Raw genomic sequence first — 86,706 nt, forward strand, 5'->3', positions numbered from 1 at the left:
GATTGTTCAGGCATTACGTGAGGGCGATGTGGCGAAAGCGCAGCGTCTGCAAACCGAGTGCAATAAGGTTATTGATTTACTGATTAAAACCGGCGTATTCCGCGGCCTGAAAACGGTCCTGCATTATATGGACGTGGTATCGGTGCCGCTGTGTCGTAAACCGTTCGCGCCTGTTGATGAAAAATACCTGCCGGCGCTCAAGGCGCTGGCTCAACAACTGATGGAAGAAAAGGCGTAACAGCATAATGCCGGGGGCGCTACGCTTGCCCGGCCTACAACAGTGTGAGCGGTAGGCCGGATAAGGCGGAGCCGCCATTCGGCATAACGACAACAAAAATCGTCGGGAGAGTAAAATGAGTACTTCTACCCAGAACATCCCGTGGTATCGCCATCTCAACCGGGCGCAGTGGCGGGCATTTTCCGCTGCCTGGCTGGGATATCTGCTTGATGGTTTTGATTTTGTGTTGATTGCTCTTGTACTGACTGAGGTACAAAGCGAATTTGGGCTGACGACGGTACAGGCGGCAAGCCTGATTTCTGCGGCTTTTATCTCTCGCTGGTTCGGCGGGTTATTACTGGGCGCGATGGGCGATCGCTATGGGCGTCGTCTGGCGATGGTCAGCAGCATCATTCTGTTTTCGGTGGGAACCCTGGCATGCGGGTTTGCGCCCGGTTACACCACCATGTTCATCGCCCGACTGGTGATTGGTATGGGCATGGCGGGCGAATATGGTTCCAGCGCGACCTATGTGATTGAAAGCTGGCCAAAACATTTACGCAATAAAGCCAGCGGTTTTCTGATTTCCGGCTTCTCCGTCGGCGCGGTCGTTGCCGCGCAGGTGTACAGCCTGGTGGTGCCTGTCTGGGGCTGGCGCGCGCTGTTTTTCATTGGCATTTTGCCAATTATCTTCGCTCTCTGGCTGCGGAAAAACATTCCGGAAGCGGAAGACTGGAAAGAGAAACACGCGGGTAAAGCGCCGGTACGCACGATGGTCGACATTCTTTATCGGGGCGAGCATCGCATCATCAACATTTTAATGACTTTCGCCGCCGCCGCTGCGCTGTGGTTCTGTTTTGCCGGTAACCTACAAAATGCTGCGATTGTGGCGGGGCTGGGACTACTGTGCGCGGTTATCTTTATCAGCTTTATGGTGCAGAGCAGCGGTAAACGCTGGCCCACTGGCGTCATGCTGATGCTGGTGGTACTGTTTGCTTTCCTCTATTCCTGGCCGATTCAGGCGCTATTACCCACTTATCTGAAAACCGAGCTGGCCTACGATCCGCATACGGTGGCGAATGTCCTGTTCTTTAGCGGATTTGGCGCGGCGGTTGGTTGCTGCGTAGGCGGTTTTCTTGGCGACTGGCTGGGAACGCGTAAAGCATATGTCTGTAGCCTGCTGGCCTCGCAAATCCTCATTATTCCGGTCTTTGCGATTGGCGGCACAAACGTCTGGGTTCTGGGTCTGCTACTGTTTTTCCAACAGATGTTGGGGCAGGGGATTGCCGGGATTCTACCGAAACTGATCGGCGGTTACTTCGATACCGATCAGCGCGCGGCGGGGCTGGGCTTTACTTATAACGTCGGCGCGCTCGGCGGCGCGCTGGCGCCGATCCTGGGAGCGCTGATCGCTCAACGTCTGGATTTGGGCACTGCGCTGGCATCGCTCTCTTTCAGCCTGACGTTTGTCGTGATCCTGCTTATTGGGCTTGATATGCCGTCTCGCGTACAGCGTTGGCTACGTCCGGAAGCGTTACGCACCCACGATGCTATTGACGACAAACCGTTCAGCGGAGCCGTACCGCTTGGCAGTGGTAAAGGTGCCTTTGTAAAAACGAAAAGTTAATCCGCTTGCCCGGTTTTCAACCGGGCAATATTTGTAAGGGAGTAGTATGTCGTTACTTGAACAACTGGATAAAAATATTGCCGCTTCTGGCGGCCTGATTGTCTCCTGCCAGCCCGTTCCGGGCAGTCCGCTGGATAAGCCGGAGATTGTAGCGGCAATGGCGTTGGCGGCGGAACAGGCGGGCGCGGTTGCGGTGCGTATTGAAGGCATAGACAACCTGCGCGTGGCCCGCTCGCTCGTTTCGGTACCCATTATCGGCATTATCAAACGCGATCTGGACGACTCTCCAGTGCGCATTACCCCTTTTCTCGACGATGTAGATGCGCTGGCGCAGGCTGGCGCAGCTATTATCGCCGTTGATGGAACCGCTCGGCAACGGCCGGTAGCCGTTGAGGCGTTGTTGGCGCGCATTCATCACCACCATCTACTGGCGATGGCCGACTGCTCATCCGTGGACGATGGTCTCGCCTGCCAACGGTTGGGCGCGGACATTATCGGCACGACGATGTCCGGCTACACCACCCCCGATACGCCGGAGGAACCCGATCTGCCCTTAGTCAAAGCGTTGCATGACGCCGGATGCCGGGTAATAGCCGAAGGGCGCTATAACTCGCCAGCACTGGCGGCGGAGGCGATCCGTTATGGCGCATGGGCGGTGACGGTGGGGTCCGCCATTACCCGTCTGGAACATATCTGTGGGTGGTATAACGACGCATTAAAAAAGGCAGCGTCATGACTACGTTAGCAATCGATATTGGCGGTACTAAACTTGCCGCCGCGCTCATCGACAACAACTTGCGCATTAGCCAGCGTCGCGAGCTACCGACCCCCGCGAGCAAAACGCCGGATGCGTTACGTGAAGCATTAAAGGCGCTGGTTGAACCACTACGGGCAGAGGCGCGTCAGGTAGCGATAGCTTCTACCGGGATCATTCAGGAAGGGATGCTGCTGGCGCTAAACCCCCATAATCTGGGCGGCTTGCTACACTTTCCGTTAGTACAAACACTGGAAACGATCGCTGGCCTGCCGACGCTGGCGGTGAACGACGCGCAGGCGGCGGCCTGGGCGGAGTATCACGCGCTCCCTGATGATATCCGCGATATGGTATTTATCACCGTTTCAACCGGCGTTGGCGGCGGCGTTGTCTGTGACGGCAAGCTCCTTACCGGAAAAGGCGGTCTGGCCGGGCACCTGGGACACACCCTGGCGGACCTACACGGGCCCGTATGCGGTTGTGGACGCGTTGGCTGCGTAGAGGCCATCGCCTCCGGACGAGGGATGGCCGCGGCGGCGCGGGACGATCTGGCGGGATGCGACGCCAAAACCCTATTTATTCGCGCTGGCGAAGGTCATCAGCAGGCGCGACATCTGGTAAGCCAATCCGCGCAGGTAATAGCGCGGATGATCGCCGATGTGAAAGCGACTACCGACTGCCAGTGTGTGGTCATTGGCGGCAGCGTAGGGTTAGCTGAGGGATACCTGGAGCAGGTTCGCGCGTTTTTGATGCAAGAGCCTGCGCCTTATCACGTGGCGCTGAGCGCCGCTCGCTATCGGCATGACGCAGGATTATTAGGCGCTGCTTTGTTAGCTCAAGGAGACACATTATGATGATGGGGGAAGTACAGTCGTTGCCTTCTTGCGGGTTGCATCCGCGACTGCTGGATGCCTTGACTCTCGCGCTGGCGGCAAGGCCGCAGGAGAAAGCGCCGGGGCGCTATGAATTGCAGGGCGACAATATCTTTATGAATGTAATGCAGTTAACGACGCAAATGCCGACCGAGAAGAAAGCGGAATTGCATGAACAATACATTGATATTCAGCTACTACTAACCGGCGTCGAGCGTATTGCGTTTGGGATGTCCGGTGCCGCTCGCCAGTGCGAGGAGATGCACGTTGAAGAGGATTACCAGCTTTGTAGTCAAATTGTCGACGAGCAGACTATTACGCTGCAAGCGGGGATGTTTGCTGTGTTTATGCCGGGAGAACCGCATAAACCGGGATGTGCAGTGGGTGAGCCGGATGACATCAAGAAAGTGGTAGTGAAAGTACGCGCCAGTCTGCTGGCGGCCTGAATCTCTTGCCGGAGCAGTCTTCCGAACGCAGCCCCTTACGGGCTGCGTGGTGAATGTGCCGGAGAGCGCGGGTATGACGGGTTAACGCTTAAACGTCACGGCTTCCGGCTGGGTCAGGTGCAACGTCGTCTGGCTCGGCACCGTCTCGGCAATCACCCGCCCGTGGCGAATCGAGTAACGGGCAGGCGTCTGGCGACGTACCGCATCGAATCCATTCTCAGCGGGTAAGATAACCAGATTCGCGGCATTGCCGACGCTCAGACCGTAGTCCTGTAAATGCAGGGTTTTTGCGCTGTGGGTAGTGATCAGATTTAACCCGTCGTTGATTTGCCCATACCCCATCAACTGGCAAACGTGTAACCCCATATGCAGCACCTGCAGCATATTTGCCGTGCCTAATGGATACCACGGGTCGAAGACGTCATCATGGCCAAAGCAGACATTGATCCCCGCTTCCAGCATCTCTTTCACTCGCGTGACGCCACGACGTTTCGGGTAAGTGTCAAATCGCCCTTGCAGATGAATATTCACCAGCGGGTTGGCGACGAAGTTAATCCCCGACATTTTCAACAGGCGGAACAGGCGTGACGCATACGCGCCGTTGTACGAGTGCATAGCCGTGGTGTGGCTGGCGGTCACGCGCGCCCCCATGCCATCACGATGCGCCAGCGCCGCGACCGTTTCGACAAAGCGAGACTGCTCGTCATCAATTTCGTCGCAGTGCACATCGATCAAGCGATCGTATTTCTGCGCCAGGGCGAAGATTTTGTGCAGCGATTCAACGCCATATTCCCGCGTGAACTCAAAGTGCGGAATGGCGCCAATAACGTCAGCGCCCAAACGCACGGCTTCCTCTAACAGCGCTTCACCGTTGGGATAAGACAGAATACCTTCTTGCGGAAAGGCGACAATTTGCAGGTCTACCCACGGCGCAACCTCTTGCTTCACTTCCAGCATGGCTTTCAGCGCGGTGAGCGTAGGATCTGAAACGTCAACGTGAGTACGAACGTACTGGATGCCGTTAGCCATCTGCCATTTCAGGGTCTGCATCGCGCGCGCTTTCACATCTTCATGCGTGAGCATTGCTTTACGTTCTGCCCAGCGCTCAATCCCTTCAAACAGTGTGCCGGACTGGTTCCAGCTCGGTTCACCCGCCGTTTGCGTGGTATCCAGGTGGATATGTGGCTCAACAAACGGTGGAATAGCCAGACCGCCTTCGGCATCAAGCACTTCGCCCTGCGGTAACGATGCGGCTTCCTGAGGCTCAATCCGGCTAAAGCGCCCGTTTTCAATCGTAATCTGCCATAATCCTTCGTGTCCCTGCAGACGCGTCTGACAAATAGTGATGTTATTGTTCTGCATGGCTGACCTCTGGTGATTTAGCAAGGCTGCGGTTGAAAAGTGGATTCAGCAGGATATAGCTGAAGACGCCGCCGAGTACGGCGTTGACGGGCACAATACCAGGAACATAATGTCCGGCGGCGATGCCCAGCGCGACGGAAAGAATAGCAATCCAGTTAACGGGAATAAAGCGCACGGTGTTGAAGTCGGCATAGCGGCGACGGTTCAACAGATAGTCGGCAATAATCACTCCGCCAATCGGTGGGATGGCAGATGACAGGAACGTCAGCCAGCCGACAAAATTATTGTAAAGCCACAGCGCGCACACGGTACCGATAATCCCGTTCACCACCGACAGCGTGCGGCTGGAAAGACCGGTAATATTGGCGAAGCCCAGACCCGATGCGTACAGCGCGTTATCGTTGGTGGTCCAGATATTCAGGCCAAGCACCACAATCGCGGGCAGCAGCAGCCCCTGCGCTATCATCACGTCAGAGATATCCGCCTGACCGACGGCGGCAGCGCCTGCCGCGCCAAAGATAAACATCAGCGAGTTGCCGAGGAAAAAAGCGATCATCGCAATCAGTACGGCGCTTTTGGCATGACGCCCGAAGCGGACGAAGTCGGCGGTCAATGTTCCGGCGCTGACAAACGATCCCACCACCAGCGCCAGCGCGCTGGAAAAATCCAGCGGCGTCTGCGGCACTATCGTTTTTAAATGCTCCAGCCCACCCACGCCGCTGATCGCCAGCCAGACGGAGTAGCTGCCCAGTATAACGATCGCGGGTACGGCAATGATAGACAAAATGGTCAACGCCGAGATGCCGAAAAAAATGGTCAGGGTCATCAGCAGACCCGAAACGGCAATCAGGATATTGGCATCAATGCCCGTCGCTTTACTGACCGGAATAGCGAACATCGCTACGCCAACGCCAAACCAGCCTACCTGTGTGCCGCCTAGCAGCAGCGAGGGAAGCCATGATCCTTTAACGCCAAAGGAGTAACGTGCAAGGAGGTGGGTGGAGAGTCCGGTTTTTGCGCCGATGTAGCCAAGAAATGCAGTGTAGATACCGAGGAGGAGATTACCGAAGAGAACTGCGAGGAAGAAATCATTATAAGAAAGACCGGTGCCGAGTGTCCCTCCGGTCCACATACTGGCGGAAAAAAACGTTAAACCCAACATGACAAACGTCAGTGGAATCACGCCCTTCCGCGCCGCCAGAGGGACGGGGCCCTGGCTATAATTGTTGTCCTGCGACACAACGCCTCCATGAATTTTGCCCAAAAAATCCGCCGCATAATATACAGTTCTCAGAATAAAGCAAACGTTTTCGTGTGATATTTTTTTGATAATTATTCATGGTATTAATGGTTCGTTAGTTTTTCTCCGTTGTCAGTGAACCACCGCGTGTGAGTTGAGTTTCCAGCATGGTTTGCGAACGAATAAGTTCGTCTGTGAGTAATTTTTCGTCAGGCAGCTGCACTTTGTACTCGCTCGCCATGATGGTGTTTGGCAGGCCAGTCAGCGCGTAATGCGCTTCCCCCGCGCCTTTCCCTGCGCACAAAACTAAGCCGACTGGCGGGTTTTCTCCAGGCATTGTCCAGTGCTCTTTGGCATAGTTCAGGTACATATTCATCTGCCCGGCATTCGCATAACCGAATTTGCCTACCTTCAGGTCAACGAGCAACAGGCAGCGCAAGCGACGATGGAAGAACAGCAGGTCGACGCGGAACCAGCTATCGTCTATGCGTAGTCGGCGTTGGCGGCCAACAAAAGCAAAATCGTCACCAAGCTCCAGCATAAAGTCCATCAGGTGGCTGAGCAGCGCGTCTTCGAGATCTGATTCGGAATACTCGTCCTTCAGGTTAAGAAATTCCAGAATGAACGGGTCGCGTATGGCTTGCTCCGGCAAAACGTTTGGCTCGGCGGGTGCAGGCTGCTGCAACATGGCGGATTTGTCGTGGGACAGTAGTGTTTGTTCGTAAAATTGAGTGGCGATTTGCCTGTCGAGCTGCCTAACTGACCAGCCGTTACGTAGCGTCTCTTTCTCGTAAAAAGTGCGGGCATCGGGATTTTTTACCGACAAGAGGCGGACATACGCCGACCAGGGAAGAGGGAATGTTTTGGCGAGCGGTATGAGATTTGAAGATTCCGCAGACAGTGTCTGCGGAATTTCAATATGTTGAAAACAAAGATAAAATGTACGAATTTGCCATAGGTTTCTGGTGGAAAAACCGCGCTTATAGCGCTGACTTAAATCTACCGATAATCGTTCGATAAGCTGGGTGCCATAGGCCGCTCGCGCTTCTCCTCCCTGTTCAAATTCGACAATGCGTCGGCCAATTTCCCAGTAGGTGGCAGTCATAATGGCATTGATGCTGCGCACGGTCTCGGTACGTGCCGTATCGACCAGACGAATAATACCGTCATGAATTTGCTGATATTCATCAGACTGTGGCGCTAAAGTTGGATTCGTCATGTCATCCCTTACGTGATAGTTTTATTGTGAAATTAGAACGCTATCAATACGCTTCAGGCGTAAACGGATCAATTCATGAACGGATTTTACATGGCATTACATCTCGATTTACGAGCGGGTTTCCAGAATCGGCAGGAGAGATATTGAGGAGAGGAATATCGGCTCCCCAGCCATCAGCACAAGGCATCAACCGGGGAGCCGGAAGGGTTACACTTCGAGGTAGTTCATAATCCCGTCAGCCGCCTTACGGCCTTCGGCAATCGCCGTCACCACCAGATCGGAACCGCGCACGATGTCGCCACCGGCGAAGATTTTCGGGTTGCTGGTCTGGAAAGCATTATCGCTGCGTTCCGGCGCGATAATTCGTCCCTGCGAGTCCAGTTCCACGCTGTGTTTCGCCAGCCATTCCATGCTGTGTGGACGAAAACCAAATGCCATCACCACCGCATCAGCCGGAACCACATGCTCGGAACCGGCGACGATCTCCGCCCGCCGACGGCCTTTGGCATCCGGTTCGCCCATTTCAGTGCGCACCATTTTTACGCCGCTCACTTTGCCGTTGGCATTGACTTCAATGCCCAGCGGTTGAACGTTAAACTGAAATTCGACACCTTCCTCGCGCGCGTTCTTCACTTCGCGTCTGGAACCCGGCATGTTCTCTTCATCACGACGATAGGCACAGGTTACGTGCGTTGCGCCCTGACGAATGGAGGTACGTACGCAGTCCATTGCGGTATCGCCGCCGCCCAGCACCACCACGCGTTTGCCTTCCATGCTGACATATGGTTCGTCGCTGGTTTCGCCAAACCCCATGATCTGCTTCGTATTGGCGATCAGGAACGGCAGAGCGTCGAAAACCCCGTCCGCATCTTCATTTTCCAGCCCGCCGCGCATCGACTGATAGGTGCCGACGCCAAGGAATACCGCATCGTAATCTTTCAGCAGATCTTCAAGCTGTACATCACGACCCACTTCGGTATTAAGTTTGAACTCAATACCCATGCCGGTGAAGATCTCGCGACGACGGGTCATCACCTCTTTTTCCAGTTTGAAAGCTGGAATACCGAAGGTCAGCAGGCCGCCGATTTCCGGATGGCGATCAAAGACCACCGCCTTCACGCCGTTGCGGGTCAGCACGTCGGCGCACGCCAGCCCTGCCGGACCTGCGCCGATAATCGCTACCCGTTTGTCCGTCTGGCGCACGCCGGTCATATCCGGGCGCCAGCCCATTTCGAACGCTTTATCGTTGATATAGCGCTCAATGTTACCGATGGTCACTGCGCCGAACTCATCGTGCAGCGTACAGGAGCCTTCGCACAGGCGGTCCTGCGGGCAGACGCGGCCACACACTTCCGGCAGGGTGTTGGTCTGGTGCGATAGCTCAGCCGCCTCAAAAATACGCCCTTCGTTAGCCAGTTTCAGCCAGTTCGGGATGTAGTTATGTACCGGACATTTCCACTCGCAGTAGGGGTTACCGCAGGACAAACAGCGATCCGCCTGGGCTTTCGCCTGACCTTCAGAAAACGGTTCGTAGATTTCAACAAACTCGATCTTACGGATCTTCAGCGGCTTCTTCGGCGGATCAACGCGCTGCAGGTCGATAAATTGATAAACATTCTGGCTCATTTCAATTCCTTACTGCGCCTGCACGCGCAATTCTGCCGCACTACGACTACGGTGGCCCAACAGGGCTTTGACATCGCTGGACTTGGGCTTCACTAACGCGAATTGGGTTGAGAAGCTTGACCACCTGGACAGGATCTCTTCGCCGCGTTGCGAACCAGTATGCTGCACGTGCTCGGTGATCAGGCCGCGCAGATGCTCTTCGTGGATAGCCAGCGAATCAACGTCCAGTACTTCTACCAGTTCCGGGTTTACGCGTTTACGGAATTCGCCATCTTCGTCCAGCACATAGGCGAAGCCGCCGGTCATCCCCGCGCCGAAGTTAACGCCGGTTTTACCCAGCACGCAGACGATGCCGCCGGTCATGTATTCACAGCCGTTGTCGCCGATGCCCTCTACTACGGTAATCGCCCCGGAGTTACGCACGCCGAAACGTTCGCCCGCGCGGCCCGCCGCGTACAGACGACCACCGGTGGCTCCATACAGGCAGGTGTTGCCGATAATGCTGGCTTTATGACTGAGGAAGGCGGAACCTACCGGCGGTCTGATGGCGATCAAACCGCCTGCCATACCTTTACCGACATAGTCGTTGGCATCGCCAGTCAGATATAACTCTACGCCGCCCGCGTTCCACACGCCAAAGCTCTGGCCTGCGGTACCGCTGAAGTGCGCTTTAATCGGATCGGAAGCCAGCCCCTGATCGCCGTGGGTCTGTGCGATGTAGCCGGAAAGCGACGCGCCGACGGAACGATCGGTGTTGCGGATGTCGAACCAGAAGGTTTTGCTCTGGCGCGCATCGACAAACGGCTTCGCCTGCTGCAACAGTTGCGCATTCAGCACGCCGTTATCAAACGGCGGGTTATTCTCGGTGCAGTACAGCGCTTTACCCGGATGAGGTTCAGCGGTTTCCAGTAGACGAGACAGCGCCAGCTTCTGCTGTTTAGCGGTGAAGCCCTCCAGCTCTTTCAGCAGGTCGGTGCGGCCAATCAAATCCACCAGGCGGGTCACGCCAAGCGAAGCCATCAGCTCGCGCACTTCGCGGGCGATGAATTCAAAGTAGTTGGTCACTTTGAACGGCAGGCCGTGATAGTGGTTCTTACGCAGTTTCTCATCCTGCGTCGCCACGCCGGTTGCGCAGTTGTTCAGGTGGCAAATACGCAGGTATTTACAGCCCAGCGCCACCATTGGCCCGGTACCGAAGCCAAAGCTTTCCGCGCCGAGGATCGCCGCTTTAATGATGTCGACGCCCGTTTTCAGGCCGCCGTCCACCTGCAGACGAATCTTGTGACGCAGACCGTTGGCGACCAGCGCCTGCTGGGTTTCAACAAGTCCGAGTTCCCACGGACAGCCCGCATATTTCACCGAAGAGAGCGGGCTGGCGCCGGTACCGCCGTCGTAGCCAGCGATGGTGATCAGATCCGCATAGGCTTTCGCCACGCCGGTCGCGATGGTGCCGACGCCCGGTTCGGACACCAGTTTCACGGAGATCATCGCCTTCGGGTTGACCTGTTTGAGGTCGAAAATGAGCTGCGCTAAGTCCTCGATAGAGTAAATATCGTGGTGCGGCGGCGGGGAGATCAGCGTCACGCCCGGCACTGAATAGCGCAGTTTAGCGATATACGGAGTGACTTTATCCCCCGGCAACTGACCGCCTTCGCCCGGTTTCGCGCCCTGCGCGACTTTAATCTGAATCACATCGGCATTGACCAGGTAGGCCGGCGTCACGCCAAAGCGACCGGAGGCCACCTGTTTGATACGCGACACTTTATTGGTGCCGTAGCGCGCCGGGTCTTCGCCGCCTTCGCCGGAGTTGGAGTTGCCGCCGAGGCTGTTCATCGCTTCCGCCAGCGCTTCGTGCGCTTCCGGACTTAATGCGCCGATAGACATGGCTGCGGTATCAAAGCGTTTAAACAGCTCACTGGCGGGCTCAACCTCGTCGATAGTCACCGCCTCGCCGTCTGGATGTATCGCCAGCAGATCGCGCAGCGTTGCCGCCGGACGCTCATTGACCAGTTTGGCGTATTCCTGATAATCGCTGTACTCGCCGCTCTGTACCGCCTGTTGCAGGGTACGCACGACATCCGGGTTATAGGCGTGATATTCGCCGCCGTGGACGTACTTCAGCAGGCCGCCCGGGCTAATGGGTTTGCGCGCCAGCCAGGCGCGTTTGGAGAGATTCAGCAGATCCTGCTGGAAGTCATCAAAGCTCGCGCCGCCGATACGGCTGACCACGCCCTGGAAGCACAGGTTTACCACATCATCGTGCAGTCCGACCGCTTCAAACAGTTTGGAGCAGCGGTAAGAGGCAATGGTCGAAATGCCCATTTTGGACATAATCTTGTACAGCCCCTTGTTGATGCCGTTACGGTAGTTCTGCATCACGGTACGGTAGTTTTTGGCGATGGCCTGGGTATCAATCAGACGCCCCAGCGTTTCGTAGGCCAGGTACGGATAGATGGCCGTTGCGCCAAAGCCGAGCAGTACCGCAAAGTGATGCGGATCGCGGGCGCTTCCGGTTTCTACGATGATGTTGGCATCGCAGCGCAGGCTTTGTTCTACCAGACGCGTTTGCACCGCGCCCACCGCCATCGGCGCGGGCACCGGCAGGCGATTCTTACCGATATTGCGATCCGAGAGAACCAGCAACACGGTGCCGTTACGCACCATCTGTTCCGCTTTATCGCACAGCGCCTTAACCGTCGCGTCCAGTGTGGTTTCGGTGACATCAAAGGTAATGTCAAGCCAGTCGGCGCGGTAGTGATGCTCGCTCATGGTAGTGAGCTGTTTGAAATCGGAGTACAGCAGAATTGGCGATTTAAAACTCAGGCGATGGGCCTGACCTTCCGCTTCGCAGAAGACGTTCATTTCGCGACCGATGCTGGTGGCGAGCGACATGACGTGCGCTTCACGCAGCGGGTCGATAGGCGGGTTAGTGACCTGCGCGAACTGCTGGCGGAAGTAGTCGTAAATAATACGCGGCTGGCTGGAGAGCACGGCAAAGGGGGTGTCGTCGCCCATTGAGCCGACGGCTTCCTGGCCGTTTTCGCCCAACACGCGGATAACCGAGTCCAGCTCTTCGGCGCTGTAGTTAAACTGTTTCTGATAGCTGGCGAGCAGGTCATCGTCCAGTTCGCGGCTACCGACTTCTTCATCAGGTAGCTCTTCAAACGGCACCAGACGGCGAACATTCTTTTCCATCCACGCTTTATACGGATGGCGGCTTTTCAGATCGTCATCGGTTTCCGCGGAATGCAGAATACGTCCGCCGCGGGTGTCGATCACCATCAGCTCGCCTGGGCCGACGCGGCCTTTCTCGACCACTTCATCCGGCTGATAGTCCCAGATACCGACTTCGGAGGCGCAGGTGATCAGCTTGTCTTTGGTAATGACATAGCGTGCCGGGCGCAGGCCGTTACGGTCAAGGTTACAGGCGGCGAAGCGCCCGTCGGACATCACGATGCCTGCCGGACCGTCCCACGGCTCCATATGCATGGAGTTAAAGTCAAAGAAGGCGCGCAGATCCTGGTCCATATCGGGGTTGTTCTGCCAGGCGGGCGGCACCAACAGGCGCATGGCGCGGATGATGTCCATCCCGCCTGCCAGCAGCAGTTCCAGCATGTTGTCCAGCGAGCTGGAATCCGAACCGGTTTCGTTAACAAACGGCGCAGCGGACTGTAAATCCGGGATCAGCGGCGTCTGGAATTTATAGGTACGGGCGCGCGCCCACTGGCGGTTGCCGGTGATAGTGTTAATCTCGCCGTTATGCGCCAGGTAGCGGAACGGCTGCGCCAGCGGCCAACGCGGCACGGTGTTAGTGGAAAAGCGCTGGTGGAACAGGCAGATGGCCGATTCCAGACGCAGATCCGCAAGATCCAGGTAGAAGCGCGGCAGATCCGCCGGCATACATAGACCTTTATAAATGTTGACCAGGTTCGACAGGCTGCATACGTAGAAATCTTTGTCGTCCTGCAGGCGTTTTTCAATGCGTCGGCGGGCGATAAACAGACGGCGCTCCATATCGCGCGGACGCCAGCCCGCCGGAGCGTTGACAAAAATCTGCTCAATACGCGGCAGAGAGGAGAGGGCGATTTCACCGAGCACGCCTTCATTGGTTGGCACATCGCGCCAGCCGACAATCGACAGGGTTTCCTGCTGTAATTCTTCTTCGACAATATGGCGTGACGCGGCGGCCAGTTCAGGATCTTTATTCAAAAAGATCATCCCGACGGCGTAGTTTTTGGCTAAGCGCCAGCCGCGCTCTTCGGCCACGATGCGAAAGAAACGGTCAGGTTTTTGTAACAGCAAGCCGCAACCGTCGCCGGTTTTACCGTCGGCAAGGATCGCGCCACGGTGCTGCATCCGGGCCAGCGCGTGTATGGCGGTACGCACTACCTTGTGGCTAGGTTCGCCTTCTATGTGGGCGATCAGGCCGAAACCACAGTTATCCTTCTCAAGGGATTTATCGTACAACATATCAGTGAACCTCCCCAGGCTCTACGGGACGCTCTCCCAACCGACGGCGCGCGGGCACAGCAAGAGCATGGCGACGGGGCTGGCGCATCATACGCTTACCTCGCATTCGCCCTCTTTGTGTCCTTTGCGCATTGGTAAATACGGTTAAGAGGGAATCTCAATTACTGCATAAATATGATGAGCAGACGGCTCATCCAGAAAGCTTCCAGCGGATCCCCAACTTATCGGGAATCCACACCCAGGTCAAATGGCAAACTGATTTATGCAAAAGTGTGCTGTAGCACAGATAACTTTTTGAATCTGTTGAAATTAAAAGGTTTTTTATAGAAGGGCTGCTAATACGGAGCGGCAGAAAGCCTGTGATCTGTCTCACTATAAGAGCCGTTCGCCAGGCATTATCTGACCTTGCTTTTTCAAAAATCTTGGCATTTTATGCTGTTTTAAGCGTGAGAAATATTGAATGCTACTGTTTTTATCGATGACCCAGCAAACGCTGAAAAAAGAGGGGAATATCAGGAAAAATCATCAGCGGGATTATGAATGAAATATCGTTTATTTTGCTTTATTATGCAATGGATAAAAGCCTTCCGGGACGATTGATCCAGGTCATCGCCAAAGGAGACTAAAAATGGCAGGCTTTGGCCTCTTTTTAAGAGGCGGTCTATCAGATTATGCAGTTACAGAAATTAGTCAATATGTTTGGTGGGGATCTTTTACGTCGGTATGGGCAAAAGGTTCATAAGCTGACGCTTCATGGCGGTTTTAGCTGCCCTAATCGCGACGGCACCATCGGGCGTGGCGGTTGCACCTTCTGTAATGTCGCCTCTTTTGCCGATGAGGCGCAGCAGCATCATTCGATTGCCGAGCAGCTTGCGCATCAGGCGCATCTGGTGAACCGCGCTAAACGCTATCTGGCCTATTTCCAGGCCTACACCAGCACCTTTGCGGAAGTGCAGGTGCTGCGTTCCATGTATCAACAGGCGGTCAGCCAGGCCAGTATCGTCGGGTTATGCGTCGGTACGCGTCCGGATTGCGTCCCGCAGGCAGTAGTAGATTTACTGTGTGAATATAAAGATCAAGGCTACGAGGTGTGGCTGGAACTGGGATTGCAAACCGCGCACGATAAAACCCTGCACCGAATTAACCGCGGGCATGACTTCGCCTGCTATCAGCGTACCACCCGGATTGCCCGGGAGCGCGGGCTGAAAGTGTGCGCGCATCTGATTGTGGGGCTGCCGGGCGAAGGGCAGGCAGAATGCCTGCAAACCATGGAGCGTGTGGTGGAGACGGGCGTTGACGGTATTAAACTGCATCCGCTGCATATTGTGAAAGGCAGTACGATGGCCAAAGCCTGGGAAGCGGGGCGGCTGAACGGCATCGAACTGGACGACTACACGCTAACGGCAGGTGAGATGATTCGCCATACGCCGCCGGAGGTAATTTATCACCGAATTTCAGCCAGCGCTCGCCGTCCGACGCTGCTTGCCCCTCTGTGGTGCGAGAATCGCTGGACGGGGATGGTTGAGCTGGACAAATACCTGAATGAGCATGGCGTGCAGGGCTCTGCGCTGGCCCGTCCCTGGATACCACCTGTAGCGTAGCGTGATGAGGGGCGCTACGCATATTTCGCACAATATTCAACGCGGTTCCCATAATTGGGTATTATGTGCGAAGTTGTGGTGAAGGAATCCTCTATGAAGCAAATTCGTATGCTGGCGCAATACTATGTCGACCTGATGATGAAATTGGGTCTGGTGCGCTTTTCCATGCTCCTGGCGTTGGCATTGGTGGTGCTGGCGATTGTCGTGCAGATGGCGGTGACCATGGTGCTGCATGGTCAGGTTGAAAGTATCGACGTTATTCGTTCCATCTTTTTTGGCCTGTTAATTACGCCCTGGGCGGTCTATTTCTTATCCGTTGTTGTTGAACAACTGGAAGAGTCAAGGCAGCGACTGTCGCGTCTGGTGCAAAAGCTGGAGGAGATGCGCGAGCGCGATCTCAAGCTTAACGTACAGTTGAAGGACAATATTGCCCAGCTTAATCAGGAAATTGCCGATCGCGAAAAAGCGGAAGCGGAGCTGCAAGAGACATTTGAACAGCTAAAAGTAGAAATTAAAGAGCGTGAAGAGGCGCAAATCCAGCTAGAACAGCAATCCTCTTTTCTGCGCTCCTTTCTGGACGCCTCGCCGGATTTGGTTTTTTATCGTAATGAGGATAAAGAATTTTCCGGCTGTAACCGCGCAATGGAATTGCTAACCGGCAAGAGCGAAAAACAGCTGGTGCATTTGAAGCCGGAAGATGTGTACTCTCCCGAAGCGGCGGAGAAAGTCATTGAAACCGATGAAAAAGTATTCCGCCATAACGTCTCCCTGACCTACGAACAGTGGCTGGATTACCCGGACGGACGAAAGGCCTGCTTTGAAATTCGTAAAGTGCCTTATTACGACCGTGTCGGTAAACGTCATGGCCTGATGGGATTTGGTCGTGATATTACCGAACGTAAGCGTTATCAGGACGCGCTGGAGCGCGCCAGCCGCGACAAGACCACATTTATCTCTACCATCAGTCATGAGCTGCGCACCCCGCTTAACGGCATCGTCGGTTTAAGCCGCATCCTGCTGGATACCGATCTCTCCGCCGAACAGGAAAAATACCTTAAGACAATCCATGTCTCCGCCGTGACGTTAGGCAATATTTTCAATGATATCATTGATATGGATAAGATGGAGCGGCGTAAGGTTCAGCTTGATAACCAACCGGTTGATTTCACCAGCTTTATGGCCGATCTGGAAAACCTTTCCGGTTTGCAGGCGCAGCAAAAAGGGCTACGTTTTGTGCTTGAGCCGACGCTGCCGCTGCCGCACAAAGTCATTACTGACGGAACGCGTCTGCGGCAGATTTTATGGAATTTGATCAGCAATGCGGTGAAGTTTACTCAGCAGGGCCAGGTGACGGTGCGGGCGCGCTATGATGAAGGCGACATGCTGCACTTTGAAGTGGAAGATTCCGGGATCGGCATTCCGCAGGATGAGCAGGATAAAATTTTCGCCATGTATTATCAGGTGAAAGACAGTCATGGCGGTAAGCCGGCGACGGGTACCGGTATCGGGCTGGCGGTCTCCCGTCGGCTGGCGAAAAATATGGGCGGCGATATTACCGTTTCCAGTCTGCCGGGCAAAGGATCGACCTTTACGCTAACGGTTCATGCGCCAGCGGTGGCGGAAGAGGTGGAGGACGCCTTTGATGAAGACGACATGCCGCTGCCCGCGCTGCATGTTCTGCTGGTCGAAGATATTGAACTGAACGTGATTGTGGCGCGTTCAGTACTGGAAAAACTGGGGAACAGCGTGGATGTCGCGATGACCGGCAAGGCGGCGCTGGAAATGTTCGCGCCGGGCGAATATGACCTGGTCTTACTGGATATTCAGCTACCGGATATGACGGGTCTGGATATCGCCAGAGAACTAACCCGTCGCCACACGCGGGAAGATTTACCGCCGCTGGTAGCGCTTACGGCTAACGTTCTTAAAGATAAAAAAGAGTATCTGGACGCCGGTATGGACGATGTGCTGAGTAAGCCGCTGTCGGTGCCAGCCTTAACCGCGATGATTAAAAAATTCTGGGATGCCACCGATAAAGAGGAGAGTACCGTGACGCCTGAAGAGAGCGATAAAGCGCAAGCGCTGCTGGATATCCCGATGCTGGAACAATACATCGAGTTGGTTGGGCCTAAATTGATCACCGATGGCCTCGCGGTATTTGAAAAAATGATGCCTGGCTATTTAAGCGTGCTGGAGTCCAATCTGACGGCGCGTGACAAAAAAGGCGTCGTTGAGGAAGGGCATAAGATTAAAGGCGCCGCCGGTTCGGTAGGGCTGCGTCATCTGCAACAGCTTGGCCAGCAAATCCAGTCGCCGGATCTTCCCGCCTGGGAAGATAATGTCGCGGAATGGATTGAAGAGATGAAGCAGGAGTGGCAGCACGATGTCGCGGTGCTGAAAGCCTGGGTGGCAAACGCGGAAAAAAAATGACCCCGGTTTGACCGGGGTGCGCGAATACTGCGCCAACACCAGGGAAATCGTGGCTGCGCCGTGCTTATTATGATGATGTCAAAGGCGCAGTCCTGTTTTCAGGCCGCACGCAGTTAAGATAGCAAATCCTAAATGATTTGTTACATGAATCATTTAAATGTGTGAAGCGTAGCATTTTAATCAAAATTATTAATGGGCTTGAGTCGGTTGCAGGAGGATGTTCACCATGAAAAAAATTGGCGTAGTGCTCAGCGGATGCGGCGTCTATGACGGCGCCGAAATTCATGAGGCCGTTCTGACGCTGTTGGCCATTGCCCGCAGCGGCGCGCAGGCTGTCTGCTTCGCGCCGGATAAACCACAAGCGGATGTTATTAATCACCTGACCGGCGAAGCGATGGCGGAAACGCGTAACGTCCTGATTGAGGCGGCGCGTATTACGCGGGGCGATATTCGTCCCCTGTCCCAGGCTCAACCAGAGGAACTGGATGCGCTCATTGTGCCTGGTGGTTTCGGCGCGGCGAAGAACCTGAGTAATTTCGCCAGCCAGGGGAGCGAATGCCGGGTGGATAGCGATGTCGTCGCGCTGGCGAAGGCCATGCACCAGTCCGGCAAGCCGCTGGGATTCATCTGTATCGCGCCCGCAATGTTGCCGAAAATCTTTGACTTCCCGCTACGTCTAACAATAGGGACGGATATTGATACCGCTGAAGTACTTGAAGAGATGGGCGCCGAACACGTACCTTGCCCGGTTGATGATATCGTTGTGGACGAGGATAACAAGGTCGTGACCACCCCTGCCTATATGCTGGCGCAGGATATCGCCCAGGCGGCAAGCGGCATTGATAAATTAGTGTCGCGCGTGCTGGTTCTGGCGGAATGAGCAAACGACGCATCGCGCCGTTAACGTTTTTGCGCCGTCTACTTTTACGTATCCTTGCTGCGCTCGCCGTCTTTTGGGGCGGCGGCATTGCGCTGTTTAGCGTGGTTCCGGTGCCTTTTTCGGCGGTGATGGCGGAACGGCAGATTAGCGCCTGGCTCGGCGGAGAGTTCGGTTATGTGGCGCATTCTGACTGGGTCAGTATGGCGGATATCTCGCCGTGGATGGGGCTGGCGGTAATTGCGGCGGAAGACCAGAAGTTCCCTGAGCACTGGGGCTTTGATGTTCCGGCGATTGAAAAAGCGCTGGCGCATAATGAGCGGAATGAGAGCCGTATTCGCGGCGCCTCTACGCTTTCGCAGCAAACGGCGAAAAATCTCTTTTTATGGGATGGACGCAGTTGGCTGCGCAAAGGTCTGGAGGCCGGGCTAACGCTGGGCATTGAAACTGTCTGGAGCAAAAAGCGCATCCTCACGGTTTATCTGAATATCGCGGAGTTTGGCGATGGTATTTTCGGCGTGGAGGCTGCGGCGCAACGGTATTTTCATAAACCTGCCAGTCGCTTGAGTATGTCTGAAGCCGCGTTGCTGGCGGCGGTATTGCCAAATCCGTTACGCTATAAGGCGAATGCGCCTTCCGGCTATGTGCGTAGCCGGCAGGCGTGGATTATGCGCCAGATGCGCCAACTGGGCGGGGAATCTTTTATGACGCGCAACCAGCTTAATTAATTTTGCCGATTGGCGGCGCGAACGCCTTATCCGGCCTGCGATCTGTGTCGTCCAGGCCTGATAAGTACAGGCCATTAAGCTTCGTGAGAAGTAAGCGCCAGCCGTTTCTTGTCTTTTGGCTGCGCGCCCCTCTCCAGGGCAACGGTCAGCGCAGGCTGGGCGATAAACCGCTGCCACACTCTCTCCAGTTTGCGTTCACAGCACCATGTTGACCAGGTTGCCAGCGGGATAAAGGTACTTTCCCCCAGATTGTCGCAAACCACCGGAACCACTTCTGACTCGCTGATACGCTGGCACAGGATGTTTTGCGGCTTCAGCGACATCGTCACAATATGGTTATCCAGCAGGTAACGTTTCAGTTTTTTCAGTAGCCGCCGCAGGACAGCGACATCCTCTTCATAACGACATTGCGCGGCGAACTCGGTCAGGGTAATAGAGGGCGCGCCGTTGAAATCTGTAATCATGTCGTAGACATAGCCAGTGCCGCAATCGGTTTCTACCGTGCCGTAATAACGGGGGATAGCGCTCCAGTCTGTCAGGTAGCGAGACAGATGCGCATAGTAGCTCAGTTCACGCCGAATCTCTTTATCACCGCCGTGGTCACGGTTGTAAATGACTTTTATGCAACGCCGGGCATTATCCGGATGCGTATAGCATTTACGATGTCGACCGGCGCCCAGCGGAGTCTGTTCGGATAAGAAGATCATGGCAAGTCCTGGAAAAATTTATTCACATAAATTTAGTATGGACAAAGAACTTAAACAAAACCTAAACGAAATTTTTTAAGGTTTTCTTAATGTTTTTATGCATAGGTAAAGCGCACGAAATGTACAAATCTTACGAAAGGGTGGGGCTGCGGGACAAGTGGCAGGCAGGCGTAACACGCCCGGTTTTGGGGGTGACTGTCATCAAATACCGGGACGGCGTTGGGGGAAATAAGGTATAGAGGGGGAGGTTTAGTCTTCGTCAAAGCCGGAATTGAACAGCGCGATAACCGCCGCCAGCGCTTCAACTTCTTGCGGGCCGGTGGCTTCAATTTCAATCTGACGCCCTTTGGCGGAGTCGAGCATTAACAGCGCGATGACGCTGTTTGCTTCCGCTTCGGTGCCTTCGTCATTGCGTAATAGCACCTCGGCGTCAAAACCCTGCATCAGTTCGAAAAGCTTCATGGCAGGCCGGGCATGCATGCCCAGCTTATTGGTGACTTCAACAGTTTGCTTTACGGTCATGTTTTGCGTTTTTCCAGCGTGCGATGGCGAGACTGGACATTTTTACCGCGCGAGCGGAAGTAGTCTGCCAGCTGTTCTGCAATATACACCGAACGGTGTTTCCCGCCGGTACAACCGATAGCGACGGTAAGGTAGCTGCGGTTGTTGGTCTCCAGCATCGGTAACCATAGCTCAAGATAGCTGCGAGTCTGATAGATAAAATTGTGAACTTCTGTGTGTCGGTCAAGAAACGCGGCTACCGGCTTATCAAGCCCGGTCATGGGGCGCAGTTTTGGATCCCAGTGCGGGTTGGGCAGAAAGCGGACATCAAACACATAGTCCGCATCAATCGGGATACCATGTTTAAAGCCGAAGGACTCAAATACCATCGTCAGTTCGCGCTCGCGTTTGCCCAACAGCCGGGTACGCAGCATCTCCGCCAGCTCATGGACGGACATTTCTGAAGTGTCGACGATCAGATCCGCACGTGAGCGTAACGGCTCCAGCAAGTCACTCTCTTTATCGATCGCACTCTCTAAAGAAAGATTTTTGCTGGAAAGCGGATGCAAACGGCGCGTGTCGCTGTAGCGGCGAATCAAGGTATTGCGGTCGGCATCAAGAAACAGCAATTGCGGCGAGAAAGCGCCAGGCAGATTATTCATCGCCTGTTCAAAAATCTCAGGTGATTCAGGCATATTGCGCACATCAATGCTGACGGCGGCGGAAATCTGGCGATCGGCCAGCGTTCGCGCCAGATCGGGCAACAGCACGACGGGGAGGTTATCCACGCAGTAAAATCCCATATCTTCCAGCGCGCGCAGAGCGACAGATTTACCTGATCCGGAACGCCCGCTGACGATCATCAGTACCATGTACCGTTTCTCCTCACAACGACAGAAAGAAATGCCATTGAGTTGTTATGCCTCATTCTGCTCACCTTCGGTGTCAGTAATGATTTGATACAGCTCTTCATCATTCAGCGCCGCGCGCAGGCGGCGGCAGATCGTTTTATCCGCCAGACGTTTCGCCACCAGCGACAGCGTGTGCAGATGCGTTTTAGTTTGATCGGCGGGCACCAGCAGGGCGAAGAGGAGATCGACCGGCTGGTTATCGATGGCGTCGAACGCGATTGGCGTTTCGAGCTGAACGAACACGCCGACGGCGCGTAAGGTATCTTCTTCCAGTTTCCCGTGCGGGATGGCGATACCATTACCAATACCGGTACTGCCCATTTTTTCGCGTGTCAGAATGGCTTCAAACACGACCTGAGGAGGTAAACTGAGCTGTTTTGCCGCCAGTTCGCTGATGATTTCCAGCGCGCGTTTCTTACTCTGACAATGAACGCCGCTACGCGTACACTCCTGGTTAAGTACACTGCTCAGTTGTAGAGTCGTATCGTTATTTATCATAATTTCACCTAAGAACCTGTCCTGTCAGGTTGATGGCCAGGTTCGGAGCGCTAACTGTACAAATGGCCCGTTGTGTCACACAACAGGCCGTCCTGCACTGGCTAACTGCCCGGACAATTAGTGTTGTTTCAGTTTATCTTTATGCCTGGTTAACTGCCTTGCCAGTTTATCAATCAAGCCGTCAATGGCGGCATACATATCCTGGCCTTCCGCGCTGGCGTGAATTTCGCCGCCGTTAACGTGTAGCGTCGCATCCGAGATGTGCGTGACCTTCTCCACTTTCAACACCACGTATACCTGATTAATCCGCTCAAAATACTGTTCAAGTTTGGCGAATTTTGTCGTCACAAATTCACGCAGGGCTTCAGTAATTTCGACATTATGTCCGGTGATATTGAGCTGCATAGTGTCTTCCTTATCGGTTGGGTCAAACCAGCTGCTTGCGTTGGTTTGACGGCGGAATGGATAAAGACTCTCGGTACTTCGCAACAGTGCGGCGCGCCACCATGATACCTTGTTCTGACAGCAGAGAGGTTAACTTGCTGTCGCTCAGTGGTTTCGCGGGGTTTTCCGCCGCAATTAACTTCTTCACCAGCGCGCGAATCGCGGTGGAAGAGGCTTCGCCTCCGCCTTCGGTATTGACGTGGCTGGAAAAGAAATATTTGAGTTCAAAAATACCGCGCGGGCTGTGCAGATACTTCTGCGTGGTCACGCGGGATATGGTGGATTCGTGCATCTCGACGGCCTGGGCGATATCCGCCAGTACCATCGGTTTCATATATTCTTCGCCCTGTTCAAAAAAGGCTTGCTGTTGCTCGACGATGCAGCGACTGACGCGCAGCAGCGTGTCGTTGCGGCTTTCAAGGCTTTTTATCAGCCATTTCGCATCCTGTAAATTACTGCGGATGAACTGGCTGTCGGCATCGTTGCGCGCGCTATTGCACATGGCGGCATAGTGCTGGTTAATCTGTAAACGGGGAATACTGTCGCTATTAAGCTCCACCGTCCAGCGACCGTTATGCTTGCGTACCAGCACATCCGGGATAACGTACTCCGGCTCGCCGGTCTGGATCGATTGACCGGGTCTGGGATCGAGCGACTGAATCAGGTTTACCGCCTCTTTCAGCACCTCTTCTTTTAGTCGGGTAACGCGCATCAACGTGCGGAAATCGTGGTTGGCCAGCAGATCAAGGTGATCGCAGATAATAAGCCGCGCCTCTTCCAGCCACGGCGTGGATTTGTCGAATTGTGAAAGCTGGATCAGCAGACAGTCGCGAAGATCTTTTGCCGCGACGCCTACCGGATCAAAACGCTGAATGCGCTTCAGGACGGCTTCAACCTCATCGAGATCCACTTCTACATCGCCCATGCTTTCGCGAATTTCATCCAGGGATACGGTGAGATAGCCGGTATCATCTACCGCGTCGACAATGGATGTCGCAATAGCGCGATCGGTATCCGAGAAGGGCGTTAGCTCAACCTGCCACATCAGATAATCCTGCAACGACTGCGTCGTTTCGCCCTGATAGACGGGCAGCTCATCGTCGATATAATCGCCGCTGGGGCCGGACGGCGTCCCGGCGGTGTAAATTTCATCCCAACTGGCGTCAAGCGGCAGCTCTTCCGGCATCTCTTTTTGTTCGAGCGCGTCGGCGGTATCGAGAGGATCGTTATCCTGAGGTTGCTGAGTGTCGATTTCGTCATGAAGATCGGTTTGCTCAAGCAGCGGGTTATTTTCCAGCGCTTGCTGGAGTTCCTGCTGAAGTTCCAGCGTAGACAACTGCAACAGACGGATGGCCTGTTGTAGCTGAGGCGTCATCGCCAGTTGTTGGCTAAGCCTGAGTTGCAAACCTTGCTTCATATTCAGAGTCGTTTTCTCCCGCTAGAGCAGCATAGCCCTCTACCCTATCAGAGTCTGAAGTCTTCCCCAAGATATACACGCTTAACGTGTTCGTCTTGCAGGATTTCTGTCGGCGTACCGTGGGCAATAAGGTGGCCCTGGCTCACGATATAGGCGCGTTCACAGACTGCCAGCGTCTCACGGACGTTATGGTCGGTGATCAGCACGCCGAGCCCGCTATCGCGCAGATGCTCGATAATGCGTTTGATGTCGATAACGGAAATCGGGTCAACGCCGGCAAAGGGTTCATCCAGCAGGATAAATTTGGGATTAGCGGCCAACGCGCGGGCTATTTCTACACGACGGCGTTCACCACCGGACAGCGCCTGTCCCATGCTGTCGCGCAGATGCTCGATATGAAACTCTTCCATCAGCTCGTTGGCGCGGTCTTCTCGCTGTTCTGCGGTCAAATCGTCACGAATTTGCAGTACCGCCATCAGGTTATCAAATACGCTGAGACGGCGGAAAATAGAGGCTTCCTGCGGCAAATAGCCGATACCGCGGCGCGCGCGCGCGTGCAGCGGCAGCAGACTGATATCTTCATCATCGATGATGATATTGCCTGCGTCACGCGGCACGATACCGACGACCATATAAAAGGTGGTGGTTTTACCCGCGCCGTTTGGACCGAGCAGCCCGACAATCTCCCCGGAGTTAACGGTCAGACTGACATCTTCCACTACGCGACGGCCTTTATAGGCCTTCGCCAGATTCTTTGCAGTTAATGTTGCCATAACGAATTAGTTACTCTTCTTTTGCGCCGGAGTCTGGCCTTTGTTTTTGTCTTGCAACTGCGACGGCACCAGAACGGTGGTGACGCGTTTGCCTTTCTCGCTGAAGGCCTGCATTTTCTGCTCTTTCACCAGGTAGGTGATTTTGTCGCCGGTAATGTTGCTGTCAAGCTGCTCCAGATAAGCGTTGCCGGTCAGCACCACAAAATCTTTCGCCAGCTCGTAATGCATATGGGAAGCGTGGCCTTTCACCGGCTTACCGTTGTCCTGCATCTGGTAGAAGGTGGCCGGATTGCCGTAACCGTCGATCACCTCTTTCCCCTGTTCGCCGCCAGGGCGGGTAACCACGACTTTATCGGCGTTGATCTTAATCGTGCCCTGGGTCATTACCACGTTGCCCGTAAAGGTCACGACGTTGCCTTGCATATCCAGCGACTGTTGATCCGAGTCAATATGAATAGGCTGTTCGGTATCGCCCGTGACGGCGAAGGCCGGAATGCTGGCGGCCAGCAGCGAGCCGGCAAGCATAAGATTAAGGCTGAGTTTGTTTGTTTTGAATTTCATAAGAGGTTCTAACCTTTTCAATCAGCTCGGCGTTCTTGCTGCGTAAGTTACCGCGCATTTTCAGTCCGCTGGAGTTAAATGTTGTGCCGTATAACGTCACCAGATCGTTCGAGGTAACATCCTGCGTCACCAGATTAATCTGCGCGTTATCGGTGGTAATTCTGCGTAATTGAGCGTCAGGCACCAGGGCGTTGACTTCAACATGGCCATACAGATAGAGCATCCGATCGTTAGTCAATTTGGCTTTATCGGCCTTGATCGACCATGTCGGCACTTTATCCTTATCAAAGGTGGTTAATACCGGTTGCGTAAACCATGAGACCGCCTGATCGGAAAAATATTCAACGTGCTGCGCGATCAGACGATAGCTCAACGCGCCTTCCGGACTGTACACGACGGTATCCGTATGCTCGCTTTTATACGTGGGATCGTTGCTGTTGACCATCACGGCAGCAGGATCGTCTTTATCCGCCAGATTGATACCAATCAGTACCAGAATGGCCAGCGACAGTAGAATGATAACCCAACGTCTGGTTTTACTCATATCGATTGCCCTTTGGCCTCATCCAGCTTGCCCTGCGCCAGCAGCAGCAAATCGCACACCTCACGTACCGCGCCGCGCCCGCCGGCAATGTGCGTCACATAGTCAGCGCGGGGGATCAGCAGCGGATGCGCATCCGCAACGGCAACGCTTAACCCCACTTTTTCCATCACTGGCCAGTCAATCAGATCATCGCCGACATAGGCAACATTTTCCGGCGCAATGGCCAGTTTTTCCAGCAGATCGCTAAAGGCGATCAGCTTATTCGACTGTCCCTGATAAAGATGGACAATCCCCAGCGTGGCGCAGCGATCTTCTACAAGTTTAGCCTTTCGTCCGGTAATAATGGCAACCTCGATATTGGAGGTCAAAGCACAGCGAATACCATAGCCGTCACGAACGTTGAAAGCCTTCAGCTCTTCGCCGTTATTGCCCATATAAATCAGGCCGTCAGACAATACGCCATCCACGTCCAGGATGAGCAGGCGGATATTCTCCGCTTTGGTCATGACATGGGTGCTGACGGGGCCATAACAGGTCGCAAGCGACGCACCTGCTTTACTCATCGTTAATTATCCTTGAGTTTCTACACGACGCCTGCACGCAGGAGATCATGCATATGTAACACACCGAGTAACTGGTCGCCATCAGCAACCAGTACGGAGGTGATATGGCGGGACTGCATTAAATTCAGCGCATCGACAGCGAGAATACCGGGACGCACGCGAATGCCCCCTGGCGTCATCACCTCGGCGATCCCCAACTGGCGCATATCGCCGCCCATATCGAACACGCGACGTAAATCGCCGTCGGTGAAGATACCGTCGATCTTCATGGATTCATCGCAAATGACGGTCATACCGAGATTTTTACGCGTAATTTCTAACAGCGCATCACGCAGGGTGGCATGTTTATTAACATGCGGGATTTCATCGCCAGTATGCATAATATCGCTTACGCGCAGCAGTAGCTTACGTCCCAGCGCGCCGCCAGGATGCGACAGAGCGAAATCCTCGGCGGTAAAGCCGCGCGCTTTTAACAACGCCACGGCGAGCGCGTCGCCCATCACCAGCGTTGCGGTGGTACTAGTGGTAGGCGCCAGGCCTAACGGACACGCTTCTTTGGGCACTTTAACACACAGATGCACATCTGCCGCACGCGCCATGCTGCTTTCCGGTCGCCCGGTAATGCAAATTAACGGTACGTGCAGACGTTTAAGCACCGGTATTAGCGCCGCGATCTCGCTGGATTCGCCGGAGTTGGAGATAGCGATAACCACATCCTGCGGCGTAACCATCCCCAAATCGCCGTGCGCGGCTTCGCCCGGATGTACAAAAAAGGAAGAGGTGCCGGTACTGGCGAAGGTGGCGGCCATTTTCCGTCCGATATGGCCGGATTTCCCCATCCCCATGACCACCACTTTTCCGGTGCAGTTGAACATTTTTTCACAGGCCAGCGTGAAATGCTGGTTGATATATTGATCAAGCTCCGCCAGGCCTTCACGTTCAATTTCCAGGACCTCTTTGCCTGCCTGCTGAAAGTCAAACCCCGGTTGCAACGCTAAATGCGACATAATCCGTTTCCAGTTATCCAACAAGAAGTGGCGATAGCCAATAGAGCATCGCCAGCCATACGATAAACCCGCCGGTCAGCAGTATACCTGCGCCCCGACCAATCTGACGCGGATGCCGCCAGCAAAGTAAAGCGAAAACCACGCTAACCAGCAACATCACGCTATAATCACGCCCAAACGCCAGCGGGTTGATCTCTCCCGGCGCGATCAGCGCAGGTAGTCCCAGCACGATGGCGAGATTAAAAATATTGGCGCCAATGAGATTACCAACGGCAATATCATTTTCGCCTTTTCGCACGCCGGCAATCGCCGTCGCCAGCTCTGGCAGACTGGTGCCGACGGCGATGACTGTCAGACCGAGCGTTAATTCACTCATGGCGAAATAGTTCGCCAGCACCGTAGCGTTATCGATTACCATGCGCGTCGCCATCGGCATGATGACCAGCGCAATGCCCAGCCATAAGAACGCGACGGGGAGCCCGCCTTCGCGCGGTAGCTCCGCCAGTTGTTCGCGGGTGAGGCTGTCATTCCCCTGGCGTTCGGCCAGACGCGCGATTTTAACAATGAATAACAGCCATAGCACAGCCAGAAGCAGGAGAAAGATACCATCACTGCGACTTAACTGTCCGTCATGCAGTACGGAACCGGCTACCACGCTAACAAATAACATTAATGGCAATTCGCGACGTAAAACATCGGAATGCACGGTAAATGGACGAACCAGCGCCGCCAGCCCTAAGATCAGCAAAATATTGGTGATGTTAGAACCGAGCGCCGCGCCGACGGCCAAATCGAGCTGACCGTGTAGCGATGCGGCGGCCGACACAATAATTTCCGGCAGCGAGGTGCCGATACTCACGACCGTCATCCCGATGATCAGCGGGGGAATACCGAATGTACGGCATAAAATAGAGGCCGCAAACACCAGACGATCGGCGCCGTAGGCCACCAGAAGCAAACCAATTATGAGTAGCGCCATCGCTAAAAGCATCTAAAGTCCTTTCTTCAGGTATACTCGCCGGTCCCCTGGAAGGGATATCTGGAAGCCGTAACGAAGTCCTAATTTTGACTTTATGCGGCTAAAAAGTAAAACGAATGCCAGCTTTCGCTAACCCTGTCAGTTAATATTCTGTAATTATGTCGAACCCATGGTTAAATTCAGCGCCATGGTTACCTCAACAAGGCAATACGAAGGATGAATCAATGGGTCAGTCTGCGGCCAATTTAGTCGATATGCGCGACGTCAGCTTTTCCCGTGGCGAACGCTGCATTTTCGATAATATTTCCCTGACGGTGCCGCGCGGGAAGATCACGGCGATCATGGGGCCGTCGGGCATCGGTAAAACCACGCTGTTGCGCCTGATTGGCGGACAGATCCCGCCGGATAAGGGCGAGATCTTATTTGATGGCGAGAATGTGCCGGCCATGTCCCGTTCGCGGCTCTACACCGTCCGTAAACGTATGAGTATGCTGTTTCAGTCGGGAGCGCTGTTTACCGACATGAACGTGTTTGACAATGTGGCCTATCCGCTACGGGAGCACACCAATTTACCCGCGCCGCTGCTAAAAAGCGTCGTGATGATGAAACTGGAAGCTGTCGGGCTGCGCGGCGCGGCAAAACTGATGCCTTCCGAGCTCTCCGGTGGGATGGCGCGCCGCGCCGCGTTGGCGCGCGCCATCGCTCTGGAACCGGATCTCATCATGTTCGATGAGCCGTTTGTCGGCCAGGACCCGATTACCATGGGCGTTCTGGTGAAGCTGATTTCAGAATTGAACAGCGCGCTGGGCGTGACCTGCGTGGTGGTCTCGCATGATGTGCCAGAGGTGCTCAGTATTGCGGATCACGCCTGGATCATGGCGGACAAAAAAATCGTCGCTCACGGTAGCGCTCAGGCGTTGCAGGAGAATACGGACCCGCGCGTGCGTCAGTTCCTTGACGGTATTGCCGACGGGCCGGTTCCGTTCCGCTATCCGGCGGGCGACTATCACCTTGATTTACTCGAAACAGGGAGTTAAGCCACTCATGCTGTTAAATGCGCTGGCAGCACTCGGACACAGCGGGATCAAAACCGTCAGGACGTTCGGGCGCGCCGGGTTAATGTTATTCAATGCGATTATCGGTAAGCCGGAGTTTCGCAAACATGCGCCGCTGCTGGTGCGCCAGCTTTATAATGTGGGCGTCTTGTCGATGCTTATCATTATTGTCTCCGGCGTATTCATCGGTATGGTGCTGGGGCTGCAAGGCTATCTGGTTCTGACCACTTACAGCGCGGAGACCAGTCTTGGCATGTTAGTGGCGCTTTCGCTGCTGCGCGAGCTGGGGCCGGTGGTCGCGGCGTTGCTGTTTGCCGGGCGGGCCGGGTCGGCGTTGACGGCGGAAATCGGCCTGATGCGGGCGACGGAGCAGCTCTCCAGTATGGAGATGATGGCAGTCGATCCATTGCGCCGGGTGATTTCGCCGCGCTTTTGGGCGGGCGTGATTTCATTGCCGCTACTGACCATTATCTTTGTGGCGGTCGGTATCTGGGGCGGCTCGCTGGTCGGCGTAAGCTGGAAGGGAATCGACGCCGGGTTCTTCTGGTCCGCGATGCAGAATGCCGTCGACTGGCGTATGGACCTGGTGAACTGTCTGATAAAGAGCGTGGTGTTCGCCATTACGGTAACATGGATTGCGTTATTCAACGGTTATGACGCAATACCGACTTCTGCCGGGATTAGCCGGGCAACGACGCGTACCGTGGTTCACGCATCGTTGGCCGTTCTGGGGCTGGATTTTGTGCTGACCGCACTGATGTTTGGGAATTGAGTTCATGCAAACGAAAAAAAATGAAATTTGGGTAGGCGTTTTTTTGCTGGTAGCGTTGCTGGCGGCGCTGTTTGTTTGCCTGAAGGCGGCAAATGTGACCTCTATGCGCACGGAGCCGACCTATAAGGTTTATGCGACCTTCGATAACATCGGCGGTCTGAAAGTGCGTTCCCCGGTACGCATCGGCGGGGTGGTTGTCGGGCGGGTTGAAGATATCTCGCTTGATCCGAAAACATACCTGCCGCGCGTAACGCTCGACATCGAAGAGCGTTATAACCATATTCCCGATACCAGCTCGTTGAGTATTCGTACTTCCGGGCTGCTGGGGGAGCAATATCTGGCATTAAACGTCGGTTTTGAAGATCCTGAGCTGGGAACGTCTATCCTCAAAGATGGGAGTACGATTCAGGACACCAAGTCTGCAATGGTGCTGGAAGATATGATTGGCCAGTTCCTTTATAACAGCAAAGGCGACGACAATAAGAATTCTGGCGATGCGCCAGCCGCAACGGAAGGTCATACTGAAGCCACAACGCCCGCGGGCGAAACGAAATAATCTCAGGAGAATTGAGGCATGTTTAAACGACTGATGATGGTGGCCCTGCTGGTCATTGCGCCATTAAGCGCAGCAACGGCAGCGGATCAGAGCAATCCTTATAAACTGATGAACGAGGCGGCGCAGAAAACTTTTGATCGCCTGAAAAACGAACAGCCGAAAATTCGTGCCAATCCGGATTACCTGCGAGACGTTGTTGATCAGGAACTTCTGCCGTACGTGCAGGTAAAATATGCCGGCGCGCTGGTGTTGGGCCGCTACTACAAAGAGGCGACCCCGGCGCAGCGTGAAGCCTATTTTGCAGCGTTTCGCGAATACCTGAAACAGGCATACGGTCAGGCGCTGGCGATGTACCACGGTCAGACTTACCAGATAGCGCCTGAGCAACCGCTGGGCGATGCGACCATTGTGCCTATCCGTGTAACGATTATCGATCCCAACGGTCGTCCGCCGGTACGCCTGGATTTCCAGTGGCGCAAAAACACTCAGACCGGCAACTGGCAGGCGTATGACATGATTGCGGAAGGCGTCAGCATGATCACCACCAAGCAAAATGAGTGGAGCGATCTGCTGCGTACTAAAGGCATCGACGGCCTGACCGCACAACTGAAATCTATCTCTCAACAGAAAATTACTTTGGACGAGAAACAGTAATGACGCCGCAACTCACCTGGACGCGTGAGGCGGACACTCTGGTGCTGGCGGGAGAGCTGGATCAGGACGTGTTGGCGCCGCTATGGGACGCGCGCGTAGAAGCGATGACTGGCGTTACCCGTATCGACCTGAGCCAGATCTCCAGGGTAGATACGGGGGGACTGGCGCTGCTGGCGCACCTTGTGAACCAGGCAAAAAAGCAGGGCAATGCCGTGTCGCTGTCTGGCGTTAACGACAAGGTTTACGCGCTGGCGCAATTATATAACTTGCCCGAAGACGTACTTCCCCGTATGTAATGAATGCCGGATGGTTTATCCGGCCTACACTTCGCATGATCCCCGTAGGCCGGATAAGTTGCGTTAGCAGCACCATCCGGCACTTTTACCGCGCTGATTTATCAGCGTAATCTTTTGCTTATTTAAGACGGCGCGACTTTGCTCTAAGATGTTGGGCTGTTTTCACTATTTGACGAATAAAGAACCCATGGAAAATCATGAAATTCAGAGTGTGCTGATGAATGCCCTCTCCCTCCAGGAAGTCCACGTCTCCGGCGATGGCAGTCACTTTCAGGTTATTGCCGTGGGCGAGATGTTTGACGGCATGAGCCGGGTCAAGAAACAGCAAACGGTCTATGGGCCGCTAATGGAGTACATTGCGGACAACCGTATCCATGCCGTATCGATCAAAGCATATACCCCGGCGGAATGGGCGCGCGATCGTAAACTTAACGGATTTTAAGCTACGGGTAACCTGCCGGTAGCGGAGATGAATGCTTAACTGAGAATACAATAATGGATAAATTTCGTGTACAGGGGCCAACGACGCTCCAGGGCGAAGTCACAATTTCCGGTGCCAAAAACGCCGCGCTGCCGATCCTGTTCGCCGCTCTGCTGGCAGAAGAACCGGTAGAGATCCAAAACGTTCCAAAACTAAAAGACGTGGATACGTCGATGAAGCTCCTGAGCCAATTAGGCGCGAAAGTGGAACGCAATGGATCGGTACACATTGACGCCAGCCAGGTGAACGTGTTCTGCGCGCCTTATGATCTGGTTAAGACCATGCGCGCCTCGATATGGGCGCTGGGGCCGCTGGTTGCCCGTTTTGGTCAGGGACAAGTCTCTCTGCCGGGGGGCTGTACTATCGGCGCGCGTCCGGTTGATCTGCATATTACCGGTCTGGAACAACTGGGTGCGACCATCAAGCTGGAAGAGGGCTACGTAAAGGCCTCCGTCGAAGGACGTCTTAAAGGGGCGCATATCGTGATGGATAAGGTCAGCGTCGGCGCGACCGTCACCATTATGTGCGCCGCTACGCTGGCGGAAGGGACGACCATCATTGAAAACGCCGCGCGCGAGCCGGAAATTGTCGACACCGCTAACTTCCTGGTTACGCTGGGGGCGAAGATCGCCGGGCAGGGCACCGATCGTATTACGATCGAGGGCGTAGAGCGTCTGGGCGGCGGCGTTTATCGTGTGCTGCCGGATCGTATCGAAACGGGGACTTTCCTGGTGGCGGCAGCGATCTCTCGCGGCAAAATCCTCTGCCGTAACGCGCAACCGGACACTCTGGACGCGGTACTGGCGAAACTGCGCGATGCTGGCGCGGATATCGAAGTGGGCGAGGACTGGATTAGTCTGGACATGCACGGCAAACGACCGAAGGCGGTCAATGTCCGTACCGCGCCACACCCGGCATTCCCGACCGATATGCAGGCGCAGTTCACGTTGCTGAACCTGGTGGCGGAAGGGACGGGCTTTATCACTGAAACCGTCTTTGAAAACCGTTTTATGCACGTGCCTGAACTCAGCCGCATGGGCGCGCGTGCGGAAATTGAAAGCAATACCGTCATATGCCATGGCGTAGAAACGCTCTCTGGCGCCCAGGTCATGGCGACAGATCTGCGAGCATCTGCGAGCCTGGTGCTGGCGGGCTGTATTGCGGAAGGCACGACGATTGTGGATCGTATTTATCACATCGATCGCGGTTATGAGCGCATCGAAGACAAACTGCGCGCGCTAGGCGCGAATATTGAACGCGTGAAAGGCGAATAACCTTCTGTACGCTGAATAACCCCCGCGAACGCGATTGCGGGGGTTGTTTTACAGGCACTTACTCTACATTCTGTTTGTCTTTATTACGCGCTCTCATAAGCCGCGTTCTGTCGATAAACTCATGCGTGCGCGGATCGTGATAACGCGATGGCCAAATAACCCAGGGTTCCGTTCCCAATGCTTTCGCGATAATCAACTCTCCTTTCGGCCACGGGCGCGTTAATGCATTGGCCAGCGTGGATGAGCTCAATCCATTCCGACGTGACTCAGCGGCCATTGAAGTCCCTTTTTTACGTAGTCCGGCAATGATATCGGCCGGATGCCAGTCAATAAGCTTGCTTTCCATACATCCATCACTCCTTAGGTTAATCACTTACGGTTTTAACAACCCGACGACGTTCGATACTATAACGCTTCGTGAAGGAATGTTCTAAAAAGTTCATGTAAGTGGCGGCAATATTCAGAATATGCCAGGGGAAGCCGTATATGAATATACGAAAAGACAGGCAATAGGGTATCTGGAGTTTATTAGAACTTAATGGGATATCCCGCGCAGTGCGCGGGATAAGAGAATGGCATTAACGATCGCGCTGCACCGCGATGTGTGCGAGACCGATTAGCGCCTCACGCCATGGGGTATCCGGCAATATCTGCAACGCGGATATCGCTTTGTCGGCTTCTTCTTCCGCTCGCTGACGCGTCCATTCCAGCGAGCCGCAGGTGGTCATCGCTTCCAGAACCGGTTCCAGAAGATGACGGCCATTACCTTGTTCAATAGCGGTACGGATCATCGCTGACTGTTCTGGCGTACCGTGGCGCATGGCGTGAAGCAACGGTAAGGTGGGTTTGCCCTCATTGAGGTCATCACCCACATTTTTACCGAGATGCTCGCCGTCGGCGCTGTAATCCAGCAGATCGTCAATGAGCTGGAAAGCCGTACCAAGGTAGCGGCCATAGTCCTGCAACCCTTTCTCTTGCTCAGGCGTACAACCGGCGAGAATACCGGAGCACTGGGCGGCAGCTTCGAACAGACGGGCCGTTTTACTGTAAATCACCCGCATGTAATTTTCTTCGGTAATGTCCGGGTCATTCACGTTCATCAATTGTAGCACTTCGCCTTCTGCAATCACGTTGACCGCTTCCGACATCACTTCCAGCACTTTTAACGAGCCGAGGCTGGTCATCATCTGGAAGGCGCGGGTATAGATAAAGTCGCCGACCAACACGCTGGCGGCATTACCGAAAGCGGCATTTGCCGTCGCTTTGCCGCGACGCATATCGGATTCATCCACCACATCATCATGTAGCAGCGTCGCCGTGTGGATAAACTCGATCAGAGCGGCGATAGTCACGTGCGCGTTACCCTGATAACCCACCGCGCGCGCGGCAAGAACGGCAATCATCGGACGAATGCGTTTTCCGCCGCCGCTAATAATGTAATATCCTAGCTGATTAATCAGTTGAACGTCGGAATTAAGCTGTTCAAGGATTGTCGCATTGACACCCGCCATATCTTGCGCGGTTAACTCGTTGATTTTTTCTAAATTCATCGCAAAAGCCGGGCTTATCGCCCCGATTATCCCATGTCTGAATGAGGTAACGTAGGGTTTATGGTTAGAAATATACCCTGATTGTACTGAAAAAACGCCGCAGATAAACGTTACCGTATGCGTTGTGTTTTTTTTCTTCATGTATTGATGGTAGCACTTGTCAAAGCCGTGCAATTTGCGTAATATTCGCGCCCTATTGTGAATATTTATAGCGCGCTCTGAATCATTGAAAGGTGTGCGCGGAAGCGGAGTTTTTTATGTACGCGGTTTTCCAAAGTGGTGGTAAACAACACCGAGTAAGCGAAGGTCAGACCGTTCGCCTGGAAAAGCTGGACATCGCAACTGGCGAAACTATCGAGTTCGCTGAAGTTCTGATGATCGCAAACGGTGAAGAAGTCAAAATCGGCGTTCCTTTCGTTGATGGCGGCGTAATCAAAGCTGAAGTTGTTGCCCACGGTCGTGGCGAGAAAGTTAAAATCGTTAAGTTTCGTCGCCGTAAACACTACCGTAAGCAGCAGGGCCATCGTCAGTGGTTCACTGATGTGAAAATTACCGGCATCAGCGCTTAAGATTAGGGGAGCAGATTAAATGGCACATAAAAAGGCTGGCGGCTCGACTCGTAACGGTCGCGATTCTGAAGCTAAACGTCTGGGCGTAAAACGCTTTGGCGGTGAAGCAGTTCTGGCAGGCAGCATCATCGTTCGTCAACGTGGTACTAAATTCCACGCTGGCACCAACGTTGGTTGCGGTCGTGACCACACTCTGTTTGCTAAAGCAGACGGTAAAGTGAAATTCGAAGTTAAAGGCCCGAAAAACCGTAAATACATCAGCATCGTTGCTGAGTAAGTTTTTTGTGGTCCGGTAACGGATGAAAGCCCCGCACCTGTTGCGGGGCTTTTTACATTCGATGGCCGACTAAAATATACCCGTGTGGCTGTGCGAATGCCGTTAACGGGTCTTTGCAGGGAACACGGCATGAAGCAGCAGGCAGGCATTGGCATTCTTTTAGCGCTCACTACCGCGATGTGCTGGGGAGCGTTGCCAATAGCAATGAAGCAAGTGCTGGAGGTGATGGAGCCTTCAACCATTGTCTTCTACCGCTTCTTAATGGCCAGTATTGGCCTCGGGGCGATACTGGCAGTAAAAAGAAAGCTGCCGCCGCTGCGTATTTTTCGTAAGCCGCGCTGGTTGGTGTTATTGGCGATAGCGACCTGCGGACTGTTCGGTAATTTCATTTTGTTCAGTTCTTCCCTGCAATATTTAAGCCCAACCGCGTCGCAGGTTATCGGCCAGCTCTCGCCGGTTGGCATGATGGTCGCCAGCGTCTTTATTCTGAAAGAAAAGATGCGCGGTACGCAGGTGATTGGCGCGCTGATGTTATTGAGCGGGCTGGTGATGTTTTTTAACACCAGTCTGATCGAGATTTTTACCCGACTGACCGACTACACCTGGGGCGTTATTTTTGGCGTAGGCGCGGCGATGGTGTGGGTGAGCTATGGCGTGGCGCAAAAAGTATTATTGCGACGTCTGGCCTCGCAGCAGATCCTGTTTTTACTGTACACTTTATGTACGATAGCGCTCTTGCCGCTGGCAAAACCGATGGTGATAGCGCAACTGAGCGACTGGCAGCTCGCCTGTTTGATTTTCTGCGGGCTAAATACGCTGGTAGGATATGGCGCCCTGGCGGAAGCGATGGCGCGTTGGCTGGCGGCGCAGGTGAGCGCGATAATCACGCTTACACCGCTATTTACCCTGCTGTTTTCAGATCTTTTATCTATGGCCTGGCCCGATTTCTTCGCCAGACCGATGTTAAACCTTTTAGGTTATCTCGGTGCGTTTGTCGTGGTTGCGGGCGCGATGTATTCCGCCATTGGTCATCGTATTTGGGGCGGTTTACGCAAGCATGAAACGGTGGTTTCGCAACCCCGCTCAGGCGAATGATTTACGGAGAATAAAATGAAGTTTGTTGATGAAGCATCGATTCTGGTCGTTGCAGGCGATGGCGGTAATGGCTGTGTGAGCTTCCGCCGCGAAAAATATATCCCGAAAGGCGGCCCGGACGGCGGTGATGGCGGCGACGGCGGCGACGTCTGGATGGAAGCCGATGAAAACCTGAATACGCTGATCGATTACCGCTTTGAAAAATCGTTCCGCGCTGAACGTGGTCAGAATGGCGCGAGCCGCGACTGTACCGGTAAACGCGGTAAAGACGTGACCATTAAAGTGCCGGTCGGTACGCGCGTTATCGACCAGGGAACCGGTGAAACGATGGGCGACATGACCAAACACGGTCAGCGTCTGTTGGTCGCGAAGGGCGGCTGGCATGGGTTAGGCAATACCCGTTTTAAATCCTCGGTTAACCGTACGCCGCGCCAGAAAACCAATGGTACGCCGGGTGATAAGCGCGACCTGCTGCTGGAACTGATGCTGCTGGCGGATGTCGGGATGCTGGGGATGCCAAACGCCGGTAAATCAACGTTCATTCGCGCGGTATCGGCAGCAAAACCGAAAGTCGCGGACTATCCGTTTACCACGCTGGTGCCGAGCCTGGGCGTGGTACGTATGGACAGCGAAAAGAGTTTTGTGGTGGCCGACATTCCGGGGTTGATCGAAGGCGCGGCGGAAGGCGCGGGCCTGGGGATTCGCTTCCTGAAGCACCTCGAACGTTGCCGCGTACTGCTGCACCTCATTGATATCGATCCGATCGACGGTTCCGATCCGGTGGAAAACGCCCGTATCATTATTGGCGAACTGGAAAAATACAGCCAGGATCTGGCGGCTAAACCGCGCTGGTTAGTGTTCAACAAGATCGATCTGATGGATAAAACCGAAGCGGAAGAGAAAGCGAAAGCGATCGCCGAAGCGTTGGGCTGGGAAGGGAAATACTATCTGATTTCCGCTGCCAGTCAGCTAGGGGTGAAAGATCTCTGCTGGGATGTGATGACCTTTATCATCGAGAATCCGATCGCGCAGGCTGAAGAAGCAAAACAGCCGGAAAAAGTCGAGTTCATGTGGGACGATTATCATCGCCAGCAGTTGGCTGAAGTGGAAGAAGACGCAGACGATGACTGGGATGACGACTGGGATGAAGACGACGAAGAAGGCGTCGAGTTCATCTACAAACGTTAATCTCGTAGCCGGATGGCGCTAACGCTTATCCGGCCTACAAAAGCCAACGGGCCGCATTTGCGGCCCGTTTTATTATGTTCGTTGTAGGCCGGATAAGACGCGTTAGCGCCGCCATCCGGCAATAAATGCACTCAGTTATTCTGATAAATATCCTTATACAACCGACTCTCGAAGCGTACCAGCGGGATTCGGCGATTACGCTGATCGGCAGGTGGAACCGCGTAGCCGGACAAATACTGTACAAATGCCATCCGTTGCCCGCTTGCGGTGGTAATAAAGCCCGCCAGATTATACACGCCCTGCAGTGACCCGGTTTTCGCCGAAACCTTACCGTCTACGCCCGCCTGATGTAGCCCGGCGCGGTATTGCAATGAACCATCATAGCCCGCCAGCGGCAGCATAGAGATAAAGTTCAGCTCGTTATCGTGTTGGGCGATATATTGCAGCACCTGCATCATCGTGGCGGGAGCGATCAGGTTATGGCGAGAAAGACCGGAACCGTCGGCAATAATGGTATTGCCGATATCAATTCCCGCCTGTTGGCGCAGGATCTGGCGAACGGCATCCGATCCCGCCCGCCAGGTGCCAGGCACGTTAAACCTGACATGACCAATCATCCGAAAAACAGTATCGGCGATCATGTTGTCTGACTTTTTCAGCATAATCTTAAGCAGATCGTGCAGTGGCGCCGACTGTTTACTGGCGACGATCGTTCCGGGCTCGTTAACCTGCGTCTGGCGCAGCAGCGTGCCGCGGTAAGTTATCCCGGCCTCTTTCAGTTCCTGCTTGAGGATCGCGCCCGCGTAGCTGGCGCCGTCCTGAATAGCAAAGGCCAGCGGCAGCGGATCGGCGCGCTGTGGTAAACAGCCGGTAAGCGTATAACGGTTCAAATCGCCAGGCACAACATCCAGCTCGCAATACTGCGCGTCTGCCGAACCGCGCGGCAGAGTCCGTACCTGGCTGAACATCGTTACCGGATAATAAGAGGCCACGCGAATAAAGGCTAAATCGTTTGGTTTTTGCGCGCTATAAAGCGACACAGAAAAACAGTTGCGGTCAACAATGGCGGCGGCGGGAGGCGCGCTGAAACACTGCGTCAGGTCGTTCCACGGCCAGCCTGGCGCTTTATCGTGGCTGGCGAAAATCGACGTGTCGATAAGCACATTACCGTCGATTTGCGTGACGCCGGACTTTTTCAGCGTCGCGACCATATTGCGAATATCCTGACGTCTTAGCGTTGGATCGCCACCGAAGCGCGCAATTAAGTCACCTTTCAGGATGCCGTTATCGACGTTGCCTTTAGTCTCCAGTGTGGTCGTAAAACGGAAATCCGGGCCGAGTTGAATCAGCGCCGCCAGCGCGGTAATCACCTTTTGGGTACTGGCGGGAAGCGCCATCTGCTGACTATGATAATCAATAGCCGGCGCGGGCGCGCCAATCTTTTGCACCATCAGCGCGAGGTTGGCGCCGGCCGGAAGCTGTTTGATGTATTCGTCAATATTCGCGGCCTGAACGCTGAACGCTATACTGGTGGTCAATCCGATGATAAATCTGGAAAATCGCATAATCTCGCGCTAACACCCTGGAAACAAGCCGTCATACTACGGCGCAACGCCCTAAAAAGTAAACGATGACCCATAGGGAACTCCAGGGTAAAATGATTATCAAAGAGGAAATTGTAGCTGACCTGGGACTGCGCGCCCGGGTTGGTGTTTTTTTGCTTCTGACCCTGGTATGGCATATGCCGGGGCTGGCTTAGCAGCCGGGGTAGAGTTCATTGCCCCCTACAGGAATGTTCAAGAGGTATAACAAATGCAAGCTATTCCGATGACCTTACGCGGAGCCGAAAAACTGCGCGAAGAGCTGGATTTTCTGAAATCTGTGCGCCGTCCTGAAATCATCGCCGCTATCGCCGAAGCGCGCGAACATGGCGATTTAAAAGAAAACGCGGAGTATCATGCTGCACGCGAACAGCAGGGTTTCTGCGAAGGGCGCATTAAAGATATCGAAGCAAAACTGTCGAATGCGCAGGTGATTGATGTCACTAAAATGCCGAACAATGGTCGCGTGATTTTCGGCGCTACCGTCACGGTGCTGAACCTGGACACCGACGAAGAGCAGACCTACCGCATTGTTGGCGATGATGAGGCGGATTTTAAGCAAAATCTCATTTCGGTAAACTCGCCAATCGCTCGCGGTCTGATCGGCAAAGAGCAGGATGACGTCGTGGTGATCAAAACGCCTGGCGGCGATGTGGAATACGAAGTGCTTAAAGTGGAATACCTTTAAGCAGTACTCAATACGCAAATTGTTGGTGTATTGTAAAGAAAGGAAAAAGGCCGCATAGCGGCCTTTTATCAACGGAGAGAGCGTGGCATTTTGCTCTCCTGCTCGTGGAAAACCCCTCGTTTTACACAGATTTTGTGTTCGACTTTAGGATATCCTTAACGCGGCAGCGAGATTTTACGCTCTTTAGTTGGGCGATACAGCACCAGCGTTTTACCGATGACCTGTACGTTACAGGCGCCGGTTTCGCGCACGATAGCGTCCACGATCAAGGTTTTTGTTTCGCGATCTTCCGAGGCGATTTTCACCTTGATAAGTTCATGGTGCTCTAACGCTTGTTCAATCTCGGCCAGTACCCCTTCGGTCAAACCATTATTGCCAAGCATAACAACAGGCTTGAGCGGATGTGCCAGACCTTTTAGGTGCTGTTTTTGTTTAGTACTCAGATTCATCGTATATTTTTGCTTACGTTGGGATTGAAAACGGGTCATTCTACCGCCATCTCCCTTATATCGCCAAATAGGCGTGTAGAAATTTACGCCATTGGCTACGATGAACTGCCCCGACGGGAAAGTTAAATGACAGGTAAAAAGCGTTCTGCCAGCTCAAGCCGCTGGCTTCAGGAACACTTTAGCGATAAATATGTTCAACAGGCGCAGAAAAAGGGGCTACGCTCCCGTGCCTGGTTTAAACTTGATGAAATACAGCAAAGTGACAAACTTTTTAAGCCGGGAATGACGGTAGTCGATCTCGGCGCTGCGCCAGGAGGCTGGTCACAGTATGTGGTCACGCAGATTGGCGGCAAAGGCCGCATCATCGCTTGTGATCTTTTACCTATGGATCCTATCGTTGGTGTGGACTTTCTTCAGGGCGATTTTCGTGATGAACTTGTCATGAAAGCGTTACTGGAACGCGTGGGTGACAGTAAAGTACAAGTTGTCATGTCGGATATGGCACCAAACATGAGCGGAACACCGGCGGTGGATATCCCCCGCGCCATGTATCTGGTGGAGCTGGCGTTAGAGATGTGCCGCGATGTGCTGGCGCCAGGCGGAAGTTTTGTAGTGAAGGTGTTCCAGGGCGAAGGTTTCGATGAGTATCTAAGGGAAATTCGCTCCCTGTTTACGAAGGTTAAAGTTCGTAAGCCGGACTCTTCGCGTGCGCGTTCGCGTGAAGTGTACATTGTAGCGACCGGGCGAAAGTGATAACCGGCAGATTTCAGACGTAAGGTTTGAAAGAAACTGGATATAGAGTATCCTGACGCTGTTTTTAACACAGTTGTAATAAGAGGTTAATCCCTTGAGTGACATGGCGAAAAACCTAATACTCTGGCTGGTCATTGCCGTTGTGCTGATGTCAGTATTCCAGAGCTTTGGGCCCAGCGAGTCTAATGGCCGTAAGGTGGATTACTCTACCTTCCTGCAAGAGGTCAATCAGGACCAGGTTCGCGAAGCGCGTATCAACGGACGTGAGATCAACGTTACCAAGAAAGATAGTAACCGTTACACGACTTACATTCCGATTAATGATCCGAAGCTGCTTGATAACCTGCTGACTAAAAACGTCAAGGTTGTTGGCGAACCACCTGAAGAGCCAAGCCTGCTGGCTTCTATCTTCATTTCCTGGTTCCCGATGCTGTTGCTGATCGGCGTCTGGATCTTCTTCATGCGTCAGATGCAGGGCGGCGGTGGCAAAGGCGCCATGTCGTTCGGTAAGAGCAAGGCGCGTATGCTGACGGAAGATCAGATCAAAACCACGTTTGCTGACGTCGCAGGTTGTGACGAAGCGAAAGAAGAAGTGGCGGAACTGGTCGAATACCTGCGTGAACCGAGCCGTTTCCAGAAGCTGGGCGGTAAAATTCCGAAAGGTGTCCTGATGGTCGGCCCGCCGGGTACCGGTAAAACCCTGCTGGCAAAAGCCATTGCGGGTGAAGCGAAGGTGCCATTCTTTACGATTTCCGGTTCTGACTTTGTGGAAATGTTCGTCGGTGTCGGCGCGTCTCGTGTGCGTGACATGTTCGAACAGGCCAAGAAAGCGGCACCGTGCATCATCTTCATCGATGAAATCGACGCCGTCGGTCGCCAGCGTGGCGCTGGTCTGGGCGGTGGTCACGATGAACGTGAGCAGACGTTGAACCAGATGCTGGTTGAGATGGACGGCTTCGAAGGTAACGAAGGTATCATCGTTATCGCCGCAACTAACCGTCCGGACGTCCTTGACCCGGCGCTGCTGCGTCCTGGTCGTTTCGACCGTCAGGTGGTGGTAGGCCTGCCGGATGTGCGCGGTCGTGAGCAGATTCTGAAGGTGCATATGCGTCGCGTACCGTTAGCGACGGATATTGATGCGGCGATCATTGCGCGCGGTACGCCGGGCTTCTCCGGTGCGGACCTGGCGAACCTGGTCAACGAAGCGGCGCTGTTTGCGGCTCGTGGTAACAAGCGCGTTGTGTCGATGGTTGAGTTCGAGAAAGCGAAAGACAAAATCATGATGGGCGCCGAACGTCGCTCCATGGTGATGACGGAAGCGCAGAAAGAGTCGACCGCGTACCACGAAGCGGGCCACGCGATTATCGGTCGCCTGGTGCCAGAACACGATCCGGTGCACAAAGTGACGATTATCCCGCGCGGTCGTGCGCTGGGCGTGACCTTCTTCCTGCCTGAAGGCGACGCAATCAGCGCCAGCCGTCAGAAGCTGGAAAGCCAAATCAGCACGCTGTACGGCGGTCGTCTGGCGGAAGAGATTATCTACGGCGTTGAGCATGTTTCTACCGGGGCGTCGAACGACATTAAAGTCGCGACTAACCTGGCGCGTAACATGGTCACCCAGTGGGGCTTCTCGGAGAAACTCGGTCCGTTGCTGTATGCGGAAGAAGAGGGCGAAGTGTTCCTCGGCCGTAGCGTCGCAAAAGCGAAACATATGTCTGATGAAACTGCGCGTATCATCGACCAGGAAGTGAAAGCGCTGATTGAACGTAACTACAATCGCGCTCGTCAGATCCTGACTGACAATATGGATATTCTGCACGCGATGAAAGATGCGCTGATGAAATATGAAACCATCGATGCGCCGCAGATTGATGACCTGATGGCGCGTCGTGAAGTGCGTCCGCCTGCGGGCTGGGAAGATCCAAACGGCACTAATAACTCTGACAGCAATGGTACGCCTCAGGCGCCGCGTCCGGTTGATGAACCACGCACGCCGAACCCGGGCAACACGATGTCAGAGCAGCTGGGCGACAAATAAGCGTTTGTTGTACAACATTATGTTTAGCGCTCACCGAAACCCTGGGGCTTGCCCCGGGGTTTTTCTTTTTTTAACTCACCACAAATAAAACAGGGATTTTGACCATGAAACTCTTCGCTCAGGGCGCCACGCTCGATCTCACTCATCCGCATGTTATGGGTATCCTGAACGTAACGCCGGATTCGTTCTCCGACGGCGGCGCGCATAACACGCTGATTGAGGCGGTGAAACATGCGAATTTAATGGTGAATGCCGGGGCGACAATTATTGATGTGGGGGGGGAATCAACGCGACCAGGCGCGGCGGAAGTGAGCGTGGAAGAAGAGCTGGATCGCGTTATTCCGGTACTGGAAGCAATCGCGCAACGTTTTGAAGTGTGGATTTCTGTGGATACCTCTAAACCCGAGGTGATCCGTGAAGCGGCAAGGGCGGGCGCGCATATTATCAATGATGTCCGTTCACTCTCCGAACCCGGCGCGTTGGAAGCGGCAGCGGAAACCGGCTTGCCGGTCAGTCTTATGCACATGCAGGGCAACCCCAAAACCATGCAGGAGGCGCCGAAATATGACGATGTCTTTGCCGAGGTGAATCGCTACTTTATTGAGCAAATAGCACGTTGTGAGAAGGCCGGCATCGCAAAAGAGAAATTGTTGCTCGACCCCGGATTCGGTTTCGGTAAAAATCTCTCTCACAATTATACCTTACTGGCGCGACTGGGTGAGTTTCATCATTTTAACCTGCCGCTGCTGGTGGGCATGTCACGTAAAACGATGGTTGGTCAGTTACTTAACGTGGGACCATCAGACCGTCTGAACGGCAGCCTTGCGTGCGCGGTAATTGCCGCGATGCAGGGCGCGCAGATCATTCGCGTCCATGACGTCAAAGAAACCGTAGAGGCGATGCGGGTGGTGGAAGCCACTCTGTCTGCAAAGGGAAACAAACGCTATGAGTAATCGTAAATATTTCGGTACCGATGGGATTCGCGGACGTGTAGGCAATGCCCCCATTACACCTGATTTCGTGCTTAAACTGGGTTGGGCTGCCGGAAAAGTGCTGGCGCGTCATGGCTCGCGTAAAATCATTATCGGTAAAGATACGCGTATTTCCGGCTATATGCTGGAGTCCGCGCTGGAGGCGGGCCTTGCCGCTGCGGGACTGTCGGCCTCGTTTACCGGACCTATGCCAACGCCAGCCGTCGCCTATCTGACGCGGACTTTCCGCGCGGAGGCGGGTATCGTTATCTCGGCTTCGCATAACCCGTTCTATGATAACGGCATTAAATTCTTCTCTATCGACGGTACGAAACTGCCTGACGATGTGGAAGAAGCCATCGAAGCCGAAATGGAAAAAGAGATCACCTGCGTAGACTCCGCCGAGCTGGGGAAAGCGAGCCGCATCGTCGATGCCGCCGGACGCTATATTGAGTTCTGTAAAGGCACCTTCCCGAACGAACTGAGCCTCAACGGCCTGAAAGTGGTTGTGGATTGCGCCAACGGCGCTACCTACCATATCGCGCCGAATGTGCTGCGCGAGCTGGGCGCGACCGTTATCGCCATCGGCTGTGAGCCAAACGGCGTCAACATTAACGAAGAAGTGGGCGCGACCGACGTGCGCGCGTTGCAGGCGCGCGTGTTGGCGGAGAAGGCGGACCTCGGCATCGCGCTTGACGGCGACGGCGACCGGGTCATCATGGTTGACCATGAAGGCAATAAAGTCGATGGCGATCAGATCATGTATATCATCGCGCGCGAAGGGCTGCGCCAGGGGCAACTGCGCGGCGGCGCGGTGGGGACGCTGATGAGCAATATGGGGCTGGAGCTGGCGCTCAAGCAGCTTGGCATTCCGTTTGCCCGGGCGAAAGTGGGCGACCGCTACGTGCTGGAAAAATTGCAGGAAAAAGGCTGGCGCATCGGCGCGGAAAACTCTGGTCACGTTATTCTGCTGGATAAAACGACCACTGGCGACGGTATTGTAGCGGGGCTACAAGTTCTGGCGGCGATGGTGCGTAATCATATGAGTCTGCACGATCTGTGCAGCGGTATGAAAATGTTCCCGCAGATTCTGGTTAACGTGCGTTACACCGCCGGTAGCGGCGATCCGCTGGAAAATGAAGCGGTGAAAGCGGTAACGGCGGACGTAGAAGCCACGCTCGGCAATCGTGGGCGGGTACTGCTACGTAAATCCGGTACCGAACCGCTGATTCGCGTGATGGTGGAAGGCGAGGATGAAGCGCAGGTTACGGCATTCGCCCATCGTATCGCGGATGCGGTAAAAGCCGTTTAAGCGTTTAAGTGACTAAAAAGGCGGCGGTTGCCGCCTTACGGCCCGCAAAAAACAACGCTTTTGCTGTTTTTTTCCGCAGTTGATACAATGCGCTTAAATTGCCCTTGCGAAGGTCATTCGCTTTGGTTAGTATTCACACCCGCTTCAGTGGGAAACAGTAAAAATCCCGCTTTATTGGTAGAAGCATTGGTACGCGGCAACTCCGCAAGGAACAGGTTGATTATGTACGAAGCTCTTTTAGTTGTTTTCCTTATTGTGGCAATTGGCCTTGTAGGTCTGATCATGCTGCAGCAAGGTAAAGGCGCTGATATGGGAGCCTCCTTCGGAGCAGGCGCTTCCGCTACGCTATTTGGTTCAAGTGGTTCTGGTAACTTCATGACCCGAATGACGGCGGTATTGGCGACGCTGTTCTTCATCATCAGTCTGGTGTTGGGTAATATCAATAGCAACAAAACCAATAAAGGAAGCGAGTGGGAAAATCTGAGCGCGCCGGCGAAGACCGAGCAGACTCAACCTGCTGCACCGGCCCAGCCGACCAGCGATATCCCGCGCTAATAGCAGTATCCGTGCCGAGGTGGTGGAATTGGTAGACACGCTACCTTGAGGTGGTAGTGCCCAATAGGGCTTACGGGTTCAAGTCCCGTCCTCGGTACCAATATTCCAGAAAAGAGACGCTGAAAAGCGTCTTTTTTTTCGTCTGTTGAAAACGGAGGCCCTTTACTAACTTAGGGCCGCCTCAGTTATCTTCCTATGTGTAAGGCGCTTTCATCCAACTCAAAATCTGTAATTTCAAGTTTTTCCATAATTACAGGGAGAACTTGGTGAATGATTCGCATACCAGTCAGTATCTCATTCATGTAGATATCTGGGTGGATTCGTGATTTATTTAAATCTAAACTTTCAGCCTCAGCTGCAACACTCAGATCATCTGCACTATCGTAAACCATCTGGAGGAGCTCTGCTCGTAATGGAATTCCTGCACGGAATGCCAGAAGTTTGAGTTGGCTTAACCAGTTTTCATAATCCTTCTCAACTTCATAACGGAATTGTCGAAAATTCGGTGCTGTTGCTGAATCAATCTCAATTTTGCAAGCTGCAAGCGACATCAAAGAATACATAATATTGATGGCATCAGTTGAATAGATATCCAACCCTTCATCTTGTATTAATTCATCAACATAAGCAGCATAAAAGCCATAGACATCATTCAGCGAGTTATAGATTTTTTCAATAATTGAACTGTGAGGGTTATTGCTGATGGAGTCCCATAGATCTTCAGTTTCTTCATCATCTGTATTCTCATAGTTGATATCTAATTCAACAGGGAACGATTTTGGAGCGGATAACCCCATTTTTTCCAATGTATCAATCGTTTCTTCACATAAGAACCCTTCTTCGTCGAGTAGAGGCGTTGTGACGTAGCCGGTTTCTGCTCTGTCATGTACTCTATCAGCAATAAAATGCATCAGACGATCCCATTTTTCTGCATTACTGACGGAGCCTGCCCACTCAACAAGCAGTGGAGAATACTCACCTATATTGGTGATTTTTCTGAATTTCTTTTCCATATCATCAGACATATGTTCACCTTTTTTCCACTTGCTAATTTGAGTGGAGGAAACCCCTAGCTTTCCAGCAAGTTCTTTTTGGCTGCATTTAAGGATATCTAAGGCTAGGCGTACAAAGTGTTCACTGTTCATTTTTCTACCTTTTTAGTAAATAAAACCGTTAATTAAGTGAATTTATTATTGATTTTATTTTAGTAAATTTCAATTTAGTTTTACTTAAAAATTATGTGAGCCTAAGCTGGCAATAAAAAAGGCCGCTTTCGCGGCCTGTTGCATCAACGACGCGGGCTTATTTGCCTTTGTTTTCCAGATTCTCAACCTGCGGCAGACCGGTCGCGGAAGAGGCGGTTAACAGACCCGCTTTCGCGTAGCCGAACAGTTTCTCGCGGGTATCGGTAATGTCCAGATTACGCATGGTCAACTGACCGATACGATCGTCCGGTGAGAATACGGACTCGCCTTTCTCCATGGTCAGACGCTCAGCCTTATAGGTCAGGTTGTCGGACACGGTGTTCAGGATGGAGTAGTCGTTGCCGCGACGCAGCTCCAACGTCACTTCACCGGTAATTTGGCTGGCGACCCAACGTTGCAGGCCGTCACGCAGCATCAGCGCCTGCGAGTCGAACCAGCGGCCCTGATACAGCAGTTTGCCCAGCTGACGACCATGAGAATGATACTGTTCAATGGTGTCTTCGTTGTGAATACCGGTCAACAGACGCTCGTAAGCGATGTGCAGCAGCGCCATCCCCGGGGCTTCATAGATGCCGCGGCTTTTCGCTTCAATGATACGGTTTTCGATCTGGTCGCTCATGCCCAGACCGTGACGGCCGCCGATGCGGTTCGCTTCCAGCATCATCTCAACATCATCGCTGAAGGTTTTGCCATTCAGGGCAACAGGGTGACCCTGCTCGAAGCGGACGGTCACAACTTCTGCCGGAATCTTCACGCTCTCGTCCCAGAACTTCACGCCCATAATCGGGTTGACGATCTTGACGCTGGAGTTAAGAAACTCCAGATCTTTCGCTTCATGCGTGGCGCCGAGCATGTTGGAGTCGGTGGAGTAGGCTTTTTCGACTGACATCTTATAGTCGAAACCGCAGGCAATCATAAATTCAGACATCTCATGGCGACCACCCAGCTCATCGATAAAGTCGGTATCCAGCCACGGTTTGTAAATCTGCAGCTCGGCGTTGGTCAGCAGGCCGTAACGATAGAAACGTTCAATATCGTTGCCTTTATAGGTGCTGCCGTCGCCCCAGATATTCACGCCGTCTTCTTTCATCGCGGCGACCAGCATCGTGCCGGTCACGGCACGGCCCAGCGGCGTGGTATTGAAATAGGTCAGTCCGCCAGTCGTATTATGGAAAGCGCCGCACTGAATCGCTGCGATCCCTTCTGCAACCAACTGCTTGCGGCAATCAATCAGGCGAGCATTCTCTGCGCCATACTCCATTGCGCGACGAGGAATGGCGTCATAGTCATCCTCATCCGGTTGTCCCAGATTCGCAGTATAGGCATATGGGACAGCTCCTTTTTGTCGCATCCACAGCAGCGCGGCGCTGGTGTCCAGACCGCCGGAAAAAGCGATACCAATACGTTGACCTGCTGGAAGATGCTTAAGAATCGTCGTCATAGAATAGAACCCTGCTTGATTGACTGATAATGAGATCGGTTTCTGCTTTTGTGCATTTTTATGCAAAATAAATGAGTTTTCATTTAATCATCTTTTAGCAGAGACAGGAAGCGTTTAGTGAAGGTTTACTGAAATAACGTTGTGAAATGCGTGTATAAGCCGGAGAGATGGGATGAGTATAACGAAGAGTGATATTCATTCATCTGCATATTGGGAATAGGGTTGACATAACTCATGCCTGGTCACTATACTGTGCGCAGATTTTACGTCCCGTCCTCGGTACCAAATCCCAGCAGTATTTGCAAATTTTGCCCAAAACGAGTAGAATTTGCCACGTTTCAGGCGCGGGGTGGAGCAGCCTGGTAGCTCGTCGGGCTCATAACCCGAAGGTCGTCGGTTCAAATCCGGCCCCCGCAACCACTTTCCCTTAGAGTTCTTTTTCAAATATACTGTGAAGATTATGTCCTTCGTAGCTGGATTTGAAAAAAATTCTTTCGGAAGGTACACCAGACCGCCGTTGCGGTTATAGGGTTCAGTTATCTAAAGCCCCGATTTATCGGGGTTTTTTGTTATCTGACTACAGAATAACTGGGCTTTAGGCCCTTTTTTTATGTCTTGGGGGTGGGCTTGTCCACATTAGAGCAAAAATTAACAGAGATGATTACAGCGCCAGTTGAAGCCTTAGGCTACGAGCTGGTCGGCATCGAATTTATTCGCGGTCGCACATCCACACTGCGCATCTATATTGATAGTGAAGATGGCATCAATGTTGATGATTGTGCTGATGTGAGCCACCAGGTAAGCGCGGTGCTGGACGTTGAAGATCCTATCTCCGTGGCTTACAACCTTGAAGTCTCGTCACCGGGTCTCGACCGTCCTATGTTCACTGCCGATCATTATGCGCGTTTCCAGGGTGAAGAAGTCGCGCTGGTTCTTCGCATGGCGGTACAGAACCGTCGCAAGTGGCAGGGCATTATCAAAGCGGTGGACGGTGAAATGATTACCGTCACAGTCGAAGGCAAAGATGAAGTGTTCGCGCTGAGTAATATCCAGAAGGCGAACCTGGTTCCCCACTTTTAACAGTCTGGATGAGGTGAAAAGCCCGCGATGAACAAAGAAATTTTGGCTGTTGTTGAAGCCGTCTCCAACGAAAAAGCGCTGCCACGCGAAAAAATTTTTGAAGCGCTGGAAAGTGCGCTGGCAACGGCAACAAAGAAAAAATATGAGCAGGAGATCGATGTTCGTGTAGAAATCGATCGTAAAAGCGGTGATTTTGATACTTTCCGCCGTTGGTTGATCGTTGAAGAAGTGACCATGCCGACGAAGGAAATTACGCTGGAAGCGGCGCGTTTTGAAGACGAAAGCCTGAATGTCGGCGACTATGTTGAAGATCAGATTGAATCTGTCACCTTTGACCGTATCACCACGCAGACTGCGAAACAGGTTATCGTACAGAAGGTCCGTGAAGCTGAACGCGCGATGGTTGTCGATCAGTTCCGCGACCAGGAAGGCGAAATCGTCACTGGCGTGGTGAAGAAAGTGAACCGCGACAATATCTCTCTGGAAATTAAATCCGAAGGGATGGCCGGTAACGCTGAAGCGGTGATTCTGCGTGAAGATATGCTGCCGCGCGAAAACTTCCGTCCTGGCGACCGTATTCGCGGCGTGCTGTACGCTGTTCGCCCGGAAGCGCGTGGCGCGCAGCTGTTCGTCACCCGTTCCAAGCCGGAAATGCTGATCGAACTGTTCCGCATCGAAGTGCCGGAAATCGGCGAAGAAGTGATTGAAATTAAAGCGGCGGCTCGCGATCCGGGTTCTCGTGCGAAAATCGCAGTGAAAACCAACGATAAACGTATCGATCCGGTCGGCGCTTGCGTGGGGATGCGCGGCGCGCGCGTTCAGGCGGTCTCTACCGAACTGGGCGGTGAGCGTATCGATATCGTGCTGTGGGATGATAACCCGGCGCAGTTCGTCATTAATGCGATGGCACCGGCAGACGTCGCGTCTATCGTGGTGGACGAAGATAAACATACCATGGATATCGCCGTTGAAGCCGGTAATCTGGCGCAGGCGATCGGACGTAATGGTCAGAACGTCCGCCTGGCTTCGCAATTGAGCGGCTGGGAACTCAACGTAATGACCGTTGATGACTTGCAGGCTAAACATCAGGCTGAAGCACATGCCGCTATCGAGATCTTTACTAAATATCTTGATATTGATGAAGAGTTCGCGACCGTTCTGGTAGAAGAAGGTTTCTCCACGCTCGAAGAACTGGCCTATGTGCCAATGAAAGAACTGCTGGAAATTGACGGCCTTGATGAGCCGACCGTTGAAGCACTGCGCGAGCGTGCTAAAAACGCACTGGCCACTCTGGCGCAGGACCAGGAAGCAAGCCTCGGTGATAACAAACCGGCTGACGATCTGCTGAATCTGGAAGGATTAGATCGCGATATGGCTTTCAAACTGGCGGCTCGTGGTGTTTGTACGCTGGAAGATCTCGCCGACCAGGGCATTGATGATCTGGCTGATATCGAAGGGTTGACCGACGAAAAAGCCGGTGAGCTGATTATGGCTGCCCGTAATATTTGCTGGTTCGGCGACGAAGCGTAATAAACTGTAGCAGGAAGGAACAGCATGACAGATGTAACCCTAAAAGCGCTGGCCGCAGAGAGACAGGTTTCCGTGGATCGCCTGGTACAGCAGTTTGCTGATGCAGGTATCCGGAAATCTGCTGACGACTCTGTGTCCGCACAAGAAAAACAGACTTTACTGGCGCACCTGAACCGCGAAGCGGTTTCTGGTCCCGATAAACTGACGCTGCAGCGTAAGACGCGCAGCACCCTGAACATTCCTGGTACCGGTGGAAAAAGTAAATCGGTACAAATCGAAGTCCGCAAGAAGCGCACCTTTGTGAAACGCGATCCGCAAGAGGCTGAACGCCTGGCCGCGGAAGAGCAGGCGCAGCGTGAAGCGGAAGAGCAAGCCCGTCGTGAGGCAGAAGAACAGGCCAAACGCGAGGCGCAACAAAAAGCTGAACGCGAGGCCGCAGAACAAGCTAAGCGTGAAGCCGCTGAAAAAGCGAAACGTGAAGCTGCGGAAAAAGACAAAGTGAGCAATCAACAGACTGACGATATGACCAAAACCGCCCAGGCCGAAAAAGCCCGCCGTGAGAATGAAGCTGCAGAGCTGAAGCGTAAAGCGGAAGAAGAAGCACGTCGCAAACTCGAAGAAGAAGCGCGTCGTGTAGCAGAAGAAGCTCGCCGCATGGCGGAAGAAAACAAATGGACCGCAACGCCTGAGCCAGTAGAAGACACCAGTGACTATCATGTCACCACTTCTCAGCACGCTCGCCAGGCCGAAGACGAAAACGATCGTGAAGTAGAAGGCGGTCGTGGTCGTGGCCGTAATGCAAAAGCGGCGCGTCCGGCGAAAAAAGGCAAACATGCCGAATCCAAAGCCGATCGCGAAGAAGCGCGTGCTGCGGTTCGCGGCGGTAAAGGCGGCAAGCGTAAAGGGTCTTCTTTACAGCAAGGCTTCCAGAAGCCCGCTCAGGCCGTTAACCGTGACGTGGTGATCGGTGAAACCATCACCGTTGGCGAACTGGCGAACAAGATGGCGGTGAAAGGTTCTCAGGTCATCAAAGCGATGATGAAGCTGGGCGCCATGGCCACCATCAACCAGGTCATCGACCAGGAAACCGCACAGCTGGTTGCCGAAGAGATGGGCCACAAAGTTATCCTGCGTCGTGAAAACGAACTGGAAGAAGCGGTAATGAGCGACCGTGATACCGGCGCTGCGGCTGAACCGCGCGCACCGGTTGTGACCATCATGGGCCACGTTGACCACGGTAAAACCTCTCTGCTGGACTACATTCGTTCCACGAAAGTAGCCTCTGGCGAAGCGGGCGGCATTACCCAGCACATCGGTGCTTACCACGTTGAAACTGACAACGGGATGATCACCTTCCTGGACACCCCTGGTCACGCCGCGTTTACTTCTATGCGTGCTCGCGGCGCCCAGGCAACGGATATCGTGGTTCTGGTGGTAGCGGCAGACGACGGCGTGATGCCGCAGACTATCGAAGCTATCCAGCACGCGAAAGCGGCAGGTGTGCCGGTCGTGGTTGCGGTGAACAAAATCGATAAGCCGGAAGCCGATCCGGATCGCGTTAAGAACGAACTGTCCCAGTACGGCATTCTGCCGGAAGAGTGGGGCGGTGAAAGCCAGTTCGTTCACGTGTCTGCGAAAGCAGGTACCGGTATTGACGAACTGCTGGACGCTATCCTGCTGCAGGCCGAAGTTCTGGAACTGAAAGCGATACGCAAAGGTATGGCGAGCGGTGCGGTTATCGAATCCTTCCTGGATAAAGGTCGTGGTCCGGTGGCTACCGTGCTGGTACGCGAAGGTACGCTGCATAAGGGCGATATCGTGCTGTGTGGCTTCGAATACGGTCGCGTGCGTGCGATGCGTAACGAACTGGGTCAGGAAGTGCTGGAAGCGGGTCCGTCCATTCCGGTGGAAATCCTCGGCCTGTCCGGCGTTCCGGCTGCCGGTGACGAAGTGACCGTAGTTCGCGACGAGAAGAAAGCGCGTGAAGTTGCTCTGTATCGTCAGGGTAAATTCCGTGAAGTTAAACTGGCGCGTCAGCAGAAATCTAAACTCGAGAACATGTTCGCCAACATGACCGAAGGCGAAGTTCACGAAGTGAACATCGTGCTGAAGGCCGACGTACAGGGTTCTGTGGAAGCGATCTCCGACTCCTTGCTGAAACTGTCTACCGACGAAGTGAAAGTGAAGATCATCGGTTCTGGCGTAGGTGGTATCACCGAAACCGACGCGACCCTAGCTGCGGCGTCCAACGCCATTCTGGTTGGCTTCAACGTTCGTGCCGATGCCTCTGCGCGTAAAGTGATCGAATCTGAAAGCCTGGATCTGCGTTACTACTCCGTCATCTATAACCTGATCGACGAAGTGAAAGCGGCGATGAGCGGTATGCTGTCTCCGGAACTGAAACAGCAGATCATCGGTCTGGCTGAAGTGCGCGATGTGTTCAAATCGCCGAAATTCGGCGCGATCGCGGGCTGTATGGTTACCGAAGGTACAATTAAACGCCATAACCCAATCCGCGTTCTGCGCGACAACGTGGTTATCTATGAAGGCGAGCTGGAATCCCTGCGCCGCTTCAAAGATGACGTTAACGAAGTCCGTAACGGCATGGAATGTGGTATCGGCGTGAAGAACTACAACGACGTTCGCGTTGGCGATATGATTGAAGTATTCGAGATTATCGAGATCCAACGTACCATCGCTTAATCTTCGTCGTCTTTTGGGCCGCAACGGCGTTGGCTGCGCTCGCTCACCCCGGTCACATAGTTATCTATGCTCCCGGGGATTTACGAGCTTGCCGCCTTGTTGCAATCCAAAATCCTTAGAAGATGATTAGGCGTAGGCCGGGTAAGCGAAGCGCCACCCGGCAAGAAATTTAAAAAGGGGCTTATGGCCCCTTTTTTGTCTTTATTCTGGAGAATTTATTATGGCGAAAGAATTTGGTCGCCCTCAGCGCGTAGCGCAAGAGATGCAGAAAGAGATCGCGCTCATCCTGCAACGCGAAATCAAAGATCCACGTGTAGGTATGATGACCACCGTATCGGGTGTTGAAATGTCCCGCGATCTGGCATACGCCAAAGTATTCGTGACGTTCCTCAACGATCAGGACGAAGCGGCTGTGAAAAACGGCATTAAGGCCCTGCAGGAAGCGTCTGGTTTCATCCGCAGCTTGCTGGGTAAAGCGATGCGTTTGCGCATCGTACCGGAACTGACCTTCTTCTACGACAACTCGCTGGTGGAAGGGATGCGTATGTCCAACCTGGTGACTAACGTGGTGAAACATGACGAAGAACGTCGTGTGAACCCGGACGACAGCAAGGAGGACTGATGAGTCGTCCTCGTCGTCGTGGCCGCGACATTCACGGCGTTCTGCTGCTGGATAAGCCGCAGGGTATGTCCAGCAATGACGTGCTGCAGAAAGTTAAGCGCATCTACAATGCCAACCGCGCCGGGCATACCGGCGCGCTGGACCCGCTGGCGACCGGCATGTTGCCGATTTGCCTCGGCGAAGCGACAAAATTTTCGCAGTACCTGCTGGATTCTGACAAACGCTATCGTGTTATTGCCCGTCTGGGGCAGCGCACGGATACCTCTGACGCCGATGGTCAAATCGTGCAGGAGCGTCCGGTGACTTTCAGCGCTGAGCAGCTTGCGAGCGCGCTGGAGACCTTTCGTGGGGATATCGAACAGATTCCCTCGATGTATTCGGCGCTGAAGTATCAGGGCAAGAAGCTGTACGAATATGCCCGCCAGGGTATCGAAGTGCCGCGCGAAGCCCGCCCGATTACCGTCTATGAGCTGCTGTTTATTCGCCATGAAGGTAACGAGCTGGAGCTGGAAGTTCATTGCTCCAAAGGCACCTATATTCGTACCATTATTGATGATTTAGGTGAGAAACTGGGCTGTGGCGCGCACGTAACCTACCTGCGTCGTCTGACGGTCAGCAAGTATCCGGTGGATCGTATGGTGACGCTGGAGCATTTGCAGACGCTGGTAGCACAGGCGGAGCAGCAGGGCGTTCCGGCGGCGCAGTTGCTCGATCCATTATTGATGCCAATGGACAGTCCAGCTTCGGACTACCCTGTTGTTAATCTGCCGTTAACATCTTCGGTATACTTCAAAAATGGCAACCCGGTTCGTACCACGGGCGCGCCGTTGAAGGGACTGGTTCGTGTGACGGAAGGTGAAGACGATAAATTTATCGGTATGGGCGAAATTGACGACGAAGGCCGTGTCGCGCCTCGTCGGCTGGTAGTAGAGTACCCAGCGTAATGTCGCTTCGTCTTGCGATAAGAGAGCGCTGCGAGTAGAATACCGCCGCTTAACGTCGCGTAAATTATTTAACAGTTTACGCGGCGTACACTGGGATCGCTGAATTAGAGATCGGCGTCCTCTCATTCTTAAATACTTTGGAGTTTTAAAATGTCTCTAAGTACTGAAGCTACAGCTAAAATCGTTTCTGAGTTCGGTCGTGACGCAAACGACACCGGTTCTACCGATGTTCAGGTTGCTCTGTTGACTGCACAGATTAACCACCTGCAGGGTCACTTTGCAGAGCATAAAAAAGACCACCACAGCCGTCGTGGTCTGCTGCGTATGGTTTCTCAGCGTCGTAAACTGCTCGACTACCTGAAACGTAAAGATGTTGCACGCTACACCGCGCTGATTGAGCGTCTGGGTCTGCGTCGCTAATTCTTTTGAGTTTCAGAAAGAGGGGGCCTTCATGGCCCCTTTTTTCCAGCAGATGGCAGCAATTCGCTGGAAACTAATGTATTGTTGCTATGAATGATCTTCCGTTGCAGAGGTTCGCGCGGCTAATGAGAGGCTTTACCCATATCAGGGTTAGGGTTGTCATTAGTCGCGAGGATGCGCAGAAGATCGGGTATTAACGACGGCGCGTATTATGCCGTCAAAAATTGGAAAGGATATTATTTTGCTTAATCCGATCGTTCGTAAATTCCAGTACGGTCAGCATACCGTTACGCTGGAAACTGGCATGATGGCGCGTCAGGCCACTGCCGCTGTTATGGTAAGCATGGATGACACCGCCGTATTCGTTACCGTTGTCGGCCAGAAAAAAGCCAAGCCAGGCCAGGACTTCTTCCCACTGACCGTTAACTATCAGGAACGTACCTACGCTGCTGGTCGTATCCCGGGCAGCTTCTTCCGTCGTGAAGGCCGTCCAAGCGAAGGTGAAACCCTGATCGCGCGTCTGATTGACCGCCCGGTTCGTCCGCTGTTCCCGGAAGGCTTCGTTAACGAAGTGCAGGTTATTGCGACCGTCGTTTCCGTTAACCCGCAGGTTAACCCAGACATCGTTGCCATGATCGGCGCATCCGCTGCGCTGTCCCTGTCCGGCATTCCGTTCAACGGCCCAATCGGCGCGGCGCGCGTAGGTTACATCAATGACCAGTACGTACTGAACCCGACCCAGGACGAGCTGAAAGAAAGCAAGCTGGACCTGGTGGTTGCCGGTACCGAAGCGGCTGTGCTGATGGTGGAATCCGAAGCTGAACTGCTGAGCGAAGACACTATGCTGGGCGCGGTGGTATTCGGTCACGAGCAGCAGCAGGTTGTTATCCAGGCGATCAACGATCTGGTGAAAGAAGCCGGTAAACCGCGTTGGGACTGGCAGCCGGAAGCCGTCAACGACGCGTTGAACGCGCGTGTTGCTGCGCTGGCTGAATCTCGTCTGAGCGACGCGTACCGCATCACCGATAAACAAGAGCGCTATGCTCAGGTTGACGTAATCAAATCCGAAACCATCGAGCAGCTTATTGCAGAAGATGAAACTCTGGATGCTAACGAGCTGGGCGAAATCCTGCACGCTATCGAGAAAAACGTGGTGCGTAGCCGCGTACTGGCAGGCGAGCCGCGTATTGATGGCCGTGAAAAAGACATGATCCGTGGTCTGGACGTGCGCACTGGCGTACTGCCGCGTACTCACGGTTCCGCTCTGTTTACCCGTGGTGAAACGCAGGCGCTGGTTACCGCAACTCTGGGTACTGCCCGTGACGCGCAGGTGCTTGATGAACTGATGGGCGAGCGTACTGACAGCTTCCTGTTCCACTACAACTTCCCTCCGTACTCCGTAGGCGAAACCGGCATGGTCGGTTCTCCGAAGCGTCGTGAAATTGGTCACGGTCGTCTGGCGAAGCGCGGCGTGCTGGCAGTGATGCCGGACATGGATAAATTCCCGTACACCGTTCGCGTGGTGTCTGAAATCACCGAATCCAACGGTTCTTCCTCTATGGCTTCCGTGTGCGGCGCTTCTCTGGCGCTGATGGACGCTGGCGTGCCAATTAAAGCCGCCGTAGCAGGTATCGCTATGGGTCTGGTGAAAGAAGGCGACAACTACGTTGTACTGTCTGACATTCTGGGCGACGAAGATCACCTGGGCGATATGGACTTCAAAGTGGCGGGTTCCCGCGACGGTATCTCTGCGCTGCAGATGGATATCAAAATTGAAGGTATCACCAAAGAGATCATGCAGGTTGCGTTGAACCAGGCTAAAGGTGCGCGTCTGCACATCCTGGGCGTGATGGAACAGGCGATCAACGCGCCGCGCGGCGATATCTCTGAATTCGCGCCGCGTATCCATACCATCAAGATCAGCACGGACAAGATCAAAGACGTGATCGGTAAAGGCGGTTCTGTGATCCGCGCGCTGACTGAAGAGACCGGCACCACCATCGAAATTGAAGATGACGGTACTGTGAAGATCGCGGCGACCGACGGCGAAAAAGCGAAATATGCTATCCGTCGTATCGAAGAGATCACCGCAGAGATCGAAGTCGGCCGTATCTACAATGGTAAAGTGACCCGTATCGTTGACTTTGGCGCGTTTGTTGCCATCGGCGGCGGTAAAGAAGGTCTGGTTCACATCTCTCAAATCGCGGATAAGCGTGTAGAGAAAGTGACCGACTATCTGCAGATGGGTCAGGAAGTCCCGGTTAAGGTTCTGGAAGTTGACCGCCAGGGCCGTGTACGTCTGAGCATTAAAGAAGCAACCGAGCAGTCTCAACCTGCGGCTGCGCCGGAAGCTCCGGCGAGCGAACAGGCCGAGTAAGGTAGCCTTTTGCCCTCCGCAGTGCGGGGGGCTTTAGACCTGGCTGGACGCCTTGTTGAGCCACCGGGGAACAGGACGTTCATTCAATCGTTGTCTTCGGGAGTGGGAAATGAAGCCTTTTTTGCGCTGGTGTTTCGTTGCGACAGCACTTACGCTTGCAGGATGCAGTAATTCCGCCTGGCGTAAAAGTGAAGTCCTCGCAGTACCATTGCAACCGACTTTACAGCAGGAAGTGATTCTGGCGCGTATGGAACAGATTCTTGCCAGTCGGGCTTTAACCGATGACGAACGCGCACAGCTTTTATATGAGCGCGGAGTGTTGTATGATAGTCTTGGTTTGAGGGCATTAGCGCGAAATGATTTTTCACAAGCGCTGGCAATCAGACCGGATATGCCTGAAGTATTCAATTACTTAGGCATTTATTTAACGCAGGCAGGCAATTTTGATGCTGCCTATGAAGCGTTTGATTCTGTACTAGAGCTTGATCCAACTTACAACTACGCGCACTTAAACCGCGGTATCGCATTGTATTACGGCGGCCGTGATAAGTTAGCGCAAGATGATCTGCTGGCGTTTTATCAAGACGATCCCAATGATCCTTACCGCAGCCTGTGGCTGTATCTTGTTGAGCAGAAGCTTAATGAGAAGCAGGCGAAAGAAGCGTTAAAAGCACGCTTTGAAAAATCGGATAAAGAGCAATGGGGATGGAACATTGTCGAGTTCTACCTGGGCGACATTAGCGAAGCAACGCTGATGGAAAGGCTCAAGGCGGACGCAACGGATAACACCTCGCTCGCTGAGCATCTCAGTGAAACCAACTTCTATTTAGGTAAGTATTACCTAAGTCTGGGGGATTTGGACAGCGCCACGGCTCTGTTCAAACTGGCGGTGGCCAACAACGTTCATAACTTTGTTGAGCACCGATACGCATTGTTGGAATTATCGCTCCTGGGCCAGGACCAAGATGACCTGGCAGAATCGGACCAGCAATAGCTGACGAACATATCAGCCCGTAATCTTTTTGATTGCCATCACCTTCGCGGGTGAGGGCGTTGTTGTTCGTTAATACACCTACTTTGAGCCGGTTCACACTTTTCAATGAAAATTGCAGATCAATTTCATGATGAGTTATGTAGACTGGCCGCCATTAATTTTGAGGCACACGTACTACATGGCTGAATTCGAAACCACTTTTGCAGATCTGGGGCTGAAGGCTCCTATCCTTGAAGCCCTTACCGATCTGGGTTACGAAAAACCATCTCCAATCCAGGCAGAGTGCATTCCGCATCTGCTGGGCGGTCGCGACGTGCTGGGCATGGCCCAGACCGGTAGCGGCAAAACCGCAGCGTTCTCTTTACCGCTGCTCAACAATCTTGATCCTGAGCTGAAGGCACCTCAGATTCTGGTGCTGGCGCCGACCCGCGAACTGGCGGTACAGGTTGCCGAAGCCATGACGGATTTCTCTAAACACATGCGCGGCGTAAACGTGGTTGCCCTGTACGGCGGTCAGCGTTATGACGTGCAGTTACGCGCCCTGCGTCAGGGGCCGCAGATCGTTGTCGGTACGCCGGGACGTCTGCTTGATCACTTAAAACGCGGCACCCTCGACCTCTCTAAACTGAGTGGTCTGGTGCTGGATGAAGCCGACGAAATGCTGCGTATGGGCTTCATCGAAGACGTTGAAACTATTATGGCGCAGATCCCGGAAGGTCATCAGACCGCTCTGTTCTCCGCCACCATGCCGGAAGCGATTCGTCGCATTACCCGCCGCTTTATGAAAGAGCCGCAGGAAGTGCGCATTCAGTCCAGCGTGACTACCCGTCCTGACATCAGCCAGAGCTACTGGACTGTCTGGGGTATGCGTAAAAACGAAGCGCTGGTGCGTTTCCTGGAAGCGGAAGACTTTGATGCGGCGATTATCTTCGTACGTACCAAAAACGCGACCCTGGAAGTAGCAGAAGCGCTGGAACGTAGCGGCTACAACAGCGCCGCGTTGAATGGCGATATGAACCAGGCGCTGCGTGAGCAGACTCTGGAACGCCTGAAAGATGGTCGTCTGGACATCCTGATCGCCACCGACGTTGCGGCACGTGGTCTGGACGTTGAACGTATCAGCCTGGTGGTGAACTACGATATCCCGATGGACTCCGAGTCCTACGTTCACCGTATCGGTCGTACCGGCCGTGCGGGTCGCGCTGGTCGCGCGCTGCTGTTCGTTGAGAACCGCGAGCGTCGTCTGCTGCGCAACATCGAACGCACCATGAAGCTGACCATTCCGGAAGTGGAACTGCCGAACGCAGAACTGCTGGGTAAACGCCGTCTGGAAAAATTCGCCGCGAAAGTTCAACAGCAACTGGAAAGCAGCGATCTGGATCAGTACCGTGCGCTGCTGGCGAAAATCCAGCCGTCTGCTGAAGGTGAAGAGCTGGATCTCGAAACGCTGGCCGCCGCACTGCTGAAAATGGCGCAGGGCGAGCGTCCGCTGATCCTGCCGCCGGATGCGCCGATGCGTCCTAAGCGTGAATTCCGTGACCGTGACGACCGTGGTCCGCGCGATCGTAATGACCGTGGCCCGCGTGGCGATCGTGAAGAACGTCCGCGTCGTGAACGTCGTGACGTTGGCGATATGCAGTTATACCGCATTGAAGTGGGCCGTGATGACGGCGTTGAAGTTCGTCATATCGTGGGCGCTATCGCTAACGAAGGCGACATCAGCAGCCGTTACATTGGCAACATTAAGCTGTTCGCGTCTCACTCCACCATCGAGCTGCCGAAAGGTATGCCGGGCGAAGTGCTCCAGCACTTCACGCGTACCCGCATTCTGAACAAGCCGATGAATATGCAGCTGTTGGGTGATGCGGTTCCGCACGCGGGCGGCGAACGTCGCGGCGGTGGTCGTAGCTTCAGTGGCGAACGTCGTGAAGGCGGTCGTAATTTCAGCGGCGAACGTCGTGAAGGTGGTCGTGGTGATGGTCGTCGCTTCAGCGGCGAACGTCGTGAAAGCCGTGGTCCGCGTCGTGATGACTCTACCGGTCGCCGTCGTTTCGGCGGTGATGCGTAACTCACGCTGACCTGCGCATTCACAGCGTAAAGTAAAATATACAGCCCCGATCGTCACAATCGGGGCTTTTTTTATTTCTTTTGTACTCATGTACTGGTACAGTGCAGCGTATTGAGAGATAGTCACATTATAAATGACTGGAGAGAGAGCTGAATGGCAACACTTACCACCACCCAAACGTCACCTTCGCTGCTTGGCGGCGTGGTGATTATCGGCGGCACCATCATTGGCGCGGGGATGTTCTCCCTGCCGGTGGTCATGTCCGGGGCGTGGTTCTTCTGGTCGATGGCGGCGCTGGTCTTTACCTGGTTTTGTATGCTGCACTCCGGGCTGATGATCCTCGAAGCCAACCTTAACTACCGCATTGGTTCGAGTTTCGACACCATCACCAAAGATCTGTTGGGGAAAGGCTGGAACGTGGTCAACGGCATTTCTATTGCCTTTGTGCTCTACATCCTGACTTACGCCTATATCTCGGCGAGCGGCTCAATTCTGCATCATACCTTTGCTGAGATGTCGTTGAATGTTCCGGCGCGAGCGGCAGGTTTTGCCTTTGCGCTGCTGGTGGCGTTTGTTGTGTGGCTGAGTACGAAGGCGGTCAGCCGGATGACGGCGATTGTGCTGGGCGCGAAAGTGATTACTTTCTTCCTGACCTTCGGCAGCCTGTTAGGGCACGTTCAGCCTGCCACGTTGTTTAACGTGACTGAAAGCCACGCGTCATATACGCCGTACCTGCTGATGACGCTGCCATTTTGTCTGGCCTCTTTTGGTTATCACGGTAACGTACCGAGCCTGATGAAATATTACGGCAAAGATCCGCGCACCATCGTCAAATGCCTGATTTATGGGACGTTACTGGCGCTGGCGCTCTATTCCGTCTGGCTGCTGGGGACGATGGGCAACATCCCGCGTCCGGAATTTATCGGCATTGCGCAGAAAGGCGGCAATATTGATGTGCTGGTACAGGCGTTGAGCGGCGTGCTGAACAGCCGCAGCCTGGATCTGCTGCTGGTGGTGTTCTCTAACTTTGCGGTCGCCAGTTCCTTCCTTGGCGTGACGCTGGGGCTGTTTGACTATCTGGCGGATCTGTTTGGTTTGGATGACTCGGCAATGGGGCGTTTTAAAACCGCACTGCTGACGTTTGTGCCGCCAATTGTCGGTGGCCTGCTGTGGCCGAACGGTTTTCTGTATGCCATTGGTTATGCAGGTTTAGCTGCAACTATCTGGGCGGCCATTGTGCCTGCGCTGTTGGCGCGTAAATCTCGCGAACGTTTCGGCAGCCCAAAATTTCGCGTCTGGGGCGGTAAACCGATGATTGCCCTGATTCTGGTCTTCGGTGTCGGCAACGCGGTTATCCATATTCTGTCGAGCTTTAATTTGCTGCCGGTGTACCAGTAACGTTATTGTGCCGGATGGCGGTTGCACCTTATCCGGCCTACTTGATGCTGTAGGCCCGGTAAGCGAAGCGCCACCGGGCAAAACAATGCGCTACCCCAACAATTCCTGCTTCACATCCATCGCCAAATCAAACGAATGCAGGCGTGCCTGGTGGTCGAAAATCTGCCCGTTGACCATAATTTCATCCGCCTGGGTTTCCCGCAGGATGGACACCAGCCCGTGGCGGACTTTCGCTTTATCGCCGACCAGCGACATACTCAGCGCCTGCTGCACGCCATACTGCTCGGATGGCGACCAGAAGGTCTCCATATTCTCAATCGGCGGCGGCAGTTGGCCGGTTTCCCCACGGCGTAGCTTCACGAAAGCCTGCTGCATGGAGGTAAACAGGAATTCGGCGTCGCGGTTGCTGTCGGCGGCGATAATATTGATACACACCATCGCGTACGGTTTTTCCAGCCGCGCTGAAGGTTTGAACTGGGTACGGTACAGATGCAGCGCCTGGAACAACATATCCGGCGCGAAATGCGAAGCAAAGGCGAACGGCAGGCCAAGCTGGGCCGCCAACTGTGCGCTATACAGGCTGGAGCCCAGCAGCCAGACCGGGATCTGCTCGCCGTAGCCGGGCACCGGGCGCACATGCGGATTAGGGTCGCGAGCGTCGAACCAGTCCACCAGCTCTGCGACATCGCGTGGAAAGTTATCGATATCGCCGCTCATATGGCGACGCAGTGCGCGCATCGTCGGCTGATCGCTACCCGGCGCGCGTCCCAACCCTAAGTCGATACGTCCCGGGTAGAGCGTATTCAGCGTGCCGAACTGCTCGGCAATCACCAGCGGTGAATGGTTAGGCAGCATCACGCCGCCGGAGCCAAGATGTAATGTTGTGGTATTGGCCGCCAGATAACCAATCAATACCGAGGTCGCCGCGCTGGCGATACCGGTCATGTTGTGATGTTCCGCCAGCCAGTAGCGGTGATAACCGCGCTTTTCAGCCAGCCGTGCGAGAGCCAGCGAGTGCGTGAAGGCTTCTTTTGCCGAAGATCCTTCAGGGATCGGCGCCAGATCCAGCACCGAGAACGGAATAGTTTTGTCAGTCATAACGGCTCACTTTATTACCGGTTAATCTTTTAATACTGCATTAAAGATTAGCGAATGTTGTTAACAAAGTGAGCTTTATGAGACTGACGGCAAAAACAATGCCCGATAGCGCTGCGCTTATCGGGCCTACGGGAGCGCTATTTGTAGGCCGGATAAGGTATTGATGCCGCCATCCGGCTAGGCCTGTAGCTCCAGCCCGGCCAGCCGCTTCCAGTAGCCGTTACAGTCGCTATGCGCGGCAAGCGGTAATGGTGCGCCGCCGTTTTCGTTAGCGCGAAAGGCATCAAGCATGGCAAATGTCTCCGTACCCAACGGCGACAGCCGCACGATATCGACCAATCCCTGCATCGACGTCAGTTCGTTGCCAAGGTTATAGACATAGCCGCTCATGGTCTGAATACCGTTAAGCACAAACACCTGCTGATTCTCTTGCGAGAGCACGTCACGACCGTTTGGATACTTGATACAGCAGGTTTCGCACTCATCTTTCGGGCGGTCTTCCGAACGGGCGGTAAAGCAGCGAGCGGAGTAGGCCAGCGGCAGATGGCCGTAGCTCAACACTTCCACTTCAAACTGATTGCGGATGCCCAGTTCATCGCACTGATTAAGCAAATTCACCAGCCAGTCGCGGGACAGCTCCACCGGCATACACCAGCGTACCATGCCTTCTTTCAGCAACCGGCGCAGCGTGACCGCGTTGTAGCAGTTCAGCGCATGGCCGGCGACAAACGGCAGTTTGCGCTCGGCGCACAGATTCACCACGCCAAGATCGCTGGCTTCCAGCAGAAAATCGCCGTTGTCCACATAGCGTTTCAGCTCGCTTAATTCAGATGACGCCTGTACCAGCGCCAGGGTGGAGAGCACCACCTGCTTACCGCTGGCGGCGAGGGATTTCGCCATTTCCAGCCAGTCGCCGACTTTGGTTGCGCGACGCTTGCTGCACACCGCTTCGCCCAGATAAATGACATCAGCGCTGCTTTTTGCGGCCTGCTGATAAAAATCTTCCAGCGTCTCTTTCGGCCAGTAATAAAGCACCGGTCCTAAGGAATATTTCATAGCTCCTCTCACTGCCATTTACGGTGATATGCGCCAAGCGTGGTTTGGGTGCCTTCGGACATCGCGCCGAGCGTCTCCATCCAGTCGCGCTGTGGAACGAAGTTTTGCGGGGCGGCTTTGCAGCGATCGATCGCCTGGCGCCACACTTTCGCCACCTGGCTGACATAGGCAGGGCTGCGCTGGCGGCCTTCGATCTTCACCGAAGCGATGTTCGCCGCCATGAGCTCCGGCAGCAGTTCCAGCGTGTTCAGGCTGGTTGGCTCCTCCAGCGCGTGATAGCGCTCGCCGTCCACTAAATAGCGGCCTTTGCACAGCGTTGGGTAGCCCGCGTTTTCGCCATCCTGGTAACGGTCAATCAGGACATCATTCAGGCGCGATTCCAGCCCCTGCGGCGTTTGCTGCCAACGGACAAAGCGGGCGGGAGAGCAGGCGCCGACGGTATTGGGCGACTCCCCCGTCAGGTAGGAAGAAAGATAGCAGCGACCTTCCGCCATAATGCACAGGCTGCCAAACGCGAATACCTCCAGCGGCACCGGCGTGACGCGGGCCAGTTGTTTTACCTGGTGAATCGACAGTACACGCGGCAGTACTACGCGGTGGACATCAAAGTTGCGGTGATAAAAGCGAATCGCCTCTTCGTTGGTTGCCGAGGCCTGAACGGAAACATGGCGCTCAATATGCGGGTAACGCTCTGCGGCATATTCCAGCATAGCGAGGTCGGCGAGAATCAACGCGTCGGCGCCAAGCTGCGCCGCCATATCCACGGCGCGCTGCCAGCGGGCATAGCCGTCCGGATGCGCAAAAGTATTAATGGCGATGTGTAATTTGCGGCGATGCTGGTGAACAAAACTCACCGCTTCCTGCAATTTTTTTTCGGTAAAGTTAAGGCCGGCAAAATGACGGGCATTGGTATCGTCTTTTAACCCGATATAAACGGCGTCAGCGCCGTTTTCGATGGCCGCCTTCAGCGCCGGGAGATTTCCGGCAGGGCAGAGCAGCTCCATAATTTATCCTGAGGGTTACGTCTGAGACGCAAAATTGTTAACGAACAGGGATTTTAGTTAACCTTGCTGCGACAATTTTTGATTTAAGGCAGTTAAAGGCGTATTGGTAACACCAATAATGGGGTAGAAAATCAGACCCAATTGTTGATTTACGCCGCCATGTGATTTATTGGATATGGCAAAATAACAGGACTATTGAAACAGGGAGTAAAGCTCGTGTTAGATAAACTGCGTTCACGCTTAGTCCATGCTGGCCCGTCTCTGATGAGTGTACCGGTTAAACTGACGCCCTTTGCGCTAAAGCGCCAGGTTCTGGAACAGGTTCTGAGCTGGCAGTTTCGTCAGGCGCTGGCCGATGGAGAGCTGGAATTCCTCGAAGGTCGTTGGTTAAGCATTCATGTTCGTGACATCGACTTAAAATGGTATACCACGGTTGAAAATGAAAAACTGATCGTTAGCCAGCAGGCGGATGCCGACGTCAGTTTTAGCGCCGACGCCAGCGATCTGCTAATGATAGCTGCCCGTAAACAGGACCCGGATACGCTCTTTTTCCAGCGTCGACTGGTCATTGAAGGCGATACTGAGTTAGGGTTGTATGTGAAGAATCTGATGGACGCCATCGAACTGGAGCAGATGCCGAAAGCGTTACGCGTTATGCTGCTGCAACTGGCGGATTTTGTTGAGGCGGGTATGAAAAACTCGCCGGAAACCAAACAGACCTCGGTAGGTGAACCATGCTAATTCGAGTAGAAATTCCTATTGATGCGCCTGGTATTGATGCGCTGTTACGCCGTTCATTCGAAAGCGATGCGGAAGCGAAGCTGGTTCACGATTTGCGTGAAGATGGTTTTCTGACGCTCGGACTGGTGGCCACGGATGATGAAGGCCAGGTGGTGGGCTATGTCGCCTTTAGCCCGGTTGATGTGCAGGGCGAAGATTTACAGTGGGTCGGCATGGCGCCGCTGGCGGTCGATGAAAAGTATCGCGGGCAAGGGCTGGCGCGCCAGTTAGTGTATGAAGGGCTGGATTCGCTCAACGAGTTCGGCTACGCGGCGGTCGTGACGCTGGGCGATCCGGCGTTATATAGCCGCTTCGGTTTTGAACTGGCCGCGCATTACGATCTTCACTGCCGTTGGCCCGGTACGGAAAGCGCTTTCCAGGTACACCGTTTGGCTGAGGATGCGCTGGAAGGCGTGACGGGGCTGGTGGAGTATCACGACCACTTCAATCGTTTTTAAGCACCGGCGTTTGCAGGCTGGACAGCAGCGCCTCAAACGCTTCGCGTTCCGTCACAAGGCGCTCCTTCTGGCGCTTTGTGAGCTGTTTGATGCGATACTCTATGCGCAGGGCCAGCGAGCGATCGCCGACCTGCGCCGCAAACGCCAGCGTTAACTCGCCTTTTCCCCGTAATGCTTTTGCGCCTTTTCCCGTTTGATGCTGCCTGTAACGACGCGCCACATCGGTGGTTATTCCGGTGTAAAGCGCATTGTCTGCGGTACGAATCAGATACAGATACCAGGGTGTCATTGTCGCCATCAGCATGATAATTTTCAGGTTCCCAGTATAAGCGAGAATAAAGATGGACACACTTACCGCTATTGGCCGTTGGCTGGCGAAACAACACGTGGTGACCTGGTGCGTACACCATGAGGGAGAGCTGTGGTGCGCCAATGCGTTTTATTTGTTCGATGCGCAAAACGTCGCGCTGTATCTGTTAACGGATGATAAAACCCGCCATGCGCAAATGTCCGGCGCGTGCGCGCCAGTTGCGGGAACGGTCAATGGTCAGCCGAAAACGGTGGCGCGCATTCGCGGCGTGCAGTTTAAAGGGGAAATTCGCCGTCTGGAGGGGGAGGAGAGCGACGCCGCGCGTAAAGCTTACCTTCGTCGCTTCCCGGTCGCCAGGGTGCTGCCAGCCCCGGTATGGGAAATCCGGCTGGATGAAATTAAATTCACCGACAACACGCTGGGGTTTGGTAAAAAACTGCACTGGTTACGCGACTCACGCGCCCAGCAGGCGTAGCGCCTCGCGGTTAAATGCCGGCAGGTCGTCAGGCGTGCGGCTGGTCACCAGCTGATCTTTATCGACGACGACTTCCTGATCGTAAAATTCCGCGCCCGCGTTCTTCACATCGATAATAATCGGTTTCACCGCCGTGAGTTTGCGGCCACGAATGACATCGGCGCTGATCAACAACTGTGGGCCGTGGCAAATGGCAAAAACCGGTTTACCGCTGTTAACGAAATCGCGGGTAAAATCCACGAAACGGCTGTCGCCGCGCAGGTAGTCCGGCGAATGACCTCCCGGCAATAGCAAGGCGTCGAACTCGTCGGGACGAACGTCATCAATAGCCTTATCAATGGTGACGCTGGCCTCGCCTTTTTTTCCTTTCACCGTTTTACCCGCCTCTTTTTCGATGGTGATGACCTCATGGCCGGCCTGACGGAATTCTGCAGCCGGCGAGGTAAATTCTGAATCTTCAAATTCATCGGTAATCAAAACGGCAATTTTCTTACTCATGCGTTTCCTCCGCAGTGGTGGCGTCGGGTAAGGCAAATTTTCCACAATGATGGATACTTACCTCGTAGACTATTAAGCCTGGTCGATAGGGCCGAGAGTGCAAGGTGGACAAATCTGTAAAGGAGCGAGGATGAGTCAGGTACTGATTACCGGCGCGACCGGACTGGTCGGCGGACATCTGCTGAGAATGTTAATCAACACGCCGCAGGTGAGCGCTATCGCCGCGCCGACGCGTCGCCCGCTGACGGATATTGTCGGCGTTTATAACCCTCACGATCCGCAGCTTACCGACGCGTTAGCTCAGGTGACCGACCCGGTGGATATTGTTTTTTGCTGCCTGGGCACGACCCGGCGTGAAGCGGGAAGTAAAGCGGCGTTTATTCATGCGGATTATACGCTGGTGGTTGATACCGCGCTGACCGGGCGTCGACTGGGCGCGCAGCACATGTTGGTGGTCAGCGCAATGGGAGCAAACGCGCACTCTCCGTTTTTCTACAATCGGGTGAAAGGAGAAATGGAGGAGGCGTTAATCGCGCAAAATTGGCCTCGTTTGACGATTGCCCGGCCTTCTATGCTGCTCGGCGACAGAACAACACGGCGGGTGAATGAAACGCTTTTCGCTCCGCTATTCCGGCTGCTGCCCGGAAACTGGAAATCGATTGATGCGCGGGATGTGGCGCGGGCCATGCTGGCGGAAGCGCTGGCGCCAGCACAAGAAGGCGTGACGATTCTGACCTCATCGCAACTGCGGGAAAAAGCGGGGTAGCGAAGCCGGATGATTTACCGGATGGCGACGCGGTTTACACATTTTTATCGCCACCCGGCACACCGGTTACTTAATATACGTAAAGGCGGTGGTCACGCGTTTCACGCCGCTCACCCGGCTGGCGATGTCCGCTGCCGCTTTACCTTCACGTTCAGTCACCAGGCCCAGCAGGAACACTTCGCCATTTTCGGTGGTGACTTTCACGTTTGACGATTTTACCTGATCGCTGGTCAGTAGCTGTGAGCGAACTTTCGTGGTGATCCAGGTATCGTTAGAGGCGGTCCCCAGGCCGATAGGCTCACCCTGGCGAATCTCGTTATAGACCTCGGTGGTGCCTTCAACGCCCATCGCTATCTGTTTCGCGCGTGCGGAGAGTTCGCTGTTTGGCGACTGCCCCACTAACAAAACTTTGCCCTGATAAGCCGTGACATTGATGCGCGTCTCTTTTTTGATTTGCTCATCTTTCGACAGCGCGCTGCTGACACGCAGTTCCAGCGTTCCGTCATCCACCTGGGTGCCCACGCTACGCGGGTCGGTTGCGGCTTTGGTGCCGACGGCTGCCGTACCCACTACCGCGGCGGCGACGCAACCTTGCAATAGCAACGCAGAAATAAGGACTGCGAGCGGCGAAAATGCCTTCATGTGTACTCCTTAATCATCCTGGTGAGGAAAAAGCGTGTTATCGATCAAATCGCACAGGCAGTTTACCGTCAGCATATGCATTTCCTGAATGCGCGCGCTGTGGTGTGAAGGGATACGAATTTCAACATCCTGCGGCCCTAATAGTCCGGCCAGCTCGCCCCCGTCATACCCGGTTAGCGCCACAATGGTCATGTCACGTGTGACGGCTGCTTCAACGGCTTTTACGATATCGCGACTATTACCACGCGTAGAGATCGCCAATAAAACATCGCCTGCATGTCCCAGCGCCCGGACTTGTTTTGCATAAACTTCATCGTGCAGGCGATCGTTAGCGATCGCAGTTAAGACCACATTATCGGTATTTAGTGCAATGGCGGGTAAACTGGGTCGCTCCGTTTCAAAGCGGTTAATCATGCTGGCAGCAAAATGCTGTGCGTTGGCCGCGGACGTCCCGTTTCCACAACAGAGGATTTTGTTGCCGTTAAGCAGGGAATGAACCAGCGTCATGGCGGCGCGGGAAATGGCATCCGGAAGCGCTTCCGCCGCAGCAATTTGAGTTTGAATGCTTTCTGTAAAGCAAACTTTGATTCTTTCGAGCACGCTAATCCTTAAAATCTTCAATTATGAGTGGTCGTTAAACGCATCCCGAAACCACTCAATCTCATTTCCGGTGAAGGCTAACACATCGAACCGACAATCCACAGTATCAAAACTCCCATTCTGGCGGGCGAGCCACAAGCGGGCAGTATGTAATAATTTGTGTTGCTTGCTGCGGGTCACACTAGCCGCCGCGCCGCCATAAAGCCCGGAGCGCCGATAGCGGACCTCAACAAAAACCGTCGTTTTTCCGTCGCGCATGATCAGATCGATTTCGCCGCCGCGCTCGCGCACGTTGGCGGCGATAAACCGCAGTCCTTTGCTTTCCAGCCAGCGACGCGCGGCAGCTTCCCACGCGTCGCCAGCCTGTTTACGCGTTAGCTGGCGGGAACAATCTCCCCTTGCTGGTATTTGAGCCATGATAACTTCCTGTTAATCACACAATCCGGGCTGGCGGTTAATGCGCCGGTATTACCATTGATCTCAAACCCCTGCACCTGACGCATCTGCGAAAAGTGGTTCGCCAGCGTCCAGGCATCCACGCCCATGGCGTACATCCGCGCCAGAGAATAGTCGTTATGTACAGCGCTCAGCGCCTGCTGCATCAACGGCATATTGCCGCCTGCCAGCATAGGAATTTCACTGTATTGTAAACCCTCCATTTCCAGACGGAAGTCGGGGCCGGAGGTGCCTTGCGCGCTGCGGGAGCTGGCATACAGCGTCGCGCCGCTCTGGGTGCCGTTACGCATGGCGATCATCGGTTTGATAAAGCCAATCTCTTCCGGCGTAGCCAGAATATAGACCGCGTCTACGCGTCCGCCGCCGGTGATTTGCGCGTCGGTCGGCGGCGCAGGGATGGTCAGACCGCCAATGGTGACGCCAGGCTGCGCAGGCACGCTGGCGGCGACCGGACTGCCCGTCAACGCGATACCCGCGCCGCCGTTCACGCCCATTTTCAGCTCGGCTACGGAGCCGAATTTTTGCTGTAACACGATGCCGCCGCCCAGTTTTTGCCACTCCTGGGTGAAGGCGTTCGCCACGCGATCGCCAAGCGTGCTGCGTGGGATCAACAGCAGCGGCGACTGCTTGCCCTGGTTATAAATATGATGCGCCGCGTCACGGGCTTCATCTTCCGGAGAGAGCGCGAAATAGCAGATATTAGGGAAGCTACGTACCGTTTCCGGCTGGTTGAGCGCCAGCACGTTGAGCGGCGTGTTGCTTTTCATCAGCGCTTCCACATTGTTTTTCAACAGCGGCCCGACCACGATACTGGCGCCGTCTTGCTGAACCTGAGCAAGCACCTGATCCAACGGCTGGGAAGAGGTATCGTAGATTTTTAATTCAGCGGAGGGATCCGCCGGCGCGCTTGCTGTAGCAGGGGGAGTTTGTGGCGCGCTGACTGGCGTAGCGGACTGGGATGGAGCGTCATCAGTCAGATCGCTCACCGAGGCCTGCGACGGACTGGCGACGCCGTTGGTCATTTGTGGCTGCGTCTCCTCCACGCCAGGTTCTACCGGCGCGTCAGGCGCGGCGGCAGGCTGCATCTCTACCGCCTGGGTGCCGAGGTTTTTCGCGGCTTCGAAACCTTGCTGGATGGTACGGCCAAACACGGCAGCCTGACCGTTCAGCGGCAGCAGCAGAGCGATTTTGCTGGTGGAAGCTGGTTTAAAACGTTGTACATTGACGAGCTGCGTCGGCAGCATTTTCGCCCCCGGATTTTGCGGGTAGCGTTTTTGCCAGTCGGCGATCCCGGCTTTCAGCATGTCTGGATCGTTGCGGTTGTCAAACCAGACGCGTTGCAGATCCAGCCAGCCCTGAAGCACATTTTCATCGGCGTTGATAACCAGCGTCCTGGCCTGATCCGGCGTCATGGCGGAGAGCGCCTGCCAGGTGGCGTCGATATTTTTTTGTTTATCTTTCGCCGCCAGTAGCGGTTCCTGGGCGATTAACGCCCGCAATAGGGTAAGCGACGGGCGTCCCTGGCTGGCAACGATCTGCGCCTGCCAGTAACGCGCTTGCTGATGTGGCGCAAAGTCGGCGGGTTTTAGTTTATCCAGCAAGGCCTGCGCGCCTGCGACATCTTTTTGCGCCAGTTTGATTTCTACCGCTAATAAAGACTGTTCGCGACGCTGGGTATCGTTCAGATTTTGCGGGAGTTGGTTGAACAGGTCGACGGCCTGCTGGCTTTTTCCTTCTTTCAGCAGTGCATGAATGGCGAGTAATTGCCAGTTGGTCTTGCTATCATCTGCGCTTTGCTGCATCTGATGCAGGTAAAAGGCGGAGTCAGCTTGCGCTGAACCCTGCATATAGGCTGCGCTTTGATCTGGCGCCTGGGTGCCGCACCCGGCGAAAAGTAGCGCAGCCAGGACGACAGGCAGCGCGCGTGCGGCGTTCAAACGAGAAAATGTTGAGGGTACCATACTGTATCCAGTGATATTTTTTTACGCAATGCTCAATATTAAATCGGCAATACGGACGACACAATGAAACAAAACGAATCGGCGGATAATTCTCAGGGCCAACTCTTTATTGTACCTACTCCTATCGGTAATCTGGCGGATATCACCCAGCGTGCGTTGGAGGTGTTACAGGCTGTAGATCTGATTGCCGCCGAGGATACTCGTCACACCGGTTTATTGCTGCAACATTTTGGGATTAATGCCCGGTTGTTCGCGCTACACGATCATAACGAACAACAAAAAGCGGAAACGCTGGTCGCGAAGCTAAAAGAAGGGCAGAACATTGCGCTGGTTTCCGACGCCGGTACGCCGCTGATTAACGATCCTGGCTACCACCTGGTGCGTACCTGCCGTGAAGCGGGGATTCGCGTGGTGCCGCTACCGGGGCCATGTGCGGCGATTACCGCCCTGAGCGCCGCTGGCCTGCCATCTGACCGTTTCTGCTATGAAGGCTTTTTACCGGCGAAATCCAAAGGCCGCCGTGATGCGCTAAAAGCCATTGAAACGGAACCGCGAACGCTGATTTTTTATGAGTCAACCCACCGCCTGTTAGATAGCCTGGAAGATATCGTCGCGGTATTGGGAGAATCCCGTTATGTGGTGTTGGCGCGGGAGCTGACCAAAACCTGGGAAACCATTCACGGCGCGCCGGTCGGCGAGCTGCTGGCGTGGGTGAAAGAGGATGAAAACCGTCGCAAAGGCGAAATGGTGCTGATTGTCGAAGGCCATAAAGCGCAAGAAGACGACCTGCCCGCCGACGCGCTGCGCACGCTGGCGCTGCTACAGGCCGAATTGCCGCTGAAAAAAGCGGCGGCGCTGGCAGCAGAAATTCACGGCGTGAAGAAAAATGCGCTGTATAAGTACGCGCTGGAGCAGCAGGAAGAATAAAAGCGAGCGCCCGGGAACCGCCTTTTATCGCCATCGCGTTAATACTCAATCAGGTGATTGATGTGGGTAAAGTGATGGGGGCATTGGGCGGTGATAGCGGACCGGACCTTTCCTTCGGGCTTACTCTCGCGATCAGCAACGCATAACCGACTCCTTTTTAGACGATCATTAATTCCACGCCTGTTTTCGCTAATGCCGCTTTATCCTGTTTGCTGATGGTGTCATCGGTTATCACACAGTCGATCTTGTCCATCGGCAATACCTGGTTAAAGCCGCGACGGTTAAATTTGGTCGCGTCCAGTACCGCGATAACTTTGTGTGCCGCCGCCGCCATGACGCCGCTAATGGAATAACCTTCGTTAAACGTGGTAATACCGTTTGTCGCATCAATGCCATCCGCCCCGACAAACATGACATCGGCGCTGATGCCGTGTAGCGATCGTTCCGCAATCGTGCCGTGCATTGAGTGGGTTTTATGCCGTACCGTACCGCCGCAGACCACCAGCGTGAGATCTTTATTTTCTGATAGCGTAAAAGCGGCAGGCAAGCTGTTAGTGATCACCGTAATATTGCTTTTTCGCGCGAGCGCTTCCGCAATCAGTAATGTTGTGCTCCCGCTATCCAGAATGATGGTCATTCCTTCTTCAACCATTGCCGCAGCTGCCTGGGCAATCCGCTTTTTCGGATCGCTGGCGAGTTGATACCGATCTTCCAGAATGACTTCCTGATTGTCGCCTTCCGCCAGATGACTTCCCGGTTTTGCCGCGCCGCCATGAAAACGGGTGACAAGGCCTTTCTCTTCCAGCAGACGCAGGTCAGCACGGATAGTCACTTCAGAAATACCAAAGGTATTTGAAAGGTCCATCACCAGCACGCTGCCTTGCGTATTAATCAGGTCGACAATTTTATTTCTTCGCTCAAATGAGTTCATATTGATTTGCCTGATAATTAACTGTAACTAGTTTAAACGAAGGATTGCGAAAGGTGAACGCTAAATTTCGAAAGGAAATGTGAGCCAGCGCAGGTTGCTGGCTCGTACCATCAGGAAAGTTGAAGTAAGATTTTGCCCTGCATGGGCGCGCCATTAAGCGCTTTGACTGCTTCTGCAAAGCTTTCCGCATCGCCGCGATGGGCAATGAGAGGGGCCAGTTGAAGACGTTTTTCAGCCAACAGGCGCGCTGCGGTTTCCCATTCCTCTCCTGGCCATGGCGCGGAGTAGTTCATCCAACTGCCGAGGAGCGTGAGCTCTTTACGCAAAATTAACCCGAATGTACGCGTTGTCAGGGTGAGATCGTGATGTAACGTCCCCACCAGCGCCAGTTGCGCGCGCGGCCCGGCGATATCGATAGCCAGCGAGACGGTCTGGGGAGTTCCTGCCGTTTCGAGAACCAGTTGATCAAACTGAATGTCGGACAACGCGGTCTGGATGTCGTCGGCGGTCATTTCCCGGCTATTACAGGTATGCGTTGCGCCGAGCGCTTTCGCCAGTTCCAGTTTCTGCGGATTGATATCAATCGCCGTTACGCTTCGCGCGCCCAGTTCCCGCGCGCACTGTAAGGCCAGCAGGCCAATTGTCCCGGCACCAACGATAATTACGTTTTTCCCCTCGCAGCCCTGCGCCAGATGAAAGGCGTGTAAGCCCACGGTAATCGGTTCGATAAACGCGCCATCTTCAATCGGCATATCAGACGGCAAGCGGAAAAGATTGGCCCGTTTGACCACCACATATTCCGCATTACCGCCTTCGCTGCGCGATCCTACAAACTGATACTGTTTGCATAAAGAAAAGTAACCGCGTTCGCATTGCGGACAGTGAAAGCAGGGAAGAAGCGGGACACAAGCGACGGCATCGCCGGGCTGCATATCCGTTACGCCTGTGCCGTAGGATTCAACGTAGCCGCTGAATTCATGGCCTAACGTAATAGGATAATAATGGGCGCCCTGCGCGAAAATACGCGGGATATCCGACCCGCAAAGCCCTGAGCTAACGACTTTGACCAACACATCGTCCTCGGCTTGCAGTTGTGGTAAGGGACGTTCTTCAACGCGCACGTCTCCCTCAGCGTGAATAACCACTGATTTCATAACATTCTCCAGGAAGGTGAGGGGAGCGATTGCTCCCCTAAAATTAAGAGGCGATTTGACTTTGCTGTAGCGCCGTGGCTTTCTCAGCCGCGACAAACTGTCGGGCGCGACGCCAGGTCAGCAGTACGCCGGCCAGATAGATAATGGCAATGACGGCGAAGCCGACGATATTCTGCCAGGTAAAAAGTTGAATCAGCAGCCAGGTGATGGGGGAACCGCCCTGATCCAGCGAGGCGACTTGTCCGCCTGCTTTTAGCGCTCCGGCATTGGCAGCCAGTTGGGTATGCAGGCCAATCGTCTGCGTGGCTATCCACAGGGTGATACCCATAATAATGACACCTGAAATCAGCGTGCGGAACAGGTTGCCCTGGTGTACCGCGACCGCCATCGCAATAAAGAAACCGATGGTGGCGAGGTCGCCGAACGGCAGCACCTGGTTCCCCGGTACTAAGACGGCAATCAGGATGGTCAGCGGAATGAATATCAGGCTCGCGGAGACAACAGAGGTATGACCGAGCAGTAGCGCTGGATCAAGGCCTATCAGGAACTCCTGCCCGCCAAATTTGGCCTGTAGACGTTTACGCGCATGTTTGGCGATAGGCGTTAGGCCATCCATAATAGGTTTAATGACGCGTGGCATAAGCAGCATCACCGCTGCGGTTTTGACCGCCAGTTGCAGAACGGCTTTGGCGTCGTAGCCTGCCAGTACACCAATCACCAGCCCCATCACGAAGCCGACAGTCACCGGCTCGCCAAACGGTCCGAAGCGTTTCTGGACATCGTCTGCGCTAAAGTGAATACGATTGAGACCCGGAATTTTTTCGATAATGGTATCAACGAGCACCGCCACGGGGCCCAGGTACGCGGATGAGCCGTGTGGGATAGCAATCCCCTCGAGGCCAAAATAGTCGCGGGTATCTTTGGCAAACCAGTCCCCCAGTTTGTAGACAAAGGCGGCATGAACCACAACGCCCAGAATCCCCAGCCAGTATGAACCGGTCGCCAGATGCAGCATGGCGACCGTGAAGGTCATGTGCCAGATATTCCAGATATCGACATTCACCACGCGGGTCATGCGGGTCACCAGCATCAGGACGTTAACCCCAATGGCGACAGGGATCGCGACCAGCGCGATTTGTGACGCCCAGGTCATGGGCGATGAACCTGGCCAGCCGACGTCAATAACGTGGAGATTGATTTGGAAATGTTCCGCCATGGCTTTCGCCGCGGGGCCGATAGAATCCAGCATCAGGCCGATGACCAGACCAATACCCACGAAGCCGATACCAATATGCAAACCCGATTTAAAACAATCCCCAAGCTTCATTCCCAGCAGTTTAGAGAACACGATGATCACCAGAGGCAACATCACCGTTGGGCCTAAGTCGAGGATATAACGCATTATTTCGCTAAACATACGTTACCCCATGAGAATGGACAGAATTTTTTGCTGTAATGCTTCAATACCCACGCCGGAAACAAAAGGCATACCGTGAACGACGGGAATATCGCCGAAGGCGCGATCGACCCTGGCAGTGGTACAGATAAGATCGGCGCCGTCCATATAGGTTTCGATTTCGGTGACCCGGCATTGCACTAAGTCGAGCTCAATATGGTTGGCATCACATAGCTCTTTAATTTCTTCCGCAGCCATCGTTGAGGTTGCAACCGCACCGCCACAGGCCACAATTACTTTACGTTTCATAGGGTATTCCTCATTATTATCAATTTATTATCAAACCTGGACGCACTGCTCAGGCTCAAGGATGGTTTCCTGAAAGCGTATCGCCAGTTCGGCATCTGGCGCGCTTAACAGGGCATCGAGGGTGCTTGGGTTCTGTAGCTCACTAAACAGGCGGCGCAGAAGTTTTAGCTGTGCCGCCGGGTTTTCAACGATTAAGGCGATGATTAACGAAACGGCAATCTCTTCGTCATCATCCGCCTGTTGAAACATGACCGGCTTATCTGGACGAATCAGATAGATAGCGGGTGATTTCGCATGAACCGCCTCGCAATGAGGGATAGCGACGGCGTGACGCTCCAGCGCAATGCCGGTAGGAAAAGACGCTTCACGTTCCACCAGCGCCTGCGGATAACTATCATGTACCACGCCTTTCGCCAGCATCTCTTTGCCAATGTGCGCCAGCGCCTGTTGGCTCGAGTCGAATGTGATTCCGGTTCGGACAAATAGTTGGCTCATAAATTCTCCATTATTCAGGCGACATCCGGCGTGCAACCGAAGCGATAAGCGCGCAGAACATCCTGAATTTTGTCAATAATCAGGTTATGCGGCGTGGGGGTGAGCACGCCCTCAGACAGGCGTTCAAACTGTACGGGCATAAACTGGCTAATTAATCCCAGCGGCAATGTGACGTTGTTCAGATTGGCGATTAACTTCTCTACGCTTTGACGAATACGCGGGTGCGGCCAGTAATAGCGAATACGGTCAGACAAACTAAAGTGAATGTCGACCATCGCCTGGCTCCAGGTTGGACGGTAGTATTTTTTCCAGTAGCCTGGTTCGTTTAGCATAACTTCATCAATGACCTCCAGTACCCGACTACGTTGTTCCGGGGAGATCAGTTCGTTTTCCATTTGCGCAAGTGCGAAAATGGCTTCGCGCAGCGCGAAAGTGAGCGCCGGGCCGACCTTCAGAATGGCGTAATGATCGCGTACCAGCGCACGGTAGGCCTGTCGCGTCTGATAATCAGTCGAATGCGCTTCATAGACCATCGGCGTTTCTTTTATCCAGTCGGAAAGCGCTTTAGCGGCCTGCGGTTGATAGTGGATAATCTGTGTATGGTCGAATTCTACGCCCGGCTGTACGACAATCGCGATAACCCGGTTTAATGCCTCATCCAGCCCCAGGGCGCGAAAAGCAGCCTGATGCGTTTGCAGCGTGCGGGCCGCATCCTGTTCGCGGGTAACATGCACGGCGTTAATGGCGCTGGCTTCCCCGCCCGGAACTGGAACTTCAGTGCCGATAACATAGGTTAAATGGCGTTTTTGTTCGTTGGTCGCCGTCGTTTCCGCTGCCTGGCAAAGCAGGGCGGCGCGTTTAGCGACAACCATTGGGTCCAGCGGCGTCGGGTCGTCAGCGCAGGACATAGAGGCATCAAGATGGATTTTGCTAAACCCGGCAGCGACGTAAGCCTTAATGAGTTCGACGGATTTTTCCATCGCCGTATCTGCAGGTTCGTTTTGCCAGCAGTTAGGTCCCAGGTGATCGCCGCCTAAAATAAGCCGTTCTCGTGGAAAACCCACTTCCTGGGCGATGCCATAGACAAAATCACGAAAGTCAGCCGGTTTCATGCCGGTATAACCGCCAAACTGATTAACCTGGTTAGAGGTCGCTTCGATCAGAACTTTGTTCCCGCTATTCAGATCAAAACGTAATGCGGATTCAATCACCAGCGGGTGTGCTGAACATACGGAACAGATCCCTATCTGTTCCCCTGCTTTGTGACGAGAAATTATTTCTTTCACTTCTGGCTCCGATATCTTTTGTTTATCTTCATAATATTTTTGGTTTGAAGGCAAAGGATAATAATGGCTTTCGTGATCCAGCTATGAAAACGCCCTTTGCCGTGCTAAAGCCGGGGGCTTTAGAGCTTCCCTTCACAACCGCAGTCGGCAATCACTTTACGTACAACCTCTTTCATGGCCGCTTTCGCCGGGATCATGTAATGGCGGGGATCGCTGGCCTCTGCGTGTTGCGTTAAATAGTTTTTAAGCGCGCCGGAAAAGGCGATTTTAAGCTCGGTGGCGACGTTAACTTTGCAGATGCCCAGCGAAATAGCGCGGGTAATATCGCGGGTCGGCAGGCCAGAGGCGCCGTGAAGGACTAAGGGGACATCAACCCGCTGACGAATTTCCGTCAGTCGTTCAAAATCAAGTTTTGGTTCAGCGGTGTAGAGGCCGTGAGCGGTGCCGATAGCAATGGCTAACGAGTCGATACCCGTTTTTTCTACAAATTCCCGGGCCTGTTCCGGATGGGTATAAAGCGCATCTTTACCGTCAACGATAAGATCGTCTTCCTGCCCGCCGAGACGCCCAAGTTCAGCTTCAACGCTGACATCGTAGCGATGACAGTAATCAACCACACTTTTCACCAGCGCAATATTGTCGGCAAAGGGGAAATGCGACCCGTCGATCATGACCGAGCGTACCCCGGCGGCGACTTTCATTTTGATGTCGGCCAGTTTTTCATGATGATCGAGATGTACCGCGAGAGGATGGTTCCAGCTTTTCGCCAGTTCTGCGGCGATAGCCACGATATTACCGACGCCTGCGTAGCTAAAGGTGCCTGGCGTACCGGCGACAATCAGCGGAGAGCGCAATTCTGCGGCGGTTTCCACCACCACTTGCAATGTCTCCAGGTTGTGGATGTTAAACGCCGGCACAGCATAACCTTCCTGCTGCGCCTTCTTTAGCATTGTTCTGCCTGAAATGATAAACATCCTTCCTCCGAAATCTTTCGTTTGTTTTCTTTGAAAGAATTTATAGGCTTTCGGAATGTTTTTTTGTGATTTTGATCTGATAAATGAAAGTTTCGAAATAAAATGGAAGTTATCGAAAGTAAGGCGTAAAAAAAGCATGTCGGGCAGACATACTTCAGGCTACAGACTAAGGGCGAAAAAATACCGGGTAGCGCTGGCGCTTACCCGGTCTACAGATTATGCGGTTATACCCTGGTCGGAGAAGGGTACTGACTGGATCAGGTCACTGGCGCCGGGTTAAATATCGCCAGTTGGTTATGTAGGCCCCACTGGTCCGAGAAAGTCTTTTTCCGGCCGCTGGCGACATCGAGAATAAAGTGAAACAGCTTCCAGCCCACATCTTCGATTGTCTCTTCACCCGTGGCGATGGTGCCTGCATTGATATCCATTAAGTCATACCAGCGGTTCGCCAGCTCGGTACGCGTCGCCATTTTAATTACCGGCACCGCCATCAGCCCGTACGGCGTGCCGCGTCCGGTGGTAAAGACCTGTACGGTAATGCCGGAAGCGACCTGCTGCGTGCCGCAGACGAAATCGCTGGCGGGCGTCGCGGCGTAAATCAGGCCGCGTTTGGTGGGGCGCTGGCCCGGCGACAATACTTCGACAATGGCGCTCTTACCCGATTTAGCGATAGAGCCCAACGCTTTTTCCACGACGTTCGCCAGACCGCCTTTTTTGTTGCCAGGGGACGGGTTAGCGCTGCGATCGGTTTTCCCCATATCAAGATAGTTATCGTACCAGGCCATTTCATCCAGCAGGCGTTTACCCACGGCTTCGTTGATGGCGCGCGGCGTCAGAAGATGAATGGCATCGCGCACTTCGGTGACCTCCGAGAACATGACGGTCGCGCCGCAGCGTACCAACAGATCGGAAGCATAACCCACCGCCGGGTTTGCCGTGACGCCGGAAAACGCATCGCTGCCGCCACACTGCATCCCGACGACCAGCTCGGAGGCCGGGCAGGTTTCGCGCTGGCGCTGGTTCAGTTTCGTCAGATGGCGTTCGGCGACCCGCAAAATATCGTCGACCATTGATTTAAAGCCGACATGCTGCTCGTCCTGTAAACGCACAATACTGGCGCTTTCAACGGCGATAGCGGGGACATCCTCGGTGCCTTCCAGCAGTCGTTCCGGCTGCAATTTTTCGCAACCGAGGCCAATCACCATCACTTCGCCGCCAAAATTGGGGTTGAGCGCGATATTATGAATCGTGCGAATCGGCACGACCGCCGCCGGCGCGTTGATTGCCACGCCGCAGCCGTACAGATGGTTTAGCCCTACAACGCCATCGACATTCGGGTATTTGGGCAGGAGATCGCGCTCAATCACTTTCACCACATAATCGACCACGCCCGCCACACAGTGCACGCTGGTGGTAATGCCAAGCAGATTTTTGGTGCCGACGCTGCCATCGGCGTTACGATAGCCCTCAAACGTATAGCCTTCCAGCGGCGGCAGCGGTTCCGGTACTTTGGTCGCCAGCGGTAGCGTATTCAGCGGCGGCGCTTTTGGCAGTTCAACCAGCGACTCGTCGATCCAGCTTCCGCGCGGGATGTCGCGTACCGCATAACCGATGACTTCGCCATAACGGATGATTTCGCCGTGAGCGGGGATATCCGTCAGAGCAACTTTATGGCCTTGCGGAATATGTTCAGTCAGTTCCAGGCCATCCGGAAAACGTGTTCCGGCTTTAAGACCGTGGTCATTAACAATAATTGCGACATTATCGGTTTCATGTACTTTTATATAAAACGCCGATGGCGATTCCTGGCGAATTTCGATATTGGCCATTGTTCAACATTCTCCAGCCTGGATGATAGAAATAGGATTATCTATTTTGGTTATGGTTAAATCGTTAAATCTCAATATAAGAAATAAAGTTCATGCATAATGAAATAAGAATGACAGGAGTATAAATATAAGAATGTGATCCAGATCACCGCAAATTATGAAATTTTTTATGTAGGCCGGGTAAAGCGTAAATGTGTGCATTAGCGCCCAGTATCATGGGCGTATGCTCAAAAATAAGCGTTAAATAATCCCTTTTTAATGAGCGTTTGCACAATGATTATCCGCCATAGGCTGTTTATACTGAATGGCGAATTCAGTGTATCTGACGAGTTATTTGAAAATACCATGATAATAATAAAAGACGATAAAGATATCAGAACGGTATATTGTGCTACAGGATGTGTACCACATTAGAAATAGAATGCGGAGACCCATTCTGATTTCAGATAAGCATTTTATTGTCGTTGCTATAAGTTATGGTGGCGGCATCACATGTAGAGAATTAAAGAAATAAGCGAAGGTATAAGCGATGAATAACGCTATTTTCCCGAATAAGTTTAAAGCGGCGCTGGCGGCGCAACAGGTGCAGATTGGCTGCTGGTCTGCACTGGCAAGCCCAATCACCACCGAAGTTCTCGGTCTGGCGGGATTTGACTGGCTGGTGCTGGATGGCGAACATGCGCCGAACGATGTGACCACCTTAATTCCGCAGCTAATGGCATTGAAAGGCAGCGCCAGCGCGCCTGTGGTACGTGTGCCAACCAATGAACCGGTCATTATCAAACGGATGCTGGATATTGGGTTTTATAACTTCCTGATCCCCTTTGTTGAAACGCAAGAGGAAGCGGCTCGCGCCGTCGCCTCGACGCGTTACCCGCCGGAAGGCATTCGCGGCGTCTCCGTTTCTCACCGCGCGAATATGTTTGGTACGGTGCCTGATTACTTTGCGCAGTCGAACAAAAACATCACCATTATTGTTCAAATCGAAAGCCAGTTGGGTGTCGACAATGTTGATGCCATCGCCGCAACGGAAGGCGTTGATGGCATTTTTGTCGGCCCAAGCGATTTGGCCGCCGCGCTGGGTCATCTCGGCAATGCTTCTCACCCTGACGTGCAGCAGACGATTCAACATATTTTCGCCCGCGCTAAAGCGCACGGTAAACCGTGCGGCATTCTGGCGCCGGTAGAGGCGGATGCCCGCCGTTATCTGGAATGGGGCGCGACCTTTGTCGCCGTTGGCAGCGATTTAGGCGCATTCCGCGCTAGCACGCAGAAGCTTGCCGACACCTTTAAAAAATAATCCTGGTATGGAAAGAGAGAACGCTATGACGATGAAAGTTGGCTTTATTGGCTTAGGCATCATGGGTAAGCCCATGAGCAAAAACTTACTGAAAGCAGGGTATTCGCTGGTGGTGTCCGATCGTAATCCTGAAGCGATTGCCGACGTCATTGCCGCAGGCGCGGAAACGGCCTCTACGGCGAAGGCGATCGCTGAACAGTGTGACGTCATCATCACGATGCTGCCTAACTCTCCGCATGTGAAAGAGGTTGCGCTGGGCGAGAACGGTATCATCGAAGGCGCGAAGCCAGGAACCGTATTGATTGATATGAGTTCTATCGCGCCGCTGGCAAGCCGTGAAATCAGCGATGCGCTGAAGGCGAAGGGCGTTGAGATGTTGGATGCGCCGGTCAGCGGCGGCGAGCCGAAGGCGATTGATGGCACGCTGTCGGTGATGGTGGGGGGCGATAAAGCCATTTTCGACAAGTACTACGACCTGATGAAAGCGATGGCGGGTTCCGTGGTGCATACCGGCGATATCGGCGCAGGCAACGTCACAAAACTGGCTAACCAGGTGATCGTGGCGTTGAATATCGCCGCCATGTCTGAAGCGCTGACGCTGGCGACTAAAGCGGGCGTCAACCCGGATCTGGTCTATCAGGCGATTCGCGGCGGTCTGGCTGGCAGCACGGTACTGGATGCGAAAGCGCCGATGGTCATGGACCGAAACTTTAAGCCAGGTTTCCGTATCGATCTGCACATTAAAGATCTGGCGAATGCGCTGGATACCTCCCACGGCGTTGGCGCGCAGCTCCCGCTGACCGCCGCCGTTATGGAAATGATGCAGGCGTTACGCGCGGATGGACACGGTAATGACGACCATAGCGCGCTGGCGTGCTACTACGAAAAACTGGCGAAAGTGGAAGTCACTCGCTAACGACGTTGTGCCCGGATGGCGTGTAGCGATCCGGGCCTGAATTTCAGGCTGGATAAGTGAAACGCCATCCGGCGTTGTGCAGTAACAGGCTACCACTATGAAAATCGTAATTGCCCCCGACTCCTATAAAGAAAGCCTTTCTGCCGCCGAGGTAGCGCAGGCGATAGAAAAAGGATTTCGGGAAATTTTCCCCGATGCGCAATATGTCTCTGTTCCGGTTGCCGATGGCGGCGAAGGAACGGTCGAAGCCATGATTGCCGCGACGCAGGGCGTTGAACGCACCGCATGGGTGACCGGGCCGTTGGGTGAAAAAGTGAAAGCCTGCTGGGGAATGTCCGGGGATGGTAAAACCGCGTTTATTGAAATGGCGGCGGCCAGCGGACTGGCGCTGGTTCCACCAGAAAAACGCAACCCTTTGATTACTACCTCGCGGGGAACGGGGGAGCTGATATTGCAGGCGCTGGAAAGCGGCGCAAGCAATATCATTATCGGCATTGGCGGCAGCGCGACAAATGACGGCGGCGCGGGGATGATGCAGGCGCTGGGCGCAAAACTGCGCGATGCAAACGGCGCGGATATCGGTTACGGTGGCGGAAGCCTTCATTGTCTAAGCGACATTGATATTTCAGAGCTCGATCCCCGTTTAAAACTCTGCGCGATTCGTGTCGCTTGCGATGTCTCTAATCCTCTGATCGGCGACAACGGCGCATCACGAATTTTTGGGCCGCAGAAAGGCGCGACCGAAGAGAACATTGTTGAGCTGGACAGAAATCTTGCTCACTATGCCGACATCATAAAAAAATCGCTGAATGTCGACGTAAAGGCGGCGCCCGGCGCAGGCGCGGCAGGCGGTATGGGGGCGGCGTTAATGGCTTTTCTCGGTGCGGAATTACGCAGCGGGATCGAAATTGTCACGGCGGCACTGAACCTGGAGGAGCATATCCACGACTGTACGCTGGTGGTGACGGGAGAAGGGCGGATTGATAGCCAAAGTATTCGCGGTAAAGTGCCGATTGGCGTCGCGAATGTGGCGAAAAAATATCATAAGCCAGTGATTGGCATTGCCGGCAGCCTGACGCACGATGTAGGGATAGTGCATCACTATGGCATCGACGCTGTCTTTAGCGTACTCACGCGCATCGTGACGCTGGAGGAGGCTTTTCGGGGCGCTTTTGACAATATTTATCGGGCATCCAGAAATGTTGCTGCCGCTCTGGCGATAGGAATGCGCAGCGCAGGGTGACAAAGTCGCGCGAACCCTCTATACTGCGCGCCGAAGCTGACCAGACAGTCGCCGCTTCGTCGTCGTCCTTTCGGGGAGACGGGCGGAGGGGAGGAAAGTCCGGGCTCCATAGGGCAGGGTGCCAGGTAACGCCTGGGGGGGAAACCCACGACCAGTGCAACAGAGAGCAAACCGCCGATGGCCCACGCAAGTGGGATCAGGTAAGGGTGAAAGGGTGCGGTAAGAGCGCACCGCGCGGCTGGTAACAGTCCGTGGCACGGTAAACTCCACCCGGAGCAAGGCCAAATAGGGGTTCATAAGGTACGGCCCGTACTGAACCCGGGTAGGCTGCTTGAGCCAGTGAGCGATTGCTGGCCTAGATGAATGACTGTCCACGACAGAACCCGGCTTATCGGTCAGTTTCACTTCTTCATAAAACCCGTCAGTGTAAGCTGGCGGGTTTTTGCTTTTACAGGGCGGCAGGATGAATGACTGTCCACGACACTATACCCAAAAGAAAGCGGCTTATCGGTCAGTTTCACTTCTTCATAAAACCCGCTTCGGCGGGTTTTT

85 protein-coding genes, 2 tRNA genes and 1 other RNA gene (1 of these 88 cut by a window edge) are annotated in these 86,706 nt (G+C 54.0%); 48 read left to right on the plus strand and 40 right to left on the minus strand.

What is annotated here, in order from left to right:
* The 5 genes from nanA to nanQ form a co-directional block, all read left to right on the plus strand.
* Window positions 1–238, plus strand: partial view of an N-acetylneuraminate lyase gene (gene nanA / locus NBA72_RS14970; RefSeq protein ID WP_001029667.1) — the end only. 656 nt of this gene lie to the left of the window's left edge; only the last 238 of its 894 coding nucleotides appear in the window; its start codon lies beyond the left edge, outside the window; its stop codon occupies window positions 236–238.
* A gap of 115 nt (window positions 239–353) precedes the next feature.
* Window positions 354–1,844: a sialic acid transporter NanT gene (gene nanT / locus NBA72_RS14975; RefSeq protein ID WP_000108071.1), complete on the plus strand. Its 1,491-nt coding sequence runs from the start codon at window positions 354–356 to the stop codon at window positions 1,842–1,844.
* A 46-nt stretch (window positions 1,845–1,890) separates the two neighbouring features.
* A complete protein-coding gene (locus tag NBA72_RS14980) occupies window positions 1,891–2,580 on the plus strand; it encodes an N-acetylmannosamine-6-phosphate 2-epimerase (RefSeq protein WP_000054444.1) in 690 nt (229 codons plus the stop codon).
* Window positions 2,577–3,452 carry an N-acetylmannosamine kinase gene (gene nanK / locus NBA72_RS14985; RefSeq protein ID WP_042948667.1) on the plus strand — a complete coding sequence of 292 codons (876 nt, stop codon included), beginning with the start codon at window positions 2,577–2,579 and terminating at the stop codon, window positions 3,450–3,452. Before NBA72_RS14980 ends, nanK begins: the two co-directional genes overlap by 4 nt.
* Window positions 3,449–3,916 carry an N-acetylneuraminate anomerase gene (gene nanQ, locus NBA72_RS14990; protein WP_000979903.1) on the plus strand — a complete coding sequence of 156 codons (468 nt, stop codon included), beginning with the start codon at window positions 3,449–3,451 and terminating at the stop codon, window positions 3,914–3,916. The genes nanK and nanQ overlap by 4 nt, the downstream gene beginning before the upstream one ends.
* An 81-nt stretch (window positions 3,917–3,997) precedes the next feature.
* Here the strand turns inward: nanQ and NBA72_RS14995 are convergent, their stop codons facing one another.
* From NBA72_RS14995 to gltB, 5 genes are all read right to left on the minus strand, one after another.
* Window positions 3,998–5,278 (minus strand): cytosine deaminase, encoded by a 1,281-nt coding sequence (locus NBA72_RS14995; RefSeq protein ID WP_042948675.1) that lies wholly within the window; start codon window positions 5,276–5,278, stop codon window positions 3,998–4,000.
* The gene (gene codB, locus NBA72_RS15000) at window positions 5,265–6,518 is read right to left on the minus strand and encodes a cytosine permease (protein ID WP_000076261.1); all 1,254 of its coding nucleotides are present in this window, start codon (window positions 6,516–6,518) and stop codon (window positions 5,265–5,267) included. Before codB ends, NBA72_RS14995 begins: the two co-directional genes overlap by 14 nt.
* Window positions 6,519–6,633: 115 nt before the next feature.
* Complete coding sequence (locus tag NBA72_RS15005) at window positions 6,634–7,737, minus strand: PDDEXK nuclease domain-containing protein (RefSeq protein ID WP_439005003.1); 1,104 nt, start codon at window positions 7,735–7,737, stop codon at window positions 6,634–6,636.
* A gap of 207 nt (window positions 7,738–7,944) precedes the next feature.
* Window positions 7,945–9,363, minus strand: a complete 1,419-nt coding sequence (gene gltD / locus NBA72_RS15010) for a glutamate synthase subunit GltD (RefSeq protein ID WP_000081635.1) — start codon at window positions 9,361–9,363, stop codon at window positions 7,945–7,947.
* Window positions 9,364–9,372: 9 nt separating this feature from the next.
* A complete protein-coding gene (gene gltB / locus NBA72_RS15015) occupies window positions 9,373–13,833 on the minus strand; it encodes a glutamate synthase large subunit (RefSeq protein ID WP_001748595.1) in 4,461 nt (1,486 codons plus the stop codon).
* A gap of 671 nt (window positions 13,834–14,504) precedes the next feature.
* Between gltB and NBA72_RS15020 the strand changes: the two genes are divergently transcribed.
* The 4 genes from NBA72_RS15020 to mtgA all read left to right on the plus strand — a co-directional run bounded on the left by NBA72_RS15020 (window position 14,505) and on the right by mtgA (window position 19,469).
* A complete protein-coding gene (locus tag NBA72_RS15020; protein WP_001176879.1) occupies window positions 14,505–15,434 on the plus strand; it encodes a TIGR01212 family radical SAM protein in 930 nt (309 codons plus the stop codon).
* 93 nt (window positions 15,435–15,527) lie between these two features.
* Window positions 15,528–17,864: an aerobic respiration two-component sensor histidine kinase ArcB gene (gene arcB / locus NBA72_RS15025; protein ID WP_042948681.1), complete on the plus strand. Its 2,337-nt coding sequence runs from the start codon at window positions 15,528–15,530 to the stop codon at window positions 17,862–17,864.
* 226 nt (window positions 17,865–18,090) lie between these two features.
* A complete protein-coding gene (gene elbB / locus NBA72_RS15030) occupies window positions 18,091–18,744 on the plus strand; it encodes an isoprenoid biosynthesis glyoxalase ElbB (protein ID WP_000719811.1) in 654 nt (217 codons plus the stop codon).
* Window positions 18,741–19,469: a monofunctional biosynthetic peptidoglycan transglycosylase gene (mtgA, locus tag NBA72_RS15035; protein ID WP_000044646.1), complete on the plus strand. Its 729-nt coding sequence runs from the start codon at window positions 18,741–18,743 to the stop codon at window positions 19,467–19,469. Before elbB ends, mtgA begins: the two co-directional genes overlap by 4 nt.
* Window positions 19,470–19,543: 74 nt before the next feature.
* Here the strand turns inward: mtgA and yrbL are convergent, their stop codons facing one another.
* From yrbL to NBA72_RS15095, 12 genes are all read right to left on the minus strand, one after another.
* The gene (gene yrbL / locus NBA72_RS15040) at window positions 19,544–20,176 is read right to left on the minus strand and encodes a PhoP regulatory network protein YrbL (RefSeq protein ID WP_042948683.1); all 633 of its coding nucleotides are present in this window, start codon (window positions 20,174–20,176) and stop codon (window positions 19,544–19,546) included.
* Between the two features lie 249 nt (window positions 20,177–20,425).
* A complete protein-coding gene (gene npr / locus NBA72_RS15045; RefSeq protein ID WP_000216797.1) occupies window positions 20,426–20,698 on the minus strand; it encodes a PTS phosphocarrier protein NPr in 273 nt (90 codons plus the stop codon).
* The gene (rapZ, locus tag NBA72_RS15050) at window positions 20,695–21,549 is read right to left on the minus strand and encodes an RNase adapter RapZ (protein ID WP_000243749.1); all 855 of its coding nucleotides are present in this window, start codon (window positions 21,547–21,549) and stop codon (window positions 20,695–20,697) included. The genes npr and rapZ overlap by 4 nt, the downstream gene beginning before the upstream one ends.
* A 45-nt stretch (window positions 21,550–21,594) precedes the next feature.
* Window positions 21,595–22,086, minus strand: a complete 492-nt coding sequence (gene ptsN, locus NBA72_RS15055; protein ID WP_000609332.1) for a PTS IIA-like nitrogen regulatory protein PtsN — start codon at window positions 22,084–22,086, stop codon at window positions 21,595–21,597.
* Between the two features lie 117 nt (window positions 22,087–22,203).
* Window positions 22,204–22,491 (minus strand): ribosome hibernation promoting factor, encoded by a 288-nt coding sequence (hpf, locus tag NBA72_RS15060; protein WP_001176589.1) that lies wholly within the window; start codon window positions 22,489–22,491, stop codon window positions 22,204–22,206.
* A gap of 22 nt (window positions 22,492–22,513) precedes the next feature.
* Entirely contained in the window at window positions 22,514–23,947 is a 1,434-nt protein-coding gene (gene rpoN / locus NBA72_RS15065; protein ID WP_000809020.1) for an RNA polymerase factor sigma-54, read from the minus strand.
* A gap of 47 nt (window positions 23,948–23,994) precedes the next feature.
* Window positions 23,995–24,720, minus strand: a complete 726-nt coding sequence (lptB, locus tag NBA72_RS15070; RefSeq protein WP_000224104.1) for an LPS export ABC transporter ATP-binding protein — start codon at window positions 24,718–24,720, stop codon at window positions 23,995–23,997.
* Window positions 24,721–24,726: 6 nt separating this feature from the next.
* Window positions 24,727–25,281, minus strand: coding sequence for a lipopolysaccharide ABC transporter substrate-binding protein LptA (lptA, locus tag NBA72_RS15075; RefSeq protein WP_000669770.1), 555 nt, complete (start codon window positions 25,279–25,281; stop codon window positions 24,727–24,729).
* On the minus strand, window positions 25,250–25,825 hold the full coding sequence (gene lptC, locus NBA72_RS15080; RefSeq protein WP_000047845.1) for an LPS export ABC transporter periplasmic protein LptC: 576 nt from the start codon (window positions 25,823–25,825) through the stop codon (window positions 25,250–25,252). The genes lptA and lptC overlap by 32 nt, the downstream gene beginning before the upstream one ends.
* Complete coding sequence (kdsC, locus tag NBA72_RS15085) at window positions 25,822–26,388, minus strand: 3-deoxy-manno-octulosonate-8-phosphatase KdsC (RefSeq protein WP_000030029.1); 567 nt, start codon at window positions 26,386–26,388, stop codon at window positions 25,822–25,824. Before kdsC ends, lptC begins: the two co-directional genes overlap by 4 nt.
* 20 nt (window positions 26,389–26,408) lie before the next feature.
* A complete protein-coding gene (kdsD, locus tag NBA72_RS15090) occupies window positions 26,409–27,395 on the minus strand; it encodes an arabinose-5-phosphate isomerase KdsD (protein ID WP_000018619.1) in 987 nt (328 codons plus the stop codon).
* Between the two features lie 13 nt (window positions 27,396–27,408).
* Window positions 27,409–28,386, minus strand: coding sequence for a calcium/sodium antiporter (locus tag NBA72_RS15095; RefSeq protein ID WP_000922736.1), 978 nt, complete (start codon window positions 28,384–28,386; stop codon window positions 27,409–27,411).
* A 212-nt stretch (window positions 28,387–28,598) separates the two neighbouring features.
* On the opposite strand from NBA72_RS15095, the gene mlaF reads away from it, so the two are divergent.
* The 7 genes from mlaF to murA all read left to right on the plus strand — a co-directional run bounded on the left by mlaF (window position 28,599) and on the right by murA (window position 33,462).
* Window positions 28,599–29,411 carry a phospholipid ABC transporter ATP-binding protein MlaF gene (gene mlaF, locus NBA72_RS15100; RefSeq protein WP_000531566.1) on the plus strand — a complete coding sequence of 271 codons (813 nt, stop codon included), beginning with the start codon at window positions 28,599–28,601 and terminating at the stop codon, window positions 29,409–29,411.
* Between the two features lie 7 nt (window positions 29,412–29,418).
* Window positions 29,419–30,201, plus strand: coding sequence for a lipid asymmetry maintenance ABC transporter permease subunit MlaE (mlaE, locus tag NBA72_RS15105; RefSeq protein WP_000925786.1), 783 nt, complete (start codon window positions 29,419–29,421; stop codon window positions 30,199–30,201).
* 4 nt (window positions 30,202–30,205) lie between these two features.
* Entirely contained in the window at window positions 30,206–30,757 is a 552-nt protein-coding gene (gene mlaD / locus NBA72_RS15110; RefSeq protein ID WP_001193591.1) for an outer membrane lipid asymmetry maintenance protein MlaD, read from the plus strand.
* Between the two features lie 18 nt (window positions 30,758–30,775).
* On the plus strand, window positions 30,776–31,411 hold the full coding sequence (mlaC, locus tag NBA72_RS15115; RefSeq protein WP_000476475.1) for a phospholipid-binding protein MlaC: 636 nt from the start codon (window positions 30,776–30,778) through the stop codon (window positions 31,409–31,411).
* Window positions 31,411–31,707 carry a lipid asymmetry maintenance protein MlaB gene (mlaB, locus tag NBA72_RS15120; RefSeq protein ID WP_000188844.1) on the plus strand — a complete coding sequence of 99 codons (297 nt, stop codon included), beginning with the start codon at window positions 31,411–31,413 and terminating at the stop codon, window positions 31,705–31,707. The genes mlaC and mlaB overlap by 1 nt, the downstream gene beginning before the upstream one ends.
* Window positions 31,708–31,894: 187 nt before the next feature.
* Window positions 31,895–32,149 carry a BolA family iron metabolism protein IbaG gene (gene ibaG, locus NBA72_RS15125; protein ID WP_001518349.1) on the plus strand — a complete coding sequence of 85 codons (255 nt, stop codon included), beginning with the start codon at window positions 31,895–31,897 and terminating at the stop codon, window positions 32,147–32,149.
* Between the two features lie 53 nt (window positions 32,150–32,202).
* The gene (murA, locus tag NBA72_RS15130; protein WP_000357288.1) at window positions 32,203–33,462 is read left to right on the plus strand and encodes a UDP-N-acetylglucosamine 1-carboxyvinyltransferase; all 1,260 of its coding nucleotides are present in this window, start codon (window positions 32,203–32,205) and stop codon (window positions 33,460–33,462) included.
* 58 nt (window positions 33,463–33,520) lie between these two features.
* On the opposite strand, the gene sfsB is transcribed toward murA, so the two are convergent.
* Together sfsB and ispB are read right to left on the minus strand one after the other, a co-directional pair.
* The gene (sfsB, locus tag NBA72_RS15135; RefSeq protein WP_000444167.1) at window positions 33,521–33,808 is read right to left on the minus strand and encodes a DNA-binding transcriptional regulator SfsB; all 288 of its coding nucleotides are present in this window, start codon (window positions 33,806–33,808) and stop codon (window positions 33,521–33,523) included.
* A gap of 232 nt (window positions 33,809–34,040) precedes the next feature.
* Window positions 34,041–35,012: an octaprenyl diphosphate synthase gene (gene ispB, locus NBA72_RS15140; RefSeq protein ID WP_001047354.1), complete on the minus strand. Its 972-nt coding sequence runs from the start codon at window positions 35,010–35,012 to the stop codon at window positions 34,041–34,043.
* 257 nt (window positions 35,013–35,269) lie between these two features.
* On the opposite strand from ispB, the gene rplU reads away from it, so the two are divergent.
* The 4 genes from rplU (at window position 35,270) to cgtA (ending at window position 38,141) form a co-directional block, all read left to right on the plus strand.
* Window positions 35,270–35,581 carry a 50S ribosomal protein L21 gene (rplU, locus tag NBA72_RS15145; RefSeq protein ID WP_000271396.1) on the plus strand — a complete coding sequence of 104 codons (312 nt, stop codon included), beginning with the start codon at window positions 35,270–35,272 and terminating at the stop codon, window positions 35,579–35,581.
* 19 nt (window positions 35,582–35,600) lie between these two features.
* The gene (gene rpmA / locus NBA72_RS15150) at window positions 35,601–35,858 is read left to right on the plus strand and encodes a 50S ribosomal protein L27 (protein WP_000940593.1); all 258 of its coding nucleotides are present in this window, start codon (window positions 35,601–35,603) and stop codon (window positions 35,856–35,858) included.
* 129 nt (window positions 35,859–35,987) lie between these two features.
* Window positions 35,988–36,953, plus strand: a complete 966-nt coding sequence (locus tag NBA72_RS15155; protein WP_042948692.1) for a DMT family transporter — start codon at window positions 35,988–35,990, stop codon at window positions 36,951–36,953.
* A 15-nt stretch (window positions 36,954–36,968) separates the two neighbouring features.
* The gene (gene cgtA / locus NBA72_RS15160; protein ID WP_000673556.1) at window positions 36,969–38,141 is read left to right on the plus strand and encodes an Obg family GTPase CgtA; all 1,173 of its coding nucleotides are present in this window, start codon (window positions 36,969–36,971) and stop codon (window positions 38,139–38,141) included.
* A gap of 131 nt (window positions 38,142–38,272) precedes the next feature.
* Here cgtA and dacB read toward each other — a convergent pair whose 3' ends face one another.
* Window positions 38,273–39,706 carry a serine-type D-Ala-D-Ala carboxypeptidase gene (gene dacB, locus NBA72_RS15165; protein WP_001212675.1) on the minus strand — a complete coding sequence of 478 codons (1,434 nt, stop codon included), beginning with the start codon at window positions 39,704–39,706 and terminating at the stop codon, window positions 38,273–38,275.
* 247 nt (window positions 39,707–39,953) lie between these two features.
* Between dacB and greA the strand changes: the two genes are divergently transcribed.
* A complete protein-coding gene (greA, locus tag NBA72_RS15170; RefSeq protein ID WP_001148008.1) occupies window positions 39,954–40,430 on the plus strand; it encodes a transcription elongation factor GreA in 477 nt (158 codons plus the stop codon).
* Between the two features lie 155 nt (window positions 40,431–40,585).
* On the opposite strand, the gene yhbY is transcribed toward greA, so the two are convergent.
* A complete protein-coding gene (gene yhbY / locus NBA72_RS15175) occupies window positions 40,586–40,879 on the minus strand; it encodes a ribosome assembly RNA-binding protein YhbY (protein WP_001592995.1) in 294 nt (97 codons plus the stop codon).
* A gap of 126 nt (window positions 40,880–41,005) precedes the next feature.
* On the opposite strand from yhbY, the gene rlmE reads away from it, so the two are divergent.
* The 6 genes from rlmE to NBA72_RS15205 all read left to right on the plus strand — a co-directional run bounded on the left by rlmE (window position 41,006) and on the right by NBA72_RS15205 (window position 46,608).
* Window positions 41,006–41,632 (plus strand): 23S rRNA (uridine(2552)-2'-O)-methyltransferase RlmE, encoded by a 627-nt coding sequence (rlmE, locus tag NBA72_RS15180; protein ID WP_000145974.1) that lies wholly within the window; start codon window positions 41,006–41,008, stop codon window positions 41,630–41,632.
* A gap of 103 nt (window positions 41,633–41,735) precedes the next feature.
* Window positions 41,736–43,670, plus strand: a complete 1,935-nt coding sequence (gene ftsH, locus NBA72_RS15185) for an ATP-dependent zinc metalloprotease FtsH (protein ID WP_001107481.1) — start codon at window positions 41,736–41,738, stop codon at window positions 43,668–43,670.
* Between the two features lie 104 nt (window positions 43,671–43,774).
* A complete protein-coding gene (gene folP / locus NBA72_RS15190) occupies window positions 43,775–44,623 on the plus strand; it encodes a dihydropteroate synthase (protein ID WP_000764711.1) in 849 nt (282 codons plus the stop codon).
* Window positions 44,616–45,953 carry a phosphoglucosamine mutase gene (gene glmM / locus NBA72_RS15195; protein WP_000071169.1) on the plus strand — a complete coding sequence of 446 codons (1,338 nt, stop codon included), beginning with the start codon at window positions 44,616–44,618 and terminating at the stop codon, window positions 45,951–45,953. Before folP ends, glmM begins: the two co-directional genes overlap by 8 nt.
* A gap of 222 nt (window positions 45,954–46,175) precedes the next feature.
* The gene (gene secG / locus NBA72_RS15200) at window positions 46,176–46,508 is read left to right on the plus strand and encodes a preprotein translocase subunit SecG (RefSeq protein WP_000272680.1); all 333 of its coding nucleotides are present in this window, start codon (window positions 46,176–46,178) and stop codon (window positions 46,506–46,508) included.
* A 13-nt stretch (window positions 46,509–46,521) separates the two neighbouring features.
* Window positions 46,522–46,608: transfer RNA gene (locus NBA72_RS15205), tRNA-Leu, on the plus strand.
* A gap of 85 nt (window positions 46,609–46,693) precedes the next feature.
* Here NBA72_RS15205 and NBA72_RS15210 read toward each other — a convergent pair.
* The gene (locus NBA72_RS15210) at window positions 46,694–47,653 is read right to left on the minus strand and encodes a helix-turn-helix domain-containing protein (protein WP_001083598.1); all 960 of its coding nucleotides are present in this window, start codon (window positions 47,651–47,653) and stop codon (window positions 46,694–46,696) included.
* 157 nt (window positions 47,654–47,810) lie between these two features.
* Window positions 47,811–49,154 (minus strand): argininosuccinate synthase, encoded by a 1,344-nt coding sequence (argG, locus tag NBA72_RS15215; RefSeq protein ID WP_000207654.1) that lies wholly within the window; start codon window positions 49,152–49,154, stop codon window positions 47,811–47,813.
* Between the two features lie 343 nt (window positions 49,155–49,497).
* Between argG and NBA72_RS15220 the strand changes: the two genes are divergently transcribed.
* The 12 genes from NBA72_RS15220 to mtr all read left to right on the plus strand — a co-directional run bounded on the left by NBA72_RS15220 (window position 49,498) and on the right by mtr (window position 63,290).
* A tRNA-Met gene (locus NBA72_RS15220) sits at window positions 49,498–49,574 on the plus strand.
* A gap of 207 nt (window positions 49,575–49,781) precedes the next feature.
* The gene (rimP, locus tag NBA72_RS15225) at window positions 49,782–50,234 is read left to right on the plus strand and encodes a ribosome maturation factor RimP (protein WP_000105461.1); all 453 of its coding nucleotides are present in this window, start codon (window positions 49,782–49,784) and stop codon (window positions 50,232–50,234) included.
* A 27-nt stretch (window positions 50,235–50,261) separates the two neighbouring features.
* On the plus strand, window positions 50,262–51,764 hold the full coding sequence (nusA, locus tag NBA72_RS15230) for a transcription termination factor NusA (RefSeq protein ID WP_001031038.1): 1,503 nt from the start codon (window positions 50,262–50,264) through the stop codon (window positions 51,762–51,764).
* Window positions 51,765–51,788: 24 nt separating this feature from the next.
* Entirely contained in the window at window positions 51,789–54,467 is a 2,679-nt protein-coding gene (gene infB / locus NBA72_RS15235; protein WP_023254745.1) for a translation initiation factor IF-2, read from the plus strand.
* 220 nt (window positions 54,468–54,687) lie between these two features.
* Window positions 54,688–55,089: a 30S ribosome-binding factor RbfA gene (gene rbfA, locus NBA72_RS15240; RefSeq protein WP_001040208.1), complete on the plus strand. Its 402-nt coding sequence runs from the start codon at window positions 54,688–54,690 to the stop codon at window positions 55,087–55,089.
* Window positions 55,089–56,033 carry a tRNA pseudouridine(55) synthase TruB gene (gene truB, locus NBA72_RS15245; RefSeq protein WP_000089674.1) on the plus strand — a complete coding sequence of 315 codons (945 nt, stop codon included), beginning with the start codon at window positions 55,089–55,091 and terminating at the stop codon, window positions 56,031–56,033. The genes rbfA and truB overlap by 1 nt, the downstream gene beginning before the upstream one ends.
* A gap of 150 nt (window positions 56,034–56,183) precedes the next feature.
* The gene (rpsO, locus tag NBA72_RS15250) at window positions 56,184–56,453 is read left to right on the plus strand and encodes a 30S ribosomal protein S15 (protein ID WP_000059465.1); all 270 of its coding nucleotides are present in this window, start codon (window positions 56,184–56,186) and stop codon (window positions 56,451–56,453) included.
* A gap of 241 nt (window positions 56,454–56,694) precedes the next feature.
* A complete protein-coding gene (gene pnp / locus NBA72_RS15255; RefSeq protein WP_001670767.1) occupies window positions 56,695–58,830 on the plus strand; it encodes a polyribonucleotide nucleotidyltransferase in 2,136 nt (711 codons plus the stop codon).
* Window positions 58,831–58,939: 109 nt separating this feature from the next.
* Entirely contained in the window at window positions 58,940–59,824 is an 885-nt protein-coding gene (gene nlpI, locus NBA72_RS15260) for a lipoprotein NlpI (protein WP_000802069.1), read from the plus strand.
* Window positions 59,825–59,929: 105 nt separating this feature from the next.
* Window positions 59,930–60,010: a protein YrbN gene (yrbN, locus tag NBA72_RS15265; RefSeq protein ID WP_010723222.1), complete on the plus strand. Its 81-nt coding sequence runs from the start codon at window positions 59,930–59,932 to the stop codon at window positions 60,008–60,010.
* Window positions 60,003–61,892: an ATP-dependent RNA helicase DeaD gene (gene deaD / locus NBA72_RS15270; RefSeq protein ID WP_000807248.1), complete on the plus strand. Its 1,890-nt coding sequence runs from the start codon at window positions 60,003–60,005 to the stop codon at window positions 61,890–61,892. The genes yrbN and deaD overlap by 8 nt, the downstream gene beginning before the upstream one ends.
* Before the next feature lie 153 nt (window positions 61,893–62,045).
* Window positions 62,046–63,290, plus strand: a complete 1,245-nt coding sequence (gene mtr / locus NBA72_RS15275) for a tryptophan permease (RefSeq protein ID WP_042948698.1) — start codon at window positions 62,046–62,048, stop codon at window positions 63,288–63,290.
* A 90-nt stretch (window positions 63,291–63,380) separates the two neighbouring features.
* Here mtr and NBA72_RS15280 read toward each other — a convergent pair whose 3' ends face one another.
* The 3 genes from NBA72_RS15280 to ubiU form a co-directional block, all read right to left on the minus strand.
* Window positions 63,381–64,388, minus strand: a complete 1,008-nt coding sequence (locus tag NBA72_RS15280) for a luciferase-like monooxygenase (protein WP_042948699.1) — start codon at window positions 64,386–64,388, stop codon at window positions 63,381–63,383.
* 177 nt (window positions 64,389–64,565) lie between these two features.
* A complete protein-coding gene (locus NBA72_RS15285) occupies window positions 64,566–65,444 on the minus strand; it encodes a U32 family peptidase (RefSeq protein WP_000877721.1) in 879 nt (292 codons plus the stop codon).
* An 8-nt stretch (window positions 65,445–65,452) separates the two neighbouring features.
* Window positions 65,453–66,448: a ubiquinone anaerobic biosynthesis protein UbiU gene (gene ubiU / locus NBA72_RS15290; protein ID WP_000421309.1), complete on the minus strand. Its 996-nt coding sequence runs from the start codon at window positions 66,446–66,448 to the stop codon at window positions 65,453–65,455.
* A 216-nt stretch (window positions 66,449–66,664) separates the two neighbouring features.
* Here ubiU and ubiT point away from each other — a divergent pair, with 216 nt between their 5' ends.
* Together ubiT and NBA72_RS15300 are read left to right on the plus strand one after the other, a co-directional pair.
* Window positions 66,665–67,189 (plus strand): ubiquinone anaerobic biosynthesis accessory factor UbiT, encoded by a 525-nt coding sequence (ubiT, locus tag NBA72_RS15295; protein ID WP_000884721.1) that lies wholly within the window; start codon window positions 66,665–66,667, stop codon window positions 67,187–67,189.
* Window positions 67,183–67,686 carry a GNAT family N-acetyltransferase gene (locus tag NBA72_RS15300; RefSeq protein ID WP_000908562.1) on the plus strand — a complete coding sequence of 168 codons (504 nt, stop codon included), beginning with the start codon at window positions 67,183–67,185 and terminating at the stop codon, window positions 67,684–67,686. The genes ubiT and NBA72_RS15300 overlap by 7 nt, the downstream gene beginning before the upstream one ends.
* On the opposite strand, the gene NBA72_RS15305 is transcribed toward NBA72_RS15300, so the two are convergent.
* Window positions 67,673–67,990: a GIY-YIG nuclease family protein gene (locus NBA72_RS15305; protein WP_000928379.1), complete on the minus strand. Its 318-nt coding sequence runs from the start codon at window positions 67,988–67,990 to the stop codon at window positions 67,673–67,675. The two genes, NBA72_RS15300 and NBA72_RS15305, sit on opposite strands and share 14 nt — an antisense overlap.
* Before the next feature lie 37 nt (window positions 67,991–68,027).
* Between NBA72_RS15305 and NBA72_RS15310 the strand changes: the two genes are divergently transcribed.
* Window positions 68,028–68,471: a YhbP family protein gene (locus tag NBA72_RS15310; RefSeq protein ID WP_001608176.1), complete on the plus strand. Its 444-nt coding sequence runs from the start codon at window positions 68,028–68,030 to the stop codon at window positions 68,469–68,471.
* Here the strand turns inward: NBA72_RS15310 and yhbO are convergent.
* Complete coding sequence (gene yhbO / locus NBA72_RS15315; protein WP_000037599.1) at window positions 68,451–68,969, minus strand: protein/nucleic acid deglycase; 519 nt, start codon at window positions 68,967–68,969, stop codon at window positions 68,451–68,453. The two genes, NBA72_RS15310 and yhbO, sit on opposite strands and share 21 nt — an antisense overlap.
* 130 nt (window positions 68,970–69,099) lie before the next feature.
* On the opposite strand from yhbO, the gene NBA72_RS15320 reads away from it, so the two are divergent.
* The gene (locus tag NBA72_RS15320; protein ID WP_001517952.1) at window positions 69,100–69,735 is read left to right on the plus strand and encodes an NAD(P)H-binding protein; all 636 of its coding nucleotides are present in this window, start codon (window positions 69,100–69,102) and stop codon (window positions 69,733–69,735) included.
* Window positions 69,736–69,801: 66 nt separating this feature from the next.
* Here NBA72_RS15320 and dolP read toward each other — a convergent pair whose 3' ends face one another.
* Genes dolP through NBA72_RS15340 form a run of 4 tightly spaced genes read right to left on the minus strand, consistent with a single transcriptional unit; the run spans window position 69,802 to window position 73,394 of the window.
* The gene (gene dolP / locus NBA72_RS15325) at window positions 69,802–70,377 is read right to left on the minus strand and encodes a division/outer membrane stress-associated lipid-binding lipoprotein (RefSeq protein ID WP_001650801.1); all 576 of its coding nucleotides are present in this window, start codon (window positions 70,375–70,377) and stop codon (window positions 69,802–69,804) included.
* A gap of 9 nt (window positions 70,378–70,386) precedes the next feature.
* Window positions 70,387–70,977 (minus strand): DnaA initiator-associating protein DiaA, encoded by a 591-nt coding sequence (diaA, locus tag NBA72_RS15330; protein WP_000893481.1) that lies wholly within the window; start codon window positions 70,975–70,977, stop codon window positions 70,387–70,389.
* A 21-nt stretch (window positions 70,978–70,998) separates the two neighbouring features.
* A complete protein-coding gene (locus NBA72_RS15335; protein ID WP_000057285.1) occupies window positions 70,999–71,394 on the minus strand; it encodes a YraN family protein in 396 nt (131 codons plus the stop codon).
* The gene (locus tag NBA72_RS15340) at window positions 71,352–73,394 is read right to left on the minus strand and encodes a penicillin-binding protein activator (RefSeq protein ID WP_042948705.1); all 2,043 of its coding nucleotides are present in this window, start codon (window positions 73,392–73,394) and stop codon (window positions 71,352–71,354) included. Before NBA72_RS15340 ends, NBA72_RS15335 begins: the two co-directional genes overlap by 43 nt.
* Before the next feature lie 63 nt (window positions 73,395–73,457).
* Here NBA72_RS15340 and rsmI point away from each other — a divergent pair, with 63 nt between their 5' ends.
* Window positions 73,458–74,321, plus strand: a complete 864-nt coding sequence (gene rsmI / locus NBA72_RS15345; RefSeq protein WP_000812295.1) for a 16S rRNA (cytidine(1402)-2'-O)-methyltransferase — start codon at window positions 73,458–73,460, stop codon at window positions 74,319–74,321.
* A gap of 157 nt (window positions 74,322–74,478) precedes the next feature.
* On the opposite strand, the gene NBA72_RS15350 is transcribed toward rsmI, so the two are convergent.
* The 8 genes from NBA72_RS15350 to garD all read right to left on the minus strand — a co-directional run bounded on the left by NBA72_RS15350 (window position 74,479) and on the right by garD (window position 82,695).
* Window positions 74,479–75,252 carry a DeoR/GlpR family DNA-binding transcription regulator gene (locus NBA72_RS15350; protein ID WP_001083899.1) on the minus strand — a complete coding sequence of 258 codons (774 nt, stop codon included), beginning with the start codon at window positions 75,250–75,252 and terminating at the stop codon, window positions 74,479–74,481.
* Window positions 75,253–75,362: 110 nt separating this feature from the next.
* On the minus strand, window positions 75,363–76,406 hold the full coding sequence (gene gatD, locus NBA72_RS15355) for a galactitol-1-phosphate 5-dehydrogenase (protein ID WP_000844173.1): 1,044 nt from the start codon (window positions 76,404–76,406) through the stop codon (window positions 75,363–75,365).
* Between the two features lie 43 nt (window positions 76,407–76,449).
* Window positions 76,450–77,823 (minus strand): galactitol-specific PTS transporter subunit IIC, encoded by a 1,374-nt coding sequence (locus NBA72_RS15360; RefSeq protein WP_042948708.1) that lies wholly within the window; start codon window positions 77,821–77,823, stop codon window positions 76,450–76,452.
* Between the two features lie 3 nt (window positions 77,824–77,826).
* Entirely contained in the window at window positions 77,827–78,111 is a 285-nt protein-coding gene (gene gatB, locus NBA72_RS15365; protein ID WP_000824293.1) for a PTS galactitol transporter subunit IIB, read from the minus strand.
* Between the two features lie 30 nt (window positions 78,112–78,141).
* The gene (gene gatA / locus NBA72_RS15370) at window positions 78,142–78,606 is read right to left on the minus strand and encodes a PTS galactitol transporter subunit IIA (RefSeq protein ID WP_000080445.1); all 465 of its coding nucleotides are present in this window, start codon (window positions 78,604–78,606) and stop codon (window positions 78,142–78,144) included.
* 14 nt (window positions 78,607–78,620) lie between these two features.
* Complete coding sequence (gene gatZ, locus NBA72_RS15375; RefSeq protein ID WP_023181568.1) at window positions 78,621–79,892, minus strand: tagatose-bisphosphate aldolase subunit GatZ; 1,272 nt, start codon at window positions 79,890–79,892, stop codon at window positions 78,621–78,623.
* Window positions 79,893–80,011: 119 nt separating this feature from the next.
* On the minus strand, window positions 80,012–80,866 hold the full coding sequence (locus NBA72_RS15380; RefSeq protein WP_000469979.1) for a tagatose bisphosphate family class II aldolase: 855 nt from the start codon (window positions 80,864–80,866) through the stop codon (window positions 80,012–80,014).
* A gap of 257 nt (window positions 80,867–81,123) precedes the next feature.
* Window positions 81,124–82,695, minus strand: coding sequence for a galactarate dehydratase (garD, locus tag NBA72_RS15385; protein ID WP_001273722.1), 1,572 nt, complete (start codon window positions 82,693–82,695; stop codon window positions 81,124–81,126).
* Between the two features lie 529 nt (window positions 82,696–83,224).
* Between garD and garL the strand changes: the two genes are divergently transcribed.
* From garL to rnpB, 4 genes are all read left to right on the plus strand, one after another.
* Window positions 83,225–83,995, plus strand: coding sequence for a 2-dehydro-3-deoxyglucarate aldolase (gene garL / locus NBA72_RS15390; protein WP_001057715.1), 771 nt, complete (start codon window positions 83,225–83,227; stop codon window positions 83,993–83,995).
* Window positions 83,996–84,020: 25 nt separating this feature from the next.
* Window positions 84,021–84,911, plus strand: a complete 891-nt coding sequence (gene garR, locus NBA72_RS15395) for a 2-hydroxy-3-oxopropionate reductase (RefSeq protein WP_000178106.1) — start codon at window positions 84,021–84,023, stop codon at window positions 84,909–84,911.
* 97 nt (window positions 84,912–85,008) lie between these two features.
* Window positions 85,009–86,154: a glycerate 2-kinase gene (gene garK, locus NBA72_RS15400; protein ID WP_000706464.1), complete on the plus strand. Its 1,146-nt coding sequence runs from the start codon at window positions 85,009–85,011 to the stop codon at window positions 86,152–86,154.
* Between the two features lie 32 nt (window positions 86,155–86,186).
* Window positions 86,187–86,561, plus strand: an RNA gene (rnpB, locus tag NBA72_RS15405) — RNase P RNA component class A.
* Window positions 86,562–86,706: the final 145 nt, after the last annotated feature.

The sequence above is a fragment of the Salmonella sp. NW1250 genome, from assembly GCF_051812965.1.
In the GTDB taxonomy this organism is placed as follows: domain Bacteria; phylum Pseudomonadota; class Gammaproteobacteria; order Enterobacterales; family Enterobacteriaceae; genus Salmonella; species Salmonella enterica.

What these genes read in the sequence shown, in the direction of transcription:
- nanT (WP_000108071.1), top strand. Translation starts at nt 354, where the DNA reads ATGAGTACTTCTACCCAGAACATCCCGTGGTATCGCCATCTCAACCGG.
- NBA72_RS14980 (WP_000054444.1), top strand. Translation starts at nt 1,891, where the DNA reads ATGTCGTTACTTGAACAACTGGATAAAAATATTGCCGCTTCTGGCGGC.
- nanK (WP_042948667.1), top strand. Translation starts at nt 2,577, where the DNA reads ATGACTACGTTAGCAATCGATATTGGCGGTACTAAACTTGCCGCCGCG.
- nanQ (WP_000979903.1), top strand. Translation starts at nt 3,449, where the DNA reads ATGATGATGGGGGAAGTACAGTCGTTGCCTTCTTGCGGGTTGCATCCG.
- NBA72_RS14995 (WP_042948675.1), bottom strand. Translation starts at nt 5,278, where the DNA reads ATGCAGAACAATAACATCACTATTTGTCAGACGCGTCTGCAGGGACAC.
- NBA72_RS15005 (WP_439005003.1), bottom strand. Translation starts at nt 7,737, where the DNA reads ATGACGAATCCAACTTTAGCGCCACAGTCTGATGAATATCAGCAAATT.
- gltD (WP_000081635.1), bottom strand. Translation starts at nt 9,363, where the DNA reads ATGAGCCAGAATGTTTATCAATTTATCGACCTGCAGCGCGTTGATCCG.
- gltB (WP_001748595.1), bottom strand. Translation starts at nt 13,833, where the DNA reads ATGTTGTACGATAAATCCCTTGAGAAGGATAACTGTGGTTTCGGCCTG.
- NBA72_RS15020 (WP_001176879.1), top strand. Translation starts at nt 14,505, where the DNA reads ATGCAGTTACAGAAATTAGTCAATATGTTTGGTGGGGATCTTTTACGT.
- arcB (WP_042948681.1), top strand. Translation starts at nt 15,528, where the DNA reads ATGAAGCAAATTCGTATGCTGGCGCAATACTATGTCGACCTGATGATG.
- elbB (WP_000719811.1), top strand. Translation starts at nt 18,091, where the DNA reads ATGAAAAAAATTGGCGTAGTGCTCAGCGGATGCGGCGTCTATGACGGC.
- mtgA (WP_000044646.1), top strand. Translation starts at nt 18,741, where the DNA reads ATGAGCAAACGACGCATCGCGCCGTTAACGTTTTTGCGCCGTCTACTT.
- yrbL (WP_042948683.1), bottom strand. Translation starts at nt 20,176, where the DNA reads ATGATCTTCTTATCCGAACAGACTCCGCTGGGCGCCGGTCGACATCGT.
- npr (WP_000216797.1), bottom strand. Translation starts at nt 20,698, where the DNA reads ATGACCGTAAAGCAAACTGTTGAAGTCACCAATAAGCTGGGCATGCAT.
- rapZ (WP_000243749.1), bottom strand. Translation starts at nt 21,549, where the DNA reads ATGGTACTGATGATCGTCAGCGGGCGTTCCGGATCAGGTAAATCTGTC.
- ptsN (WP_000609332.1), bottom strand. Translation starts at nt 22,086, where the DNA reads ATGATAAATAACGATACGACTCTACAACTGAGCAGTGTACTTAACCAG.
- hpf (WP_001176589.1), bottom strand. Translation starts at nt 22,491, where the DNA reads ATGCAGCTCAATATCACCGGACATAATGTCGAAATTACTGAAGCCCTG.
- rpoN (WP_000809020.1), bottom strand. Translation starts at nt 23,947, where the DNA reads ATGAAGCAAGGTTTGCAACTCAGGCTTAGCCAACAACTGGCGATGACG.
- lptB (WP_000224104.1), bottom strand. Translation starts at nt 24,720, where the DNA reads ATGGCAACATTAACTGCAAAGAATCTGGCGAAGGCCTATAAAGGCCGT.
- lptA (WP_000669770.1), bottom strand. Translation starts at nt 25,281, where the DNA reads ATGAAATTCAAAACAAACAAACTCAGCCTTAATCTTATGCTTGCCGGC.
- lptC (WP_000047845.1), bottom strand. Translation starts at nt 25,825, where the DNA reads ATGAGTAAAACCAGACGTTGGGTTATCATTCTACTGTCGCTGGCCATT.
- kdsC (WP_000030029.1), bottom strand. Translation starts at nt 26,388, where the DNA reads ATGAGTAAAGCAGGTGCGTCGCTTGCGACCTGTTATGGCCCCGTCAGC.
- kdsD (WP_000018619.1), bottom strand. Translation starts at nt 27,395, where the DNA reads ATGTCGCATTTAGCGTTGCAACCGGGGTTTGACTTTCAGCAGGCAGGC.
- NBA72_RS15095 (WP_000922736.1), bottom strand. Translation starts at nt 28,386, where the DNA reads ATGCTTTTAGCGATGGCGCTACTCATAATTGGTTTGCTTCTGGTGGCC.
- mlaF (WP_000531566.1), top strand. Translation starts at nt 28,599, where the DNA reads ATGGGTCAGTCTGCGGCCAATTTAGTCGATATGCGCGACGTCAGCTTT.
- mlaE (WP_000925786.1), top strand. Translation starts at nt 29,419, where the DNA reads ATGCTGTTAAATGCGCTGGCAGCACTCGGACACAGCGGGATCAAAACC.
- mlaD (WP_001193591.1), top strand. Translation starts at nt 30,206, where the DNA reads ATGCAAACGAAAAAAAATGAAATTTGGGTAGGCGTTTTTTTGCTGGTA.
- mlaC (WP_000476475.1), top strand. Translation starts at nt 30,776, where the DNA reads ATGTTTAAACGACTGATGATGGTGGCCCTGCTGGTCATTGCGCCATTA.
- mlaB (WP_000188844.1), top strand. Translation starts at nt 31,411, where the DNA reads ATGACGCCGCAACTCACCTGGACGCGTGAGGCGGACACTCTGGTGCTG.
- ibaG (WP_001518349.1), top strand. Translation starts at nt 31,895, where the DNA reads ATGGAAAATCATGAAATTCAGAGTGTGCTGATGAATGCCCTCTCCCTC.
- murA (WP_000357288.1), top strand. Translation starts at nt 32,203, where the DNA reads ATGGATAAATTTCGTGTACAGGGGCCAACGACGCTCCAGGGCGAAGTC.
- sfsB (WP_000444167.1), bottom strand. Translation starts at nt 33,808, where the DNA reads ATGGAAAGCAAGCTTATTGACTGGCATCCGGCCGATATCATTGCCGGA.
- ispB (WP_001047354.1), bottom strand. Translation starts at nt 35,012, where the DNA reads ATGAATTTAGAAAAAATCAACGAGTTAACCGCGCAAGATATGGCGGGT.
- rplU (WP_000271396.1), top strand. Translation starts at nt 35,270, where the DNA reads ATGTACGCGGTTTTCCAAAGTGGTGGTAAACAACACCGAGTAAGCGAA.
- rpmA (WP_000940593.1), top strand. Translation starts at nt 35,601, where the DNA reads ATGGCACATAAAAAGGCTGGCGGCTCGACTCGTAACGGTCGCGATTCT.
- NBA72_RS15155 (WP_042948692.1), top strand. Translation starts at nt 35,988, where the DNA reads ATGAAGCAGCAGGCAGGCATTGGCATTCTTTTAGCGCTCACTACCGCG.
- cgtA (WP_000673556.1), top strand. Translation starts at nt 36,969, where the DNA reads ATGAAGTTTGTTGATGAAGCATCGATTCTGGTCGTTGCAGGCGATGGC.
- dacB (WP_001212675.1), bottom strand. Translation starts at nt 39,706, where the DNA reads ATGCGATTTTCCAGATTTATCATCGGATTGACCACCAGTATAGCGTTC.
- greA (WP_001148008.1), top strand. Translation starts at nt 39,954, where the DNA reads ATGCAAGCTATTCCGATGACCTTACGCGGAGCCGAAAAACTGCGCGAA.
- yhbY (WP_001592995.1), bottom strand. Translation starts at nt 40,879, where the DNA reads ATGAATCTGAGTACTAAACAAAAACAGCACCTAAAAGGTCTGGCACAT.
- rlmE (WP_000145974.1), top strand. Translation starts at nt 41,006, where the DNA reads ATGACAGGTAAAAAGCGTTCTGCCAGCTCAAGCCGCTGGCTTCAGGAA.
- ftsH (WP_001107481.1), top strand. Translation starts at nt 41,736, where the DNA reads ATGGCGAAAAACCTAATACTCTGGCTGGTCATTGCCGTTGTGCTGATG.
- folP (WP_000764711.1), top strand. Translation starts at nt 43,775, where the DNA reads ATGAAACTCTTCGCTCAGGGCGCCACGCTCGATCTCACTCATCCGCAT.
- glmM (WP_000071169.1), top strand. Translation starts at nt 44,616, where the DNA reads ATGAGTAATCGTAAATATTTCGGTACCGATGGGATTCGCGGACGTGTA.
- secG (WP_000272680.1), top strand. Translation starts at nt 46,176, where the DNA reads ATGTACGAAGCTCTTTTAGTTGTTTTCCTTATTGTGGCAATTGGCCTT.
- NBA72_RS15210 (WP_001083598.1), bottom strand. Translation starts at nt 47,653, where the DNA reads ATGAACAGTGAACACTTTGTACGCCTAGCCTTAGATATCCTTAAATGC.
- argG (WP_000207654.1), bottom strand. Translation starts at nt 49,154, where the DNA reads ATGACGACGATTCTTAAGCATCTTCCAGCAGGTCAACGTATTGGTATC.
- nusA (WP_001031038.1), top strand. Translation starts at nt 50,262, where the DNA reads ATGAACAAAGAAATTTTGGCTGTTGTTGAAGCCGTCTCCAACGAAAAA.
- infB (WP_023254745.1), top strand. Translation starts at nt 51,789, where the DNA reads ATGACAGATGTAACCCTAAAAGCGCTGGCCGCAGAGAGACAGGTTTCC.
- rbfA (WP_001040208.1), top strand. Translation starts at nt 54,688, where the DNA reads ATGGCGAAAGAATTTGGTCGCCCTCAGCGCGTAGCGCAAGAGATGCAG.
- truB (WP_000089674.1), top strand. Translation starts at nt 55,089, where the DNA reads ATGAGTCGTCCTCGTCGTCGTGGCCGCGACATTCACGGCGTTCTGCTG.
- rpsO (WP_000059465.1), top strand. Translation starts at nt 56,184, where the DNA reads ATGTCTCTAAGTACTGAAGCTACAGCTAAAATCGTTTCTGAGTTCGGT.
- nlpI (WP_000802069.1), top strand. Translation starts at nt 58,940, where the DNA reads ATGAAGCCTTTTTTGCGCTGGTGTTTCGTTGCGACAGCACTTACGCTT.
- yrbN (WP_010723222.1), top strand. Translation starts at nt 59,930, where the DNA reads ATGAAAATTGCAGATCAATTTCATGATGAGTTATGTAGACTGGCCGCC.
- deaD (WP_000807248.1), top strand. Translation starts at nt 60,003, where the DNA reads ATGGCTGAATTCGAAACCACTTTTGCAGATCTGGGGCTGAAGGCTCCT.
- mtr (WP_042948698.1), top strand. Translation starts at nt 62,046, where the DNA reads ATGGCAACACTTACCACCACCCAAACGTCACCTTCGCTGCTTGGCGGC.
- NBA72_RS15280 (WP_042948699.1), bottom strand. Translation starts at nt 64,388, where the DNA reads ATGACTGACAAAACTATTCCGTTCTCGGTGCTGGATCTGGCGCCGATC.
- NBA72_RS15285 (WP_000877721.1), bottom strand. Translation starts at nt 65,444, where the DNA reads ATGAAATATTCCTTAGGACCGGTGCTTTATTACTGGCCGAAAGAGACG.
- ubiU (WP_000421309.1), bottom strand. Translation starts at nt 66,448, where the DNA reads ATGGAGCTGCTCTGCCCTGCCGGAAATCTCCCGGCGCTGAAGGCGGCC.
- NBA72_RS15300 (WP_000908562.1), top strand. Translation starts at nt 67,183, where the DNA reads ATGCTAATTCGAGTAGAAATTCCTATTGATGCGCCTGGTATTGATGCG.
- NBA72_RS15305 (WP_000928379.1), bottom strand. Translation starts at nt 67,990, where the DNA reads ATGCTGATGGCGACAATGACACCCTGGTATCTGTATCTGATTCGTACC.
- NBA72_RS15310 (WP_001608176.1), top strand. Translation starts at nt 68,028, where the DNA reads ATGGACACACTTACCGCTATTGGCCGTTGGCTGGCGAAACAACACGTG.
- yhbO (WP_000037599.1), bottom strand. Translation starts at nt 68,969, where the DNA reads ATGAGTAAGAAAATTGCCGTTTTGATTACCGATGAATTTGAAGATTCA.
- NBA72_RS15320 (WP_001517952.1), top strand. Translation starts at nt 69,100, where the DNA reads ATGAGTCAGGTACTGATTACCGGCGCGACCGGACTGGTCGGCGGACAT.
- dolP (WP_001650801.1), bottom strand. Translation starts at nt 70,377, where the DNA reads ATGAAGGCATTTTCGCCGCTCGCAGTCCTTATTTCTGCGTTGCTATTG.
- NBA72_RS15335 (WP_000057285.1), bottom strand. Translation starts at nt 71,394, where the DNA reads ATGGCTCAAATACCAGCAAGGGGAGATTGTTCCCGCCAGCTAACGCGT.
- NBA72_RS15340 (WP_042948705.1), bottom strand. Translation starts at nt 73,394, where the DNA reads ATGGTACCCTCAACATTTTCTCGTTTGAACGCCGCACGCGCGCTGCCT.
- rsmI (WP_000812295.1), top strand. Translation starts at nt 73,458, where the DNA reads ATGAAACAAAACGAATCGGCGGATAATTCTCAGGGCCAACTCTTTATT.
- NBA72_RS15350 (WP_001083899.1), bottom strand. Translation starts at nt 75,252, where the DNA reads ATGAACTCATTTGAGCGAAGAAATAAAATTGTCGACCTGATTAATACG.
- gatD (WP_000844173.1), bottom strand. Translation starts at nt 76,406, where the DNA reads ATGAAATCAGTGGTTATTCACGCTGAGGGAGACGTGCGCGTTGAAGAA.
- NBA72_RS15360 (WP_042948708.1), bottom strand. Translation starts at nt 77,823, where the DNA reads ATGTTTAGCGAAATAATGCGTTATATCCTCGACTTAGGCCCAACGGTG.
- gatB (WP_000824293.1), bottom strand. Translation starts at nt 78,111, where the DNA reads ATGAAACGTAAAGTAATTGTGGCCTGTGGCGGTGCGGTTGCAACCTCA.
- gatA (WP_000080445.1), bottom strand. Translation starts at nt 78,606, where the DNA reads ATGAGCCAACTATTTGTCCGAACCGGAATCACATTCGACTCGAGCCAA.
- NBA72_RS15380 (WP_000469979.1), bottom strand. Translation starts at nt 80,866, where the DNA reads ATGTTTATCATTTCAGGCAGAACAATGCTAAAGAAGGCGCAGCAGGAA.
- garD (WP_001273722.1), bottom strand. Translation starts at nt 82,695, where the DNA reads ATGGCCAATATCGAAATTCGCCAGGAATCGCCATCGGCGTTTTATATA.
- garL (WP_001057715.1), top strand. Translation starts at nt 83,225, where the DNA reads ATGAATAACGCTATTTTCCCGAATAAGTTTAAAGCGGCGCTGGCGGCG.
- garR (WP_000178106.1), top strand. Translation starts at nt 84,021, where the DNA reads ATGACGATGAAAGTTGGCTTTATTGGCTTAGGCATCATGGGTAAGCCC.
- garK (WP_000706464.1), top strand. Translation starts at nt 85,009, where the DNA reads ATGAAAATCGTAATTGCCCCCGACTCCTATAAAGAAAGCCTTTCTGCC.